The sequence below is a fragment of the Saccharothrix australiensis genome (assembly GCF_003634935.1).
GTDB lineage: Bacteria > Actinomycetota > Actinomycetes > Mycobacteriales > Pseudonocardiaceae > Actinosynnema > Actinosynnema australiense.
Map to the genome: position 1 here is coordinate 1073128 of NZ_RBXO01000001.1, position 115343 is coordinate 1188470.

Annotated in this window: 103 protein-coding genes, 1 tRNA gene and 1 pseudogene (1 of these 105 running past the window's edge); 60 read left to right on the forward strand and 45 right to left on the reverse strand. The window is 72.7% G+C overall.

Going from position 1 to position 115343, the window contains the following annotated elements:
* From C8E97_RS05195 to C8E97_RS05235, 9 genes are all read left to right on the forward strand, one after another.
* Window positions 1–466 carry the 3' portion of a DUF501 domain-containing protein gene (locus C8E97_RS05195; RefSeq protein WP_121010817.1) on the forward strand. The gene continues 26 nt to the left of window position 1, outside the view, so 466 of the gene's 492 nt are visible here — the last part of the coding sequence; its start codon lies off the left edge, out of view; its stop codon occupies window positions 464–466.
* A 110-nt stretch (window positions 467–576) separates the two neighbouring features.
* Entirely contained in the window at window positions 577–1980 is a 1404-nt protein-coding gene (locus tag C8E97_RS05200; protein ID WP_246018683.1) for a lytic transglycosylase domain-containing protein, read from the forward strand.
* Window positions 1981–2273: 293 nt separating this feature from the next.
* Window positions 2274–3224 (forward strand): Ppx/GppA phosphatase family protein, encoded by a 951-nt coding sequence (locus tag C8E97_RS05205; protein ID WP_121002139.1) that lies wholly within the window; start codon window positions 2274–2276, stop codon window positions 3222–3224.
* A gap of 194 nt (window positions 3225–3418) precedes the next feature.
* Complete coding sequence (locus tag C8E97_RS05210) at window positions 3419–5044, forward strand: peptide ABC transporter substrate-binding protein (RefSeq protein WP_121002141.1); 1626 nt, start codon at window positions 3419–3421, stop codon at window positions 5042–5044.
* A gap of 272 nt (window positions 5045–5316) precedes the next feature.
* Entirely contained in the window at window positions 5317–6240 is a 924-nt protein-coding gene (locus tag C8E97_RS05215; protein WP_121002143.1) for an ABC transporter permease, read from the forward strand.
* Complete coding sequence (locus C8E97_RS05220; protein WP_121002145.1) at window positions 6233–7132, forward strand: ABC transporter permease; 900 nt, start codon at window positions 6233–6235, stop codon at window positions 7130–7132. The genes C8E97_RS05215 and C8E97_RS05220 overlap by 8 nt, the downstream gene beginning before the upstream one ends.
* Window positions 7133–7142: 10 nt before the next feature.
* Entirely contained in the window at window positions 7143–8123 is a 981-nt protein-coding gene (locus tag C8E97_RS05225) for an ABC transporter ATP-binding protein (protein WP_121010823.1), read from the forward strand.
* Window positions 8116–9108 (forward strand): ABC transporter ATP-binding protein, encoded by a 993-nt coding sequence (locus tag C8E97_RS05230; protein ID WP_121002147.1) that lies wholly within the window; start codon window positions 8116–8118, stop codon window positions 9106–9108. The genes C8E97_RS05225 and C8E97_RS05230 overlap by 8 nt, the downstream gene beginning before the upstream one ends.
* A 17-nt stretch (window positions 9109–9125) precedes the next feature.
* Window positions 9126–9524, forward strand: a complete 399-nt coding sequence (locus C8E97_RS05235) for an SEL1-like repeat protein (protein ID WP_121002149.1) — start codon at window positions 9126–9128, stop codon at window positions 9522–9524.
* Window positions 9525–9716: 192 nt separating this feature from the next.
* Here C8E97_RS05235 and C8E97_RS05240 read toward each other — a convergent pair whose 3' ends face one another.
* Window positions 9717–11195 carry a S10 family peptidase gene (locus tag C8E97_RS05240; protein WP_121002151.1) on the reverse strand — a complete coding sequence of 493 codons (1479 nt, stop codon included), beginning with the start codon at window positions 11193–11195 and terminating at the stop codon, window positions 9717–9719.
* A gap of 29 nt (window positions 11196–11224) precedes the next feature.
* Between C8E97_RS05240 and C8E97_RS05245 the strand changes: the two genes are divergently transcribed.
* The 10 genes from C8E97_RS05245 to C8E97_RS05285 all read left to right on the forward strand — a co-directional run bounded on the left by C8E97_RS05245 (window position 11225) and on the right by C8E97_RS05285 (window position 20471).
* Window positions 11225–11932 (forward strand): uracil-DNA glycosylase, encoded by a 708-nt coding sequence (locus tag C8E97_RS05245; RefSeq protein ID WP_121002154.1) that lies wholly within the window; start codon window positions 11225–11227, stop codon window positions 11930–11932.
* A gap of 152 nt (window positions 11933–12084) precedes the next feature.
* Window positions 12085–12753 carry a DUF4129 domain-containing protein gene (locus C8E97_RS05250; RefSeq protein WP_121002156.1) on the forward strand — a complete coding sequence of 223 codons (669 nt, stop codon included), beginning with the start codon at window positions 12085–12087 and terminating at the stop codon, window positions 12751–12753.
* On the forward strand, window positions 12750–13238 hold the full coding sequence (locus C8E97_RS05255) for a hypothetical protein (RefSeq protein WP_246018684.1): 489 nt from the start codon (window positions 12750–12752) through the stop codon (window positions 13236–13238). The genes C8E97_RS05250 and C8E97_RS05255 overlap by 4 nt, the downstream gene beginning before the upstream one ends.
* Window positions 13235–14194, forward strand: coding sequence for an AAA family ATPase (locus tag C8E97_RS05260; protein WP_121002159.1), 960 nt, complete (start codon window positions 13235–13237; stop codon window positions 14192–14194). Before C8E97_RS05255 ends, C8E97_RS05260 begins: the two co-directional genes overlap by 4 nt.
* The gene (locus C8E97_RS05265) at window positions 14191–15513 is read left to right on the forward strand and encodes a DUF58 domain-containing protein (protein ID WP_121002161.1); all 1323 of its coding nucleotides are present in this window, start codon (window positions 14191–14193) and stop codon (window positions 15511–15513) included. Before C8E97_RS05260 ends, C8E97_RS05265 begins: the two co-directional genes overlap by 4 nt.
* 934 nt (window positions 15514–16447) lie before the next feature.
* Window positions 16448–16957, forward strand: coding sequence for a hypothetical protein (locus tag C8E97_RS05270; protein ID WP_121002162.1), 510 nt, complete (start codon window positions 16448–16450; stop codon window positions 16955–16957).
* Between the two features lie 182 nt (window positions 16958–17139).
* Window positions 17140–18465 (forward strand): NAD(P)/FAD-dependent oxidoreductase, encoded by a 1326-nt coding sequence (locus tag C8E97_RS05275; RefSeq protein ID WP_121002164.1) that lies wholly within the window; start codon window positions 17140–17142, stop codon window positions 18463–18465.
* 189 nt (window positions 18466–18654) lie between these two features.
* Window positions 18655–18777: a hypothetical protein gene (locus tag C8E97_RS36425; protein WP_281275313.1), complete on the forward strand. Its 123-nt coding sequence runs from the start codon at window positions 18655–18657 to the stop codon at window positions 18775–18777.
* 2 nt (window positions 18778–18779) lie between these two features.
* Complete coding sequence (locus C8E97_RS05280; RefSeq protein WP_121002166.1) at window positions 18780–19898, forward strand: ATP-grasp domain-containing protein; 1119 nt, start codon at window positions 18780–18782, stop codon at window positions 19896–19898.
* A 499-nt stretch (window positions 19899–20397) separates the two neighbouring features.
* Window positions 20398–20471: transfer RNA gene (locus C8E97_RS05285), tRNA-Leu, on the forward strand.
* Between the two features lie 339 nt (window positions 20472–20810).
* Here the strand turns inward: C8E97_RS05285 and C8E97_RS05290 are convergent.
* The 8 genes from C8E97_RS05290 to pqqA form a co-directional block, all read right to left on the reverse strand.
* Complete coding sequence (locus tag C8E97_RS05290; RefSeq protein ID WP_121002168.1) at window positions 20811–22442, reverse strand: DUF885 domain-containing protein; 1632 nt, start codon at window positions 22440–22442, stop codon at window positions 20811–20813.
* A gap of 57 nt (window positions 22443–22499) precedes the next feature.
* Entirely contained in the window at window positions 22500–23147 is a 648-nt protein-coding gene (locus C8E97_RS05295) for a LuxR C-terminal-related transcriptional regulator (protein ID WP_121002170.1), read from the reverse strand.
* A 265-nt stretch (window positions 23148–23412) separates the two neighbouring features.
* Window positions 23413–24690: a sensor histidine kinase gene (locus C8E97_RS05300; protein WP_121002172.1), complete on the reverse strand. Its 1278-nt coding sequence runs from the start codon at window positions 24688–24690 to the stop codon at window positions 23413–23415.
* Window positions 24691–24743: 53 nt separating this feature from the next.
* Window positions 24744–25619, reverse strand: coding sequence for a pyrroloquinoline quinone biosynthesis protein PqqB (gene pqqB, locus C8E97_RS05305; RefSeq protein ID WP_121002174.1), 876 nt, complete (start codon window positions 25617–25619; stop codon window positions 24744–24746).
* Window positions 25616–26683: a pyrroloquinoline quinone biosynthesis protein PqqE gene (gene pqqE / locus C8E97_RS05310; protein WP_121002176.1), complete on the reverse strand. Its 1068-nt coding sequence runs from the start codon at window positions 26681–26683 to the stop codon at window positions 25616–25618. The genes pqqB and pqqE overlap by 4 nt, the downstream gene beginning before the upstream one ends.
* Complete coding sequence (pqqD, locus tag C8E97_RS05315) at window positions 26676–26945, reverse strand: pyrroloquinoline quinone biosynthesis peptide chaperone PqqD (protein WP_121002178.1); 270 nt, start codon at window positions 26943–26945, stop codon at window positions 26676–26678. Before pqqD ends, pqqE begins: the two co-directional genes overlap by 8 nt.
* Entirely contained in the window at window positions 26942–27634 is a 693-nt protein-coding gene (pqqC, locus tag C8E97_RS05320; RefSeq protein WP_121002180.1) for a pyrroloquinoline-quinone synthase PqqC, read from the reverse strand. Before pqqC ends, pqqD begins: the two co-directional genes overlap by 4 nt.
* Window positions 27635–27896: 262 nt before the next feature.
* Complete coding sequence (gene pqqA, locus C8E97_RS05330; protein ID WP_121002184.1) at window positions 27897–27998, reverse strand: pyrroloquinoline quinone precursor peptide PqqA; 102 nt, start codon at window positions 27996–27998, stop codon at window positions 27897–27899.
* 214 nt (window positions 27999–28212) lie between these two features.
* Here pqqA and C8E97_RS05335 point away from each other — a divergent pair, with 214 nt between their 5' ends.
* Window positions 28213–29229 carry a PQQ-dependent sugar dehydrogenase gene (locus tag C8E97_RS05335; RefSeq protein ID WP_121002186.1) on the forward strand — a complete coding sequence of 339 codons (1017 nt, stop codon included), beginning with the start codon at window positions 28213–28215 and terminating at the stop codon, window positions 29227–29229.
* Between the two features lie 658 nt (window positions 29230–29887).
* On the opposite strand, the gene C8E97_RS05340 is transcribed toward C8E97_RS05335, so the two are convergent.
* From C8E97_RS05340 to C8E97_RS05350, 3 genes are all read right to left on the reverse strand, one after another.
* Window positions 29888–31006, reverse strand: coding sequence for a polysaccharide deacetylase family protein (locus tag C8E97_RS05340; RefSeq protein WP_246018685.1), 1119 nt, complete (start codon window positions 31004–31006; stop codon window positions 29888–29890).
* Between the two features lie 467 nt (window positions 31007–31473).
* A complete protein-coding gene (locus C8E97_RS05345; RefSeq protein WP_246018686.1) occupies window positions 31474–32187 on the reverse strand; it encodes a class F sortase in 714 nt (237 codons plus the stop codon).
* A complete protein-coding gene (locus tag C8E97_RS05350; protein WP_121002190.1) occupies window positions 32184–33587 on the reverse strand; it encodes a collagen binding domain-containing protein in 1404 nt (467 codons plus the stop codon). Before C8E97_RS05350 ends, C8E97_RS05345 begins: the two co-directional genes overlap by 4 nt.
* Before the next feature lie 251 nt (window positions 33588–33838).
* On the opposite strand from C8E97_RS05350, the gene C8E97_RS05355 reads away from it, so the two are divergent.
* On the forward strand, window positions 33839–34639 hold the full coding sequence (locus C8E97_RS05355) for a Bax inhibitor-1/YccA family protein (protein ID WP_121002192.1): 801 nt from the start codon (window positions 33839–33841) through the stop codon (window positions 34637–34639).
* 277 nt (window positions 34640–34916) lie between these two features.
* On the opposite strand, the gene C8E97_RS05360 is transcribed toward C8E97_RS05355, so the two are convergent.
* Window positions 34917–36137, reverse strand: a complete 1221-nt coding sequence (locus tag C8E97_RS05360; RefSeq protein ID WP_121002194.1) for an acetyl-CoA C-acetyltransferase — start codon at window positions 36135–36137, stop codon at window positions 34917–34919.
* 267 nt (window positions 36138–36404) lie between these two features.
* Here C8E97_RS05360 and C8E97_RS05365 point away from each other — a divergent pair, with 267 nt between their 5' ends.
* From C8E97_RS05365 to C8E97_RS05375, 3 genes are all read left to right on the forward strand, one after another.
* Window positions 36405–37775: a cystathionine beta-synthase gene (locus tag C8E97_RS05365; protein WP_121002197.1), complete on the forward strand. Its 1371-nt coding sequence runs from the start codon at window positions 36405–36407 to the stop codon at window positions 37773–37775.
* 105 nt (window positions 37776–37880) lie between these two features.
* Window positions 37881–39050, forward strand: a complete 1170-nt coding sequence (locus tag C8E97_RS05370) for an RDD family protein (protein ID WP_211346916.1) — start codon at window positions 37881–37883, stop codon at window positions 39048–39050.
* Window positions 39051–39519: 469 nt separating this feature from the next.
* A complete protein-coding gene (locus tag C8E97_RS05375; protein ID WP_121002199.1) occupies window positions 39520–40671 on the forward strand; it encodes a cystathionine gamma-synthase in 1152 nt (383 codons plus the stop codon).
* 49 nt (window positions 40672–40720) lie between these two features.
* On the opposite strand, the gene C8E97_RS05380 is transcribed toward C8E97_RS05375, so the two are convergent.
* The 3 genes from C8E97_RS05380 to hppD all read right to left on the reverse strand — a co-directional run bounded on the left by C8E97_RS05380 (window position 40721) and on the right by hppD (window position 42582).
* Entirely contained in the window at window positions 40721–40990 is a 270-nt protein-coding gene (locus C8E97_RS05380) for a DUF2277 domain-containing protein (RefSeq protein WP_121002201.1), read from the reverse strand.
* 36 nt (window positions 40991–41026) lie between these two features.
* Window positions 41027–41257, reverse strand: a complete 231-nt coding sequence (locus tag C8E97_RS05385; RefSeq protein ID WP_121002203.1) for a hypothetical protein — start codon at window positions 41255–41257, stop codon at window positions 41027–41029.
* Window positions 41258–41400: 143 nt separating this feature from the next.
* On the reverse strand, window positions 41401–42582 hold the full coding sequence (hppD, locus tag C8E97_RS05390; RefSeq protein WP_121002205.1) for a 4-hydroxyphenylpyruvate dioxygenase: 1182 nt from the start codon (window positions 42580–42582) through the stop codon (window positions 41401–41403).
* A 75-nt stretch (window positions 42583–42657) separates the two neighbouring features.
* Here hppD and C8E97_RS05395 point away from each other — a divergent pair, with 75 nt between their 5' ends.
* Window positions 42658–43152, forward strand: coding sequence for an Lrp/AsnC family transcriptional regulator (locus tag C8E97_RS05395; protein ID WP_121002208.1), 495 nt, complete (start codon window positions 42658–42660; stop codon window positions 43150–43152).
* A gap of 457 nt (window positions 43153–43609) precedes the next feature.
* On the opposite strand, the gene greA is transcribed toward C8E97_RS05395, so the two are convergent.
* Both greA and C8E97_RS05405 read right to left on the reverse strand, forming a co-directional pair.
* The gene (greA, locus tag C8E97_RS05400) at window positions 43610–44098 is read right to left on the reverse strand and encodes a transcription elongation factor GreA (RefSeq protein ID WP_246018687.1); all 489 of its coding nucleotides are present in this window, start codon (window positions 44096–44098) and stop codon (window positions 43610–43612) included.
* A gap of 191 nt (window positions 44099–44289) precedes the next feature.
* On the reverse strand, window positions 44290–44748 hold the full coding sequence (locus C8E97_RS05405) for a DUF4307 domain-containing protein (protein WP_342776185.1): 459 nt from the start codon (window positions 44746–44748) through the stop codon (window positions 44290–44292).
* 64 nt (window positions 44749–44812) lie between these two features.
* Between C8E97_RS05405 and mca the strand changes: the two genes are divergently transcribed.
* Window positions 44813–45694, forward strand: a complete 882-nt coding sequence (gene mca / locus C8E97_RS05410) for a mycothiol conjugate amidase Mca (protein ID WP_121002214.1) — start codon at window positions 44813–44815, stop codon at window positions 45692–45694.
* Window positions 45691–45963, forward strand: coding sequence for a hypothetical protein (locus C8E97_RS05415; protein WP_211346918.1), 273 nt, complete (start codon window positions 45691–45693; stop codon window positions 45961–45963). Before mca ends, C8E97_RS05415 begins: the two co-directional genes overlap by 4 nt.
* Before the next feature lie 349 nt (window positions 45964–46312).
* Here C8E97_RS05415 and C8E97_RS05420 read toward each other — a convergent pair.
* Window positions 46313–47047 (reverse strand): annotated as a pseudogene (locus tag C8E97_RS05420) (metallophosphoesterase); the annotation flags it as partial.
* 65 nt (window positions 47048–47112) lie between these two features.
* On the opposite strand from C8E97_RS05420, the gene C8E97_RS05425 reads away from it, so the two are divergent.
* The 4 genes from C8E97_RS05425 to C8E97_RS05440 all read left to right on the forward strand — a co-directional run bounded on the left by C8E97_RS05425 (window position 47113) and on the right by C8E97_RS05440 (window position 51832).
* The gene (locus tag C8E97_RS05425; RefSeq protein ID WP_121002218.1) at window positions 47113–49080 is read left to right on the forward strand and encodes a thioredoxin domain-containing protein; all 1968 of its coding nucleotides are present in this window, start codon (window positions 47113–47115) and stop codon (window positions 49078–49080) included.
* A gap of 73 nt (window positions 49081–49153) precedes the next feature.
* Window positions 49154–49708, forward strand: a complete 555-nt coding sequence (locus C8E97_RS05430; protein WP_121010835.1) for a hypothetical protein — start codon at window positions 49154–49156, stop codon at window positions 49706–49708.
* 49 nt (window positions 49709–49757) lie between these two features.
* Window positions 49758–50771, forward strand: a complete 1014-nt coding sequence (locus C8E97_RS05435) for a M1 family aminopeptidase (RefSeq protein ID WP_121002220.1) — start codon at window positions 49758–49760, stop codon at window positions 50769–50771.
* Between the two features lie 395 nt (window positions 50772–51166).
* Window positions 51167–51832 carry a site-specific integrase gene (locus tag C8E97_RS05440; RefSeq protein WP_121002222.1) on the forward strand — a complete coding sequence of 222 codons (666 nt, stop codon included), beginning with the start codon at window positions 51167–51169 and terminating at the stop codon, window positions 51830–51832.
* Between the two features lie 17 nt (window positions 51833–51849).
* On the opposite strand, the gene trhA is transcribed toward C8E97_RS05440, so the two are convergent.
* Window positions 51850–52476, reverse strand: coding sequence for a PAQR family membrane homeostasis protein TrhA (gene trhA / locus C8E97_RS05445; protein ID WP_121002224.1), 627 nt, complete (start codon window positions 52474–52476; stop codon window positions 51850–51852).
* 133 nt (window positions 52477–52609) lie between these two features.
* On the opposite strand from trhA, the gene C8E97_RS05450 reads away from it, so the two are divergent.
* A complete protein-coding gene (locus C8E97_RS05450) occupies window positions 52610–53389 on the forward strand; it encodes an isoprenyl transferase (RefSeq protein WP_121002226.1) in 780 nt (259 codons plus the stop codon).
* Between the two features lie 308 nt (window positions 53390–53697).
* On the opposite strand, the gene C8E97_RS05455 is transcribed toward C8E97_RS05450, so the two are convergent.
* Window positions 53698–54051, reverse strand: coding sequence for a hypothetical protein (locus C8E97_RS05455; protein ID WP_121002228.1), 354 nt, complete (start codon window positions 54049–54051; stop codon window positions 53698–53700).
* 502 nt (window positions 54052–54553) lie between these two features.
* Window positions 54554–54955 (reverse strand): hypothetical protein, encoded by a 402-nt coding sequence (locus C8E97_RS05460; RefSeq protein ID WP_121002230.1) that lies wholly within the window; start codon window positions 54953–54955, stop codon window positions 54554–54556.
* A gap of 196 nt (window positions 54956–55151) precedes the next feature.
* Between C8E97_RS05460 and C8E97_RS05465 the strand changes: the two genes are divergently transcribed.
* The 4 genes from C8E97_RS05465 to C8E97_RS05475 all read left to right on the forward strand — a co-directional run bounded on the left by C8E97_RS05465 (window position 55152) and on the right by C8E97_RS05475 (window position 60731).
* Window positions 55152–56465 (forward strand): DUF885 domain-containing protein, encoded by a 1314-nt coding sequence (locus tag C8E97_RS05465; RefSeq protein ID WP_246018690.1) that lies wholly within the window; start codon window positions 55152–55154, stop codon window positions 56463–56465.
* Window positions 56466–56890: 425 nt separating this feature from the next.
* Window positions 56891–58180 (forward strand): RNA 5'-3' helicase PhoH2, encoded by a 1290-nt coding sequence (phoH2, locus tag C8E97_RS05470; protein ID WP_121002234.1) that lies wholly within the window; start codon window positions 56891–56893, stop codon window positions 58178–58180.
* 119 nt (window positions 58181–58299) lie between these two features.
* Entirely contained in the window at window positions 58300–58977 is a 678-nt protein-coding gene (locus C8E97_RS34290) for a TRADD-N-associated membrane domain-containing protein (protein ID WP_170211625.1), read from the forward strand.
* The gene (locus C8E97_RS05475; protein ID WP_170211626.1) at window positions 58974–60731 is read left to right on the forward strand and encodes a substrate-binding domain-containing protein; all 1758 of its coding nucleotides are present in this window, start codon (window positions 58974–58976) and stop codon (window positions 60729–60731) included. Before C8E97_RS34290 ends, C8E97_RS05475 begins: the two co-directional genes overlap by 4 nt.
* Before the next feature lie 65 nt (window positions 60732–60796).
* Here C8E97_RS05475 and C8E97_RS05480 read toward each other — a convergent pair whose 3' ends face one another.
* The 5 genes from C8E97_RS05480 to pdxR form a co-directional block, all read right to left on the reverse strand.
* Complete coding sequence (locus C8E97_RS05480) at window positions 60797–61564, reverse strand: ABC transporter permease (RefSeq protein WP_121002239.1); 768 nt, start codon at window positions 61562–61564, stop codon at window positions 60797–60799.
* Window positions 61561–62535, reverse strand: coding sequence for an ABC transporter ATP-binding protein (locus C8E97_RS05485; protein ID WP_121002241.1), 975 nt, complete (start codon window positions 62533–62535; stop codon window positions 61561–61563). Before C8E97_RS05485 ends, C8E97_RS05480 begins: the two co-directional genes overlap by 4 nt.
* A 94-nt stretch (window positions 62536–62629) precedes the next feature.
* Window positions 62630–64069 carry a GuaB1 family IMP dehydrogenase-related protein gene (locus tag C8E97_RS05490; RefSeq protein WP_121002243.1) on the reverse strand — a complete coding sequence of 480 codons (1440 nt, stop codon included), beginning with the start codon at window positions 64067–64069 and terminating at the stop codon, window positions 62630–62632.
* 309 nt (window positions 64070–64378) lie between these two features.
* Window positions 64379–66073, reverse strand: a complete 1695-nt coding sequence (locus C8E97_RS05495) for an ATP-dependent DNA ligase (RefSeq protein WP_121010837.1) — start codon at window positions 66071–66073, stop codon at window positions 64379–64381.
* 48 nt (window positions 66074–66121) lie between these two features.
* Entirely contained in the window at window positions 66122–67501 is a 1380-nt protein-coding gene (gene pdxR, locus C8E97_RS05500) for a MocR-like pyridoxine biosynthesis transcription factor PdxR (protein ID WP_121002245.1), read from the reverse strand.
* A gap of 47 nt (window positions 67502–67548) precedes the next feature.
* Here pdxR and C8E97_RS05505 point away from each other — a divergent pair, with 47 nt between their 5' ends.
* Window positions 67549–68451 carry a DMT family transporter gene (locus tag C8E97_RS05505; RefSeq protein WP_121010840.1) on the forward strand — a complete coding sequence of 301 codons (903 nt, stop codon included), beginning with the start codon at window positions 67549–67551 and terminating at the stop codon, window positions 68449–68451.
* On the opposite strand, the gene C8E97_RS05510 is transcribed toward C8E97_RS05505, so the two are convergent.
* Window positions 68390–69784 (reverse strand): class II fumarate hydratase, encoded by a 1395-nt coding sequence (locus tag C8E97_RS05510; protein WP_121002247.1) that lies wholly within the window; start codon window positions 69782–69784, stop codon window positions 68390–68392. The two genes, C8E97_RS05505 and C8E97_RS05510, sit on opposite strands and share 62 nt — an antisense overlap.
* Before the next feature lie 80 nt (window positions 69785–69864).
* Here C8E97_RS05510 and C8E97_RS05515 point away from each other — a divergent pair, with 80 nt between their 5' ends.
* Window positions 69865–70836, forward strand: coding sequence for an NAD(P)/FAD-dependent oxidoreductase (locus tag C8E97_RS05515; protein WP_121010843.1), 972 nt, complete (start codon window positions 69865–69867; stop codon window positions 70834–70836).
* A 41-nt stretch (window positions 70837–70877) separates the two neighbouring features.
* Here the strand turns inward: C8E97_RS05515 and C8E97_RS05520 are convergent, their stop codons facing one another.
* The 7 genes from C8E97_RS05520 to C8E97_RS05550 form a co-directional block, all read right to left on the reverse strand.
* A complete protein-coding gene (locus C8E97_RS05520) occupies window positions 70878–71306 on the reverse strand; it encodes a L,D-transpeptidase (RefSeq protein WP_121002249.1) in 429 nt (142 codons plus the stop codon).
* Window positions 71307–71532: 226 nt separating this feature from the next.
* A complete protein-coding gene (locus C8E97_RS05525; protein WP_121002251.1) occupies window positions 71533–72300 on the reverse strand; it encodes a S1 family peptidase in 768 nt (255 codons plus the stop codon).
* Window positions 72301–72417: 117 nt separating this feature from the next.
* Complete coding sequence (gene glpX / locus C8E97_RS05530) at window positions 72418–73473, reverse strand: class II fructose-bisphosphatase (RefSeq protein ID WP_121002253.1); 1056 nt, start codon at window positions 73471–73473, stop codon at window positions 72418–72420.
* Window positions 73474–73521: 48 nt separating this feature from the next.
* The gene (locus C8E97_RS05535; RefSeq protein ID WP_211346919.1) at window positions 73522–73731 is read right to left on the reverse strand and encodes an exodeoxyribonuclease VII small subunit; all 210 of its coding nucleotides are present in this window, start codon (window positions 73729–73731) and stop codon (window positions 73522–73524) included.
* The gene (locus C8E97_RS05540) at window positions 73728–74135 is read right to left on the reverse strand and encodes a sugar ABC transporter substrate-binding protein (RefSeq protein WP_211346920.1); all 408 of its coding nucleotides are present in this window, start codon (window positions 74133–74135) and stop codon (window positions 73728–73730) included. The genes C8E97_RS05535 and C8E97_RS05540 overlap by 4 nt, the downstream gene beginning before the upstream one ends.
* Complete coding sequence (xseA, locus tag C8E97_RS05545; protein WP_121002259.1) at window positions 74116–75378, reverse strand: exodeoxyribonuclease VII large subunit; 1263 nt, start codon at window positions 75376–75378, stop codon at window positions 74116–74118. Before xseA ends, C8E97_RS05540 begins: the two co-directional genes overlap by 20 nt.
* Window positions 75375–75887, reverse strand: coding sequence for a lipid droplet-associated protein (locus C8E97_RS05550; RefSeq protein ID WP_121002261.1), 513 nt, complete (start codon window positions 75885–75887; stop codon window positions 75375–75377). Before C8E97_RS05550 ends, xseA begins: the two co-directional genes overlap by 4 nt.
* Window positions 75888–75951: 64 nt before the next feature.
* Here C8E97_RS05550 and C8E97_RS05555 point away from each other — a divergent pair, with 64 nt between their 5' ends.
* On the forward strand, window positions 75952–76896 hold the full coding sequence (locus tag C8E97_RS05555) for a 4-hydroxy-3-methylbut-2-enyl diphosphate reductase (protein ID WP_121002263.1): 945 nt from the start codon (window positions 75952–75954) through the stop codon (window positions 76894–76896).
* 511 nt (window positions 76897–77407) lie between these two features.
* On the opposite strand, the gene C8E97_RS05560 is transcribed toward C8E97_RS05555, so the two are convergent.
* Both C8E97_RS05560 and C8E97_RS05565 read right to left on the reverse strand, forming a co-directional pair.
* On the reverse strand, window positions 77408–78169 hold the full coding sequence (locus C8E97_RS05560) for a DUF6542 domain-containing protein (RefSeq protein ID WP_121010846.1): 762 nt from the start codon (window positions 78167–78169) through the stop codon (window positions 77408–77410).
* Window positions 78170–78211: 42 nt separating this feature from the next.
* Window positions 78212–79147, reverse strand: a complete 936-nt coding sequence (locus tag C8E97_RS05565; protein ID WP_121010849.1) for a DNA recombination protein RmuC — start codon at window positions 79145–79147, stop codon at window positions 78212–78214.
* A gap of 99 nt (window positions 79148–79246) precedes the next feature.
* Between C8E97_RS05565 and C8E97_RS05570 the strand changes: the two genes are divergently transcribed.
* Both C8E97_RS05570 and C8E97_RS05575 read left to right on the forward strand, forming a co-directional pair.
* The gene (locus C8E97_RS05570) at window positions 79247–80383 is read left to right on the forward strand and encodes a metallophosphoesterase family protein (RefSeq protein ID WP_121002265.1); all 1137 of its coding nucleotides are present in this window, start codon (window positions 79247–79249) and stop codon (window positions 80381–80383) included.
* The gene (locus C8E97_RS05575) at window positions 80383–83268 is read left to right on the forward strand and encodes an AAA family ATPase (RefSeq protein WP_121002267.1); all 2886 of its coding nucleotides are present in this window, start codon (window positions 80383–80385) and stop codon (window positions 83266–83268) included. The genes C8E97_RS05570 and C8E97_RS05575 overlap by 1 nt, the downstream gene beginning before the upstream one ends.
* Window positions 83269–83523: 255 nt before the next feature.
* Here C8E97_RS05575 and C8E97_RS05580 read toward each other — a convergent pair whose 3' ends face one another.
* The 3 genes from C8E97_RS05580 to C8E97_RS05590 form a co-directional block, all read right to left on the reverse strand.
* Complete coding sequence (locus tag C8E97_RS05580) at window positions 83524–85425, reverse strand: ABC transporter ATP-binding protein (RefSeq protein WP_121002269.1); 1902 nt, start codon at window positions 85423–85425, stop codon at window positions 83524–83526.
* A gap of 135 nt (window positions 85426–85560) precedes the next feature.
* Window positions 85561–86064, reverse strand: a complete 504-nt coding sequence (locus C8E97_RS05585; RefSeq protein ID WP_121002271.1) for a methylated-DNA--[protein]-cysteine S-methyltransferase — start codon at window positions 86062–86064, stop codon at window positions 85561–85563.
* Window positions 86061–87329, reverse strand: a complete 1269-nt coding sequence (locus tag C8E97_RS05590; protein WP_121010852.1) for a bifunctional transcriptional activator/DNA repair enzyme AdaA — start codon at window positions 87327–87329, stop codon at window positions 86061–86063. The genes C8E97_RS05585 and C8E97_RS05590 overlap by 4 nt, the downstream gene beginning before the upstream one ends.
* A 79-nt stretch (window positions 87330–87408) precedes the next feature.
* On the opposite strand from C8E97_RS05590, the gene ychF reads away from it, so the two are divergent.
* The gene (gene ychF, locus C8E97_RS05595) at window positions 87409–88488 is read left to right on the forward strand and encodes a redox-regulated ATPase YchF (RefSeq protein WP_121002273.1); all 1080 of its coding nucleotides are present in this window, start codon (window positions 87409–87411) and stop codon (window positions 88486–88488) included.
* A 364-nt stretch (window positions 88489–88852) separates the two neighbouring features.
* Window positions 88853–90058 carry a mannosyltransferase gene (locus C8E97_RS05600; protein WP_121002275.1) on the forward strand — a complete coding sequence of 402 codons (1206 nt, stop codon included), beginning with the start codon at window positions 88853–88855 and terminating at the stop codon, window positions 90056–90058.
* Here the strand turns inward: C8E97_RS05600 and C8E97_RS05605 are convergent.
* Complete coding sequence (locus C8E97_RS05605; protein ID WP_121002277.1) at window positions 90014–90307, reverse strand: 4a-hydroxytetrahydrobiopterin dehydratase; 294 nt, start codon at window positions 90305–90307, stop codon at window positions 90014–90016. The two genes, C8E97_RS05600 and C8E97_RS05605, sit on opposite strands and share 45 nt — an antisense overlap.
* Window positions 90308–90443: 136 nt before the next feature.
* Between C8E97_RS05605 and C8E97_RS05610 the strand changes: the two genes are divergently transcribed.
* The 3 genes from C8E97_RS05610 to C8E97_RS05620 are packed head-to-tail and all read left to right on the forward strand — an operon-like array spanning window position 90444 to window position 94183.
* Entirely contained in the window at window positions 90444–91478 is a 1035-nt protein-coding gene (locus C8E97_RS05610; RefSeq protein WP_121010855.1) for a thiamine ABC transporter substrate-binding protein, read from the forward strand.
* A gap of 17 nt (window positions 91479–91495) precedes the next feature.
* Window positions 91496–93061, forward strand: a complete 1566-nt coding sequence (locus C8E97_RS05615; RefSeq protein ID WP_121010858.1) for an ABC transporter permease — start codon at window positions 91496–91498, stop codon at window positions 93059–93061.
* Window positions 93062–94183 carry an ABC transporter ATP-binding protein gene (locus C8E97_RS05620; RefSeq protein WP_121002279.1) on the forward strand — a complete coding sequence of 374 codons (1122 nt, stop codon included), beginning with the start codon at window positions 93062–93064 and terminating at the stop codon, window positions 94181–94183.
* Window positions 94184–94338: 155 nt separating this feature from the next.
* Here C8E97_RS05620 and C8E97_RS05630 read toward each other — a convergent pair whose 3' ends face one another.
* From C8E97_RS05630 to C8E97_RS05645, 3 genes are all read right to left on the reverse strand, one after another.
* Window positions 94339–95172 (reverse strand): ABC transporter permease, encoded by an 834-nt coding sequence (locus tag C8E97_RS05630; protein WP_121002281.1) that lies wholly within the window; start codon window positions 95170–95172, stop codon window positions 94339–94341.
* Complete coding sequence (locus C8E97_RS05635; protein WP_121002283.1) at window positions 95172–96182, reverse strand: ABC transporter ATP-binding protein; 1011 nt, start codon at window positions 96180–96182, stop codon at window positions 95172–95174. The genes C8E97_RS05630 and C8E97_RS05635 overlap by 1 nt, the downstream gene beginning before the upstream one ends.
* A gap of 769 nt (window positions 96183–96951) precedes the next feature.
* Window positions 96952–98085 (reverse strand): LolA family protein, encoded by a 1134-nt coding sequence (locus C8E97_RS05645; RefSeq protein ID WP_121002287.1) that lies wholly within the window; start codon window positions 98083–98085, stop codon window positions 96952–96954.
* A 167-nt stretch (window positions 98086–98252) separates the two neighbouring features.
* Between C8E97_RS05645 and C8E97_RS05650 the strand changes: the two genes are divergently transcribed.
* Genes C8E97_RS05650 through C8E97_RS35815 form a run of 3 tightly spaced genes read left to right on the forward strand, consistent with a single transcriptional unit; the run spans window position 98253 to window position 101069 of the window.
* Complete coding sequence (locus C8E97_RS05650; protein ID WP_170211628.1) at window positions 98253–98963, forward strand: response regulator transcription factor; 711 nt, start codon at window positions 98253–98255, stop codon at window positions 98961–98963.
* Window positions 98960–100228, forward strand: a complete 1269-nt coding sequence (locus C8E97_RS05655; protein ID WP_121002291.1) for a sensor histidine kinase — start codon at window positions 98960–98962, stop codon at window positions 100226–100228. Before C8E97_RS05650 ends, C8E97_RS05655 begins: the two co-directional genes overlap by 4 nt.
* Before the next feature lie 16 nt (window positions 100229–100244).
* Window positions 100245–101069: an NUDIX domain-containing protein gene (locus C8E97_RS35815; protein ID WP_246018691.1), complete on the forward strand. Its 825-nt coding sequence runs from the start codon at window positions 100245–100247 to the stop codon at window positions 101067–101069.
* Between the two features lie 46 nt (window positions 101070–101115).
* On the opposite strand, the gene trpS is transcribed toward C8E97_RS35815, so the two are convergent.
* Window positions 101116–102081: a tryptophan--tRNA ligase gene (trpS, locus tag C8E97_RS05665; protein ID WP_121002293.1), complete on the reverse strand. Its 966-nt coding sequence runs from the start codon at window positions 102079–102081 to the stop codon at window positions 101116–101118.
* Window positions 102082–102273: 192 nt separating this feature from the next.
* On the opposite strand from trpS, the gene C8E97_RS05670 reads away from it, so the two are divergent.
* From C8E97_RS05670 to C8E97_RS05720, 11 genes are all read left to right on the forward strand, one after another.
* Window positions 102274–102573 carry a YciI family protein gene (locus C8E97_RS05670; RefSeq protein WP_121002295.1) on the forward strand — a complete coding sequence of 100 codons (300 nt, stop codon included), beginning with the start codon at window positions 102274–102276 and terminating at the stop codon, window positions 102571–102573.
* A 356-nt stretch (window positions 102574–102929) separates the two neighbouring features.
* Window positions 102930–104831 carry a translational GTPase TypA gene (typA, locus tag C8E97_RS05675; RefSeq protein ID WP_121002297.1) on the forward strand — a complete coding sequence of 634 codons (1902 nt, stop codon included), beginning with the start codon at window positions 102930–102932 and terminating at the stop codon, window positions 104829–104831.
* Between the two features lie 202 nt (window positions 104832–105033).
* Window positions 105034–106731 (forward strand): ABC transporter family substrate-binding protein, encoded by a 1698-nt coding sequence (locus tag C8E97_RS05680; protein WP_121010864.1) that lies wholly within the window; start codon window positions 105034–105036, stop codon window positions 106729–106731.
* 301 nt (window positions 106732–107032) lie between these two features.
* Window positions 107033–108862: an ABC transporter family substrate-binding protein gene (locus C8E97_RS05685; RefSeq protein WP_121010867.1), complete on the forward strand. Its 1830-nt coding sequence runs from the start codon at window positions 107033–107035 to the stop codon at window positions 108860–108862.
* Between the two features lie 145 nt (window positions 108863–109007).
* Window positions 109008–110006: an ABC transporter permease gene (locus tag C8E97_RS05690; protein ID WP_121002299.1), complete on the forward strand. Its 999-nt coding sequence runs from the start codon at window positions 109008–109010 to the stop codon at window positions 110004–110006.
* Window positions 109999–110952, forward strand: a complete 954-nt coding sequence (locus tag C8E97_RS05695) for an ABC transporter permease (protein WP_121002301.1) — start codon at window positions 109999–110001, stop codon at window positions 110950–110952. The genes C8E97_RS05690 and C8E97_RS05695 overlap by 8 nt, the downstream gene beginning before the upstream one ends.
* Entirely contained in the window at window positions 110949–112127 is a 1179-nt protein-coding gene (locus tag C8E97_RS05700; protein ID WP_121002303.1) for an ABC transporter ATP-binding protein, read from the forward strand. The genes C8E97_RS05695 and C8E97_RS05700 overlap by 4 nt, the downstream gene beginning before the upstream one ends.
* Complete coding sequence (locus C8E97_RS05705) at window positions 112124–113182, forward strand: ABC transporter ATP-binding protein (protein WP_121002306.1); 1059 nt, start codon at window positions 112124–112126, stop codon at window positions 113180–113182. Before C8E97_RS05700 ends, C8E97_RS05705 begins: the two co-directional genes overlap by 4 nt.
* 72 nt (window positions 113183–113254) lie before the next feature.
* On the forward strand, window positions 113255–114085 hold the full coding sequence (gene mshB / locus C8E97_RS05710) for an N-acetyl-1-D-myo-inositol-2-amino-2-deoxy-alpha-D-glucopyranoside deacetylase (RefSeq protein ID WP_121002308.1): 831 nt from the start codon (window positions 113255–113257) through the stop codon (window positions 114083–114085).
* A complete protein-coding gene (locus C8E97_RS05715; RefSeq protein ID WP_121002310.1) occupies window positions 114082–114471 on the forward strand; it encodes a hypothetical protein in 390 nt (129 codons plus the stop codon). The genes mshB and C8E97_RS05715 overlap by 4 nt, the downstream gene beginning before the upstream one ends.
* Window positions 114455–115189 carry a hypothetical protein gene (locus C8E97_RS05720; RefSeq protein WP_121002312.1) on the forward strand — a complete coding sequence of 245 codons (735 nt, stop codon included), beginning with the start codon at window positions 114455–114457 and terminating at the stop codon, window positions 115187–115189. The genes C8E97_RS05715 and C8E97_RS05720 overlap by 17 nt, the downstream gene beginning before the upstream one ends.
* The last annotated feature ends 154 nt before the right edge of the window (window positions 115190–115343 follow it).

Below are 115343 nucleotides of genomic sequence, written 5' to 3' on the forward strand. Positions count from 1 at the left end.
GGTCGTCGCCGAGCAGCTGGGCCGCGCGCCCCGCGGCATGCGGGCGGTGGCGGCGAGGTGCCCCAGCGGGCACCCGGCGGTCGTGCAGACCAGCCCGAGGCTGGAGGACGGCACGCCGTTCCCGACCCTGTACTACCTGACCTGCCCCCGGCTCAACTCGTTCGTCAGCAGGCTCGAAGGGGCCGGCCTGATGAAGGAGATGACGGATCGGCTGGCGGAGGATGAACAGTTGGCGCTGCGCTACCGCCGGGCGCACGAGTCGTACTTGGCTGAGCGGGACGCGATCGAACCGCTGGGCACGCAGGTCACCGCGGGTGGGATGCCGAACCGCGTGAAGTGCCTGCACGTGCACGTGGCGCACGCGCTCGCCGTCGGACCGGGCGTCAACCCGTTCGGCGACGAGGCCCTGGAGCTGCTCGCGCAGTGGTGGCCCAGCGGCGAGTGCGCGTCAAAGGTGAACGACTGACCGCAGGGGCAGGTCCGCGGGCAGGGAACCGCCCACGACCGTGACACGGCCCGCCGGATCGGGCAGGCTGGTCCGGGGGCCGAAGCCGGATGCGCCGAGGAGTGGAGTTCGTGGCTGTGCCGAAGCGACGTGGACGCAAGCGCAAGGCGACGCGGCGGCCGACGCTGTCCCCTCGGCAGTGGGGGCTGGCGGCGACGGCGACGTGCGCCATGCTCGTGCCCACCCTCCTGCACACGACCGGGGGCATCGACTGGGTCAACGTCTCGGGCCACTCGGACCTCCCGGCGTTCCCGCCGGGCGCGGGCGACGTGCTGGGCACGCTCGCGCTGCGGGACTCGGGCGGCCTGGGCGTGTCCGGGCGGCTGCCGGAGACCGACGAGCTGAGCGCGGGGCTGCTCGCCGAAGCCGACGACCCGTCGGAGTTCGGTGACGACCTGCCGCCCTTCGAGGGCGTCGACGGCGACCTCGTCGCCGGTCAGCTCGGCATTCCGGGCGTGATGCTGGACGCGTACATGAAGGCCGCCGACCGGTTGGCCACGACCACGCCGGGCTGCAACCTGCACTGGTCGCTGCTGGCGGGCATCGGGCGGATCGAGTCCGGGCACGCGCACGGCGGTCGGGTGGACGCCAAGGGCAACACGGTGAACCCGATCCTGGGCCCAGTGCTCAACGGCGGTCCGGGCATCGCGGCGATCCGCGACACCGACGGCGGCCGGTTCGACCGCGACACCGCGTGGGACCGCGCGGTGGGCCCGATGCAGTTCATCCCGTCCACGTGGGCCGGGTACGCGGCGGACGGCAACGGCGACGGCGAGGCCAACCCGAACAACATCTACGACGCGACCGTGGGCGCGGGCAACTACCTGTGCGCCAACAGCGCGGACCTGTCCGACCCGACGCAGCGGGCCAGGGCGGTGTTCCGCTACAACCAGTCCGAGGAGTACGTGCGAACGGTCCTGTTCTGGGCCGACGCGTACGCCGACGGGGTGACGCCGCTGCCCGGTCTGACCGGTTCGGACGACGACTTCGCGCCGGTGGACGACGAGCGGCCCCCGGGCGGCACGACGCCGCCCGACCACGGTTCGGGCACCACGCCGCCCGGCAACGGGTCCGCGACGTCGGCCCCTTCCACCACGACCTCGGGGCCGACGACCACGACGACGCCGGGGTCCACCCGGACGACGGTCACGTGGCAGCCGACGACGTCGTCCAAGCCCACCACGACGACCACGACCACGACGACGACCACGACCACCACCACGACTACGACCACGACGACGCCGCCCTGCCCCACGACGACCACGACGACGACCACCACGACGCCGACGACGACGCCGACGACGACGCCGCCCACGACCACGTCCGTGCCGTCGCCGTGCAGCGAGCCGGTCACGACCTCCGGGGCGGGCACCACGCCGGCGCAGACCCCGGCCCTGACCTCGGCGCGGCCCACGTCGGGCGGTTCCCTGCCGGCGACCGTCACGCAGGCCACGTCGTCGATGAAGCCCGTCTAGCGGCGACGTCCGACCGTCGGCGCGAGCGGGTGGCTACCCGACGCGGGTCAAGGTGCTCGTCCGGCCGCGCTGTGGTGGCCCTTGCATCACGACTCCTCGCCGCCGAGACCTCCACCGGGGTCGGGCCGCCCGCGGCGGTCGTCCGCCGGATCGACCTGCCGCCCGACCGCCGTCGTCGCACCGCGCGGCCCCTCCGGTACCGCCCCGGCGGCGGCCCTTCCGTCCCCGCCCCGGTCCGGCCGGCGTAGCTTCTCCCGCGGCGGCACCGTGCCGCCGGGTACGGGAGGGACGTCATGGCGCGCGTGGCCGCGATCGACTGCGGGACGAACTCGATCCGCCTGCTGGTGGCGGACGTGACCGCGTCCGACGACGGTGCGCGGTGGCTGCGGGACGTCCACCGGGAGATGCGCGTCGTGCGGCTGGGCGAAGGGGTGGACGCGACGGGCGTGCTGAGCCCCGAGGCGCTGGCCCGGACCCGCGCGGCGCTCGTCGACTACACCAACGTCCTGCGGCGCAAGGGGACCGAGCGCGTGCGCATGGTCGCCACCTCGGCCACCCGCGACGCCGCGAACCGCGCCGAGTTCTTCGACATGACCCGCGAGGTGCTGGGCGTCGAGGCGGAGGTGATCTCCGGCGACGAGGAGGCCCGGCTGTCGTTCACCGGCGCGGTGGCCGACCTGGACGCGGCGGACGGCCCGTTCCTGGTCTCCGACGTGGGCGGCGGGTCGACGGAGCTGGTGCTGGGCTCCTGGGACGGCGTGCGCGGCTCGGTGGAGGCCGCGCGGTCGGTCGACATCGGGTGCGTGCGGCTGACCGAGCGCTGCCTGCGGAGCGACCCGCCCACGGCCGCCGAGGTCGCCGACGCCGTCGCCGTCGCGTCCGAGGTGCTGGCGGAGGCGTTCGCGGCGGTGCCGACGGCCAAGGCGAACACGTGGATCGGCGTCGCGGGCACCGTGACGACGCTCGCCGCGCTGGCCCGCGACCTCCCGACGTACGACCCGGCGGAGATCCACCTGGCGCGGGTGGGCGTCGACCGCATCCGCGAGATCACCGAGCGGCTGCTCACCATGAGTCACGACGAGCGGGCGGCACTGGGGTCGATGCACCCCGGACGGGTGGACATCATCAACGGTGGTGCACTCGTCGTGCGCACACTGGCGGAGCACCTGGCGTCGCACGGGATCACCGAACTGGTCGCGAGCGAGCACGACATCCTCGACGGCATCGCCTTCGCGCTGAGCTGAGCCGCTGGTCAGAGCGGTTCCTCGGCGGCTCATGAGGCCGGCCACGCCCCCATTCGAATGTCAACTGGGATTGTTCGTGACGATGTTGTGACCGCATCACCCATGTGGCGTGCACCACTGCCCGGTTAGCGTCCTCGACACGCTGTGGAGGCGGTCGACTCTGCTCGGTCACGCCCGGACAGGTGGGAGGACGCATGTCACGTGCATTGTTAGTGCCGGCAGCCGTCGCGGTGGCCCTGGTCGCCGCCGGCTGCGGGACACCGGAGACCTCGACGGGTGCGAACACCGAGGCCGGCATCAGCATCTTCAACACCGAGCCGGAGAACCCGCTCGTGCCGGGCAACACCACCGAGGTCGGCGGCAGCCACGTGTTGGACCCGATGTTCACCGGCCTGGTGGAGTACCGCAGCGAGGACGCGCAGCCGGTGAACGCGATGGCCGAGTCGATCCAGACCGACGACTCGAAGCTGTTCACCGTGAAGATCAAGAAGGGCTGGACGTTCCACGACGGCAGCCCCGTGACGGCGAAGAGCTTCGTCGACGCCTGGAACTGGACCGCCTATGGCCCGAACGCCACGCAGGGCGCGTCCTTCTTCTCCCAGATCGAGGGCTACCAGGACGTCAACCCGAAGGACCCGGACGGCGCGGACGGCCCGCAGCAGGCCCCGGCGCCCACCGCGGACAAGCTGTCCGGCCTGAAGGTCGTGGACGAGCACACGTTCACCATCACGCTGTCCGAGCCGTTCGCGGTGTTCCCGGTCACCGTCGGGTACGAGGTGTTCGCGCCGCTGCCGGAGGCGTTCTTCAAGGACCGGCAGGCGTTCGAGGCCCACCCCATCGGCAACGGCCCGTTCAAGTTCGTCTCGCGCACGGTCGGCACGGACATCAAGCTGACCCGGTTCGACGACTACAAGGGCGAGGACAAGCCGAAGTTCAAGGACCTCACGCTGAAGATCTACCAGAGCCGCGAGTCGGCCTACGCCGACCTCGTGGCGAACAACCTGGACTTCATGGAGGAGCTGCCGCCCAACGCCCTGGCCGGCAAGAAGTACGAGACCGACCTCGGCGACCGGGTGGTGTCGCGGGAGACGCTGAACAACCAGACGATCGCGTTCCCCTTCTACACCAAGCCCTACGACAACGCGTCGCTGCGGCGCGCGATCTCCATGTCGATCAACCGCGAGGAGATCACCCAGCGGATCTACGAGGGCTCCCGCAAGCCCGCCGACGGCTGGGTGCACCCGCTGATGAAGGGCTACCGGGCCGGGCAGTGCGGGCAGCACTGCGAGTACAACCCGGAGAAGGCCAAGGAGGAGTTCGCGAAGTCCGGCTACACCGGTGAGATCGTCCTGCTGTCCAACACCGACGGCGGGCACCAGGAGTGGGCCGAGGCGGTCGCGAACAGCATCAAGAACACCCTCGGCGTCGAGGCGCGGTTCGTGCCGTCGACCAGCTTCGGCGAGTTCCGGCAGAAGGTGAACGCGCACGAGATGACCGGCATGTACCGGTCGGGCTGGATCGCCGACTACCCGTCGATCGAGAACTGGCTGACGCCGCTGTTCCGCACCGGCGCGTCGTCCAACGACGGCCTCTACAGCAACCCGGCGTTCGACGCGAAGCTCGCCGAGGCGGACAAGGCGCCCAGCGAGGCCGAGGCGATCAAGCTCTACCTGGAGGCCGAGCGGATGCTGGCCGACGACATGCCGTCGATCCCGCTGTGGACGCAGAACACCATCGCGGGCAAGTCGAACCGGCTGAAGGTCGCGAACCTCCACCCGTTCCGCAAGCTGGACCTGGACTCGGTCGAGGTAGTGGCCTAGCGGGTGCCGCTCACGCGCCGCGAGGCCGCGTCTGGGCGGGAGCGGTTGGGCAGGGCGTAGAGCTGTGTTGAATTTGCCGCTCCTCCGTCGCGGCGGCTCGGCCGCCACTGTGGTCGGGCCATCGCGCCTCATTTCCCGCCGATCCAAAAGCGTGATCGGCGGGAAATGAGGCGCGACAACCCGACGGCGGCCTCGCGCGGCGCGAGGTCGGGAGCGAGGGGCTCAGGGGTGTGGTGTGGCCGGGTGTGCGGGAGTGAGTTAGGGAGCTGGCGGTGGGCCGCTATGTGCTGCGGAGGCTGTTGCAGATGGTCCCGGTGTTCCTCGGGACCACGTTCCTGATCTACGCGTTGGTGTGGGCGGTGCCGGGCGACCCGTTCGAGGGCAAGTGCGGTGAGCGGGACTGCCCGCAGGCGTACATCTCCGCGATGCGGGACAAGTTCAACCTCGACGACCCGTTGCCGGTCCAGTACGCCAAGTACCTGGGCAACCTGCTGCAGGGCGACTTCGGGCTGACCTCGTCGGGGCTCCAGGTGGGCGAGCGCATCGCGGCCACGTTCCCCGTCACGCTGCGCCTGGCGCTGGTGGCGCTGCTGGTCGAGGCCGTCATCGGCATCACGGCCGGCGTGGTGAGCGGGCTGCGGAACCGGGGCTTCCTGGACAGCCTCGTGCTGGTGTCGACGCTGTTCCTGATCTCGGTGCCGGTGTTCGTCACCGGGTACGTGGTGCAGCTGGTGTTCGGCCTGCAACTCGGGCTGATCTCGCCGACCGTGACCTCGCCGACGTTCGGCAACCTGATCGTGCCCGGTTTCGTGCTGGCCTCGCTGTCGATGGCCTACGTGGCCCGGCTCTCCCGCGCCAGCATCGCCGAGAACCGGCGGGCCGACTACGTGCGGACCGCGCTGGCCAAGGGGTTGTCGACCAGGCGGGTGGTGGGCGTGCACCTGCTGCGCAACTCGCTGATACCCGTGATCACGTTCCTGGGCACCGACCTCGGCACGTTCCTCGGCGGCGCGATCGTCACCGAGGGCATCTTCAACGTGCCCGGCGTGGGCGGGCTGGTGTTCCGCTCGATCCTGACCAAGGACGGCGCGATGGTGACCGGCGTGGTCACCGTCCTGGTGCTGGTCTACCTGTTGATGACGCTGCTGGTGGACCTGCTCTACGCCGTACTCGATCCGAGGATTCGCTATGACTGAACAGATCACCGTGCTGACGCCGGACAAGCCACGCGGCCTGTTCGGGGACGCGTGGCACACCCTGCGGTCACGGCCGCTGTTCTGGGTGTCCACGTCGCTGATCCTGCTGGTGGTGCTGATGGCGCTGTTCCCGGCGCTGTTCACGTCCGGTGACCCGACCGCGGCGCAGCTCTCGCGCAGCCGGCTCCCGCCGTCGTCCCAGGCGTGGTTCGGCTACGACAACCAGGGTTACGACATCTACACGCGGGTCATCCACGGCGCGCGGGCGTCCATCGTGGTCGGTGTGCTGGCCACGGCGGGCGCGGTGCTGGTGGGCGCGTCGATCGGCATCCTGGCCGGGTACCACGGCGGGTGGCTGGACGCGGTGGTGTCGCGGGTCGCGGACGTGTTCGTCGGCGTGCCGTTCGTGCTCGGCGCGATCGTGATCCTGACGACGCTCAACGCGGGCGGCGACGCCGGGCCGGTCCGGATCGTGGCGCAGGTGGTGCTGTCGCTCACGGTGCTGTCGTGGCCGGTGTCGATGCGGATCATGCGGTCCACCGCGGTCGCGGCCAAGCACCAGGACTACGTGAAGGCGGCGCGGGCGCTGGGCGCGTCGCCGGCGCGGATCATCTTCAAGCACATGCTGCCCAACTGCCTCGCGCCCGTGCTGGTGTACTCGACGATCGCGCTGGGCGCGTTCATCGGGGCCGAGGCGACGCTGTCCTACCTGGGTATCGGGTTGCGGCAGCCGGTGGTGTCGTGGGGCGTGATGATCAACAGCGCCAAGGACTACCTGCGGGTCGCGCCGCACGCCCTGCTGTTCCCGGCGGGTTTCCTGACCGCCACGGTGCTGGCGTTCGTGATGCTGGGCGACGCGGTGCGTGAAGCCCTCGACCCGAAACTGCGGTAGGAGGCCGGTGGTGACGGCGTTGCTGGAGGTGGAGGACCTGCATGTCGAGTTCCGCACGCGGGACGGCGTCGCACGGGTCCTCAACGGCGTGGGCTACCACGTCGACGCGGGGGAGACCCTGGCCGTGCTGGGCGAGTCCGGGTCGGGCAAGAGCGTGACCGCGCAGGCGGTGATGGGCATCCTGGACTCGCCGCCCGCGCACGTCACGCGTGGCTCGGTGCGGTTCCGCGGCGAGGACCTGCTGACGGCGGACGCGAACCGGCGGCGGGAGGTGCGCGGCGAGGGCATCGCGATGATCTTCCAGGACGCGCTGTCCGCGTTGAACCCGGTGTTCACCGTGGGGTTCCAGATCGAGGAGCAGCTGCGGCTGCGGCGCGGCCTGAGCCGGGCCGACGCGCGGGCGCGGGCGGTCGAGCTGCTGGACCTGGTGCGGATACCCCACGCGCGGCGGCGGGTGCGCGACTACCCGCACCAGTTCTCGGGTGGGATGCGGCAGCGGGCGATGATCGCGATGTCGCTCGCGCTGGACCCCGACGTGCTGATCGCGGACGAGCCGACGACCGCGCTGGACGTCACGGTGCAGGCGCAGATCATGGACCTGCTGGCGGAGATCCAGCGGGAACGGCGCATGGGCCTGGTGCTCATCACCCACGACCTGGGCGTGGTCGCGGAGGTGGCGGACCGGATCGTCGTCATGTACGCGGGGCGGATCGTCGAGGAGGCCGACGCGCACTCGCTGTTCCACGCGCCCGGCCACCCGTACACGGCGGCGCTGATGAGGTCGCTGCCGCGCCTGGACGCCAAGGGCTCGGCGCTGGACACGATCAAGGGCCTGCCGCCGAGCCTGCTGAGCATCCCGCCGGGCTGCCCGTTCCACCCGCGCTGCCCGCGCGCCGAGGACGTGTGCTCGGTGGAGGTGCCGCCGCGGGAGCGGCTGGGGCTCGGTCGGACCAGCGCGTGCCACTTCGCGGCGGAGGTGCTCCATGGCTGAACTGCTGGAGGTCCGGGACCTGGTGAAGCACTTCCCGGTGACCAGGGGGGTGCTGTTCAAGCAGACCATCGGCCGGGTGCGCGCGGTGGACGGCGTGTCGTTCACGCTGTCGGCGGGCGAAACCCTCGGCGTGGTGGGCGAGTCGGGGTGCGGGAAGTCCACCCTGGCCCAGGTGCTGATGCTGCTGGAGCCGCCTACCTCGGGCGACGTCCTGTTCGAGGGCGAGTCGGTGTTCGCCATGCGCGGCAACGCCGTCCGGCGGCTGCGGCGGGACATGCAGATCGTGTTGCAGGACCCGTACACGTCGCTGAACCCGCGCATGACGGTCGGCGACATCGTCGGCGAGCCCTTCGAGATCCACCCGGAGGTCGCGCCGAAGGCGTCGCGCGCCGCGAAGGTCCGCGAGCTGCTCGACGTGGTGGGCCTGAACCCGGAGCACATCAACCGGTACCCGCACCAGTTCTCGGGCGGGCAGCGGCAGCGCGTCGGCATCGCGCGGGCGCTGGCGCTGCGGCCCAAGGTGATCGTGTGCGACGAGCCGGTGTCCGCGTTGGACGTGTCCATCCAGGCGCAGGTGATGAACCTGTTGCGGGAGCTGCAAACCGAGTTCGGCCTCGCGTACGTGTTCATCGCGCACGACCTGTCGGTGGTGCGGCACCTGTCGGACCGGGTCGCGGTGATGTACCTCGGGAAGATCGTCGAGATCGGCACCGAGGACGAGATCTACCGGCACCCCACGCACCCGTACACGCAGGCGCTGCTGTCCGCCGTGCCGGTGGCCGACCCGGCGCTGCGCGGGCAGCGGGACGTGATCCGGCTGACCGGCGACGTGCCGTCGCCGATCGACCCGCCGTCGGGCTGCCGGTTCCGCACCCGCTGCTGGAAGGCGCAGGACGTCTGCGCGGAGGAGGAGCCCGCGCTGGTGGACCGGGCGGGCCACCCCAGCGCCTGCCACTTCGCCGAAGAGCGGTCCGTCGTGCCCTGACGCGAGGAGGTGACCGGGTGACCGACCGCGCCGCGCTCCACGCCGCCGCGCGTTCCGGTGACGCCGACGCGATGGTCGAGCTGGCCCTGCTGCTGGCGGCCCGACCCGACGACGGGGGCGGGTCGGCGGACGAGGTCGAGCGCTGGCTCGGGCACGCGGCGCGGACCGGTCACGTCCGGGGCGTCGCCGAGTACGGCGCCTTCCTGTGGCACGTCCGGAAGTCCGGTGAGGCGGCGCTGCCGTGGCTGCGGCGGGCGGCGGAGGCGGGCGAGGTCGGCGCGATGGCCGTGCTGGGCGACGTGCACGACTTCCTCGGTGACACCGAGGCCGCGAAGCGCTGGTACGCCGCGGCGGCCGAGCGCGGCGACGAGGCCGCGGCGGACAGCCTGGCCGCGCTGGACCGGCTGACCGGCTGACGTGCTCGGCGGCCGTCGAGTCCGCTCCGGCGTTCGACCGCGGTCGAGTTCGTTCCGCCGCTCGGCGGTACTTTGTCCACTGTGGACGATTCAACGCGTCCCGCGCGGCCCGATCCGCATCCACGCCGGACGAGCGGCACGCGCCCCGCACGGGGGCGCGTGTCGCTTTGGTAACCGGCTAACCGTTGCGGCTCAACGGTTCGACGCGGACTGCACGAAGGCCGCGAGGTCCTTCGACTGCTGCACCCGCGACGGCTCGTGGACGTACATCATGTGCCCGGCGGGGTAGTAGGCCGCTTCGACGTTGTCGTGCAGCTCCGCCGGGATCGCCAGGTGCGCCACCACGTGCTCGGCCGCGTAGTACGGCGTCGCGCCGTCGTAGTGCCCGTACGCGATGTGCACCTTGAGGTCCGGGTTCGCCCGCATCGCCGCCGCCAACCGGTTCGCCACGGTGACGTGCGACCCCTCGAACTCCTTGTACGACCAGGGGTGCACGTTCCGGGTCAGGATCTCGTACGGCAGGTCGTTCCGGTAGTCCAGTTCCGCCCGCAGGTAGTGGTTCAGCGCGGCCGTGTACGGGCCGAGGATCGCCGAGTACGACGGGTCCTCGCTGAACAGCTCGCGGCCGTAGTCGACGTCCGCGCCGGTGAACCGGGAGTCCAACCGCCCCACGACCTTGCGCTGCGACCGCAGCACCTCGGTGAAGAACCGCACGTGCTCCACGCGCAGGTTCACGCGGTCCACGTAGTCCTCGGACAGCCCGGTCAGCGCCGCGTACCGCGACACGACCGAGGCGCGCTCCTCCTCCGTGAGCCGGTGTCCGCGCGCGAGCGCCCACGGGTAGTCGCGGGACGCGAACTCCTCGGCCTCGGCCAGCACCTCCTCCAACGGCCGCGAGCCGTGCAGGCCGTGGTAGTGCGCGATCGCCGCATAGGTGGGCAGGAACAGCGAGTACGGCAGGTCGTTCCCCTCGCTGAAGTCCAGCGTCGCGAAGTCCAGCACCGACGAGATGAGCATCAACCCGTTGAGGTACATGCCGTAGCGGGTCTGGAGGTGCTCGGCCAGCGCCGCCGCGCGGGTCGTGCCGTACGACTCGCCCGCGAGGAACTTCGGCGACAGCCACCGGCCGTTGCGCGAGGTCCACAGCCGGATCACCTCGCCGACCGACTCCAGGTCGCCCTGGAAGCCGTGGAACTCGCCCGGCTTCTCGCCCTTGGCGGCGCGGGAGTAGCCGGTGGAGACGGGGTCGATGAACACCAGGTCGCTGTGCGCCAGCAGCGTCTCCGGGTTGTCCACCAGGTCGTAGGGCGGCGGCACGAGGTCGCCCACGTCGCCGGACACCACGCGGCGCGGTCCGAGCAGCCCCAGGTGCAGCCACACGCTCGACGAGCCGGGCCCGCCGTTGAACGCGAACGTCACCGGCCGCTTGGCCGCGTCCGCGCCGTCCAGGGTGTACGCGGTGAGGAAGACCTCCGCCTTGGCCAGGTGCCCGTCGAACTTGCCGTCGGTCAGCACCTCCCTGCGCAGCACCACCCGACCGGTGGTCGTCGTGTAGTTCAGCTTGCGGCGCTTGACGGTGATGCTGTGCTGGGTGGTGACGAGGTCGTCGGTGGGGGCGTCCTTGCCGGTCGCCTCGGCGGTCCGCTCGTCCCCGGTGTCGGTTTCGGTCATGGTCGAACTCTACGTATGGGCGGAGGGACGTGCGCACGCTTCACGACCTGGACCTGCGGGTCACCTCGTGCCGGGCTTGCCCGCGGCTGGTGGCGTGGCGGGAGGAGGTGGCGAGGGTCAAGCGGGCGGCGTTCGCCGACGAGGAGTACTGGGCGCGCCCGGTGCCGGGGTTCGGCCCGCCGGACGCCCGGCTGGCGCTGGTCGGCCTGGCACCGGCCGCGCACGGCGGCAACCGCACCGGCCGCATGTTCACCGGTGACCCGTCGGGCGACTTCCTGTACGCGGCGCTGCACGCCGTCGGCCTGGCGTCCCAGCCGACCTCGGTGCGCGCGGGCGACGGGCTGGAGCTGTACGGCACGCGCATCACCGCGCCGGTCAAGTGCGCGCCGCCGGAGAACAAGCCGACGGCGCAGGAGCGGGACACCTGCCGGCCATGGCTGATCGGCGAGCTGGAGCTGCTGCGGCCGACGCTGCGCGCCGTCGTGGTGCTGGGCGGTTTCGGCTGGCAGGCGCTGCTGCCGGTGCTGGCGGCCTGCTGGCGGGTGCCGAGGCCCGCGCCGAAGTTCGGCCACGGCGTGGCGGTCGAGCTGCCCGCGCTGGACGACGGACCGCCGCTGACCCTGTTCGGGACGTACCACGTGAGCCCGCACAACACCTACACCGGGCGGCTCACCCCGGAGATGCTGCGGGACGTGCTGCGCCGGGCCGCCCGGACGGCCGGTCTGCCGGTGGGCTGAGGCCCGCGCCCACCGCCGCGGGCCCCGGATCACCAGCCGCGGAGCGCGGGCCGGAGCACCGCACCGCTCGCGCCCGCACCCCGCGTCCGGTGGCGTGCCGGGTTACCGCAAAGAGCGGGCATCGCGCCCGCCGACCGGGCATCCTTGCCGGTATGAGACCCCGGCTCGCGCTCGCACTGCTGGCGGGCGCGGCGCTCGTCGTGGTCGCCGTCGCGGCGAACGGGGCGTCGCCGGTGCCCTACGAGGCGCGCGACGCGGCCGACGACGCGCCACCGCCCGCCCCGCAGGCGACCTCCACGCCCGTCGACACCTCGGTGGACGGCTCGGCCGTGGGAGGTTCGCTGGTCGTGGTGCTCATCGTGCTGGGCGTGATGGCGTTGATCGTGTTCCTCGGCCTGTTCACCACGCTGCGGCTGCCGAAGCGGCGGCGGCGCGGCGCCGGGATGGCCGTCGACGCGGCCGACGCCGAGCACCAGGCCGCGCCCGCCGCGCTGGTGCTGGGCGCGCGACGGGCCCTGGCCGGGATCGAGGCCCGCACGGCCGGACCGCCGCGCGACGCCGTGGTGTCCGCGTGGCTGACGCTGGAGGAGGCCGCGGCGGACAGCGGCGCGGCCCGCGCGCCGCACGAGACGCCGACGGAGTTCACCGGAGCCCTGCTGGCCCGCCACCGCGTGGACGCCACCGCGACCGCCGAGCTGCGCTCGGTCTACCAGCGTGCCCGGTTCGGCGTCGCCGACGTCACCGACGACGACGCGCGGACCGCGCGGGACGCCCTCCGGCGCATCGTGCACGACCTCGCGCCGGTCCGGGGCGCGCGGTGAAGGCCGCACCGGACGACCACCTGAAGCCGCTGCTGGGCGTGGGCGGCACGGTCGCGGCCGGCGTGCTCGCGGGCGTCGCCACCGGGTTCACCGCGTACCGCGCCGGCGCGCCCGTCCACTGGGCGGCGCTGATCGCGCTGCCCGTCCTCGCGCTGGCGGTGCTCGTCGCGCGCCTGCCGCGCGCCACGGACGTCCTGTGGTCGCCGCCGCTGCGGCACTTCTCGTCGGCCACGTCGCCGCAGGCGAGCGCCCTCGCCGGCCGGCTCGCGGAAGCCGCGGTCGACCAGGACCGCTTCACCACCCGCGTCCAGCCCCGGCTGCGCAGGCTGGCGGAGGCGCGGCTGCGGCAGCGGCACGGCGTGCCCGACGCGGACGACCCGCGTGCCGCCGCGCTCCTCGGACCCGAACTGCACCGGCTGGTCACCGATCCGGCCGCGCCCCTGCCCGACCCGCGCAAGCTGACCGAGCTGTTGGAGAACCTGTGACGCCCGCAACCCGCATCGGCGCCGAGGGCGAGTCCGTCCTGGCCGCCGTCGGCACCGTCGTCGTCGGACGGCAGCGCTCGCTGCGACTGGCCCTGGCGGCGATCCTCGCCGGCGGCCACGTGCTGCTGGAGGACGTGCCCGGACTCGGCAAGACGCTGATGGCGCGCTCGCTCGCGCAGGCGCTGAGCCTGGACTTCAAGCGCCTGCAGTGCACACCGGACCTGCTGCCCGCCGACGTCACCGGCTCCTTCATCTACGACCCGGCCTCGCGGGAGTTCGACTTCCGCGCCGGTCCGGTGTTCACCGGGCTGCTGCTGGCCGACGAGATCAACCGGACGCCGCCCAAGACGCAGTCCGCGCTGCTGGAGGCCATGCAGGAGCGGCAGGTCACGGTGGAGGGGCGGACGTTCCCGCTGCCCCGGCCGTTCCACGTGCTGGCCACCGCGAACCCCGTCGAGTACGAGGGCACCTACCCGCTGCCGGAGGCGCAGCTCGACCGGTTCCTGCTGCGGGTGGACATCGGCTACCCGCCGGTGGAGGACGAGGTCGAGGTGCTGCGGCGCAGGCTCGCGCGGCAGCGGGAGGAGGCGGCGGTCGAACCGGTGCTCGCCGCCGACGGGCTGCTCGCCCTCCAGCAGGGCGTCGAGCAGGTGGCCGTGGACGACGACGTCCTGCGGTACTGCGTCGACCTCGCCGCGTCGACGCGGTCGCACCCGGCGGTGGAGGTCGGCGCGTCGCCGCGCGGCGCGCAGGCCCTCGTCCTGGTCGGGCGGGCGCTGGCGGTGCTCGACGGGCGCGACTTCGTGCTGCCCGAGGACGTCAAGGAGTGCGCGGTGCCCGCGCTGGCGCACCGCCTGACGCTGCGCCCCGAGACGTGGACGTCCGGCACGACCGGCGTGGAGGTCGTGACCGAGCTGCTGGGCCGGGTGCCGGGCCCGGCGGGCGCGAGGTCGTGAACCGGGGCCTGCGCCTCCGGGAGGCCCTGACCGGTGGGCGCGGCGCGCACTGGCACCCGACGGACGCGCTGGTGCGCGGTGCGGCGCTGGGCGTCGGCCTGGTGGTGTCCGGCGGCCTGCTCCACCGGGTGGAGCTGGTGCTGTTCGGCGCGCCGCTGCTGATCTCCACCCTGGTCGCCCTGGCGACGGCCGTCGGCGGCACACCGCGGGTGCGGGTGCGCGGCCTGCCCCGGACCGGGGAGGTCGGCGCGGCGAAGTCCGTCGTGGAGGTCGATCCGGGCGTCGGCGCCGAGGTCCTGGCGCTGCGGCTGCCCGTCGACCGGCCGGGTCCGGGGCCGGTGCACCTGCTGCCCGCGTCGCTGCGGGAGGTCGAGGTCGTGCTGCGCCGCGACGCGTGGGGCGAGGGCGTCGACCTGCGCCCGGACCACCTGGTCGCCGGGCCGGACGCGCTGCTCGTGCACGGTCCGGTGACGGCGGCCGAGAGCGGTCGCGTCATCCTGCCGCCGGTGCACCAGCTGCCCGCCGGCCTGCTGCCCGCGCGGGCCAGGGGCCTGGTCGGCGCGCACCGGGCGTGGCGGCCGGGTGATTCGGCGGAGCTGCGCGACATCCGGGCGTTCCAGCCGGGCGACCGGCTGCGCCGGGTCGACTGGCGGGTGTCGCTGCGGGCGGGGAACCTGCACGTCCGCGAGCACCACGCCGAGGCCGACGCGGACGTGGTGCTGGCCCTGGACACCCGGTTCGACGTCGGCCGGGAGGTCGGCGAGTGGTCGGTGGCGACCCACGAGACGACCACGCGGCCCGACGGCACGCTGGACCTGGCGGTGCGGGCGGCGGCGTCGCTGGCGGCCGGGTACCTGCGGCAGGGCGACCGGGTGGGGCTGGTCGACCTCGGCCGGCCGCAGCTGGGCGTGCGGGCGGGCGCCGGGCGGCGGCAGTTGCTGCGGCTGCGCAACCAGCTCGTGGTGTGCGCGCGGGCGGCGGGGTGGGCGCAGCGGCCCGTGCTGCGGGCCGAGCAGGTGCCGCACGGTGCGCTCGTCGTGGTCCTGTCGCCGTTCCTCGACGCGGCCGTGGCCGAACTCGCGGTGCACGCGGCGCGGCGGGGGAACGTCGTGCTGGCGGTCGACGTGCTGCCCGAAGGGTTGGTGCCGGACGAGGAGACGCCGTGGGGCGCGGCCGTGGTGCGGCTGCTGGCGCTGGAGCACGAGGTGCGGTTGGAGGCGATGCGGCGGCACGGGGTGGCGGTCGTGACGTGGGACGCGCGGGCGGCGGCGATCTCGGGCGTGCTGCGCGAGGCGGCCCGACCGGGGCGGCGGCGGTGAAGCGGGCGGTGGCGCGGGTGTCGTGTGCGGTGACGTGGGTGGCGCGGGTGGCGACGTCGTGGGTGGCGGTCCGGTCGAGGCGTCCGGTGGTGGAGCGCCTGTGCGCGGTCCGGCAGGCGGCTCCCGGCGCGGGCGGCATGCCGCCGGTGGAACGGCCCGCGGGAACCGATTTGAATCGGAACTTTGCTGTCTTGGAATGGCGGCCGGCGGGGATTGTCGGTGGTGTGGCGGAGAATGAGCCCCAGGGGCGCTTCCCGCGGATTTGTCGGTGGCCCCTGGAAGAATGGAGATCGGGGGCTGCTCAGCACGGGTCAAGAGCTGTTCGGCATGGCGCGCCGAACGCCGAGCCGGCCGCGGTGACCGCCCCGAACTCGGAAAACACCCGGCACAGCCCGTTGGAGTCGCCCCGCCGAGCCTTCCCTGGAACTGCCCGCGACCGCGCACCGCGAGTGGTTGGGTGCTTTTCCCGCCCGATCGAGTGCCGATCCGGGACCGCTCGGAACGGCATCGCGACCGCTCCGAACGGCACGGCAGCAGGCCCGGCCCACGCCGCAGCCGCCTCGAACGGCGCGGCAGCAGCCCGCGACCGCGTGGCGATCACGCCCAACAGCCCGGCCGCCGTCCCGAAAGACGCGGCAGCGGTCCGGAATCGCGCGGCAGTGGCCCGAACCCGCGCGGCAGCCGCCCCGACCCGCGCGGCGGACGTCCCGGATCGCGCGGCAGCAGCCCCGACCCGCGCGGCAGCCGTCGCGACTCGCGCGGCAGCAGCCCCGACCCGCATGGCAGCCGTCCCGACCCGCACGGCGGCCGTCCCGGATCGCGCGGCAGCCGCCGGTGACAGCCCGGCAGCGGGCCCGACCCGTGTGGCAGCCGCGCGCCACAAGGCCGGACACCGCTCGCCCGCCACCGGGCCCGTGCGGGACGAGGAGGGCGCATGACCGCCGTCGAACCGGGCCGGGGCCGGCCCGGCTGGGTGCTGCGCGCCGCGATCGCCGTCGTCGGCCTCGCCGTCACCGCCGTCCTGCACCTCGAAGGCGTCACGCTCGCCCCGCTGGCGCTCTACGTCGCCCTGGTCGGCGTCAGCGCCGCCATCCCCGCCTCCGCCGCCGTGGCGCTGCTCATCGCCTACCCGCCGGTGGCCCTGGTCTTCGTCGGCGGCCACCCGCTCCGCCCCGGCGTGCTGGCCCTGGTCGTGCTCCTCCACCTGCTGCACGTCCTGTGCGCGTACGCCGCCCTCATCCCGGTCCGCTCCCGCCTCCACCTGAGCGCGCTGCGCCGCCCGGCGCTCCGCTTCCTCGCGGTGCAGGCCGGCGTCCTCCTTCTGGCCGCCGTGGTGCTGCTCCTGCCGGACGGGCGGACGAGCGCGGTGGTGGAGGTGATCGGCCTGCTGTGCGCGGTCGGGTTGGTCGCCGGCGCGGTCGTCCTGCTGCGGCGCGGCGGCTGAGGACCGGGGCCGGAACGCTCAGCGCGAGCTGAGCGTCTGGATCGTTTCTCTCAGCGCGTACGTCCTCTACCGCACTCGCGGCGCTGGTCACGGACCTGCGTGTCCCGCATCACCCGGCGACCGTGGTCACAACGGGCCTTGCGAACCCGTCGGAAACGACCTCGCGGTGCGACCATAGACGTATGGCTGCTGTGAAGTCGCAACCCACACGGATCGTGATTGTCGGCGGTGGGTACGTCGGCATGTACACCGCGCTGGGATTGCAGAAGAAGCTGCGTTCCGGTGAGGCGTCGGTCACGGTCATCGACCCACAGCCCCACATGACCTACCAGCCGTTCCTCCCCGAGGCGGCGGCCGGTTCCATCGAACCGCGCCACGTCGTCGTGCCGCTGCGCAAGGTCCTCAAGCGCTGCCACGTCGTCACCGGCCGCGCGACGAAGATCGAGCACGCCCGCAAGGCCGTGACGGTCGAGCTGGCCGACGGCCACGTCGCCGAGTACGAGTACGACGTGCTCGTGTCGGCCCTGGGCGCGATCTCGCGGACCCTGCCGATCCCCGGCCTGCCCGAGGTCGGCATCGGCATGAAGACCATCGGCGAGGCGATCTACCTGCGCAACCACGTGTTGTCGCGGCTCGACCAGGCCGCCAGCACCGTCGACCCGGAGCTGCGCCGCCGCCTGCTGAGCTTCGTCGTCATCGGCGGCGGCTTCGCGGGCATCGAGACGCTGGCCGAGCTGGAGGACATGGCGCGCTACGCGCTGCGCTACTACGAGGGCCTCAAGCAGGAGGACATGAACTGGGTGCTGGTCGAGGCCACCAACCGGATCATGCCGGAGGTGAGCGCCCGGCTCGGCGTCTACACGGTCGAGCAGCTCGAAAAGCGCGGCATCAAGTGCTACCTCGACACGCGCGTCAAGTCGATGGAGGGCGGCCACGTCGTCCTCGACGACGGCACCGAGTTCGACTCGGACACCATCATCTGGACGGCCGGCATGAAGGCCAACCCGATGCTGCGCAACACCGACCTCCCGCTGGACCCCCGCGGCCGGGTGCAGTGCACCGCCGCCATGCAGGTCGTCGGCCTGCCGGGCGTGTGGGCGGCGGGCGACTGCTCGGCGGTGCCCGACCTGTCGCGCACCGAGGAGGACCCGACGGCGACCTGCGTGCCGAACGCGCAGCACGCGATCCGGCAGTCGAAGCTGCTGGCGAAGAACATCGTGGCCAGCCTGCGCGGCAAGGAGCCGAAGGACTACTTCCACAAGTACCTCGGCTCGGTGGCCGGCCTCGGCCTCTACAAGGGCGTCGCGGACGTGTTCGGGCTGCGCTTCAAGGGCGTCGTCGCCTGGTTCATGCACCGCAGCTACCACGTGATGTTCATGCCCACGGTGAACCGGAAGTTCCGGGTGTTCGTGGACTGGACGCAGGCCCTGTTCTCGGGCCGCGAGGTGGTCGCCCTCGGCCAGATCCACGAGCCGAAGGCGGAGTTCGACCGGGCGACGAAGAGCTGACCGGCCGCCCGTCCGCTGCCCCGTTCGGTGGCAGCGGATGGGCACCCGTCTGGCTTAGTGCGGGAACTTGAGCCCCCAAAGAGAGTAATGGGCAGCGCGTCACCTTGACATTGCGTAACGTGAACCCGAGACTACGACTGGCGCGCCACCAAAAGTGTGACGCGCCAGTGGGGAGAGAGGTGACCCGCGATGTCGCTTGAGGAGCTGGCCGCACAGCTTCGCCGCGGTGAGATCGAGGACCGTGCCCTGACGGAGTACGCCGCCGAGTACGCCACGGCCGAGCAGCTGTTCCGAAGCAAGAAAGACGACTGAGCATGGCCGCTTCCGGGTGGGGGAGCGCGCCGGTTCCCCCGCCCGAGGCCGCCCGGCCGGTCCGCCCGACCCCGCTGCTGCTCCAGGGTCAGGACTACTTCTTCCGGTCACCCGTCAAGAACCTGGACTTCCAGGAGCACGTCCACCGCCACGACCTGGTCGACGAGGGCGACGGCAGCCCCGTCCCCTGCGTGCTGGTCCTCGCCCGCGCCGCCGACATGGAGATGAACGCGCTCTCCATCGCCCTGGCCGAGCGCGGCATCCGGATGGCCCGCGTCGACGCCGACCGCTGCGTCGACCTGCCCCTCACCGTCTACACCGACGCGCCCCTGCTCGAACTCGACCGCTGGCTGCTGCGCCCGCTGCTGGTGTGGCGCCGCCACTTCGAGCTGTCCGCGCTCCAGGTCGAACCGGGCACGCTGGCCGGCGCGTACGCCGTGGACCAGTGGGGATCGGTCGCGAACTGGCTCTCCACGCGCGCCGACTGGGCGCACGTCAACCCCGCCCGCGCGAGCGCGCACCTCGACCGGCTGACCCAGTTGTCGGACGCGTCGGCGTTCGGCCTGGCGGTGCCGCGCACGATGGTGACCACCCGACCGGGGCGCACCCGGCCCGGTGGCGCCCGGTGCATCGTCAAGACCGCCGGGCGGCACCTGCTGGAGCCGCGCCCCGGCGTGCAGCACGGGCTGTTCCCGCGACCCCTGGAGACCAGCCGCTCCGGTGACGTCCCGGAGCCCGCGCCGGTCATCGTGCAGGAGTACGTGCCCTCGGACACCGAGCTCCGGGTGTTCGTGGTGGGCGAGCGCACCCTGGCGTTCCAGGTCGACAAGCTCGACCCGGCGCAGCTGTGGGTGGACCCCGAGGCGGTCCGGGTCACGCCGGTCGACGTGCCGCCCCGCCTGGCGGACCGCCTGCTGGCCCTGGCGCGGCACTGGCGGTTGCAGGTCGCGGCGTTCGACCTGCTCGTCGCGGGCGGTGACCACGTGTTCCTGGAGGTCAACGTCAACTGCGACTGGCGTTGGTTCGAGCACCGGGCGGAGGACGAGCGGGTGTCCGACGCCGTGCACGAGTGGGTGGCGGCGCGCTTCAAGGAGCTTCTCCGTGCGGGTAAAGGTCGCTGAGCACGCGGCACGGCGCCACGAGGGCGGTGTCGCGGTGCCGGGTGGCGGACGCCGCCGCGCGCGTGGCACGCCCGCGCCACCCCGGTCCGGCGGCACCGGACGGGTGGGGGAGACCGGTCCGGTCGATGCACGGCCCCACCCGTCCGGGATTGCCCCGCGCACGCACCGTGGCGGTGGTCCGGCCCGCGTCGTCGCGGCCGGCGGGCATCGTGCCCGATCACGGCCATGCCCGGATGCGCGAATCGTCGTGGGCCATCCGTCGCAATGCGCAAATCTGGTTGCTGCCACTCCGCTTTCTGGTACCTACTTCACCGCATCATTGCGGGGAGAACTCGGAGAACACACTTCCCGCTGTGATCTCTATCACGAAGTGGTACTCACGTTGTGCTCGGTTGGTCCATTACCTCAATGAGCGCAATAGCGGATCTCATTGAGCCGTGCGGGGGACTTGTGACGAACCGGCCCCACGAACGCTCGGTAACGGCTTAGGCTCCACGCTGCCCCCGTAGCCCAATCGGTAGAGGCAGGCTCCTTAAAAGAGTCACAGTACGGGTTCGAATCCCGTCGGGGGCACGTCAGCCGCAACCTTCGTCGTCACTCGACTGTCGGGTGATCACGATCGGGTGGTGTAGTGCGCGCACGGAGCCCACTTGCGAAGGCTCGTCACATTACTGCGGCCCGGTTCTGTCAATGCTCCGATGGGGCTGTCTTCCGCGCGGGACCGGTAGCGCACGACGACGGGCCGAACACCGGTCATCGCGATCCCGGCCGTGCGCCCATCGTGCCGGCGCGGTACGGCGGGCGGATATCGCGCCCCGACCCGCCGAACGGCCCGTGCAACGCCGAACGGCGGGGCCCGGTGACATCCCGCGGGCTCCCGCCGTTCGCCGTCGCACGAGGCGTCCCACGCCGTCACCCCCGGGCGGCCACCCAGGCCCGCACGACGTCGTCCAGCACCGCCAGCGGCAGCGGCCCGCCGCCGAGCACCACGTCGTGGAACGCCCGGATGTCGAACCGGTCGCCCAGCGCGCGCTCCGCCTCGGCCCGCATCCGCTGGATCTCCAACCGCCCCACCATGTACGCGAGGGCCTGGCCCGGCGCGGCGATGTACCGGTCGACCTCGGACTCGATCTCCACCTGCGCCAGCGGCGTGTTCTCCCGCAGGTACGCGACGGCCTGCTCGCGGCTCCAGCCGTGCGCGTGCAGCCCGGTGTCCACCACCAGCCGCCCGGCGCGCATCGAGTCCATCGCCACCATGCCCAGCCGCGCCACGTCGTCGGAGTACAGGCCCATCTCGTCGGCCAGCCGCTCGCAGTACAGGCCCCAGCCCTCCAGGTACCCGGTGACGGTCGCGACGCGGCGCAGCATCGGCAGCCCGGTCAGCTCCTGCGCCAGCACGATCTGGAAGTGGTGCCCCGGCACGGCCTCGTGGAACGCGATCGCCTCCGCCTGGTACCGGAAGCGCTCCTCCACGCGGTGCGTGTTGGCGTAGTAGGTGCCCGGCCGCGCGCCGTTCATCGACGGCGGCGCGTAGTAGGCCGTCGGCGCGCCCGGCGCGTCCACGGCGGGCACCGGCTCCACCTCGCACCGCTTCGCGGGCAAGCGCCCGAACCAGCGCGGGGCGACCTCCTCGGCCCGCGCCACGGCCTCGCGCGCGGCGGAGATCAGCTCGTCCTCGGACTTCCAGCGCAGCGCCGGGTCGGTGCGCATCCGCTCGAAGACCTCGGCGGTGTCGCGCGTGCCGAAGACCCGCTCGCCCAGCTCGGCGTACTCCTCGGCGAGCCGGGCCATGATCTCCAGGCCGGTGCGGTGCAGCTCCTCGGGCGTCCGGTCCGTGGTGGTCTGGACGCGCGCCAGGCGCGCGTAGACGGCGTCCCCGCCGGGCAGGTGGCACAGGCCCACCCGGTCCGCGGGACGGCCGACGAGGCCCGCGACGGCCTCGCGGTACGCGGCGAACGCGGGCCGCACCTCCTCGGCGATCAGCCGGTCGCGCTCGGCGGTGAACGCCGCGCCGCCCGACGGCCGGGCGAACGGGTCCTCGTCGGCCGCGAGGTACCGGTCCAGGTAGGCGACGCACGCGTCCAGCAGGTGCTGGACGGGCGTGCGGCCGGCGGCGGAGCCGGCGACGTGCCGCTCGGCGACCGTGCGCAGGAACCGCGGGATCGCGGCCAGCCGGGACAGGTAGTCGCGCTCCTGGTCCTCGCCCGTGATCACCGTCATCGGCAGCGTCGACAGCAGCTCGCCGGCAGGCGCGAAGAAGGAGTCGGTGATGGTGTGCTCGACGGCCCGCGCGTCGAGCAGGTCGAGCGTCGACTCCGCCTGCTGGACGATCACCGCGCGGGTCACGGGGTCGTCGTCGTCCGGCAGCGCCTTGGCGCGCTCGGCGATCGACCGCGCGGCGGCCCGCGCCGATTCCTCGGCCGCCTCGCCGTGGTCGGCGAGGAGGTGGTCGTAACCGGGCAGCCCGAATACCGTCGCGCCCAGCGGCGCCAGCCGGGACATGAGGTCGAGCAGTTCATCGGCGAGCGCTGCCGTGGTGTCCATCCGGGTACTCCCGTGCGTCGGTGCGGAGAAGGAAACGGTACTTAGCCTAAATAACGATTACAGCCGGTCCAAATAGGCCAGCACCGCCAGCACGCGCCGGTTGTCGTCCTCCGACAACGGCAGCCCCAGCTTCCCGAAGATGTTCGCGGTGTGCTTGCCCACGGCTTTCTCGGTGATGAACAGCCGGGCGGCGATCGCGCCGTTCGACCGGCCCTCGGCCATCAGCGCCAGCACCTCCCGCTCGCGCGGCGTCAACGTCGCCAGCGGCCGGTCCCGCCCGCTGCGCGCCAGGAGCTGCGTGATCACCTCGGGGTCCATCGCCGTGCCGCCCGCCGCGACCCGCCGGATCGCGTCCACGAACTGCCGGACGTCCGACACGCGGTCCTTCAGCAGGTAGCCGACGCCACCGCCCCGGTCGGACAGCAGCTCGCGGGCGTAGAGCTGCTCGACGTACTGCGAGAGCACCAGCACCGGCAGCCCCGGTACCCGCTTGCGCGCGTCGATGGCCGCCCGCAGGCCCTCGTCGGTGAACGTCGGCGGCAGCCGCACGTCCACCACCGCCACGTCCGGCCGGTGGTCGACCAGCGCCTTGAGCAGCGCGGGACCGGTGTCGACCGCTTCCACGACGTCGAAGTCGTAGGCGCGGAGCAGCCGGATCAGCCCGTCCCGGAGCAGGACGAGGTCTTCACCGAGGACGACTCGCACGGCATCTCCATGATCGCGGTGGGCCCGTCCCTCGGGCCACGCCGCCGAGTCTGCCGGCGGCCGCCACCGCTTTCCGGCGAACCGCCCACCCGACCCGCTACCACCGCAACCACTCCACCGGGCAGCTCCCGGCGGTCCGCTCCCCCTCGCCCTCTCCTGTCACCCTGCTCGCGCTCGGCACCGCGAGGCCGCGTCGGTGGTTCACGGCGCGTCTCCCGCCGATCACGCTTCTCGATCGGCGGGAGACGCCCCGCGAGCCGCCGACTCAAGGGCGGCCGAGCCGCCCGACGGAGTCGGCCAGATCAGACACGGGCAGCTCCACCGTCACGATGGTCGGCCCGCCCAGCGGGCTCGCGATGCCGAGCGTCCCGTCGAACGCGGTGAGCCGCCGCTCGATGCCGCGCAACCCGCCTCCCTCGGTGGCCTCCGCCCCGCCGTGCCCGTTGTCGCCGATCATCAGCCCGAGCCTGCCGTCCTCGTGCCGCACCCGCACCCAGGCGCTGGTCGCGCCGCTGTGCTTGGCCACGTTCGTCAGCGCCTCCGCCACCGCGAAGTACGCCGCCGACTCGACCGGGGCCTCCGGCCGGCCGGCCAGCACCACGTCCACCTCGACCGGCAGCGGGTGGGCCAGCGCCAACGCCCGCAGCGCGCCCTCCAGGCCCCGGTCGGCCAGCACCGGCGGGTGGATGCCACGCACCAGGTCGCGCAGCTCCGACAGCGCCTGCGACGACGACTGCCGCGCCTCGGCCAGCAGGTCGCGCGCCGCGTCCGGGTCGCGGGCCAGCAGCTCCTCCGCCATGCCCAGGCTCATGCCCAGCGCCACCAGCCTCGCCTGCGCGCCGTCGTGCAGGTCGCGCTCGATCCGGCGCAGCTCCGCGGCCTGCGCGTCGACCGTGTCGGCCCGCGAGTCGGCCAGCACCCGCACCCGGTCGGCCAGCGCGGTGTGCGCGCTCGGCGCGAGCAGCCACCGCACGAACGACGCGTGCACCCGCACGATCCGGGGCGTCGCCCACCACGCGACCAGCAGGTACAGCAGGCCCAGCAGCGGCGCGACCACGAAGTTGCCCGGCGTGTCCACGTCGATGCCGCTGAACTCGACGGAGTCCGCGCCCAGCGCCCACAGCACCGGCGTGACGACCCCGAACGCGCCGCCCAGCCACAGGGCGAGCGGCAGCACGCCGCACACCACGCCGACGACCGCGTTCAGCGGCAGGAACGCCAGGTCCCGCCACGTCGCCGGGTCGGTCGCGATGGTCCGCACCCGCGTCATCGGGCCCCGGTTGGCGGGCAGCCGGTAGGGCGCCGCGATCTCCTCGCCCAGCACGCCGCCCGCCCACCGGCGGTGCACCGCCAGGTACCGGCGGGCCAGCGCGGTGATCAGCAGCAGCAGCGGCACGCCGATCGTCACCAGGATCAGCGGGTAGGCGTACAGCTGGAGCGGGATCAGGGGCAGGCCCAGCACGCACAGCGGTACCCGCGCGAGGGCCAGCGCGGCGGTCCGCAGCCGGCTCGCCGCGCCGCGCACGAGGTCGTGGTCCGTCATGCCGGTGATTCTCGCGGTCCGCCGCGCCGGAGGCAGTGGGTCCAAGCCCCCGATCAGACGTCGAGCGAAGCCCCGTCCGGCAGCACCTCCACGCCCGCCTCCCGCAACTTGGCCCGCTCCTCGGAGTCCGGGTCGAGCACCGGGTTGGTGTTGTTGAGGTGCGTGTAGATCCGCCGCACGTGGGGGTGCCTGCGCAGCTCCGGCAGGCTGTGGGTGATCGGCAGGTGGCCCATCGCGGACTGCCCGCCCGCCCGGCCGGTGGCCGCGCCCATCTCCGACGGCGCGTAGAACGTGCCGTCCAGCAGCACCACGTCGGCCTCCGCGACCAGGTCGTCGAACCCCAGCGGCCACGCGGCCAGGCACGGCGCGTACAGCACGATCCCGCCGGTCCGCGGGTCGAACAGCCGGTAGGCCACCACCCAGTGCCCCTCGACCGGCGACTCGTCCGCGTACCGCGGGCGCTTGCCGCTGATCGGGAACGCCGTCACCTCCAGGCCGCCGGACAGCGGGAACGTCTGCTCCGGCTCGACCTGCCGCCACGTCCACTCGGCGTACTTGTCCAGCACCACCCGCGTCCGCGCCAGCGCGTGCAGGACGGTCGCCGGCGCGTGCACCCGCAGCCCGGCCGCGCCGCGCAACGTCAGCAGCCCCAGCGTGTGGTCGACCTCGGCGTCGGTGAGCAGCACGCCGCGCACCGGCGTGTCCCGCGGCCCCGGTCCGGGGTCGAGCCACGGCGTCGCGGTGAGCTGGGTCCGGATGTCCGGCGAGGCGTTGAGCAGCCACCAGTGCACCCCGTCGCCGCTGACCGCCAGGCAGTCCTGGGTGCGCGCGGGCAGCTGACCGGCCCGCACCTTCCCGCACGGCCCGCACGCGCAGTTCCACTGCGGCACGCCGCCGCCGGCGGCCGTCCCGAGCAGCACGACCCTCACCGCCCCACCCCCCGCATCGCCACCGGCACGGGTCCGGTCTCCGCCGCCAGGATCCGGTCCACCAGCTCCCGCCGCGGCGACAGCGAGCACACCGGGTCGGTGTTCGCCGCGTCGCCGGTGAGCTGGAACGCCTGGCAGCGGCAGCCGCCGAAGTCGACCTCCTTGCGCGGGCACGACCGGCACGGCTCGCGCATCCAGTCCACCCCCCGGAACGCGTTGAACGACCGGGAGTCGAACCAGATCCCGCCCAGCGGCCGGTCCCGCACGTTCTCCACGCCCAGGCCCTCGATCACCGTCGCGGCCGGGCACGGCAGCACGTCGCCGTTCGGCGCGACGGTCAGCTGCCGCGCGCCCCACCCGTACATGCAGGGCTTGGGGTGCGCCTCGTGGTAGTCCGCGATCACGTAGACGATCTCCATCCGCGACCGCTCCCGCGCCGCGGCCACCACCTCGTCCGCCCGCCGGAGCTGGTCCCGCGTCGGCAGCAGCGCCGCGCGGTTGCGCAGCGCCCAGCCGTAGTACTGGGTGTTGGCCAGTTCCAACCGGTCCGCGCCCATCCGCTCGGCGAGCGCGATGATCCCGCCCACGTGGTCCAGGTTCAACCGGTGCAGGACGACGTTGACCGTCAGCGGCAGCCCGGCCTCGCGGACCACCCGCGCCGCGGTCAGCTTCGGCCCGAACGCCTTCACCCCGGCGATGCGGTCCGCGTCGCCGGGTTCCGCGTCCTGCACGGACAGCTGCACGTGGTCGACGCCCCGCGCGCGCAGGTCCGCCATCCGCTCGGCGGTCAACCCCAGCCCGCTGGTCACCAGGTTCACGTACGCGCCCAGCCCGCTCGCGTGCGCGACCAGCTCGGGCAGGTCCCGGCGCGCCAGCGGCTCCCCGCCCGACAGGTGGAACTGGAGCACGCCCAGCTCGCGCGCCTGGTCGAACACCGAGCACCACTCGTCGGTGCGCAGCTCGGCGTCGCGCCGGACCAGCTCCAGCGGGTTCGAGCAGTACCCGCACCGCAGCGGGCAGCGGTGCGTCAGCTCGGCGAGCAGCCCGAACGGCGCCTCAGCCATCGGTCTCGACCACCCTGCGCGCGGCCAGCCTGGTCACCAGGTCGGCGACGTCCTCCGGGAGCACGCCGTCGAACCGCTCGCCCAGCCGCGCGGCGATGTCGGCGATCGTCCGGTGGCCGTCGCACAGCCCGACGACCGCGGCCGCTGTCTCGTTGAGCACCAGCACGCCCTCCGGGAAGAGCACCACGTGGCTGTCCCTGGTCCGGTCGTAGGAGGTCTTCACACCCTTGCCCAGCCGGGGTGTGGCGGCGAGATTGGTCATGATCGCCCCGAGTGGTAGTCGACGGCGTCGAGGATCGCCCGCAGCACGTCGCATTTGAACGCCAGCGCGGCCACCGCCGCGTCCTGCTGCTCGCGCGTGGCGCAGTTGCGCACCACGAGGTCCAAAGTGGACTTGCCCTCGCCCTCGATCACCTTCAGCCGCGTGGTGAAGTAGGTGAAGCCCTCTTCGGCGATCCAGGGGTACCGCGCCCGCATGTCCGCCAACCGCCGCGTCATCAGGCCGCGCGAGAACATCTCGGTGAGCCCCGAGGCCACCGCCTCCACCCAGGGCCTGTTGCGGGCGAAGTTCACGTAGGCGTCCACGGCGAACCTGGTGCCGGGCAGCACGTGCCGCTCGTCCAGGACCTCCTCCCTGGTCAGCCCGAGGGATTCGGCCATCCGCAACCAGTTCTCCGCGCCGCCCTCGCCGGCGCGCTCGCCGTCGTGCCACACGATCCGCTCCCGCCACACCCGTCGGACGTCGGGGTCGGGGCAGTTCGCCAGGATGGCGGCGTCCTTGCGCGGTATGCAGCGCTGGTAGTACCACCGGTTCGCCGCCCACAGCTGGAGCTCGTCCTTGGACAGCGTCCCGGCGTGCAGGCGGAGGTGGAACGGGTGGGTGTCCCAGTAGCGGGCGGACAGCGCCCGCAGCCGGGCGGTGAACTCCTCGTCGGGTAACAGCTCGGACATTCGCGCCTCCCTGGATTCCCGGCTCCGGCGGTGCACCGCCCACCCACCCGGCCGACGACTGCCGCGCCGACCGACCGCGCGCCGGCGGCGCGGACCACTCGCGCCACGCGCCACCGCGGACCACCCGCGCCGCACGGCGACGGCGCGGCGATCGGTGGCGGCGCGGCGATCGGCGTGCGGGCACCGCGCCGTCGCACGGGATCGCGGCGGACGGCGGCGTCGTGACTCCGGGCCGTGCCGGAGCCACGACGGTGGGCGGGACTCAGCCGCGCGCGGCGTACGCGGTGACTTCCATCGGGGTGTCGATGTCCCGGAAGTCCGGCTTGACCCAGGTGGGCTTCTGCGTCGTCTTCTCGGCTGGCATGTCGCTGACTCCTCGGACTGTCGTGTCTTCCGTGGGTCGGCGGCGGAATACCCACGGTAGAGCGTTCGGGGTGGACGCGCTAGATCGTCAAGAAACCTCACCAATTGAGAAGTGGTCTGTCCTCCGATGAATGTTGCCGCTCCACCCGGGGTGTGGTTGCATCGGAGCAGCCGCCGTTCCGCCGCCGTCACAGTGCGGACAACGAGGAGCGCACATGCGTGCTCGTGCAAGCGCGGTTCTGGCTCTGGCGCTGGTGGGTGCGACCGTCGTGGCACCGGCCCAAGCCGAACCGTCGGCGCTCGCTGTACGGACGCTCGCCACCGGCCAGGACGTCCCGTGGGACATCGCATTCCTGCCGGACGGCAGCGGCATCTACACCGAGCGAGACACCAGGCAGATCAAGAAGCTCACCGGCTCGACGGTCACCGTCCTGCACACCGTGACCGAGGCGGTGCCCGCCGGCGAAGGCGGCCTGATGGGCATCGCCGTGTCACCCGACTTCGCCAAGGACAACACCGTCTACATCCACTACACCGCCGCCTCCGACAACCGGATCGCCAAGCTCCGCCTCGGCGGGACGCCGGAACCGATCGTCACGGGCATACCCAAGAACCGCTTCCACAACGGCGGCGGGCTGGAGTTCGGCCCCGACGGCTACCTCTGGGCGACCACCGGCGACGCGGGCAACAGCGCCAACGCCCAGAACCTCAACACCCTGGCGGGGAAGGTCCTGCGCTTCACCACGACCGGCGCGCCCGCGCCGGACAACCCGTTCAACAGCCGCGTCTACTCCTACGGGCACCGCAACTCCGAGGGCATCACGTGGGCCAACGGACGCGCCTACGCGACGGAGTTCGGCAACAACCGGACGGACGAGCTGAACTGGATCCAGCCCGGCAAGAACTACGGCTGGCCGACGTGCGAAGGCCCGTGCAACGACAACCGGTACGTCAACCCCGTGAAGTCCTGGTCGAACCGCGAGGCCGGCCCCACCGGCATCGCCTTCTACAAGAACGCCCTCTACATCGGCGCGGTGGCCGGCCGGCGGGTCTGGAAGATCCCGGTGACCGGTACCGAGCTGGGCACCCCGCAGTCCGTCTTCACCGGCTACGGCCGAGTGCGCTCGGTCGCGTCGGCCCCGGACGGCACGCTGTGGCTGGGCACGTCCAACCAGGACGGCCGAGGCACCCCGGCCGCGACCGACGACCGAATCCTCAGCACCGACGGCTAACAACCCCCGGGGGAGCACGACCGGCCCCAGGCGGCGCGAGAGCACGCCTGGGGCCGCGCCCGACCACCCCGCCCCCCCTTGGAACACCAGGCCCCCAGCGTCAGACCATCCCGCACCGACCTCCACCCCTGCTCGCGCCGCGCAGACTCCTGGTCTCGTGTTCTCCCCGTATGGCCTGCCCGGAGGGCGACCACGCTTGTTGGCAGGGCGCAAGCACGCTTCACCGCTTGCGCCCTGCCAACAAGCGTGGTGGTCTTTAGACAGGTCATGCGGGGAAAACACGACGCCTTCAAGTTTTTCCTCCCCGGAGGTCTGCCCAGCGGCGAGCGTCCATCTTTAAGCTTTGACCCGCTAAAACCGAAGAACTTCCGCGCGGAAGGCGCCCGCACAAGCTTTAAAAGAAGGCGCTCGCCGCTGGGCAGACCTCCGGGGGAGAAAAACAAAAGCCGAGGCGTCGTGTTCTCCCCGTATGGCCTGTCAAAGACCACCACAGTCGGTCAGGGGGCGCAAGCGGTGAAGCGTGCTTGCGCCCCCTGACCGACTGTGGTTGCCCTGCGGGCAGGCCATACGGGGAGAACACGAGGCCAGAGGTCTGTGCGGGGGCGTACGGCCTGGTGGGCGGGTGTCTGTGTCGGGGTGTGCGCCGCCTGGACGTCGGTCAGTTGCGGGCCGGTGGGATTCGGCGCAGTTGTTCCAGTACGGCGGGGTCCTGGAGTTGCATCCACTGGATGACTTCGGTGTAGGTGGCGCAGATCGTTTCCTCCTGTACGCACACCTCTTCCATGAATCGTTCCACGGCCTGGCTGAAGGCTCCGCCCGCCCAGTCGTTGAAGTGGTTGCCGATGACCATCGGCGCGCGGTTCCCGTTGAGGGCCGACTGGTACACCGACCGGTACGTGTCGAGCACGATCTGGGTGTATTCGCCGGGAGGTCCGGGGTCCTCCTTGGCGCCGTTGAGCGCGTACCAGAGGTTGAAGTCCATCATGACGACGCGCTTCCCGAGCGCGGGTACGCGGACCTCGGGCATGGGGAACTCCCAGATGCCGTCCTTGACCGAGGGCCAGGAGACGCCGAGGCTCACTTGGCTCGTGTCGTACACCAGCCCGTGCCCGCGCATGGAGGGGAACGCCTGCCCCCAGTCGCCCTCCAGGCACGGGGTGCGCCCGCCGCGCACGGTCGCCGGGTCCAGTCGGAAGCCCTGCGTGCGGGCCTTCTCCAGGATCGCGAAGAACTGGTCGAGTTCGCGGTCCCACTCGGCGGTGCTCCAGCGGCCGACGTTCGGCTCGTCGCCCTGGCAGTAGTGGCCGTTGTAGTGGGTGCCGATCTCGTGTCCGGCGGCGAGCGCGTCGTTCAGGTACGCGATGCGCGTGGCGACCTCCTCGCGGGTGCCGCCGAAGCCGATGGACGAGTAGCCGCGGCGGTGGCCGGGGCCGGTGTAGGTGGCGGCGTCGGCGTCGGGGATGAGGTAGACGCCGGACAGCAGGCCGGTGACGTGCGCGTTGACGCGCTTGGCCAACGGCATCACGCGGTCCCAGTGCGCCTTGGACGCCGCGCCGTCGAAGGAGAACAGGACGAACTGCGGCGGCTTCTCGCCCGGTCGCAGCTTCCGCATCCACCCGGGCGCGGCGGTGGCCGGCGGGACGGTGGGCGTCGGGCCGCCGGGCGAGGTGGAGACCCTGGGTGCTATCGGCAACGGCGAGGCGAGTTGTTCCGCCGATTCCCCCGGCCGTGGTTCGCGTGCGCCGAGCACCGCCAACACCACCAGGGTGAGTGCCAACGCGGTTGCCGTGGTGACCCAACCCCAACGCTTCACAACCGGAAGACGACTCGGCGTGGTCAAAGGTTGCCTTTGTGCAACCGATTGTTGCATTAAGGAGGCACGTGGTGGCCGGGGGTGACAGGGCGGTGAGGGAAGGGGTGGGCGAGCGGAAATGGGTATGCGCTTCGTCTCCCCGGACGCGGCGTTCCCCAGGGCAGGACCTCGCCGGGCCGGGCGGACCGGGTGGAGCGAGCCGGGCGGGGCACGGTGGCTGCCGGACGGGTGGCTGCCGGGCGCGGCGGGGCGCCGGGCGGGGTGGGGGGGACGGGATGGGGCGGACGGGGCGCGGTGGGCACCGGGCGTGGGTGGGGCGGGGCCGTGGTGCGTGGTGCGGTGGTGCGTGGTGCGGTGGTGCGTAGTGCGGCGGGGCCGTGGAGCGGAGTACGAGGGGCGGGGTGCGGAGTGCGAGGTGCGGTGGGGCGCGGTCACGCCACCGGTTCGGCCACCACCACCCGGTTCTCCTCGTACCCGGTGTCACCGCCCACCCACCGGCCGCCGCACGTCACCAGCACCAGCCGGTGGTTCCCGCGCGGCCCGAACAGCTCCACCGCGCGCTGCGGCAGCTCCTCCTTGCGGACCGTCACGACCTGGCTGGTCCGGAAGCGGAACGCCTTCCCCGCCTTGTCGACCACGGTCACGTCGCGCCCCACCGAGGCGCGCCACAACTCGTCGAAGGGCCCGGTGACGCCCTTCCAGTTCACGTGGCCGGCCAGCACCGTCGCGCCCTCGGCCGCACCCAGGTCGACGCCCCACCAGGTGGCCTCGCCGACGCCCTCAGGCACCGGCAGCACGCCGTCCGCCGTGACCTCCTCGCGCACCAGCGTCGCCACACCGCCCGCGGGCAGCCGCACCGTGCCGGGCTGCTGCGCGGCCGGCGGGTCGGGCCGGTCGGGCGGGGGCGGGGCCGGCGGTGGAGGGGCCGCGGGCGTGGTGGGGTTCGCCGGCGGGATCGCGCCCGCGGGCAGCCCGGCCAGGTCGACGCCACGCCCGGACCTCATGCTGTCACCCAACGGGTGGGGGACCACCGCATCACCTGGTCGTGGTGCGCCGGCGACCACCTCGTCACGGACGGGCGCGACCGCCAGCGCGGCGGCGACGAGCGCACCCGTCACCACCGCGCCGGTCAGCAACGCCTTCACGAGCGGGCGGCCACCGCGCGCCGCGCGACGTGACCCAGCAGCACCGCGCCCACCAGCACGGCCCCGCCGAACCCGAGCAGCGCGCCGGTGCTCACCGCGGTGGTGGTGGCGGCCTTCGCCACGACGCCCGCGCCGTCCGAACCGGCCGGGATGGTGATCGGCACGATCGGCTTGTTCGGCTTGTTGGTCAGCGCCAGGGCCAGCGTCTGCGCCGGCTCGACCTTCCCGCACGCCTTGGGCGGCGCGTTCGGGTCGAAGTGCTCCTCGTAGCCCTTCGCCGCGGCGACCTCGACCAGGCACACCTCCTGCGGCGTCCGCAGGTCGGGCACGGTGAGCGAGCCGTCCTCGCCGGTCTGGAGCACGATCGGCTTGCCGTCCGGGCCGGTGAGCGGCTGGTCGTCCTGCCGCACCGCGGGCTGCACGCCGTCCGCGCCGGTCACCCGCAGCGCCACGCCCGTGATCGGCTTGCCCGTCTCGGTGTCGGACTTGCCGACCTTCACCGCACCGGGCTGGGTCCGGGCGACGGCCGACGCCTCCGCGACGAGCTTCTTCTCGCCGCCGGTCGTCACGATCCGCTGCATGTCGACGTTCGCCGGCACGTGGACGATCGGCTTGTCCGCCGGGCTGTCCAGCCGCACCTTGACCGTCGGCTTCACCCCCGTCGGCACGACCGCCACCGACAGCGGCTTGCCGTCGGCGGGCGTCCGCAGCTCGACGGTGCTCTTGCCGTCCTCCAGCGTCGCCTGGTCCAGCTCCACGGTCACCGGCACGTCGCCGACCAGCGCGCCGTCGGCCTTGGCGATGTCCACCGTCCAGGCGCCCGGCGAGCCGACGAGCTGCTCCTTCGCCGGCGCCGTGACCTTCGCCGTCCACGGGCCGCGGTTGGCCTCCGCGTCGGCGCGCAGCCGGCCGACCGCCTCCTGCGCCGAGGCGGGCAGGCGGTCGAAGTGGAACTTCTCGTCGTAGGCGATGTGGCGGAAGTCGCTGTCCGGGTCCAGCGAGATCTTGCCGTGCGGGAACGCCGTCCACGAGTGCAGCAGGTGCGCGAGCGCCGCAGCCTCGTCGGGCGTCGGGTCGGTCGTGTGGCGCAGCAGCAGGTAGGAGATGTTCGCGGCGACATCCGGCGCGAGCGGTTCGCCCGCCTTCGTCCGCAGCTCGTCGCGGTCCTTGTACGCCTCGGTGCTGTCCGGCGCGAGCAGCGAGTACTGGACGCACCACACGTGTTTGCCCTGCCAGCGGTAGGAGCCGAGCCAGTCGGTGCTGCTCGTCTTGTACCGGTAGCCCTGGGCGGGGGTCTGGTAGCCGATGCCCTCCTCGACCTGCGCCTGGGACGTCGCGGGAAGGGCGAGCAAGCCCACACCGGCCGCGAGCACCGCGCCGGCGAGTCGTGTCCAAGCCATGTTTGAACCTGGCCCCTCGGGTGCACGCTCGGCGTGCGTCGGTCCGGACGAACTGCCGGGGGAGAGCCTTACGGGTCGTCACCCTTCGCGACAATCCTCCAGCGGAGTGGGAAGAACGACTACGCTCCGCAGCGCGGGGTGTGGATTCGAGATCGACAGCCCGAGTAAAGTCGCTTTTACCCGACGGGAACCGATCGACTCGTGTGGTCGTTGAACCCCGTGACGGCGTCAAAACGCCACAGGAGGACGAGGTGCGTACCACCAGCAACCCCGCGTTCCGCAACCTGCCGACCGGCGGCGGTTACGGGAGCTACGCAGGATTCGGCCAGCAGTACGAGGCACAGCAGTACGGCGGCTACCAGGGTGCTCCGCCGACCACCGGCGAGCGCCCCATCACGATCGACGACGTGGTCACCAAGACCGCGATCACCCTGGCCACGACCCTGGTCGTGGGGCTCGTCTCGGCGTGGCTGGCGTTGACCGGCCAGGTTCCGGTGTACGGCCTGCTGCTGCCGGGCCTGATCGTCGGCCTCGTGGTGTCCCTGATCATCATCTTCAAGCGCACCCCGAGCGCCCCGCTGGTCATGACCTACGCGGTGGCGGAGGGCGTGTTCCTCGGCGCGATCACCGCCGTGTTCGAGGCCAAGTTCCCCGGCATCGCGTGGCAGGCGATCCTCGGCACGTTCGGCGTGTTCGGCGCGATGCTCGTGGTGTACAAGACGGGTGCGATCCGCGTCACCCCGCGCCTCACCAAGTGGATCATCGGCGCGACCGTCGGTGTGGCCGTGCTCATGCTCGGCAACCTGCTGCTCGGCCTGTTCGGCGTGAACTCCGGGCTGCGTGACGGCGGCGCGCTCGCCATCGTGTTCAGCCTCGTGGTGATCGGCATCGCGGCGTTCAACTTCCTGCTCGACTTCGAGTCGGCGAACGAGATGATCCGCTCGGGCGTGCCGGCCAAGTGGGCGTGGTGGGCCGCGTTCGGGTTGATGACCACCCTGGTGTGGCTGTACCTGGAGATCCTGCGCCTGCTGTCGTACTTGCAGCGGGACTAGTACTGCGCGTGGGAAGGGCGTCCGGCTTGGGCCGGGCGCCCTTTCCCTTTTGCGTCGGTGCGGAGTTCGAGTCGGAGATCAAGGGCGCCCTCGCCGGACGGGCCGGCCGCCGAGGACGGGGGCACTGCTCCAAGCTTCGCCTGGAGCAGTGCGTCGGCGGGTGAGGCGTGCGCGTGGCGCGGTGCCCTGGGGGCCGGGCGAGTGTCGCGTCAGGGCGTCAGGGCGTCAGGGCGTCAGGGCGTCAGGGCGTCAAGGGGCTGGTGACTGGTGAACCGGGTCAGCTGAGGCGTTCGATGATCATGGCCATGCCCTGGCCGCCGCCCACGCACATGGTTTCCAGGCCGAACTGCTTGTCGTGGAACTGGAGCGAGTTGATGAGCGTCGTGGTGATGCGGGCGCCGGTCATGCCGAAGGGGTGGCCCACGGCGATCGCGCCGCCGTTGACGTTGAGGCGGTCCAGGTCGATGCCCAGGTCCTGGTAGGACGGGATCACCTGTGCGGCGAACGCCTCGTTGATCTCCACCAGGTCGATGTCGCCGATCGACAGGCCGGCCAGGGCCAGGGCGCGACGCGACGCCTCGACCGGGCCCAGGCCCATGATCTCGGGGGACAGGGCGGAGACGCCGGTCGACACGATGCGCGCCAGCGGTGTGATGCCCAACTCCTTCGCCTTGGTGTCGCTCATGACCACCAGGGCCGCCGCGCCGTCGTTCAGGGGGCAGCAGTTACCCGCCGTGACGCGCCCGTCGGGGCGGAAGACGGGCTTGAGGGCCGACACCCCCTCGTAGGTGACGCCGGGCCGCGGGCCGTCGTCGGTCGACACGACCGTTCCGTCCGGGAGGGTGACGGGGGTGATCTCGCGGGCCCAGAAGCCGTTCGCGATGGCCTTCTCGGCCAGGTTCTGCGAGCGGACGCCGAAGTGGTCCATCTCCTCGCGGCTCACGCCCTTCGCCAGGGCCAGGTTCTCCGCCGTCTGGCCCATCGCGATGTAGATGTCGGGCACGTCGCCGCGCGTGCGCGGGTCCACCCACTCGGTCGCGCCCTGCTCGGCCCTGGCCGCCGTGCGCGCCTCCGCGTCGGCGAACGCCGGGTTGTGGGTGTTCGGCCAGCTGTCCGAGCTGCCGCGCGCGAAGCTGGACACGACCTCGACGCCGGCGCTGATGAACACGTCGCCCTCGCCCGCCTTGATGGCGTGCAGCGCCATCCGGGTCGTCTGCACGCTGGACGCGCAGTACCGGGTGACGGTGGTGCCGGGCAGGGTGTCGTGCCCCGCGAGGACCGACACCACGCGGCCCATGTTGAAGCCCTGCTCGCCGCCCGGCAGGCCGCAGCCCAGCATCAGGTCGTCGATGTCGGCCGGGTCGAGCTGCGGCACCTTCGCCAGGGCCGCGCGCACGACCTGCACGGCCAGGTCGTCGGCTCGGACGTCCTTCAGCGAGCCCTTGCCCGCGCGCCCGATGGGCGACCGGGCTGCGGAAACGATCACGGCCTCAGGCATTGTGGAACTCCTTCGTTTCGCCGCAACGGTGCGTCGTACCCTAGTTAACGCCTGTTCAGCCCGGCCATGCGCCGTGACGCACGACGCCGTCGGCCGGCACCCCTGCGGGACCCGGCGCCGGGGCCTCGTGGCGCGAGGGCTGCCACCCCTGTCCGGACAATCGCCCACCAGGACGCGCGGGTGACGGCCATCCGCACGTGACCCGCCGGACGGGTTGGAGCAAGTACGCTCTGGCGGAGTCGTCTCGCGCGGTGGGAGGGACCTTCGGTGGAGTACGTCGAGAGCGTCGTGGACCTGGTGGGCAACACGCCCCTCGTGAAGCTGAACGCGGTGGCCGAGGGGCTCCGGCCGCTCGTCCTGGCCAAGGTCGAGTACCTCAACCCCGGCGGCAGCGTGAAGGACCGCATCGCGCTCCGCATGGTGGAGGCGGCAGAGCGCTCCGGCGAGCTGAAGCCCGGCGGCACGATCGTGGAGCCCACCTCCGGCAACACCGGTGTCGGCCTGGCGCTGGTGGCCCAGCGCAAGGGCTACCGGTGCGTCTTCGTCTGCCCGGACAAGGTCAGCGTGGACAAGCGCAACGTGCTCAAGGCGTACGGGGCCGAGGTGGTGGTGTGCCCGACGGCCGTGCCGCCGGAGCACCCCGACTCCTACTACAACGTGTCCGACCGGCTGGTCGCCGAGATCCCCGGCGCGTGGAAGCCCAACCAGTACGCCAACCCGGAGAACCCGGCCAGCCACTACCACGGCACCGGCCCCGAGCTGTGGCGGCAGACCGAGGGCCGCATCACCCACTTCGTGGCGGGCGTCGGCACCGGCGGCACCATCTCGGGCACCGGCCGGTACCTCAAGGAGGTGTCCGGCGGCCGGGTCCGGGTCATCGGCGCGGACCCGGAGGGTTCCGTGTACTCCGGTGGCAGCGGGCGGCCGTACCTCGTGGAGGGCGTCGGCGAGGACTTCTGGCCGGACGCCTACGACCGGGACGTGTGCGACGAGATCGTCGCCGTGAGCGACAAGGACTCGTTCGACCTCACCCGCCGGCTCGCCCGCGAGGAGGGCCTGCTCGTCGGCGGCTCGTGCGGGATGGCCGCCGCGGCGGCGCTGCGGATCGCGGAGCGGTGCGGCCCGGACGACGTCGTGGTGGTGCTGCTGCCCGACGGCGGGCGCGGCTACCTGTCGAGCGTGTTCAACGACAAGTGGATGGCGCAGTACGGCTTCCTGTCGCCGGACACGTCCGGCGCGACGGTCGGGGACGTGTTGCGGCGCAAGGACGGCACGATGCCGGACCTGGTGCACGGGCATCCCAACGAGACGGTCGCCGAGGCGGTCGCGATCATGCGCGAGTACGGCGTGTCCCAGATGCCGGTGGTCAACGCGGAACCGCCGGTGATGGCCGCCGAGGTCTCCGGCGCGGTCAACGAGCGCGACCTGCTCGACGCGTTGTTCACCGGCAAGGCCAAGCTCACCGACCGGCTCGACGCGCACATGTCGCTAAAGCTGCCGACCATCGGTTCCGGCGAGTCGATCACCGCCGCGATGCAGGCACTGTCCTCAGCGGACGGTGCCCTGGTGCTGGACGACGGCAAGCCGGCGGGCGTCGTCACCCGTCAGGACATCCTGGGTTTCCTCGCCGGGCGTTGATCCCGACACATTGTCCGGTTGCCGGCCGGTGATCGGGCACCATCCGCTAGCGTTGGCCACCGACTTATCCGCCTACGGCCCACGCCAAGGGGGTTGGAAACTCCGATGAACGCTCCGCAGCCGCCAGAGAACCAGCAGTTCGGCGGCCAATACCAGCAGGAGCAGGGGCAGGGCGCCCAGCCCCCGAACGCCGACGCGACCCAGGTCGTGCCGAGCGGTGGGCAGGCGCCCGCGTTCCCCCCGCCGGAGGCGACCCAGGTCGTGCCCTCCGGCCAGCCGCAGGCGGCGAACCCGGACGCGACGCAGGTCGTGCCGCCCAGCGCGACGCAGCAGCAGACGCAGGCGTACGGCCAGCAGCCGCCGTCGGGCGGTTTCCCGGCGCAGCAGCAGCCCCAGTCGGGCGGTTTCCCCGGCCAGCCGCAGGTCGGCGGCTACCCCGGTCAGCAGCCGCCCGCGTACGGGCAGCCCCAGCAGCCGGGCCAGTACGGCCAGCCGCCGCAGCCGCCCGCGTACGGGCAGCAGCCGCAGGCGAACCCGTACGCCCAGGCTCCGCAGCAGCCGTACGGCCAGCCGCAGGCGAACCCGTACGCGCAGTCGAACCCGTACGGCCAGCCCGCGCAGCAGGGGTGGGGCGGTCAGCCCGGCTACGGCCGGCCCGCCTTCGCCGCGCCCGCGGGCGGCTACGCCGAGTGGGGCTCGCGCGCGATGGGCGCCCTGATCGACTACGTCGCGCCCGGCGTGATCGTGGGCATCCTGGTGTTGATCGGCACGCTGGCGGGCGACCCGACGCTCGCGCTGGTGCTCAGCGGCGTGGGTTACCTGGCGCTGCTGGGCTGGCTGATCTACAACGCGTGGTACCTCGCGGGCACCACCGGCCAGTCGTACGGCAAGAAGATGGCCAAGGTCAAGCTGATCAAGGAGGAGACCGGGCAGCCGATCGGGTTCGGCAACGCGTTCGTCCGGCACCTCTGCCACACCGTCGACTCGCTGCCCTGCTGGGTGGGCTGGTTCGCGCCGCTGTGGGACGCCAAGAAGCAGACCTGGGCGGACAAGATCCTCGGCACCGTCGTGGTGAACGCACCCGACACGGGCGCGCCCGGCGGCTACCCCGGCCAGCAGCCGAACCCCTACGCGCAGCAGCCGCAGCCCGGCTACGGCCAGCCCCAGTCCAACCCCTACGGCCAGCCGCAGTCCACCCCGTACGGTCAGCCGCAGCAGCCGCAGAACCCCTACGGCCAGCCGCAACAGCCACCCCAGCAACCCCCGCAGTGGTGACCCGACCAAGTCGCCGCCTTCACCCCCTACCTGTTCCCGCGCCGCGCGAGGCCGCCGTCGGGCCATCGCGCCTCATTTCCCGCCGATCACGCTTTTAGATCGGCGGGAAATCAGGCGCGATGGCCCGACCACAGGGCGGCCGAGCCGCCGTCTGCGAAGCAGCGGCAATCAGACACAGCGGGAAATCAGGCGCGATGGCCCGACCACAGGGCGGCCGAGCCGCCGTCTGCGAAGCAGCGGCAATCAGACACAGCGGAAAATCAGGCGTGACGGCCCGACCACAGGGCGGCCGAGCCGCCGAGGCGAAGCCGAGGCAAATTGGACACAGCTCTAGTCACTGTCTCACCGCTCCCGCTTCTGTTCTTCTCTGGTCTCTTTTGCTCTCCTCGCTCTCCTCCGCTCGCTCTCTCGCCTCTACCCCGCCTCCCACATACCGGCACTCGAACACCAACCCCCGTAAACTCTCACCATGACGGACACCGGCCACTACGGTTTCGCGACCAGGGCTATCCACGCCGGACAGGAGCCCGACCCGACGACGGGCTCGGTCATCGTGCCCATCCACGCCACCTCCACCTACGCCCAGGACGGCGTGGGCGGGCTGCGCGGCGGGTTCGAGTACTCGCGGACCGGCAACCCCACCCGCGCGGCGCTGGAGGAGTGCCTGGCCGCGCTCGAAGGCGGGCGGCACGGCCGCGCGTTCTCCTCGGGCATGGGCGCGACCGACGCGGCGCTGCGGGCCCTGTGCCGCCCCGGTGACCACGTGCTCATCCCGAACGACGCCTACGGCGGCACGTTCCGCCTGATCGACAAGGTCTTCCGCCACTGGGGCGTCGAGCACACGCCGGTCCCGCTGTCGGACGTGGACGCGGTGCGCGCCGCGATCCGGCCGAACACCAAGGTGATCTGGATCGAGACCCCCACGAACCCGCTGCTGAACATCGCCGACATCGCCCTGCTCGCGCAGGTGGCGCACTCGGCGGGCGCGCGGCTCGTCGTGGACAACACGTTCGCCTCGCCCTACCTCCAGAGCCCGCTGTCGCTGGGCGCGGACGTCGTGCTGCACTCCACGACCAAGTACGTGGGCGGCCACTCCGACGTGATCGGTGGCGCGCTGGTCACCTCGGACGACGAGCTGGACGCCGCGTTCGGGTTCCTCCAGAACGGAGCGGGCGCGGTGCCCGGCCCGTTCGACGCGTGGCTGACGCTGCGCGGCATCAAGACGCTCGAACTGCGCATGGAGAAGCACTCGGACAACGCCGAGCTGGTCGCGGACGCCCTGCTGCGCCACCCGCGCGTGACGTCCGTGCTCTACCCCGGCCTGCCCGACCACCCCGGCCACGAGGTGGCGGCCAAGCAGATGCGCCGGTTCGGCGGCATGATCTCGTTCACCGTCGAGGGCGGCGAGGAGGCGGCGCTGCGGGTCTGCTCCCGCACCCGGCTGTTCACCCTCGCGGAGTCGCTGGGCGGCGTGGAGTCGCTGATCGAGCACCCCGGTCGGATGACCCACGCCAGCACGGCAGGCTCGCTGCTCCAGGTGCCGTCCGACCTCGTCCGCGTCTCGGTCGGCATCGAGTCCGGTGACGACCTGGTCGCCGACCTGGTGCAGGCCCTGGGCTGACGTCCGCGCCGCCAGCCGCGCCGGGCCCGCCCCGGCGCGGCCCGGCAGGCTAGCGCCCGTAGCGGACGGCGGCGCGCTCCCTGGCCTTCGCGGCCTCCACCTCGCGGTCGCGCGGCGGGGCCTTGGTCACGAGCGAGTCCAGCAGGACCCTGGTGGCCTCGGCCACCGCCTCCACGGCGGCGTCGAACGCCTCCCGGTTGGCCGCGGACGGGTGGGTCGACCCGCTGACCTTGCGGACGTACTGCACCGCCGCCGCGCGGATCTCGTCCTCGCCGGCGGGCGGCTCGAAGTTGTGGAGCACCCGGATGTTTCGGCACATGCACCCACTATCGCCCATGCGGGCGGGCGACGGGCGTCAGGGCCGCACGTCGTACTGCGGGTTGTCCACCTTCGGCACGGCGGGCAGGTCGCGACCGTCGACGCAGCCGCCGACGAACTCGACCACGCCGTCCCGTTCCACGAAGCGGCCCGTCTCGGCGCAGCCCGCGTGGGCCACGGTGAAGAACGCCGCCCCGGTCAACGCCACGGCCGTGGCCACCGCCCCGACGAGCGGGACCACCGCGGTGGCCCGTCGCGCGAGCGCCATGCCACCTCCCAGGTGAATGCTGCGTGAGGAATCCCGCCTTCGAGCGTACCGGTCCGGAGGGCCGCGGAGAGCACCATCGGCGGCCTTCGACGCCGAAGGGCCGGCCCGGATCGCTCCGGGCCGGCCCTCGACGGTCGTGACGCCTACAGGTTGCCGCGGCGCTCCTGCTCGCGCTCGATGGCCTCGAACAGGGCCTTGAAGTTGCCGATGCCGAACCCGAGCGAGCCGTGCCGCTCGATCAGCTCGTAGAACACGGTCGGCCGGTCGCCGATCGGCTTGGTGAAGATCTGGAGCAGGTAGCCGTCCTCGTCCCGGTCGACCAGGATGCGGTGCTCCTTGAGCTTCTCGATCGGCACGCGCACCTCGCCGATGCGGGCCCGCAGCTCCGGGTCGTCGTAGTACGAGTCCGGGGTCTCCAGGAACTCCACGCCCGCCGCGCGCATGGCGGTCAGCGTGGCCACGATGTCGTTGGTGGCCAGCGCGATGTGCTGCACGCCCGCACCCGTGTAGAACTCCAGGTACTCGTCGATCTGCGACTTGCGCTTGGCGATCGCGGGCTCGTTGAGCGGGAACTTCACCCGGTGGTTGCCGTTGGACACCACCTTGCTCATGAGGGCCGAGTAGTCGGTGGCGATGTCCTCGCCGACGAACTCCGCCATGTTGACGAAGCCCATGACGCGGTTGTACCAGTCGACCCAGTAGTCCATCTTGCCGAGTTCGACGTTGCCCACGCAGTGGTCGACCGCCTGGAACAGCCGCTTCGGCGCGCCCTCGGGGCGGACCACGGTGCTCTCCTGGGCCACGTAACCCGGCAGGTAGGGGCCGTTGTAGCGGGACCGGTCGATCAGCGTGTGGCGGGTCTCGCCGTAGGTCGCGATCGCGGCCCGGCGCACGACGCCGTGCTCGTCCTCGACGTCGTGCGGCTCTTCGAGGACGGTGGCACCCTGCTCGCGGGCGTGCTTGATGCACTTGTCGACGTCCGCGACCTCAAGCGCGATGTCCACGACACCGTCGCCGTGCTTGCGGTGGTGGTCGAGCAGCGGGCTGTCCGGCCGGACACCGCCGTTGATCACGAACCGCGCCGAACCGGACTTGAGCACGAAGGACTTGTGGTCCCGCTGCCCCGTCTCGGGCCCGGAGTACGCGACGAGCTGCATCCCGAAGGCGACCTGGTAGAACCACGCGGTCTGGGTCGCGTTGCCGACCACGAACACCACGGCGTCCAACGAGCGGACGGGGAACGGGTCGCGCGACCCGTCGTAGTCGACCAATCCCACGAGTTGGCGGAGCTGGTCGTAGCTCACGTCGTCAAGGTGCTGCGTCATGCGTCACAGCATGTGTCGGGGTGGGCAGGGTGAGCAACAGTCTCTGTTTCGGTTGGGCAGGTTGTACAGTGATCTATGGCTTCCGAGGGACAAACTGAACACTCTGACCAGAGCATCGACAGCTTGGACGCCCGGCTGCTCCTGCTGCTCACCGACGAACCGCGCCTCGGCGTGCTGGAGTGCTCGCGCCGGCTGGGCGTGGCGCGGGGCACCGTCCAGGCGCGGCTGGACCGGCTGGTGGCGCGCGGCGTGCTCACCGGCTTCCCGCCCGCGCTGGACCTGGCGGCGATGGGGTACGGGCTGACCGCGTTCGCCGTGCTGGAGATCGCGCAGGGGCGGCGGCAGGAGGTCTCCGAGGGGCTCGCCGCGATCAACCAGGTGTGCGAGGTGCACGCCACGACCGGTCAGGGTGACCTGTTCGTGCGCATGGTCGCCCGCTCGAACGACGACCTCCAGCACGTCATCGACGCGATCGTGGACGTGCCGGGCGTGCAGCGGCTCTCCACGTCGATCGCCCTGTCCACACCTGTTCCGCCGCGGGTGCGGCCGTTGTTGGAACGGTGGGTTTGAGGGGTGTGGCGGGTGGGGCGGGTGGGGCGGGTGGGGAGCTGGGGGGAGCTAGGAGAGCTAGGGAAGAACAGAAGCGGGAGCGGTGAGAAAGGGGTAGAGCTGTGTTTGATTTGCCGCTCCTCCGTCGCGGCGGCTCGGCCGCCCTGTGGTCGGGCCGTCGCGCCTGATTTCCCGCCGATCGAAAAGCGTGATCGGCGGGAAATGAGGCGCGACACCCCGACGGCGGCCTCGCGCGGCGCGGGAGCGAGTGGAGGGGTGAGGGCGGCGACTTGGTCGCGCGGTGGTGGCCGGGTGTGAGAGTCCGCTTGGTCGTGCGGGACTGGGCGGGTGTGGGGGGTGGGCCTGGAGGTGGGGTAGCGGGGGCGGCGAGGTGGTAGGGGGTGGCGAGGTGGCGGGGGTGGACAGCGGGAGGGGCGGCCACCTTGGTTGGTGGCCGCCCCTCCCGCTGTCCGTGGGATCAGCCCGCGTACGGCACGGCCTTGATCAGGGTCACCTTCATGGTGCTGCCGTTGGGCAGTTCGTACTCGCGCGTCTCGCCGTCCTTCGCGCCGTTGAGCGCCTTGCCCAGCGGGGACGAGGGGGAGTAGACCTCCAGCGAGCCGTGCGCGCCCTCTTCGCGCGTCGCCAGCAGGAACTCCTCGGTCTCGTCGTCACCTTCGTAACGCACCGTGAGCACCATGCCGGGGGCGGCCACACCGGCCACGGTGGGCGCCTCGCCGACCTTGGCGACCCGCAGCAGCTCCTGGAGCTGGCGGATGCGGGCCTCCTGCTTGCCCTGCTCCTCGCGGGCCGCGTGGTACCCGCCGTTCTCGCGGAGGTCGCCCTCTTCCCGGCGCGCGTTGATCTCCGCAGCAATGACCGGGCGATTCTCGATCATCTCGTCCAGCTCTCCCTTGAGCCGGTCGTAGGCCTCCTGGGTCAGCCAGGTCACCTCAGTGTCGCTCACGGTCACCAACTCCTCGTCTTGCTCCGGCCCACGGCGTGGGCTGGCAGTTCCCGGACGCACGCGCCCGGAACGGAAAAACACGGCCCGCGCCGGGGCCGTGCTGAAAGGCCAGAGTAACACGTTCACAACGGTCAGCTACGTGGATTTGTTCCCGGAACGGCCGTTAAACCCGCAGATCACCCGCTTGGCCGCTAGCTCGTGGACAGATAAGCCGGGACCTGGTAGGAGCAGCCGAACACCTCGCCGGTGACCGGCGGCTTCGACGTGCGGAGCACCGTCGAGTGGCGGGCCGTGGCGGGACCGGGCGGCACGAGCACCTCGCGGCGCCCCGCCTCGTCGCCGTCGTCGGAGCGCGCTCGCACGATGCACACGACGGCCTGGTCCGGGGTCTCGCGGACCACCTCGAAGGTGATCTCCACGGACCGCTCGTCCGTGACCGCGAACGCGGTCTGCTTGGCCTCCACCGGCTGGGTGCCGAGGTTGCGGTAGCCGACCCACGCGACCACCGCGCCGACCAGCACCGCAATCACGGGGAGTGACCACCTGGCCCAGCGGGGCAGGAGACGTCGCGGGGTGCCGTACCGACCCTCGGGCAGTGCCACTTGCCGACGCCTTCCTGCCCGTGGGGAACAATGACCCTCGACCACCACGTTGAAGTGTCGCAGGGGCCGCGGGGGCTCTGTTCGGCAGGGGCCAAGGAGGACCACCACCGTCATGGTTGAGAAGCTGCGCTTGATGGCGGTGCACGCGCATCCCGACGACGAGTCCAGCAAGGGAGCCGCCACGATGGCGCGCTACGTGGCCGAGGGCCACGAGGTGATGGTCGTGACGTGCACCGGGGGCGAGGCGGGGAGCATCCTGAACCCCGCGATGGACCGCCCGGAAGTGCTGGAGAACATGGCCGAGATCCGGCGCGGCGAGATGGCGAGGGCCGCCGAGATCCTCGGCGTCCGGCACCGCTGGCTCGGTTTCGTCGACTCGGGCCTGCCCGAGGGCGACCCGCTGCCGCCGCTGCCCGAGGGCTGCTTCGCGCTCGTGCCGCTGGAGGAGTCCGTGCCGCCGCTGGTCCGGGCGATCCGCGAGTTCCGCCCGCACGTGATCGTCACCTACGACGAGAACGGCGGCTACCCGCACCCCGACCACATCCGCTGCCACGAGGTGTCGGTCGCGGCGTTCGACGCGGCGGGCGACCCGGAGCGCTACCCGGAGACCGGTGAGCCCTGGCAGCCGCTGAAGCTGTACTACTCGCACGGCTTCTCGCGCGCCAAGCTGCTGGCGTTCCACGAGGCGATGCTGGCCGCCGGCGAGGAGTCGCCGTACGCCGAGTGGCTCGCCGGCTGGCCCTCCGACCGGCCCGACGTGATCGAGCGCGTCACGACCCGCGTCGAGTGCGCCGACTACTTCCCGGTGCGCGACGAGGCCCTCAAGGCCCACGCGACCCAGATCGACCCGGAGAGCCGCTGGTTCGCCGTGCCGCTGGAGATGCAGCGCGAGGTGTGGCCGACCGAGGAGTATGAGCTGGCGCGCTCGCTCGTCGACAGCACGCTGCCCGAGGACGACCTGTTCGCGGGCGTGCGGGAGAAGGTGACGGCGTGAACCCGGTCCCTTGGGACCAGACGACGGCGATGGTGCTGGTGCAGCCCTCGACCACCAAGGACCCCGGCGGCCAGAAGGAGGACTTCGGCAAGTCCTCCCCGCTGGGCCTGCTCATGCTGGTGCTGTTCTTCGTCGCGGTGTTCTTCCTGGTCAAGTCGATGAACAAGCACCTGCGCAAGCTGCCCGCGTCGTTCGACAAGCCCGCGCCGGACGACGCCGGGCCGTCGGGCAGCGCGGAGGACGGCCCGAAGAAGGGGTCCGGGGCCTGACCGGGGCTTGGGCGAACCCGGCCAGCTTCACGACGCCCCCGTCGCACCAGGCGACGAGCCGGTGGTCACCGGTCCGGATCAGCGCGTCGACCGGCCGGGACAGGTCCACGACCGCGAGCTGCTCGGCCTGGCCGCCGCGTGCGCACGCCCACGCCCGCAGCCGCCCGTCGCTCGACCCGGCCGCGACATCGGGCCGCAGGTCGCGGTCGCCTTCCCCGCACCCGGCCGCGCGCTGGTGCGGACCCGCCACCGCGACCACCGCGTCCGCACCGTCGCGGAGCACGTCCGCCTCGTGCCGCGGCCACGGCGGGCGCTCGCGGTAGCTCGCGCGCACCGCGCGAGCCTACTGCTCGTACCAGGTCCGCCGGGCCGGGACCGACACGAGTTCGCGTTCCGGGTAGCGCAGGGCGGTGAGCCTGCCGCCGAACGCGCAGCCGGTGTCCAGGCACAGGGTTCCGTTGACCCACCGGGGTTCCTCGATCGGCGTGTGTCCATAGAGGACGGTCGCCGCGCCCCGGTACTCCTCGGCCCACGGCTGCCGGACGGGGAAGCCGCGCGCGTCGACCTCGCCCGTCGTCACGCCCCACAGCGCCAGGCTCCGCGCCTTCGGCGACTCGACGCCGTGGTAGCGCTCGGGCAGCCCGGCGTGGGCGACCACCAGCCGCCCGCCGTCCAGCACGTAGTGCGGCACCAGCGCGTCGCAGAACTCCAGCACCTCGCGGCGGAACTCCGCCGACTCGCCCGCCAGCTGCGCCAGCGACTTCTCCAGCCCGTGCGCGACCCGCACGTTGCGCCCCTGGAGCGCCTTGACCAGCTTCTCCTCGTGGTTGCCGCGCACCGAGCGCGCCGTGCCCGCCTTCACCATGCCCATGACCAGGCGCAGCACCGCCGGCGTGGCGGGGCCCCGGTCGACCAGGTCGCCGACGAACAGCGCCGTGCGGCCGTCCGGGTGGTGCGCGCCGTCCGGCTCCACGCGGTAGCCCAGCTCGCGCAGCAGGTGGACCAGCTCGGTGTGGCAGCCGTGCACGTCGCCGATCACGTCGAACGGTCCGGTCTCGTGGCGCAGGTCGTTCGGCGCGGGTTCGGCGATCTCCATGCCACCAGTCTGCTCGACCGGTCGCCGGGCGTGGTGGGAATTACTGTGGAGCCATGACGAACCGGCTCGCGTCCTCGACCAGCCCGTACCTGCTCCAGCACGCCGACAACCCGGTGGACTGGCACCCGTGGTCGCCCGAGGCGTTCGCCGAGGCGCGGGAGCGGGGCGTGCCCGTGCTGCTGTCGGTCGGGTACGCGGCCTGCCACTGGTGCCACGTCATGGCGCACGAGTCGTTCGAGGAGCCGACCACCGCGGCGTACATGAACGAGCACTTCGTGAACGTCAAGGTCGACCGCGAGGAGCGGCCGGACGTCGACGCGGTGTACATGGCGGTCACGCAGGCGTTGAGCGGGCACGGCGGCTGGCCGATGACGTGCTTCCTCACGCCCGACGGCGAACCGTTCTACGCGGGCACCTACTACCCGCCCGAGCCCCGGCAGGGCATGCCGTCGTTCCGGCAGGTGCTGGAGGCGATCACGCACGCGTGGCGCGAGCAGGGCGACCAGGTGCGCGAGTCGGCCGCGAGCATCGTGTCCCAGCTCGCGTACCAGCCGCTCCCGCAGTCCACTGTGGACGGCGACGTGCTGGACGGCGCGGTCGTGTCGCTGCTCGGCCACTTCGACCGCGCGAACGGGGGTTTCGGCGGCGCGCCGAAGTTCCCGCCGTCGATGGTGCTGGAGTTCCTGCTGCGCGACCACGAGCGCACCGGGTCGGTCGAGGCGCTGTCGATGGCGCGCGCGACGTGCGACGCGATGGCGTCCGGCGGGCTGTACGACCAGTTGGGCGGCGGGTTCGCGCGGTACAGCGTCGACGCGGAGTGGGTGGTGCCGCACTTCGAGAAGATGTTGTACGACAACGCCCTGCTGCTCCGCGTGTACGCGCACCTGAGCCGCCTCGACCCGGCCGAGCGGTACCGGCGGGTGGTGCGCGAGACGGCCGAGTTCCTGCTGCGGACGCTCGGCACCGCCGAAGGCGGGTTCGCCGCCTCGCTGGACGCCGACACCGACGGCGTCGAGGGCCTGACCTACGTGTGGACGCCCGCGCAGCTCGTCGACGTGCTCGGCGTGGAGGAGGGCGCGCGGGCCGCCGTGCTGTACGGCGTCACGCCGGAGGGGACGTTCGAGCACGGCGCGTCCACCCTGCGGATGCTCGGCGAGCCGGACCCGGAGCTGGCGGCGGCGCTGCTGGCGGCGCGGGACCGCCGCCCGCAGCCGGGACGGGACGACAAGGTCGTCACGGCGTGGAACGGCCTGGCGATCACCGCCCTGGCCGAGGCGGGCTCGGCGTTCGGCGAGCCGCGCTGGGTCGCGGCGGCGGTGCGGGCGGCCGAGCTGCTGCTGTCCGTCCACCTGGTCGACGGCAGGCTGCTGAGGACGTCCCGCAACGGCGTGGCCGGCACCGCCGCCGGCGTGCTGGAGGACTACGGCTGCCTCGCCGACGGCCTGCTCGCCCTGCACCAGGCGACCGGGGAGGAGCGGTGGCTGACCGCCGCCTGCGGGCTGCTCGACACCGCGCTCGCCCGGTTCGCGGGCAGCGAGCCCGGCGTCTACTACGACACGGCGGACGACGCGGAAGCGCTGGTCCAGCGGCCGTCCGACCCGGCCGACAACGCGAGCCCGTCCGGCTCGTCGGCCCTGGCGTCCGCGCTGGTCACGGCGTCGGTGCTGGGTGCGCCCCGGCAGGCGGAGTACCGGTCGGCCGCGGAGGCCGCCGTCACGCGGGCCGGTCTGCTGGCCGCCCGCGAGCCCCGGTTCGCGGGTCACTGGCTGAGCGTCGCGGAGGCGTTGGCGCTCGGGCCCGTGCAGGTGGCGGTGGTCGGCGCGGCGCCGGACCTGGTGTCGGCCGCGTGGCGCGGCGTGCACGGCGGCGGCGTCGTGGTGGCCGGTGAGCCGGGCTCCGCGCCGCTGCTGGCCGACCGACCGCTGGTCGACGGGTCGCCCGCCGCGTACGTCTGCCGCGGGTACGTGTGCGACCGGCCGGTCACGACGGTGGACGAGCTGGCGGCGGCGCTTCACCGGTAGCGAACTCGCTTGTCACCCCAGGCAAGCCGAGTAACGTCAGTATCACTGTAATCATGTAATCGAGGTGATGCTGATGGGACGCGAATGGGGCCCGCGCGGGCGGCAGCAGGCCGACCCGCCGTCCGCCGACGACGCGGCGGCCTGGTTCGCCGGCCGGCTGCCCGACGGCTGGTTCACCGGCGCGCCGACCGTGACGGTCGACCGCGAGGAGATCGTGGTGGTCGGCGACCTGCCGCCGCTGGAGGGCGGGTTCACCGACGAGGCGGCGCGGGCGGCGGCCGAGTCGGGCCGCATCAGCCGGTTCCGCGAGGAGACCCGCGACGCCCGCATCGAGATCGCGCGCCAGGCCGAGCACCGCTACCGCCGCAAGGTCGCCTGGGGCGCACGCCTCGGTGGCACGGCGGAACTGTTCACGACGATGTCGGTCCCCGTCATGACCCGGTTGCGGCAACCGGAGCGCAAGGTCCTCGACACGCTGGTGGCGGCGGGCGTCGCCCGGTCCCGCTCCGAGGCGCTGGCGTGGGCCGTGCGCCTGGTCGGCGAGCACGCCGACACTTGGCTGACCGAGCTGCGCGCCGCGATGGCCCGCGTGGACGACCTGCGCGCGCAGGGACCCGACCTGGCGTGATCGTCGTCCCCCCGGCGCGCCTCGGGTACGTTCGGGGACCGGGGGGATCATGACCATCTCGTACGACATCGCGTGGACCCTGGACCCGTCGGCGGCGACGTTCCGCGGCCGGACCACCGCGCGCTTCCGAGGAGCCCGCCCGCACGCCGAACTCGCGGCGGTGGAGGTCGTCCGCGCCACGCTGAACGGGCGGGACGTGCCGTGGGACGGCGAGCGGCTCACCCTCCGCGCGGCCCCCGAGGACAACGTGCTGGAGGTCGACGCGGTCTTCCCGTACGAGAGCGAGCGCGGGTTCCGCAAAGCGACCGACGACGGCGACACGTACCTCTACACGCTGCACTACCCGCAGTGGGCCAAGCGCAGCTTCTGCTGCCTCGAACCCGACCGGCGGGCCGCCTTCGCCCTCACCGTCGACACACCCGGCCCGGTGCTCACCAGCGACACGGCGTTCCCGATCGTCCCCTACGCCGTCACCGTCGCCGCCGGACCGTGGTCGGAGGTGGGCGACGACGTGCACGTGATGCGGTCGCGCGCCGTCGAGCGGGACAAGGGCGAGGAGGTGTCCCGCCTGCTCAAGCGGTCGATCGCCTACTTCGAGCACCTGCTGGGCGTGCCGTACCCGTACCGGCGGTGCCGGGCGGTGTTCGTGCCCGAGCTGCCCATCCTGGCCTTCTCGGCGCCGGGGCTGATCATGTTCGACGACGGCGCCCTCAACGCCCTGACGTCCCGCGAACCGAGGTACGCGGTGACCGTGGTCAGCCACGAGGTGGCGCACCAGTGGGCGGGCAACCTGGTCGACAGCGAGCCGTGGCTGGTGGAGGGCCTGGCGACCTACCTGAGCCGGCTCGCGACGGAGGAACTGCTGCCCGGCAGCCGACCGTGGTCGGAACTGGACACGGCACCCCTGCCGGACCGCGCCTACCTGCCCCACCTGACCCGCGTGGCGGCCGTGGAGGAGGCCATCGGGCGGACCGCCCTCGTCCAGGGCCTGACCACCTGCTTCCGCCGCCACGCGCACGCGACCGCGAGCTGGGCCCACCTCCAGTCGTACTGGCGGCAGTGACCCGGACCCGGCCTGATCACGGCAACAGGGGTAAAACCGCAGGTCAGGAGTAGATCGCGAACCAGATGGCGATGGGCGATGTTCTGATCCCAGGCAGGCCACTCCGTGCCTACCGAAGATCGACATGGCCCTCAACGCCGCCTCCGTACCCGTTGGCAAGGCGGCGAAGCCGTCGCGCCAGCCGATCGCCGCGCCCAGCCCTGCCAAGCCCATGACCGCGCGATCCACCGAAGCCCGGACGCCGGAAGCAGCTCGTAGCCCTGGCAGTCCTCCTGTCAGGCGCGCCGCCACGTGGCACCGACTCCCGCGCACGGCCGCTGGGCGGAGCGAAGCGGGAGCCCGGCGCGCCGTGATGCGGGACGTCGGTGCCAACGCAGGCCGCTCCCGATGCTCGGATGCGGGCCGTTCAGCTCGCCCTGCCGGCCGAGTACAAGATCGCACTCGTGCTCGCCGCCGGTGCGGGACTGCGGCAGGGGGAAGTCTTCGGTCTGGCCGTCGAGGACATCAACCGAGAGGCGCTGGCGCTGAACGTGGTCCGACAGGTCCGCATCGTCGGCAACCAGCTCGTGTACGCGCCGCCCAAGAGCAAGAAGGCGCGAACGGTGCCGCTCGGTGACGGCGTTCTGGACGCCCTGGATGACCACATGGCGGCCTTCCCGCCGGTCGACGTCACCCTGCCGTGGGAACGGCCCGGCGGGGAGCCGGTGACGGCCCGGCTCGTGCTCTCGATGGACGGCACGGCGTGTCGGCGGCAGGTGTTCAACATGGGCGTGTGGCGTCCGGCGTTCGCGGCGGCCGGGTTGGAGTACCGGCCGCAGGAGGACGGGATGCACGGGCTGCGGCACCTCTACGCGTCCAGCCAGTTGGAGAACGGCGTCTCCATCAAGGCCCTGTCGCTGAACCTCGGGCACCACGATCCGGGCTTCACGCTCCGGACCTACACCCACCTGATGCCCACCAGCCACGACCGGAGCCGCGCCGGGCCGCCGACCGCCCCTTCAAGCCGAAGAGGCGGCCTGACGGCCTGGAGACGGCCTGATCATGGAAAACAGGGGTGTTGAGAGGGTAAAACCGCAGGTCAGGAGTAGATGGCGAACCAGATGGCGATGTAGTGGCACAGCGCCGCCAGCACCGTCGCCGCGTGGAAGAACTCGTGGTAGCCGAAGACCCGCGGCCAGGGGTTGGGCCAGCGGGAGGCGTAGAAGATCGCGCCCGCCGTGTACAGCAGGCCGCCGACCAGCAGCAGGACCAGTGCCGCCACGCCCACGTGGTGCAGCAGGTCGGGCAGCACGAAGACCGCCACCCAACCCAGGGCGATGTAGATCGGCACGCCCAGCCACCTCGGCGCGTGCGGCCAGGCCAGTTTCAGCGTCACGCCGCCCAGCGCGCCCAGCCACACCACGGCCAACACCACGTTGCCGGTGGCCGGCGGCATCGCCAGGAGCGCGAACGGCGTGTAGGTGCCGGCGATGAACACGAAGATCATGGAGTGGTCGAGGCGCTTCATCCACGTGCGCGCCCGGACGCTCACCCAGTTCACCCGGTGGTACAGGGCGCTCACGCCGAACAGGCCGACGACCGTCGCGCCGTACACCGACGTCGCCAGCGCGGCCTTCGTCGACACGGTGGCCGCCGCGAGGGCGATCAGCGTGGCGCCGGTCGCCACCGACACCACGAACGACCAGAAGTGCAGCCAGCCTCGCATCCGCGGGCGCAGCGCGGGGGCCGGCGGTTGGGGGACGGTAGACGTGGTCACCCCTGCGAGGTTACGGGAGCGTAGGTAAGCCGGTCAGCACGCGACGGCGTGACCGCGCCCACCCGGCGTACGCTCTTCCAGCGTGGGTCTTCGCGAACAGGTCAAGAGCGTTCTCCTCAGAGGTTACGAGTTCCGCCTCAACCGATGGCTCGACGGCAAGCAACGGCCGCGACACGTCGGGGTGGTGCTGGACGGCAACCGGCGGTGGGCGAAAGAGGCCGGGTTCACCGACGTCGCGCACGGCCACCGCGCGGGCGCGCGGAAGATCCTGGAACTGCTCAGCTGGTGCCGGGAGGCCGAGGTCGAGGTCGTCACCCTGTGGATGCTCTCCACGGACAACCTGAACCGGCCCGCGGAGGAGCTCGAACCGCTGCTCGACATCATCGCCGACATCGTGGACGAGATCGCCGAGCCGGGTAACCCGTGGCGCGTGCGGCACGTGGGCGCGCTGGACCTGCTGCCCACGGAGACCGCGGCCCGGCTGTCCGCGGCGTCGCTGCGCACCAGGGACCGCACCGGGCTGGAGGTCAACGTCGCCGTCGGCTACGGCGGGCGGCAGGAGATCGCCGACGCCGTGCGCAAGCTGCTCCAGAAGCACGCCGAGTCCGGCGGCACCATCGAGGAACTCGCCGAGGTGCTGGACGTCGACCACATCGCCGAGCACCTGTACACCTCCGGCCAGCCCGATCCCGACCTGCTCATCCGCACGTCCGGCGAGCAGCGGCTGTCCGGGTTCATGCTGTGGCAGTCGGCGCACTCGGAGTTCTGGTTCTGCGAGGCGTACTGGCCGGAGTTCCGCCGCACCGACTTCCTCCGCGCCCTGCGCGACTACGCGATCCGACACCGCCGGTTCGGCTCCTGAAACCCGGAGCTCCGACGCCCGAACGCCCGGAACACGCCCGAGGCACGCCCGGATGGGCACCCCGCCGCGCCTTCCGCACCGCGGCGCCCGACGCCCTCGACCACTCCGCTGACCGACACTTCCGCCGGGCGACCACTCCGCTCCCCGGCGCCCCGCTCCGCCGCGACCGCCTGGTGGCACCGCTGCGCCGCCACCGGTGCGCTCCTCCCGGACGCCGCACCCACCGCGACCGGACACCGACCCGGTAAGGCCGAAGGGCGGCACCCCCCGTCCAGGGGTGCCGCCCTTCGACCGGACGCGGGCGGGACTCAGTCCTCCCACTCCAGCGAGTCGTTGTCGTCGTTGTCGTCGTTGTCGTCGTTGTCCGTGTTGACGCAGGAGCTGTTGTCGTTGTGCGACAGGATCGGCACGGCGATGACGTTGACCTCGAGCTGGCAGACGTTGAGGTTGCTCAACACGTCGGAGTCGTCGTTCAGGTTGAGCAGGCCGAGCTGCTCGTCGTCGCCGTCTTCCTCGCCCTCGTAGGTCTCGACGTCGAGCTCGCCGATCGCCGTGTTGCCGTGCCCGTGGTCGTGGCCGTAGTTGGGCGTCGCGAAGGCGGGGGAGCCCAGCATCATGAGACCGGCCGCGGCGATGGCGACGGCGCTCGCCTTCTTCATCATGAAAAACACACTCCTCTAATAGGAAATGGTGATGACACCCGGAATCTCAGCCGAGCATTCGGGGAGTCTGGCGGCTCAGGCGGTTGTGCCTTCGCCCCGGTAATTTACCCGGCGCCAGTGTGGATCGCAGCAACCCGACACCATCGTGTGAATGATTGCTTCCCGGTTATCCCGAACGACCTCGGGGTCGGACCGGCGGCACCGGTTTCGCCTATCGCGCCGTGCCGGAAAAGGCGTGCCGGGCGGTTCGGCCCCGGAACTCGCGCGGTGGCGGGAAAACCGGAATGTCGTACCGGCCGAAGGCGGGCGGCTCGTGGCTGGGAGGCGCGGGTCCGCGGTGACCGAGGGAGGTCACCGCGGACCCGCGGCGACCCGAGGGCCGGAGGTGCGGATGGTTCCGGCGTTCGGGTTCCTCGAAGGACGACATGTCGACCTCGACGGACCGGGAGCGGCGCGGCGCGGTGTGCGGCCGCCGCGGGAGCGACCCCGCGCCGCGCGCCGGTCAGTCCTCGTACTCCAGCGAGTCGTTGTCGTCGTTGTTGTCGTTGTCGTCGTTGTCGGTGTTGACGCAGGACTGGCCGCCGCCGTTACCGTAGCCGTCGTTGTGCGACAGGACCGGGATGCCGATGACGTTGATCTCGATCTGGCAGAGGTTGATGTTGCTCGCCAGGTCCGAGTCGTCGTTGAAGTTGATGAGCCCGATCTGGCCGTCGTCGCCTTCCTCTTCGCCGTCGTAGGAGTCGACGTCCACGTCGTTGGCGGCGAAGTGGTGGCCGTCCGCGAAGTGGTGGCCGTCGGCGAAGTGGCCGTGCTCGTGCGGTTCACCGGCCACGGCGAATGCCGGCGCGCCGATCATCATCAGCCCGGTCACGAGCCCGGCGACGGTGCTTGCCTTCTTCAGCACTTCTGCTCTCCTCTTCGTGGGTTTCCCGTTCAACCCTGCTCTGCTCGTAACCCCGGAAGCGGGTTCGTCAAGCGCGGAAACTACCGAAGATCGGCCGCCTGCTGGATCTGTATAACACCATTGTGTGATGCGGGGATCGCCACTCTTCCCCCGTTGCGGTACTTCTTTCCAGTGCAATGGTCAGGGGTGGGGGGTTGTGGTAAACCGATGGACCATCTCGTACCCTCTCCAGTTCGTGGACGGCGACCGGATCGTGCGGGAGTACCAGCTCCTCGGGCTGCGGCTCGGGAAACTGGCGCCGGGGCTGGTGGATTCCTTCACCGGCGACCCCGCGCTGCGCCGGCAGGTGGACGACGAGCCGCGGCCGCACCCGGTCGCCCTGGCCGAGCGCGCCGCGCTGCTGCGCCGCGAGCTGGTCGGCGCCGAGACCCTGGCGGAGCCGCGCCGCCGGTTCCTCGACGCCCACCTGACCGCGCTGGGGTGCACCGCGCGCAAGCTCGCCGGCGTGCGGGTGGCGTTCGTGGACGAGGTGCGGGCGTACTTCCAGGTCGACATCCGGCCGGGGAACCCGGACGCCTACCGCCGCGCGCACGCCCGGCTGGACGAGGTGCTGCCCGGCCGCGGTTCGCCCGCCGAGCGGCTGGCCGACCACCGCGCCCGCGACGCCGTGCCGCCCCGCAAGCTGGAGGCCGCCGTGCACGCCCTGTCCCGCGCGCTGCGCGACGAGGTGCGGCGGCACTTCGCGCTGCCCGCGCACGAGGCCGTCGAGTACGAGGTCGTCGGCGACCGGCCGTGGAGCGGGTTCAACCACTACCTGGGCGGCTTCCGGTCCAGGGTGGCGATCAACGCCGACCTCGGCCACCGCCTGTCGAACCTGCCGCACCTGGTCGCCCACGAGGCGTACCCCGGCCACCACACCGAGCACTGCCGCAAGGAGGCCGGCCTGGTCGGGGAGCGCGGGCACGCCGAGCAGTCGATCTTCCTCATCAACACGCCGCAGTGCCTGATGGCCGAGGGCGCGGCCGAGCTGGGCCTGCACGCGGCGGTGGGTCCGGGCTGGGGCCGGTGGACCGAGTCGGTCCTGCGCGAGGAGGGCCTGCGCCTGGACGGCGACCAGGCGGAACGGGTCGAGGAGGCCGCCGCCGGCCTGCTCACCGTGCGGCAGGACGCGGCGCTGATGCTGCACGACCGGCGCGCGTCGGAGGACGACGTGGTGGCGTTCCTGCGGCGCTGGCTGCTGGTGCCCGAGCGGCGGGCGCGGCAGATGGTCCGGTTCCTGGCCGACCCGCTGTGGCGGGCGTACACGACGACCTACGTGGAGGGCGCGCGGCTGGTCCGCGCCTGGCTGGACCTGCGTCCACCTTCTGGGACGTTGGCTGAGCGTTACCTGAGACTTCTGGACGAGCCGATGGTGCCCGAAGCGCTGGCGGAGGACCTGCGCGCCGGGGTGCCGAGGCTGCCGCGCGGCGCCGGCCGGCACCCGCCTCCCGACCCGGCGCACCGGCGCTGAGCTGCGCGGACGGTTGCGGGGCCGCCCGCGCTCGCCGAACGGCGGCCGGCCGGCCCCGGTCGAGTGGCGAGTTGTCCGCAGTTCGGCGGCCAAGTGACGAATGGGCGAATCACCTGGGTGGCTGCCTGCAAACCGGGTGCCGGCGGAGGTAACTTCCGAATTGGCGGGCCGCGTCCACTGCGGACCGCGCAGGGAGGCCCTGATCGTGGCTGTCACGAGCGCGAGGGGGCCGGCACCCGGCCCTCGTGGTCGGCGCGCCTGAGGCGTGCCGGTCGATCGGGGTGGTGCCTGGCCCAGCGAGGAGCGGACGCGGGTGCCGCGTTCGTGAGGGAGTTGCCGTGAACGCACGACGACCCGCGAGCCGTTCCTCAGGCTCATCGCGCAGCACTTCCCGGCGCCGTGGCGCGCCACCCGCTCATACGTACGTGGTGGACACGTCCGTGCTGCTCTCCGACCCCCTGGCCACGACGCGGTTCGCCGAGCACGAGGTCGTGCTGCCGCTCGTGGTGATCAGCGAGCTGGAGGGCAAGCGGCACCACCCCGAACTGGGCTGGTTCGCCAGGGAGGCGCTGCGCCTGCTCGACGACCTGCGGCTGCGGCACGGCCGCCTGGACACCCCGGTGCCCATCGGCGAGGTCGGCGGCACCCTGCGCGTCGAGCTGAACCACTCCGACCCGGAGGTGCTGCCCGCGGGTTTCCGCACGGACTCCAACGACGCCCGGATACTGGCCTGCGCGCTCAACCTCGCGGCCGACGGCAACGTGGTCACCCTGGTCACCAAGGACATGCCGCTGCGCGTCAAGGCGGGCGCGGTGGGCCTGGCGGCCGAGGAGTACCGGGCGCACGACGTGACGCTGTCCGGGTACACCGGTATGTCCGACGTGGACGTCGACCAGTCCGTCGTGGACGCGCTCTACCGCGAGAACTCCGTGGACCCGGCGGAGCACGACCTGGGGCACGTGGCCGAGCTGCCGTGCCACAGCGGGCTGCGCCTGCTCGCGGGCACGTCGAGCGCCCTCGGACGGGTGACCCCCGACAAGCGGGTGCGGCTGGTGCGCGGCGACCGGGAGGCGTTCGGGCTGCACGGCCGGTCCGCCGAGCAGCGCGTCGCCCTGGACCTGCTGCTGGACGCCGAGGTCGGCATCGTCTCGCTGGGCGGACGTGCGGGCACCGGCAAGTCGGCGCTCGCGCTGTGCGCGGGCCTGGAGGCGGTGATGGAGCGCCGCCAGCACCGCAAGGTCGTGGTGTTCCGGCCGCTGTACGCCGTGGGCGGGCAGGAGCTCGGCTACCTGCCCGGCTCCGAGAGCGAGAAGATGCAGCCGTGGGCGCAGGCCGTGTTCGACACGCTCGGCGCGCTGGTCAGCCAGGACGTGGTCGAGGAGGTCATGGACCGGGGGATGCTGGAGGTCCTGCCGCTGACCCACATCCGGGGCCGGTCGCTGCACGACTCGTTCGTGATCGTGGACGAGGCGCAGTCGCTGGAGCGGAACGTGCTGCTCACCGTGCTGTCCCGGCTGGGGGCGAACTCGCGGGTGGTGCTCACCCACGACGTGGCGCAGCGGGACAACCTGCGGGTCGGGCGGCACGACGGCGTGGCTGCGGTGATCGAGAAGCTGAAGGGCCACCCGCTGTTCGCGCACGTCACGCTGACCCGTTCGGAGCGGTCGCCGATCGCGGCGCTGGTGACCGAGATGCTGGAGGACTACGCCGGCTGACGCAGTGACGAAAGGGGAGTTCTCCCAATGGGAAGCTCCCCTTTCCCTCTCGTTCATCATATTTCCATTTATGACGAATAATACCGTGGCGCGGGGTCGTCGCCGGTACCCTTGCCCCTGTGTTGACCACGCTGCCGGTCGCCGCCGACGCGCTCACCGCGGAGAACGTCCTGGGTTACGGCGCGCTCGGGGTCGGCATCGTGGCCGCGGTGGCCGCCGCCGTGCTGGCCGTGCGCTCGCAGGCCACCCGGTCCAAGGACCGCCAGCAGCTCGTGGCGGAGGACGTGCAGGCCACCAAGCAGCTGCTGGACGCGCCGCAGGACAACGCCGCGCCGCCGCAGGTCGCGAAGTGGGAGCAGCACGCCACCGAGACCGCCCGCACCCAGCTCGACCTCTACCTGCGCAACTCCGAGGCCGCGCTCCGGCAGAGCGCCACCAGCTTCCGGGTCGGGATGGCCGCCGCCGCGGTCGGCTTCCTGGTCGTCATCGGCTCGCTGGTGTGGCTGCTCGCCGTGGACCGCGACGTGGCGCTGGCCGGTGTGATCAGCGGCGTGGTGTGCGAGGCGATGGCGGCGCTGTTCTTCGCCGAGACCAGGGCGACCAGGGCGCGCACCGCCGCCATGCTCGACCGGGCGCAGGCCGAGGCGGACCGGGTGGTGCGGGCCAGGGCGGCCCTCGCGGTCGCGGCCGACATCAGCGACGTGACGACGCGCGAGACGTTCCTCGCGGACATCGGCCGGTGGCTGCTGGGCACCGAGCCGTCCGCCGAACCCGCGGTTGTGGAGGCGCAGCAGTGAAACACCCGGTCCTGCCGATCGCGCTCGGCGCGGTCGCCCTCGTGCTGATCCTGCTGGGCCTCTTCGCGCTGAACGGGTCGAGCGGCGAGCCCGACGACGGCTGCGTGCCGCTCACCCTGTGGTCGTCGGACGAGAAGGTGCCGCTGCTCCAGGAGATCTCCCGGCGCTACAAGGAGTCCGACCGCAAGACCGACGGCAAGTGCGTGAACGTCGCCGTGTCGGTCCACCCGTCCCAGGACGCGGTGGACGTCCTGGCGGACGCGCCCGGCTCCGACCCGTCGGCCCGCCCGGACATGTGGAGCCCGTCGTCGCGGTACTGGGTGGACAGCCTGCGCAGCGCGATCGCCACCCGGCCGGGCCGGGTCCGCTCGGTGCCGGAGAACCTGCCGACCCTGGCCACCTCGCCGATCGTCATCGCGATGCCCGAGCCGATGGCGCGCGAGCTCGGCTGGCCGGAGGGCGCGATCGGGTGGCGCGACATGATCGCCCTCGCGCAGGACCCGAAGGGGTGGGGCTCGCGCGGCAAGCCGTGGGGCGCGTTCAAGATCGGCAAGACGAACCCGGTGCACTCCACCACCGGCCTGCTGGCCACCATCGCCACCGCGACGGCCCTGTCCGGCACCAGCGACGCGCTGACCTCGTCCGCGTTGGACGACCCGGCGGTCGCGGGCGGGCTGCGCGCGCTGGAGAGCACCGCCGTCCACTACGGCAAGCACTCGGCGGTGTTCGTCCGCAACATGTACGCCGCCGACCAGGAAGGGCGTGCGCTGGACTACGTCAGCGCCGTCGCGCTGGAGGAGAAGGTCGTCCTCGACTACAACCAGGGCGTCCTGGTCGGCGACCCGGTCGCCAGGGACAAGCCGAGGGTGAAGCTCGCGGCGGTGTTCCCGACCGACGGCACGACCGTGTCGGACAACCCGGCGCTGGTCGTCGACGCCGAGTGGGTGACCGACCAGCGCAAGCGGGCTGCGGAGGACTTCCTGCGGTACGTGCAGGAGCAGAAGCCGCTGTTCACCGAGGCCGGGTTCCGCGACGGCGAGGGCAACCCCGGCGCGCGGCACAGCGAGGGGAACGGCACGCCGGCCAACCCGTCGTTCCGGCTCGTCCGCACGCCCGCGTTCGAGGTGGCGGCGGGCGTGCGCGAGCTGTGGCAGCGCAACCGCAAGCGCGCCAACGTGCTGCTCGTGGTGGACGTGTCGAAGTCGATGGAGAAGGTGGTCGACGGGGTCGGGCGGACCCGGCTGGAGCTGGCCAGGGACGCGGCGCTGCTCGTGCCCGGCCAGCTCACCGAGGACGACACGCTGGCGCTGTGGGAGTTCAGCAGCCCGCTGGGCACCGAACCGAGGCCGTGGCGCGAACGGGTCGCGGCCGGGCCGGTGGGCGTCGTGCGGGACGCGTTCGGGCGCGAGGTCGCCGGCCTCCAGCCGACCGGGGCGACCGAGCTGTACGAGTCGACCAGGGCCGCCGTGGAGAGCGTGCGCGGGCGGTACGACCAGGGCCGCATCAACGCCGTCGTGCTGCTCTCGGACGGCCGCAACGAGCCCGCCCGGCCCGAGGGGCTGACCACGCTGGTGAACGGCCTCCAGACGGCCGACAAGGACCGCGTGGTGCGGGTGTTCTCCATCGCCTACGGCGACGAGGCGGACCGGGACGCGCTGGCGAAGATCTCCACCGCCGCGCGCGGCGGCTTCTACGACTCCAGCGACGCGGCGCGCATCGAGTCCGTGATGGCGGACGTGCTGTCGAACTTCTGACCGCCGGCGGCCGGCCGTCGCGGTGGGCGGCGACCGGCCGGTGGTCGGCGCGGCGGGTCGGTGGTTCAGTCCAGCGACCGCCGCATGAAGCCGCGCATGCCCAGCGCGCCGAAGCCGGCGATCGAGGCGAGCAGCACCACGAAGCACACCCACAGCGGCATGTGCGGCACGTCCGGCGCCAGCACCGCGCGGGTGCCCTCGCTGACGTAGGTCAGCGGGTTGAGCGCGCACAGCACCTGGAACCAGCGGAGGCCGTCCAGCTGCGTCCACGGGAACTGCGCGGACCCCGTGAACAGCAGCGGGGTCAGGATGACCGCGAACATCACGTTGATGTGCCGCGGCGACACCGCCGTCCCGACCACCATGCCCAGCGCCGCGCCGGCCAGCGATCCCAGGACGATCACCAGCAGCGCCACCGGCAGGCCCGACACGGGCCACGTGACGTCCAGCACGAGGAACCCGATCGGGACCATCAGGACCGCCGCGAGCAGGCCGCGCAGCGCGCCGAACACCATCTTCTCCACGGCCACCAACGGGATCGGGATGGGCGCGAGCAGCCGGTCCTCGATCTCGCGGGTCCAGGAGAAGTCCAGCACCAGCGGGAGCGTGGTGTTCTGGAGCGCGCCGAGGAACCCGTTCATCGCCACGATGCCGGGCAGCAGCACGGCGGCGAAGTCGCCCTGCACGAACCCGATCTCGCCGAGCACCTTGGCGAAGATGAACAGGACGAAGAACGGCTGGATGATCACCTGCGCGAGGAACGAGGGCAGTTCCCGGCCGGTGACGAAGACGTCGCGCCACAGGATGGCGTTGAACGTGCGCAGCGCCGTCACCGCAGCTCCCTCCCGGTCAGGTGGATGAACACGTCCTCCAGGCTCGGCTTGCCGATCGCGAGGTCGGACACGGCGCAGCCCAGGCGCTCCAGGGCGCGCAGCACGTCCGGCAGCGCCACGGCGGGCGCGACGTCGGTGTAGAGCCGGAACAGGCGCGTCCTCCCGTCGTCTTCGGCGGTGATCTGCTCGACCCGCCGCACACCGTCCACACCGGACAGTTGTCGGTGCGCCGCGTCGGGTCCGGCGCCGTCGAGGGCGACCGTCACGCTGAGCGTGGTGCTGCCCGGCAGCGTGTTGGTCAGCGCGGTCGGTGAGTCCAGCGCGAGCAGCTTGCCGTGGTCGACGATGCCGACCCGGTCGCACAGCTTGTGCGCCTCGTCCATGTCGTGCGTCGTGAGCACGACCGTCACGCCGTCCGCGCGCAGCGCCGCCACGCGTTCGTGCACGAACAGCCTGGCCTGCGGGTCGAGCCCGGTCGACGGCTCGTCCAGGAACAGCACCTTCGGCCGGTGCATCAGGGCGCGCGCGATCATCAGCCGCTGCGCCTGGCCGCCGGACAGCGTGTCGACCAGCGCCTTGGCGTGGTCCCGCAAGCCCATCCGCTCCAGCACCTCGTCCGCGAGCCGGACCCGCTCGGCCCGGCCCAGGCCGTGGTAGGCGGCGTGGAACAGCAGGTTCTGCCGGACGTTGAGCGCGCGGTCCAGGTTGTTGCGCTGCGGCACGACGGCGAGCAGCTGCCGCGCCCGCCGCGAGTCGGCCACCACGTCCACGCCCTCCACCAGGGCTCGGCCCGACGTCGGCCGCACCCTGGTGGTCAGCACGCCCACGGTGGACGTCTTGCCCGCCCCGTTCGGGCCGAGCAGGCCGAACACCTCGCCCCTGCGCACGGTGAACCCCAGACCGTCCACAGCGGGCTTCTTGCCGTTCTTGTAGACCTTCACGAGGTCCGACACCTCTACGGCTTCCTCCACGCCGCACAGCGTATGCAGCCCGTGCAAGCGCTATCGCGGTTCGTGGTCACCGGGCTGCGGCCCGCCGATCCGGCGCGGCCACCGGGCGGTGCGGTCACCAGCCGCCGGGCAGCGGGCGTCCTTCCGCGAACCCGGCGGCCGACTGGATGCCGAGCGTGGCCCGCTCGTGGAACTGCTCCAGGTTCGCCGCGCCCGCGTAGGTGCACGCCGACCGCACGCCCGCCGTGATGGAGTCCAACAGGTCCTCCACGCCGGGGCGCGTCGGGTCAAGGCGCATCCGGGAGGTCGAGATGCCCTCCTCGAACAAGCCCTTCTTGGCGCGCTCGAACGCGTTGTCGGTCCGGGTCCGGGCGCTGACGGCCCGTTTGGACGCCATGCCGAACGACTCCTTGTAGAGCCGGCCCGCCTCGTCGTGGTGCAGGTCGCCGGGCGACTCGTAGGTGCCCGCGAACCACGAGCCGACCATCGCCGCGCTGGCGCCCGCCGCGAGCGCGAGCGCGACGTCCCTCGGGTGCCGCACGCCGCCGTCCGCCCAGACGTGCTTGCCCAGCGCGCGCGCCTGCGCCGCGCACTCGGCGACCGCCGAGAACTGCGGCCTGCCCACGCCGGTCATCATGCGCGTGGTGCACATCGCGCCCGGCCCGACACCGACCTTGACCACGTCCGCGCCCGCCTCGACCAGGTCGCGCACGCCCTCGGCGGTGACCACGTTGCCCGCCACCACCGGCACGGTCGGCGACGCCTCGCGCACGGCCTTCAGCGCGGCCACCATCTTCTCCTGGTGCCCGTGCGCGGTGTCCACGACGAGCGCGTCCACGCCGGCCTTGAGCAGTTCGCCCGCCTTGGCGCGCACGTCGCCGTTGACGCCGACCGCCGCCGCGACCCGCAACCGGCCCTCGGCGTCCAGGGCCGGCGTGTAGACGTCGGCCCGCAGCGCGCCCAGGGCGGTCATGACGCCCCGCAGTCGGCCGTCGGCGTCCACGCCCAGCGCGATCCGCTGCGTGCCGCCGTTGAGCCGGTCGAACACCTCGCGCGGCGGGGTGTCCAGCGGCAGCGTGACGATCCGCTCGTTCGCGACCTCGCTCAGCCGGGTGAACCGGTCGACGCCGCCGCACGCGTCCTCGTCCACCACGCCCACCGGCCGGCCCTCGCCGTCCACGACGACGACCGCGTTGTGCGCCCGCTTGTGGATCAGGTTGTGGGCGTCGGCCACCGAGTCGCCGGGGGTGAGGGTGAGCGGCGTGTCCCACACCGGGTGCCGGTCCTTCACCCACGCGACGATCTCCGCGACCGCGTCCGGGGCGACGTCCTGCGGCAGCACCACGAGCCCGCCGCGCCGCGCCACGGTCTCGGCCATGCGCCGCCCGGCGACCGCGGTCATGTTCGCGACCACGATCGGGATGGTCGCCCCCGTGCCGTCGGAGGTCGACAGGTCGACGCCGAACCGGGACTCCACGGCCGAGCGGCCGGGCACCAGGAAGACGTCGTCGTAGGTCAGGTCGTAGGTGGGCCGATGCCCTTCGATGAATCGCACGAGACCTTGACACTACTCGTCGCGGTGCCGTTCCGCCGCTGGTCGGAAGTACCGGACCGGGCCCGTGCGGAGCGGTTCGGGTTGTGCGTTCCGCCAAGCGCGGCCACCTGCGGCGCGGGCGTGGCGCGCCGGTCACCCCGGTGGATCGGTGCGTTCGGGCTCCCGCAGGGCCGCACCACCCCGGAGCGGCGATCGGTCATCGCGGTCACCGGCCCGACCGGGTTCGCCGCCTCGGTGCGGTGCTCGCCGTCGCGGTGCGGTGCTCGCCGTCGCGGTCCGGGGCCCGCGCTCGCGGTGCGGCACCCGTCGTCACGGACCGGGGCCCGCCGACGGGCCGCCGCCCTTGGGCAGCAGCGCCCGGACCGCGTCGATCGTGTCGGCCTCGGCCGCCGTCTTGTCCGGTCGGTAGCGCACCACGCGCGCGAACCGCAGCGCCACGCCGCCGGGGTAGCGGGGACTGGTCTGCACGCCGTCCAGCTCGATCTCGATCACCAGCTCCGGGCGCACCGCGACGACCCAGTCGCCCCGGTCGGTGGCGATCTCCAGCAGCGCGCGGGTCTGCCACGCGAGCAGCTCGTCCGTCAGGCCCTTGAACGTCTTGCCGACCATGATCGGCGGGCCGCCGTCGGGGTCGCGCGCGCCCAGGTGCAGGTTGGACAACAGCCCCGTGCGCCGCCCGCTGCCCCACTCGACGCCGAGCACCACCAGGTCGAGGGTGTGGACCGGCTTCACCTTCTGCCACGCGCGGCCGCGCCTGCCCGCCGCGTAGGCCGACTCCAGCGACTTGACCACGACGCCCTCCTGGCCCGCCGCCAGCGCCGACTCCAGCACCAGCGCCGCCCGCTGCTCGTCCGGCTCGGCCACGCCCGGCACGACGTGGTCGCCGGCCGCCTTCCGCAGCGCGGCCAGGCGGTCGCGCAGCGGCTCATCCAGCAGGTCGACGCCGTCGAGGTGCAGGCAGTCGAAGAAGAACGGGCTCAGCAGCAGGTCGCGCGTGCTGCCGGGCGGCACCGCCGACGCGGCCGTCCCCGCCGAACCCACCGGAGCGGTCCCCGCCGACTCCGCCGGAGCGGTCCTGGCGGAACCCGCCGGAACGGTCCCTGCCGACGCCGCGGGAGCGGTCCCCGCCAAATCCCCCGGAGCGGTCCCCTCCGGCGCGATGCCGAGCAGCGCGCCGAACCGGCTCATCGTCTCCTGGAACGGCCGCGGCTTGCCGTCGTCGTCCAGCGCCAGCGTCTCGCCGTCCAGCACCACGGACGTGCACGGCAGCCCGCGCACCAACCCCACCAGCTCGGGCACGGTCGCCGTGATCTCCCGCAGGGTGCGGGTGAACACGCGGACCTCCTCGCCCGAGCGGTGCACCTGGATCCGCGCGCCGTCCAGCTTGTGCTCCACCACGCACGGCCCGAGCTCGGCCAGCGCCTCGGGCAGCGACCCCGCGGGCGAGGCCAGCATCGGCCGCACCGGGCGGCCGACCTCCAGCCGGAACGCCGCCAGCGCCGCCTCGCCCGCCAGCGCCGCCACCGCCGTCTCCGGCAGCTGCCCCGACAGCATGAACGCCCGCCGCACCAGCTCGCCCGGCACCTCCGCCGCCCGCGCGACGGCGTCGAGCATCACGCCCTCCAGCGCGCCCTGCCGCAGCTCGCCGGTGAGCAGCCGGCGCAGGAAGTCCTGCTCCGCCGCCGTCGCCCGCCCGAACAGCCGGGTCAGCGCCTCGGCCCGCCGCCGCACCGCGCCCTTGCCCGCGATCGACGCGTACGCGCCCAACGCCTCGTCCACCTCGGACACCGTCAGCTCCGGCCGCTCGACCGGCGGCGGCGCGATGTCGTGGACGGTGCGGTGGCCCGCGCCGACGCGACCCTGGCTCGGCACGCCGATCAGGAACGACACGACCGCGGGCGTGCTCATCCGGCGCACCAGCTCGGCCAGGGCGGTGACCTTGGCCAGGCGGGAGCGCGTCGCCGCCACGGCGGCGGACGTCTCGACGACCTCGGCGAACAGCACGTGGACCAGGATGCACCCGGCCACCGACAATTTCCGGGTGCGGCGGCGTCACCGCAGGTCGGCGGCTGCCCGCAGCTCGTGGACGGCCAGCCGGAGGCGGTCCGGGGTCAGCGCCGCGTAGCCCAGCACGAGACCGGGGAACGCCGGCTCGCGCGCGAAGTTCGCGAGCGCCTGCGCGTGGACGCCGCGCCCGGCCAGGCGCTCCTGGAGGGCCAGGTCGTCGGTGCCGTCGGGCAGCCGCACCACCACGTGCAGGCCGGCGGCCACGCCGATCGGGGTCCACGCGGGCAGCCGCGCCGCCAGCTCGTCGAGCAGCGCGTCGCGGCGCACCCGGTAGAGCTGCCGGGTGCGCCGCAGGTGCCGGTCGTAGCCGCCGGTCCGGAGCAGCCGCGCGAACGCGGCCTGGTGGAGCGTGCCGGTGCCCAGGTCGTCGAGGCGCTTGCGGTCCACGACCGCGTCGCGCAGGCGCGGCGGCAGGACCAGCCAGCCCAGGCGCAGCGCGGGCGCGAGGACCTTGCTGGCGCTGCCCTGGTAGACCACGCGGCCGGGGTCCAGGGCCTGGAGCGCGCCCACCGCGGGGCGGTCGTAGCGGTGCTCGGCGTCGTAGTCGTCCTCGACCACCACGCCGTCGCGGGCGCGGGCCCAGTCCAGCAGCGCCCGCCGGCGGTCCGGGTGCAGCACCACGCCGAGCGGGAACTGGTGCGCGGCCGTCACGAGCACCGCGCGGCAGTCCGTGCCGGCCAGCAGGTCGACCCGGATGCCCCGGTCGTCCACCGGGACCGGGCGGACGGCCAGGCCGTGCGAGGCCAGCACCTCGGCCGCGCCGAAGTGGCTCGGCTCCTCGACCGCGACGCTCGCGTGCCCCAGGCCGGCCAGCACCCGGCCGACCACCGACAGCCCCTCGGCCGCGCCGTTCACGACGACCACGTCGGACGGTCGGGCGGCGACCGCGCGCACGCGGCCCAGGTAGTCGGCGAGTTCCGCGCGCAGCGCCGGGAAGCCCGCCGGGTCCGGGTAGCCCAGTTCGTCGGCGGAGAGGGCCGCCAGGGCGGCCTTGTGGGCCTGCGACCACTCCTCGCGCGGGAACGCGCCCAGCGCGGGCAGGCCGGGCCGCAGGTCGAACCTCCAGCGCGGCGGCGGCTCGGTCCGCTCGACCGCCGGCGCCTGCCGCGTGCCGGTGGCCGCGACGGTGGTGCCGGAGCCGCGCTTGGCGACCAGGTAGCCCTCGCCGACGAGCTGGGCGTAGGCGGAGGTGACGGTGCCGCGGGCGACGCCGAGCTGGCCGGCGAGGTCGCGGCTGGACGGCAGCCGCGCACCGGGCCCGAGCCGCCCGTCCCGGATCGCGCGGCGCAGCTCGTTCTCGACGGCCCGGCGGCCGGTGAGGCCCGGTAGCAGCAGCTCGCGGAAAGTGGTCCAGTCGGCGGGCATGGAAGTGGAGCTTAATCCTGGACCACTCCTCGGCGAGGGTGGTCGGCATGCGAACCGCTATCGCGTCCGGCGCCCTGGCCTCGGTGATCGTGGGCGCGTCCGTGCCCGTCACCGGGATGCTCCAGGACTACCCGCTGCTCACCGGTCAGGCCGTGCGGTACGCGCTGGGCGGCATCGTGCTGCTCGGGTGGACGCTGGCGCGCGGCGGGCGGCTGGTCGTGCCCGCACGGGGCGACTGGGCGGCGCTGTGCGCCCTGGTGGCCACCGGGATGCTCGGGTTCAACGCCTGCGTGCTCTACGCGCAGCGCTACGCGGAACCGGGGTTCGTGGCCGCCGTGCTGGGCGCGAGCCCGCTGGTGCTGGCGCTGGTCGCGCCGCTGCTGGGCGGGCGGCGGCCCGCCACGGGCGCGGTGGTCGGCGCGGCCGTGGTGGTGGCCGGCGTGGCCGTGCTGTCCGGCGGCGGCGCGTGGCACGGGCCGGGCCTGGCGCTCGCCGTGCTGACGGTGCTGGCCGAGGCGTCGTTCACGCTGCTCGCGGTGGGCGTGGTGCGCCGGCTGGGCGGGGTCGCGGTGGCCACCTGGTGCTGCTTCGTCGCCGCCGGCGCGGGCGGTGCGCTGGGCACGTTCGTGGGCGGCTGGCGGGCGCCCACCGCGCGGGAGGGCGTGGGGCTGCTCGTGCTGGGCCTGGTGGCCACCGCGGTCGCGTTCGGGCTCTGGTACTTCGCGGTCGCGAAGCTGGGCGCGGACCGGGCGGGCGTGCTGATCGGCCTGATGCCGGTGGCGGGCCTGGCGGCGTCCGTCGCGCTGGGGGCGCAGGAGCTGACCGCCGTCGCGCCGGTGGGCGCGACGGCGGTCGCCCTCGGGTGCGTGATCGGGTTGCGCGGCCCGGTCAGCGACCGCCGCGCGCCATCCGCAGCACGTCCAGGGCCTCGTCCAACTGCGCCTCGCTGAGCTTGCCCGGCACGTGACCGCGCTCCAGCACGACCTGGCGGATCGTCTTGCGCTCCTTGAGCGACTGCTTGGCGATGGACGCCGCCTCCTCGTACCCGAGGTAGCGGTTGAGCGGCGTCACGATCGACGGCGAGGACTCGGCGTACTCGCGCATCCGGTCCGGCAGCGGCTCCGCGCCGGCCAGCACCTTGTCCGCGAGCAGGCGGGCCACCGCCGCGAGCAGGCGGGCCGACTCCAGCACGTTGCGGGCGATGACCGGCAGCATCACGTTGAGCTGGAAGTTGCCCTGCGCGCCGGCGAACGCCACGGCCGCGTCGTTGCCGATCACCTGCGCCACCACCATCATCGTGGCCTCGGGGATCACCGGGTTCACCTTGCCCGGCATGATCGACGAGCCGGGCTGGAGGTCGGGCAGCGCCAGCTCGCCCAGGCCCGTGCGGGGTCCCGAACCGAGCCAGCGCAGGTCGTTGGCGATCTTGAACAGGCCGACCGCCGTCGCCCGGAGCTGGCCGGAGGTCTCGACCACCCCGTCCTGGGTGGCCTGGGCCTCGAAGTGGTCGCGCGCCTCGGTCAGGGGCAGGCCGGTGGCGCGCGCCAGCTCCTCCGCCACCGCCGCGCCGAACCCCTCCGGCGCGTTCAGGCCGCTGCCCACGGCCGTGCCGCCGATCGGCAGCTCCGCCAGCCGGGGCAGGCTCGCGGTGAGCCGCTCGACGCCGTACCGCACCTGCGCGGCCCACGCGCCGGCCTCCTGGCCCAGCGTGACGGGCACCGCGTCCATCAGGTGCGTGCGCCCCGACTTCACCAGGTCGGCCCACTCGGCGGCCCGGCCCTCCAGCACGCCGGCGAGGTGCTCCAGGGCCGGGACCACGTCGGAGGCCACGGCTTCGGTCGCCGCGACCCGCAGCGTCGTCGGGAACGTGTCGTTGGACGACTGCGAGGCGTTGACGTGGTCGTTCGGGTGCACCTCGCGGCCGAGCGCGCGGGACGCCAGGGTGGCGATGACCTCGTTGGCGTTCATGTTCGACGAGGTGCCGGAACCGGTCTGGAACACGTCGACCGGGAAGTGCGCGTCGTGCTCGCCCGCCGCGACCTCGTCGGCCGCGGCGGCGATCGCGCCCGCCACGTCGGCGTCGAGCACGCCGAGCCGCTGGTTCACCCGCGCGGCGGCGGCCTTGAGCAGGCCGAGCGCCCGGATCTGGGACCGCTCCAGGCCGCGCCCGGACACCGGGAAGTTCTCCACCGCGCGCTGCGTCTGCGCGCGCCACAACGCGCCGACCGGCACCCTGACCTCGCCCATCGTGTCGTGCTCGACGCGGTACTCCTGTTCAGCCATACCACCGAGTCTGGACCCGCTTCCGACACTTGGCCCGCGATGAGTGCGCACAGTGGCCGGGAACACCTATGGTCGACGTCATGGACCTGAAGGTCGACCTGCTGATCGTGGGCGCCGGACCCACGGGGCTGTTCGGGGCTTACTACGCGGGATTCCGAGACCTCTCCGTGGCGTTGGTCGACGCGCTGCCGGAAGCGGGCGGGCAGATCACCGCGATGTACCCGGAGAAGATGATCTACGACGTGGCGGGGTTCCCGGCCGTGCGCGGGCGGGACCTGGTCACCGCGCTGGTCCGGCAGGCGGACCAGTGGCAGCCGACCTACCTGCTCGGCAGGCAGGCGCGCACGCTGTCCACTGTGGACGGTGGTGTCGAGGTCGGGCTCGCCGACGGCGGCGTGGTCCGCGCGCGTGCGGTCCTGATCACCGCGGGCATCGGCGAGTTCAAGCCGCGACCGCTGCCCGCGGGCGACGGCTGGCTGGGCCGGGGCGTCGTGCACTTCGTGCCCGCGCTGGGCGTCCACGCCGGACAGCACGTCGTCGTGGTCGGCGGCGGCGACTCGGCGTTCGACTGGGCGCTGGCGCTGCACCCCGTCGCGGCCGGCGTCACCATCGTCCACCGCCGCGCCGCGTTCCGCGCGCACCCGCCCACCGTGCGGCAGGTGCGCGAGCTGGGCGTGGAGATCATCACCGACGCGGAGGTGCTGGCGCTGCGCGGCGACGACCGCCTGGCCGAGGTGGAGATCGGGCTCAAGGGCGGCGACCGCAAGGTGCTGCCCGCCCAGACCGTCGTGGCCGCGCTCGGGTTCACCGCCGACCTGGGCCCGATCGAGTCGTGGGGCGTCGAACTGGACCACCGCGCGATCGTCGTGGACTCCACCATGCGGACCGCGCGGGACCTCGTCTACGCGGCGGGCGACGTCGCCCAGTACCCCGGCAAGGTCAAGCTCATCGCGACCGGGTTCGGGGAAGCCGCGACGGCGGTCAACAACATCGCCGTGCGGCTCGACCCCGACGCCCACCTGTTCCCCGGTCACTCCAGCAACGCCGAGTGAGCCCCGGCGACGCGGCGCGCGTCACCGGGCGGCGCGGTGGGTCACGCGACGACCTGAACCTGCTCGCCCACGAGCAGGTTGTCGAAGAACGTGACCGCCGCGTCGTGCGACAGGTGCACGCAGCCGTGCGACAGGTCGGTCAAACTGCCTTCGTGGAACGCGACGCCGCTGTCCGTGAAGTAGACGGCGTACGGCATCGGCGCGTTGTAGGGCACGCTCCAGTCGTCCCGGACCTTGCGCAGCACCTGGAAGGTGCCGACAGGCGTCTCGTACCCGGGCCGGCCGTGTGTCACCGGAACGGGGCCGTAGCTGGCGTTACCCTGGTAGATCAGCCAAGCCTCGTTCGTCGACAGCCGCAGGCAAGCGCCGTCCCGGATGGAACAGGGCGTGCCGGTGGCCGCGTTGGCGGGTGCCGCGAGGCCGGAGAACGCCAGGGCCAGCGCGGCCAGGACAGTGCCGAGCTTCCTCATCTCGAATCACCCCTTGCCCCGGGGTTACCCCGATGAGCCGGCGGGTCAACCCGCACGACGCGACGAGCCGGCCCTGTTCACCCGCTTGGCGGCTGTCGAGTCCGGAGTGGACGCCCGGCCCGAGGCGACCGGGTGTCGCCTCCGGGGTGGCGAATCCGCCGGGTGACGGGGAAGGGCCGCCCCGCCGGAGCGGGACGGCCCTCGAACGACGGGACGAGCGGACGGATCAGACCGATCCCACGTAGGTCGTGATCCAGGAGCGGAACGCCGGGACGTCCATGTAGATCGACGGACCGGTCGCGCACGTGGAGCTGTTGTTGCCGGCCCGGCTGGTGGCGCCGATCAGCTCCCACGTGCCGCCGACCGACTTGATCTGCGGGCCACCGGAGTCGCCGTAGCAGGCGCCCGCGCGACCACCGGGGTTGTTGGTGCAGATCTCGTAGGCGGCGTTGATGCCGCTGCAACCGCTGTCCGCCACGATGGACGTGTTCAGCTCCTGGAGCGTCGTCGGCGCGCCGCCGCAGCCGCGCGGCGCGCAGGTCTGGCCCCAGCCGATGATGCGGGTGGCGGTGCCGTTCGGGCCGGACGCGGCCGAGATCTTGATCGGCGTCTGGTTCACGTCCGTCGACAGGCGCAGCAGCGCGATGTCGTAACTCGGGTGGGTCACGATCTGCGCGCCGGAGGCGGTCGTCCCACCGCTGGAGCGGTTGGTCGAGCCGACCCGGACGCGGACCGAGGACGCCGAACGGCCCTGCACGCAGTGCTTGGCCGTCACGACCCAGTTGGCCTTGATCAGCGAGCCGCCGCAGAAGTGGCTGCCGCTGGTGCTCTGCAGGGAGACCATGAACGAGTAGGTCTGGGTGGCGTTGCCGCCGCCCACGATGTTCGGCGTCACCTCGCCGTCCGTGGCCGGGGTCGCCGCCGCACCGCCCGCGGTGGCGAGCGCTGCCCCGATCGCGACCGCGAAGGCGGTGAACAGGGTACGAACCTTCATCATTTCCTCTCCGTGCCCGGCGCAGGGGGCCAGGCACGAATCGGAAACTAGGTATGAACCACACTCCGTGACTACAGCCGTTCGGCCGGTTACCTTCCGTTGACTGTTAACAGCGGGTTACGGGAGCGGCGGCAGCACCGGCTCGTCGGTGGGCCGCGGGTCGAAGTCGACCGACGCGTACTCGCGCAGCTTCGTCAGCCGGTGGAACCCGTCGATCATGCGCACGGTGCCGGACTTGGAGCGCATCACGATCGACTGCGTCGTGCAGCCGCCCGCCCGGTAGTGCACGCCGCGCACCAGGTCGCCGTCGGTGACGCCGGTGGCGCAGAAGAACACGTTGTCGCCGCGCACCAGGTCGTCCGTGCCGAGCACGCGGTCCAGGTCGTGGCCCGCGTCCAACGCCTTCTGCCGCTCGTCGTCGTCCTTGGGCCACAACCTGCCCTGGATCGCGCCGCCCATGCACTTCAGCGCCGCGGCCGCGATGATGCCCTCGGGCGTGCCGCCGATGCCCACCAACAGGTCGATGCCGGTGTTCGGGCGGGCCGCCGAGATCGCGCCCGCCACGTCGCCGTCGGAGATGAAGTGGATGCGCGCGCCCGCGTCGCGCACCTCGCGCACCAGCGACTCGTGCCGCGGCCGGTCCAGGATGCAGACCGTCACGTCGGACACGTCGCTGTGCTTGGCCTTCGCCACCCGGCGGATGTTCTCCGCGATCGGCACCGTGATGTCGATGACGTCCGCCGCCTCCGGCCCCACGGCCAGCTTCTCCATGTAGAACACGGCGGACGGGTCGAACATCGCGCCCCGCTCGGCCACCGCGAGCACCGCCAGCGCGTTCGGCATCCCCTTGGACATCAGGGTGGTGCCGTCGATCGGGTCCACGGCGACGTCGCAGTCCGGGCCGTCGCCGTTGCCGACCTCCTCGCCGTTGAACAGCATGGGCGCCTCGTCCTTCTCGCCCTCGCCGATCACCACGACGCCGCGCATCGAGACGGTGCCGATCAACTGGCGCATGGCGTCGACCGCCGCGCCGTCACCGCCGTTCTTGTCACCACGACCGACCCACCGCCCGGCGGCCATCGCCGCGGCCTCGGTGACCCGCACGAGTTCGAGCGCGAGGTTCCGGTCGGGCGCTTCGCGACGACGCTCGGACGGGCTGCTGCTGGACACCATGACGTTCCTCCTGCGATTACCGGCCGGTAGACCAATCCTCGCACGGGGTCAGGCGTCGGCCACGTCCTCCTCGGTCACCGCGAGCGCTTGATCGATCCGCTCGCGGGCGCCCGCGAGCCGCCGTTCGCAGGTCTTGGCGAGCGCCTCGCCGCGCTCCCACAGCGCCAGCGACTCCTCCAGCGACAGGCCGCCCGCCTCCAGCTTGCGGACCACCTCCACCAGTTCGTCCCTGGCCTCCTCGTAACCCGGCTCGCTCACGTGGTCAACTTCCCCAATCGGTTCCGGACGTGCACCACGACGGTCGCCACCGCCTGGTCGTAGCCGACGAACGCCTCCGCGAACTCGGCGCCGTCACCCTCCCGCACCGCGTCGTCGATGCGGTGCTCGGCCTCCGCGACCCGCCTGCGGTGCACCGAGCCGTGCGACCGCCACCAGTGCGCGCCCGCGTAGCCGGAGGTCGCCTCGGACAGGTCGTGCAGCCGGTTGATCAGCGCCTGCCCGCCGGACGTGCAGCCCGCCACCAGGGACAGCCAGCAGTCGGCGGCGGCGCGGTCGGCGGCCTCGGCCCGGCCGCGCACCGCGCGGGCGCCCTCGTCGTCGGCGTTGCCCGCGGCGGCCATCGTCAAGGGCAGGAACGTGGGTTTACGCGCCGGAGAGGGCACCACCGCCTCCTTCCTCGACGTCCTCGACGTCCTGGACGACCGCGCGCAGCGCCCCGTCGGCCACGCGCACCCGGAGCCGGGCACCCGCCGGCGCGTCCGCGGTCGACCGGACGACGCCGTCCACCCCGTCGGGCGTGACGAGTTGCACCACGGCGTACCCACGCGCCAGCGTGGCCGCCGGCCCGAGGGTCGTCAAGCGCGCCGCGGTCGCGGTCAGACCGGCGGTCTCTGAATCGAGTCGGGCGCGGATCGCCCGCCGGCCGCGCTCCCGCCACTGGTCCACGTCCTGCGCACGCCGGTCCAGGGGGCCGTGCGGGTCGGAAAGCGCAGGTCGCGAACGCAGCGCGGCGAGCAGCTCGCGCTCCCGGCCCACCCAGCCGTGCAACGCGCGCCGGGCGCGGTCGCGCATCTGGCGCACCCGCTCGGTCTCCTCGGCGACGTCGGGTACCACCCGTTTGCCCGCGTCGGTCGGCGTGGAGCACCGCAGGTCGGCCACGTGGTCCAGCAGCGGCGTGTCCGGCTCGTGCCCGATCGCGGACACCACGGGCGTGCGGGCCTGCGCCACCGCGCGGCACAGCGCCTCGTCGGAGAACGGCAGCAGGTCCTCCACGCTGCCGCCGCCGCGCGCCAGCACGATCACGTCGACCTCCGGGTCGCGGTCCAATGTGGACAGCGCGGTGAGGATCTGCGGCACCGCCAACGCGCCCTGCACCGCGACGTTCACCACCCGGAACCGCGCGCCCGGCCAGCGGGCGCGCGCGTTGGTCAGCACGTCCCGCTCGGCGGCCGACGCCCGACCCGTGATCAACCCGATCTTGCCGGGCAGGAACGGGAGCCTGCGCTTGCGGCGCGGGTCGAACAGCCCCTCGGCGGCGAGCAGCTTCTTGAGCCGCTCGACGCGGGCCAGCAACTCGCCGACGCCGACCGCGCGGATCTCGTCCACGCGCAGGCTCAGCGTGCCGCGGTTGGGGAAGTAGTTGGGCTTGCCGTGCACGACGACGCGGCTGCCCTCGGTCAGCTGGAGCTCCCGGACCAGCGCCACCGGCGCGGTCAGCGTCATCGACATGTCGACCGACGGGTCGCGCAGCGTGAGGAACGCGGTGGCCGTGCCGGGGCGCGCGCTCAGCTGCGTGAGCTGGCCCTCCACCCACACGTCGCCGAGCCGGTTGATCCACTCGAAGATCTTGCGCGCGACCGTGCGGACCGGCCAGGGGTGTTCGGGGCTGGACTTCTGGTCGGTCACTGGGTGTCAGGGCTCACAGGGGTGTCGAGGTTGGCGAGCCGGCGGGCCAGCATGCCGGTGAACTCCGGCCGGTTCGCGTGGGAGCGCTCGTGGTCGAGGAGCTGCCGCAGGTCGTCCGCGGACAGCGTGCGCAGCTTCGCCCGCAACTGCGGCAGCGTCAACTCGTCGTACTCGGGCAGCGCGGAGGGCGGCTCGGCGGCCAGCGCCCGCTCCTCGGCCTCCCACGGGTCCTCGGCGCGCGGCGCGGGCCCGTCGGACGGCTGCTCCTCGTCCTCGTCGAACGTGGCCCACTCCGGCTCGTCCTCGGTCGGGCGCAGCCCGGCCAGCGCGTCGTCACCCTTGATTGCGAGTTCCGTCACCCGCTGCTGGACCCGCATGGACAGTTGCAGCGCCTCGCTGACGACGGTGACGGGCAGGCCGGCGAGCTGCTGCGGAAGCTTCCGGGCCTGCTCGACGGCGGTGACCGCCAGTCCCGCGGCGAGGCGGACGGGCAGCGGCAGTGGCTTCATGCCCTCTAGCCTGCCGCAGTCGGGCTGCGGATGCCTACCTCCGGCGCGCCCGTACCCTGGTGACATGGACAAGCGAGTGCTCCTGGCCAAGCCGCGCGGCTACTGCGCAGGCGTGGACCGCGCGGTCGTCACCGTCGAGAAGGCGCTGGAGCAGTACGGCGCGCCGGTGTACGTGCGCAAGGAGATCGTCCACAACAAGCACGTCGTGGAGACGCTGTCCCAGCGCGGCGCCATCTTCGTGAACGAGACCGACGAGGTGCCCGAGGGCGCGTTGGTCGTGTTCTCCGCGCACGGAGTGTCACCGGCCGTGCACGAAGAGGCGGCGGCGCGGCGGCTGCGCACCATCGACGCGACCTGTCCACTCGTGACGAAGGTCCACAACGAGGCACGCCGGTTCGCCCGCGAGGACTACGACATCCTGCTGATCGGCCACGAAGGACACGAAGAGGTCGAGGGCACGGCGGGCGAGGCGCCCGAGCACATCCAGCTCGTGGACACGGCCGAGGACGTGGACAAGGTCGTCGTCCGCGACCCGTCCAAGGTGGTGTGGCTGTCGCAGACCACGCTGTCCGTGGACGAGACCATGATCCGGGTGCGGCAGCTCCAAGAGCGGTTCCCGGACCTCCAGGAGCCCCCGTCGGACGACATCTGCTACGCGACGTCCAACCGGCAGACGGCCGTGAAGACGATGGCGCCCGAGTGCGACCTCGTGCTGGTCGTGGGCTCGAAGAACTCCTCGAACTCGGTGCGGCTGGTCGAGGTGGCGCTCCAGGCCGGGGCGCGTGCGGCGCACCTGGTCGACTACGCGCGCGAGGTCGACCCGGCGTGGCTGGAGGGCGTGTCCACCGTCGGGGTGACGTCCGGGGCCTCCGTGCCGGACATCCTGGTGATGGAACTGCTCGAATTCCTGGCCGGGCACGGGTACGGGGACGTCGAGGAGATCACCACGGCGAACGAGAAGATCGCCTTCGCCCTGCCGCGCGAACTGCGCAAGGACATGGTGCGCTGACTTCTCGAACGGGCGCGGGGCTTTGAAGCGGTCTTTCGTCTTCCGACGCGAGCCCCTTGAGTTTTTGGAGCAACGGGACCACGGCAGGGAGAGCACGGACTCAGCGTGCCCTGGAGCTTCGCAGGTCTTGGATGGTCGTCGGGGACGCTACGCGGCTTGACCACCTTCGATCGGGTACGAATCCGCCGTTCCGATCCCCGTTCGTGTTGACCAGGAGCAAGTGCAGGTCCGAGTCGGAGCGGTTCGGCTGTTGGTCGAACCGATGGGGGATCGCGGCGGGAATCGGGTCGCATCGTCGGGGTGGTCGTTTTGCTTGGTGTTCCCGGCGACCGTCCAAGACTTGCTGTGCTTCCGGGCGCGTTGAGTCCGTGGTTGCCTGGCTGTGGTCCTTTTGCGTAAAAAGCGAAAAGCGCTCAAGGACGATCGTGTTCGCGGGTTACGGCCGCTGACGTCCTCAGCCGTTCACCTGAGGACGCTCAAGACGGGTTCCGCCGGACGCGGCCTGCCGTGCTCAGTCGTCGTCGCGCGGGCGCGGGCGGCGGGTTGGCCGGGCGGGCTTGTTCGGGTCGCGGGGTCGGCGGGGTCGGTCCTCCGACGACTGCGGGCGCGGGCGCTTGGGGCGCGGCTCGTCGTCCGGCGCGGGCTTGCGGCGCGGCTCGTCGGACGGCCTGGCCGCCTTCGCGGGCCTGCGGCGCGGGCGGTCGTCGGTGTCGCGGGAGTCGTCCCTCGCCGCTGCCTCGCGGGCGCGCTTCGGGCGTTCCCCGGCCGGCTTGTCCGGCTTGCGCTTGGCCTCGCGGACCTCGTCCCTCGTCGGCCGGTTCGGGTCCCTCTGCCTGGTCACCCGCACGATGCCGAGGATCACGGTGCACGCCGTCGTGACGGCCATCGCCGGGAAGCCGTCGATGAGCGGCGTGCCGAGGGCCAGGCCGACGGACGCCAGCCCGCCGCCGGGCAGGCCGCCGACCACCACCATCACCAGCGGCACCACGATGGCCAGCACCAGCGGCGGCTGGACGACCGGGCCGAACATCGACCGGCGCTCCACGAACACCACCGCGCCGACCGCGCCGACGAAGAACGTGATGGCGAAGACCCAGCCCACGGTCTTGGCCGACGAGCTGACGTCGACGTAGGTGCCGACGATGGCCAGCACGAACGTCCCGAGCACGGCGGCCCACCAGGGCAGGCCCCGGAAGCTGCCGAAGAGGGCGCGGTCGTTCCAGCGGACGGGGTCGAGTTCCTCGTCCTCCGGCTCGCGCGTTGCAGCGGTCACGCCCACTCCTCGTTCGGCTTCCGACTAGGGCCTCACACTCTATTACGCCTCCCGCGCGTCCAAGGGTGCACTGACGCCCTCGTCGGTCCGCCGCACGAACGCGATGGGGGTCGGGCTCGACGACGCCGCCGTCAAGGGCTCCACCGCCGCGCGGAAGCCCTCCAACGCGTCCAGCTCGCGCCGCCGCGCCGACAGGAACCGCTGGAGGTGGGTGCTGGACAGGTTGACGGCGTCGATCGCGTTGTCCGCGGCCCGGTGCGCGCGGGACGCCTGCGCCCGCACCTGCTCCACGTCGTCGGCCAGCGCGCGGTCGGTGACGGCGAACATCGCCGCCGACGCGATCACCGCGAACCCGGTCGGACCGCACAGGAACACCCGCCGGTCCAGCAGCCAGCGCAGCAGCTCCGGGTCGGTGTCCAGGGCCGCGACCACCGCGCCGTCGTTCGGCACGAACATGATCGTGCCGTAGATGGCGTCCGCCCAGCGCTGGTAGCCCTTGCCCGCGAGTTCGGCCGCGCGGGACCGGATGTTGCGCACGTGCACGCGCAGCGCGTCGTCCCGCTCGGCGGGGTCGTCGGTCTCCACGGCCTCGGCCCACGTCGCCATGCTCATCTTCGCGTCGACCGGCACCTGCCGCCCGCCGCCGACGTTCAGCACCAGGTCCGGCCGCACCGCGCCGCCGCCCGCCACGTCGACCTGCACCCGGAAGTGCACGCCCTCGCGCAGGCCGAGCGCCCGCGCGGTCTCCACCAGCACCTGCTCGCCGAGCTCGCCGCGCCCGCTGACCGACGAGAACGCCACCTCGTAGCGCTGGAGCGCGGCGCGGGTGGCGTCACCGCGCTCGCGCTCCCGCTGCACGGCCGCGAGCGCGGCGTCGACGCGCCGGACACCGTCCTGGTAGAGCCGCCACAGGAACACCAGCGCACCGGCGAGCAGGAGCGCCACGACCACCGCCGCCGTGCTGAGGACCGCTGTCATGCCCCCGATCATGGCGCACGTCGATCCGATCACACGTTCGAGCGACACGCCGAGTCGGATGGCCGGGTTCTGTCGGTGCTCGCCCCTAGCGTGGCCGCCATGCGCTTGCTGCACACCTCCGACTGGCACGTGGGACGGACGTTCCACGGCCGTGACCTGCTCGGGGAGCAGGAATCGGTGCTCGGCGGGCTGGCCGACCTGGTGTCGGACGAGCGGGTCGACGTGGTCGTGGTCGCGGGCGACCTGTTCGACCGGGCGGTGCCCAACGCGGAGGCGGTCGCGGTGTGCGCGCGGGTGCTGGAGCGCATCCGGGCGGCCGGCGCGAAGGTCGTGATCACGCCGGGCAACCACGACTCCGCCGCGCGGCTCGGCCTGTTCGGCGGGTTCGCGGCGGCGGGCGGGCTGTACCTGCGCACCACGATCGCGGCGCTGCACGAGCCGGTGCTGTTCGAGGACGCGCACGGGCCCGTCGCGGTGTACGGCATCCCGTTCCTGGAGCCGGAGACGGCGCGGCACGCGCTCGGCGTCGAGGGCCGGGGCCACGCGGCGGTGCTGGCGGAGGCGGCGCGCCGCGTCCGGGCCGACCGGGCGGCGCGCGGCGGGCGGGCCGTGGTGCTGGCGCACGCGTTCGTGACCGGCGGCGAGCCGTGCGAGTCGGAGCGGACGATCGCGGTGGGCGGCGTGCAGGACGTGCCGGGCGCGGTGTTCGACGGGTTCGACTACGTGGCGCTGGGCCACCTGCACGGCCGGCAGACGCTGGCCGACCACCTGCGCTACTCGGGCAGCCCGCTGGCGTACTCGTTCTCCGAGGCGCGGCACGGCAAGTCGGTGTGGCTGGCCGAGCTGGACGCGTCCGGCCTGGCCGGCGTGGAGCACCGGGCGCTGCCGGTGCCGCGCGCGCTGTCCACGCTGACCGGTCGGTTGGACGACCTGCTGCTCGACCCCGACCACACGCCGGTGCAGGAGCACTTCCTGTCGGTGGTGCTGACCGACCGCGTCCGGCCGCTGGACGCGCTGCGGCGGTTGCAGGTCCGGTTCCCGCACGCGGTGCACGTGGAGTGGCGGCCGGAGGGCGGTCGCACCGGTGAGCTGCGGTTCGCCGAGCGCGTCCGGGGCCGCAGCGACGAGGAGATCGCCTGCTGCTTCCTGGAGGACGTCCGCGGCGAGGCGCCCGCCGAGCGCGAGCTGGCGCTGCTCCGGGAAGCGATCCACGCCGCCGCGCGGGAGGAGGGGTAGTGCAGCTGCACCGCTTGGAGGTCAGCGCGTTCGGGCCGTACGCGGGGCGCGAGGTGGTCGACTTCGACCTGCTCGGCGCGGACGGGTTGTTCCTCCTGCACGGCGACACGGGCGCGGGCAAGACGACGCTGCTCGACGCGGTGGCGTTCGCGCTGTTCGGGCGGGTGCCCGGCGCGCGGGGCGACGTGAAGCGGCTGCGCTGCGACTACGCGGACCGGGACACGCCGACGGAGGTGGTGCTGGAGCTGACGGTGCGCGGTCGCCGGTTCCGGGTGGCGCGCAGCCCCGAGTACGACCGGCCGAAGAAGCGCGGCGACGGGTTCACCCGGCAGCCCGCGAAGGCGTCGCTGACCTGGCTCGGCGGGTGGCGGGGCGAGGGCCACAGCCGCATCGACGACGTGGCGCGCGAGGTGGAGTCGCTGCTCGGCCTGACCGCCGAGCAGTTCTTCCAGGTCGTGCTGCTGCCGCAGGGCGAGTTCGCGCGGTTCCTGCGCGCGGAGACGGCGGAGCGCGAGAAGCTGCTGGAGAAGCTGTTCGGCACCGAGCGGTTCCTCGACGTCGAGCGCTGGTTCCGGGAGCGGCGGCTGGTCAAGCGGCGCGAGCTGGACGCGCTCGGGCAGGCCAACCGCGACCTGGTGCAGCGGGTGGCGGAGGTCGCGGGCGAGGAGCCGCCCGAGGGCGGCGGTGACCGCGAGTGGCTGAGTTCGCTGCTCAAGCGCCTGGACGAGGCCGAGCGCGACGCCGACCAGGAGGCGGTGTCCCGTGCGGCGCGGTGCGGCGCGGCCGAGGCGGAGTGGCGGCGGGCGCGTGACCTGGCCGAGCGCGTGCGGCGGGTGCGCGGCGCGCGGGAGGCGCTGGCGCGGTGCGCGGAGGCCGAGCCGCTGCGCGCGGCGTGGGTGCGGGAGCGGGACGCGGCGCGGCGGGCGTCGGTCGTGGCGCCCGCGCACGAGGCGGTGCGGAGGCTCGGGCGGGCGCTGGACGGCGTGGTGGCGCAGGAGCGGGCGGCGGCGGACGCCGTGGCCGCGTTCGGCTACCGGGGCGTGGACCTGCGCGCCGACGGCGAGCGGTTCCGCGAGGAGGCGGGCGGCCTGACGCAGCTGGCCGCCGAGGCGCGGCGGCAGGTGGCGGACCAGCGCCGCGTGGCCGACCTGGAGCAGCGCTCGCGCGCGGCGGCGGCCCGGCTGGACGAGCTGGTCGCGGCGTTGGCCGAGGTGCCGGAGCGGCTGGCGGCGGCCCGGACCGCGGCCGAGGAGTCCGCGCTGGCGGCGGCCCGGTTGGACGCGGTCGCGGCCAAGGCGGCGGCGGCCCGCGACCTGCCCGCCGCCGAAGCGGCGGCGCGCGCGGCGGAGGACGCGCGCCGCGCCGCGGTCGACGCCCACCAGCGGGCCAAGGAGGTGCTGCTGGGTGTGCGGCAGCAGCGCCTCGACGGCATGGCCGTTGAGCTGGCGGCGTCCCTGCGCGCCGGTCGGGCGTGCCCGGTGTGCGGGTCCGCCGAGCACCCCCACCCCGCGCAACCGATGCTGAACGCGGTCACCGGAGCCGACGAGGAGCGCGCCGCGGCCGAGGAGCAGTCCGCGCTGGACCGCCGGAACGCGGCGGAGCAGGTGTTCGCGGACGCGTCCGGCCGCCTGGCCGTCCTGCGCGAGGCGGTCGGCGGGCAGGACCCGGCGGCGCTGATCGCCGACCACCGCGCGGTCGGGGCCCTCGCCGCGCGGCGCGCCGAGCGCGCCGGGGCGCTGGCCGAGCTGGAGCGCCGGGTCGAGCGCGCCACCCGCGACCGCGCCGAGCTGGAGCGCGAGGTCGCGGAGCTGACCACCCGGCACCGCGAGCTCGGCGAGGTGGTCCGGGAGCGCGCCGACCGCCTGGCGGAGGCCCGCGGCGACTTCCCGGACGTGCCCGCCCGGCGTGCCCACCTGCTCGACCTCGCCGACGCGCTGACGACGCTGGCCGACCGCCGCGCCGCCGTGGCCGAGCACACCGAGCGGTTGGCCGAGCAGCGCGTCGAGGTGTCCCGCCTCGCGGCGGAAGCCGGGTTCGCCGACGTCGCGGAGGCGCTGGCGGCGGTCCGCACCGAGTCGGCGGTCGCCGAGCTGGAGGCGAAGGTCCGCGAGGTGGAGGACGCCAGGGTCGCCGCCGAGGCGGTGCTGGCCGAGCTGCCGGACACCGACCCGGACGCGGAGGTCGACGTGGCGGGCGCGGAGGCCCGGTACCGGGCCCTGCGCGCGGAGGCGGAGCGGGCGGCGTCGGCGCTGGCGGCGGCGCGCGGGCGGGCGAACCGGGCGAACGAGCTGGCCGGCCGCCTGTCCGCCGCGTGGGCCAGGCTGGAGCCGGTCGAGGCCGAGTACGCCGAGCTGGACGCGTTGACCGACGTGATCAACGGCATGGGCCAGAACACGCGGAACATGACGTTGCGCACGTACGTCCTGGCGGCGCGGCTGGAGGAGGTGGCGGTCGCGGCGAGCGCCCGCCTGGAGCGCATGAGCCAGGGCCGCTACCGGTTCGTGCACTCGGTGGCCGCCGGTCCGCGCGGCACCAGGGGCGGGTTGGGGCTGGACGTGCTGGACGACTACTCGGGTCAGCAGCGACCGGCGAAGACGCTGTCCGGCGGTGAGTCGTTCCTGGCGTCGCTGGCGCTGGCGCTGGGCCTGTCGGACGTGGTGGCGGCGGGTGCGGTGCTCGACACGCTGTTCATCGACGAGGGGTTCGGGACGCTCGACGCGGAGACGCTCGAACTGGTGATGACGACGCTGGACGAGCTGCGGGCCGGTGGACGGGTGGTGGGCCTGGTGTCGCACGTGGAGGAACTGCGCCAGCGCATCCCGACCCGGTTGCGGGTGCGCAAGGCGCGCGGCGGGTCGTCGCTGGAGGTGGTGGGCTGTGTCTAATTGCCGCTGCTTCGCAGGCGGCGGCTCGGCCGCCCTGAAGTCGGGCCATCGCGCCTGATTTCCCGCCGATCGAAAAGCGTGATCGGCGGGAAATGAGGCGCGACACCCCGACGGCGGCCTCGCGGCGTAGGGGGCGGTAGCGGGGGCTGGAGATCGTGCTTCCGTGAGGGCTGCGTTCCGCGCGCGCCGTGCTCGACGAGTGCCGTGCCCTTGTGAGGGTCGTGCGCGCTCACCTGTGCTGCGGCAGGCTGCGGCTCAGGTCGGTGGTGCCGGCTGCGCCAGCAGGTCGCCTCGGTAGGCGGAGGCTTGTAGTTCGAACAACTCGTGGTAGTGCCCGCGCAGGGCCATCAGCTCCTCGTGCGTGCCCTCCTCCACGATCCGGCCCCCGTCCAGCAGCACGATCCGGTCGGCGTTGCGGATGTTCGCCAGCCGGTGGGTCACCAGGATCGTGGTGCGCCGCGCCGTCGCCTCGCGCAGCCCCTCGAACACGCGCGCCTCGGCCTTCGCGTCCAGCGCCGCCGTCGGCTCGTCGGCGACGAGCACCGCCGCGTCCCGGTACGTGCCGCGTGCGATGCCCATGCGCTGCCACTGCCCGCCCGACAGGTCCTGCCCGTCGTTGAACTGCCGCGACAGCACGGTGTCCGCGCCGGCGGGCAGCGTGGCCAGCACCTCGTCCGCGCCCGACTTCGCCACGGCGTCCCGCCAGGCGTCCTCGTCGTCGCGGTCGAGGCGGCCGACGGTGACGTTGCGCCGCGCGGTCATCGGCCACCGCGCCGGTTCCTGCGCGATGACGGCGATGGACGAGTGCACCGAGGTCTTGTCGGCGTCCGCGAGGTCGACGCCGTCCCAGCGCACGGTGCCCGCCGTGGCCGGGTACAGGCCGGTGAGCACCTTGCCCAGCGTCGTCTTGCCGGAGCCGTTCTCGCCGACGAGCGCGATCACCTCGCCGCGCCGCACGGTCAGGCTCACGTCGTCCAGCGCGGGCGTCTCCTTGCCGGGGTAGGTGAACGTGACGTTGGTCAGCGTGATCACCTCCGGGTCGGCGGGTGCCCGCACGTCGGACGACCGCTGCGCCCGCTCCGCGCCCTCGACCAGCAGCTTGCGGTAGAAGTCGAGGTAGAACGAGTCCTCGTACAGCGCGTTGACCGCCCGCGTGGTGGTCGCCAGCGACGAGAACGCGGTCCGCATCGCCAGCAGCGCCGCGCCCGCCAGCGCCAGCTCCATGTCCCCGGTGTGCAGCAGCAGGCCCAGCACGGCGTACGCGACGCCGGTGCCCAGCCCGGCGAGCGCCCGCCCGGTGAGCCGCACCAGGTTCGTGCGGTGCGCCATGCGGATCTCGTCGCCCATCAGCGAATCCGCGATCCGCCGGTGCTCGGCCAGCAGCCGCTCCTGCAACGTCAGCGCGTGCCGCTCCAGCGCGAACCCCCGGTCGGTGGTCACCTCCTCCACGACGCCCTTGCGGATGTTGCGCGTCACCGAGTCCAGGAAGTGCTCGTACCGCAGCTTCGACGCCCGCGCCGACGCCCAGGCGTTGGCCGCCGCCGCGAGCAGCAGGGCGGGCGCGAGCCACGGGTCGAGCAGCCCGACCGTCACCACCGCCGCGACCAGCGTGATGCACGACGACAGCAGGTCGGCGAGGTAGCGGAGGCTGCTCTCCAGGCTCCGCACGCCGCGCCGCCCGCCCTGGCGGGCCAGTTCGCGGAAGTCGGCGTCCTCGAACGCCAGCAGCTCGGCCCGCGCCAGCACCGCCGTCACCTCGTCGGTGGCCGCGCGCGTCACGCGGGGTCGCAACGAGCTCTCCACCGCCGAGACGGCCGTGTCGAGCAGGGCACGGGTCGCGTACGAGGCCACCACCACCGCCAGCGCGGGCAGCGAGGACACCACCCGGTCCGGCGTGGGCCCGTCCCGCAGCAGGGCGGCGAACACGTCCGCCGTGGCCAGCAGCCCGAACGCGGTCACGCACCCGGACACCACGTGGACCGCGCCCGCGAGCAGCGTCAACCGGGGCGAGGTGCGCCAGGCCAGCCGCACGACCAGGCGGATCGCCTCGGGCAGGCTGCGGAGCGCCTTGCCGAGGCTCACCGACGCCGCGCGGCGTCCGACCGTGGCCCACTTGGGCGTGGAGATGTTCTCCACCCCGATCAACACGGAACCCATGTGATCCAGGGAACCCTCGATCGGCGGCCGCGCCAACCGGTTATGCCCGTCACCGCAGCTCAGCGCGCGACCGCGCGGAGAACTGTCGCACCCCTGTGGCAGACTGCCCCACCCAGCGGTCCCGCTCGGCCGCGGCTACCCCCGGTCCTCGTGGTTGAGCAGCCAGCGCTTCACGTCCACGCCCCAGCGGAAGTTGCCGATCGCGCCGCCGCTCCTGATCACGCGGTGGCACGGCACGAACAGGGTCGCCGCGTTGCGCGCGCAGGCCGTGGCGGCGGCGCGGACGGCCGAAGGCCGGCCGGCGAGGAGGGCGTAGTCGGCGTAGCTCACCGGTTTGCCCGCCGGCACGGTGCGCAGGGCGTCCCACGCCTGTTCCACGAAGCTGCCCGAGCGCTGCCGCACCGGCACGTCGACGATCGCGTCCAGGTCGCCGCCGTGGTAGTCGCGCACCGCCCTGGTCACCGCGCCGAGGTCGCGGCGCGCGGTCAGCTCCGCCGGCCGCAGCGAGGGCGACACCTGCGGCAGCAGGTCGTCCACGGAGGCGGTCCAGCCGCTGGCCAGCACGACCCCGTCCGCGGCCACGACGGTCGTGAACGGTCCGATCGGGGTGTCAACCGTGGCGGTGTGTCCGGTGCTCATGCGGTCCTCCTGAGGTGCATCGCGGCGTACGAGCGCCAAGGGCGCCAAGCCGCGTTGTCCGTGGTCAAGGGCATGTCGGGCGCGCCGAGCACGCGCATCACGACGTAGCGGGCGACGTCCGGGCCGACACCGGGGAACGCCGCCAGCTCGGCGTGCAGCTCGTCGGCGTCCCGCCCGACGTCCACGACGAGGCGGCCGTCCGCCAGCGCCGCCGCGACCGGCGAGTCGATCTCCGCCGGCGCGGGGTAGAGGTGCGTCACCGGCCCGTCCGGCACCTCCAGCGGTTCGCCCGGCGACACGTGGCCGAGCGCCCGCAGCAGGGTCTCGGCCCCGTCGACGCTGCCCGGCAGCCGCACCCCCGGCCGGGACAGCACCAGGGGCCTCAGCACCGGGTCGCCGCCCAGGAACTCGTCCACCGCCTGCGGGTCGGCGTCCAGGTCGAGCAGGCGGCGCACGCGGCTCACCGCGCTGCCCAGGTCGCGCAGGTCGGTGAGGCGCAGCGAGCACGCCACGTGCCCGTCGGCGGGTTCCAGGAGCACCGTCGCCTGCCCGTGCGGCAGCCGCAGCGACCGGGCGTAGGTGGTGTCCGTCACGTGCTCGACGCCGGGGATCGCGCACGCCCGGAAGTAGGCCAGCAGGCCGGCGGCGTCGAACGGCGGCCGGTAGGGCAGGCGGAGCGAGATGCGGCCGGCGTTGCCGACGACCGAGCGCTTGGACCGCAGGTCGGACGGCGTGGCCGCGAACACGGTCCGGATCGTGTCGTTGAACTGCCGCACGCTGGCGAACCCGGCGGCGAACGCGATGTCGGAGAACGTCAGGTCCGTCGTCTCGATCAGCAGCCGCGCCGAGTGCGCCCGGTGCGCGCGGGCCAGCGCCAGCGGACCCGCGCCGAGTTCGGCGGTCAGCACCCTGGTCAGGTGCCGCTCCGAGTAGCCGAGCCGACCGGCCAGGCCGGGCACGCCCTCCCGCTCCACGACGCCGTCGGAGATCAGCCGCATCGCCCGCGCGGCGAGGTCGGCCCGGAGGTTCCACTCGGGCGAGCCCGGCACGGCGTCGGGCAGGCACCGGCGGCACGCCCGGTAGCCGGCCGACTGCGCGGCGGCGGCGGTCGGGTAGAACTCCGCGTTGCGCCGCTTCGGCGTCACCGCCGGGCACGACGGGCGGCAGTAGATGCGGGTGGTCCGCACGGCGAGGATGAAGCACCCGTCGAAACGGGCGTCGCGGGCGGCGACCGCCCGGTAGGCGCGTTCGGCGTCGACCAACATGCCGGTCACTCTGCCACCGCCGGCACCAGCGGTCTCGCGGGAATCGGACACGGCGTCCCAGCGCGTAGACTCACCACCCGTGAGTTTGACCCTCGGTATCGTCGGCCTGCCCAACGTCGGCAAGTCCACCCTGTTCAACGCCCTCACGCGCAACGACGTCCTCGCGGCGAACTACCCCTTCGCCACCATCGAGCCGAACGTCGGCGTGGTGCCGTTGCCGGACGCCCGCCTCGGCAGGCTGGCGGCGATCTTCGGCTCCGAGCGCGAGGTGCCCGCCGTGGTGTCGTTCGTCGACATCGCGGGCATCGTGAAGGGCGCGTCCGAAGGCGCCGGCCTGGGCAACAAGTTCCTCGCCAACATCCGCGAGGCGAACGCCATCTGCCAGGTGATCCGGGTCTTCGACGACGCCGACGTGGTGCACGTCGACGGCCGCGTCGACCCGTCGGCCGACATCGAGACGATCAACACCGAGTTGATCCTCGCCGACCTCCAGACGCTGGAGAAGGCCGTCCCGCGCCTGGAGAAGGAAGCCCGGACGCAGAAGGACCGCCGGCCGGCGCTGGAGGCCGCGGTCAAGGCGCGCGACGTCCTCAACGGGGGCCGCACGCTGTTCGCGGCGCGGTCCGAAGTGGACGGCGAGCTGCTGCGGGAGCTGAGCCTGCTCACCACCAAGCCGTTCCTCTACGTGTTCAACGCGGACGAGGCCGTCCTGACCGACGAGGCCAGGCTCAAGGAGCTGCGCGAGCTGGTCGCGCCCGCGGACGCGGTGTTCCTGGACGCGAAGGTCGAGGCGGAGCTGCTGGAGCTGGACGAGGAGTCGGCGCGCGAGCTGCTGGAGTCCATCGGCCAGCACGAGCCGGGCCTGCACGCCCTGGCCCGCGCGGGTTTCCACACCCTGGGCCTCCAAACCTACCTGACGGCGGGGCCGAAGGAGTCGCGGGCCTGGACGATCCCGAAGGGCGCGACCGCGCCGCAGGCGGCGGGCGTCATCCACACCGACTTCGAGCGCGGCTTCATCAAGGCCGAGGTGGTCTCGTTCGACGACCTCGTGGAGGCGGGCTCGATGGCCGCCGCGAAGGCCGCGGGCAAGGTCCGCATGGAGGGCAAGGACTACGTGATGGCGGACGGCGACGTGGTGGAGTTCCGGTTCAACGTCTGACCCCGGTCGGACGCGGCCGGTCGGCGTACCCGCGACCACCGCGGGCCCGGTGCGCTCGCGGTTCCGGTGCGCCCGCGGGCCGGGGACGCCGCGGGGCGGCGAAAGGGGCCTCCCGCGTCGCGCGGAAGGCCCCCGGAAGTGGCGTCAGCAGGTCACCGCGTCAGCGGACCTGGTTGCGGCTGTGGCGCGCGAGGGCGAAGACGCCCCCGGCGGTGGCCAGCATCCCGAGCGCTGCGACGGTGAACACGACGATGTCGGCGGTCATGCGAATCCCCTTGCGTTGATCTCCCACTCGTCTTGACGTACGAGTACCCGGAATAGTGGCCCGACAGTCGCGCAATTCACACGATCGAGGAGGCAACCGGTGACGAAGCTGCGAGCGGTCGAGGCTCGGGTGTTCCCCGTCGCGCCCTGGCTGTTCGGGCTGTCGCTCGCCGGCCACCTCGTGATGGTGGCGCTCCAGACCAAGATGACGATGGTGGACCTGCTGGTCTACCGGAACGGCTCGCCCGAGCTGTTCACCGGCGGGCTGTACCAGTGGCGGCTCAAGGAGTTCTCCGACCAGTTCGCCCTGCCGTTCACCTACCCGCCGTTCGCGGCGCTCCTGTTCGCGCCGCTGTCCTGGGTCTCGTGGGGCGTGGCGCGGTGGGTCTGGCAACTGCTCTGCCTGGCGTGCCTGTGGCTCCTGGTGCGCAAGTCGCTCGACCTGGCGGGCAGCGCGGACCCGCGCCGGGCGCTGCTGTGGACCGCGTTGTTCGTGTGGGTCGAGCCGGTGCGGACGACGCTGAACTACGGGCAAATCAACCTGGTCCTCGCCGCACTGCTGCTGGCGACGCTGGTCAGCGCGCGGCCCTGGCTCGCAGGCGCGGGCGTCGGGCTCGCGGCGGGCGTCAAGCTCACGCCCGCCATCTCGGGGCTGTACTTCCTGGTGACGCGGAACTTCAAGGCCGCCGCCTGGTCGATCGCCGCGTTCGCGGGCACGGTCGGCCTCGGGTACGCGGTCTCCGCGAGCCAGTCCCACCAGTTCTGGTTCGAGCTGCTCGGTGACGCCTCCCGCGTCGGCCCGGTCGGGTCGGCGATCAACCAGTCGCTGCGCGGCGCGCTGTCGCGGACCGTCGGGCACGACGTGGAGACGGGGCCGGTCTTCCTGCTCGGCGCGGCGGTGGCCGTCGCGGCGACGGCGTGGGCGCTGCGCTCGGCGGTGCGGGCGGGCGACCGGCTGGCGATGATCGTCGCCGTCCAGTTCCTGGGCCTGCTGGTGTCGCCGATCTCGTGGAGCCACCACTGGGTGTGGGCGGTGCCCGCGCTGCTGTGGCTGGTCCAGGGCGTGCGCCACCGCCTCGCGACGGTCACCGCGTGGGCGTGGCTGCTCGCGATCGGCAGCTACCTGATCTCGTTCCTGCTCAAGGCGCAGGAGTCGATCTGGATCACCTCGCGCCCCTGGTACCTGTCGCTGCTCGGCTGGGTGTACCCGGCGGTGGGGCTGCTCACCCTCGTGACGATCGCCGTGGTGCTGCGGGAGCGCTCACGCGAGCGCGTCGAGCACTCCGTCGATCTCCTCCGCCAGTGACACGTCCAGCGCGGTGATGCCACCGGCGGAGTGCGTGCTGCACCGGAAGGTCAGCGTGCGCCAGCGGATGTCGATGTCCGGGTGGTGGTCGTCGTTCTCGGCGATCTCCGCGACCCGGTTCACCACCTGGATCGCCTGCGTGAAGCTCGCCAGTTCCGCGGTGCGCACCAGCGCCGCGTCCTGCGCCCGCCAGTCCGGCAGCGTGGACAGGGCTCGGGTCACCTGGTCGTCGGTCAGCAGCTCGGCCATGCGTCGATGTTGCCACCGGATGGCGTAAGGTGCCCGTTTGCCACGGGAGTCCGGTGCTGCGCCGGGCTGAGAGGAGGGCGCGCCAGCCCTCGACCGTCCACACCTGATCCGGGTCATGCCGGTGTAGGGAGAGATGATGCTGCGACGTGTGCTGACCGCCGCCTGCGCCGGGATCGCGTTGACCGCGTGCTCGGTGACCGCCGGCGACCCGCCGCCACCGGGTGAGCGGGTCGTCACGCTGGTGACGCACGACTCGTTCGCCGTGCGGCCCGAGGTGCTCGACGCGTTCAAGCGCGAGACCGGGATCACCGTGAAGACCCTGGCGAGCGGCGACGCGGGCGAGCTGACCAACAAGCTGGTGCTCACCAAGGGCAACCCGATCGGCGACGTGGCGTTCGGCGTCGACTCGACGTTCGCCTCGCGGGCGCTGGGCGAGGGCGTGTTCGCCGAGTACGCCGCCGCCGGCGCGGACCGGGGCGCGCAGCGCTACCGCCTCGACCCGCCCGACCGGCTGCACGCGGTCGACGTCGGCGACGTGTGCGTGAACGTCGACGTCGCCGCGCTGCGCGACAAGGGCGAGCCGCGGACCTACGCCGACCTGGCCGACCCGAAGTACCGGGACCTGCTCGTCGTCGAGGACCCGGCCACCTCCTCGCCCGGCCTGGCGTTCCTGCTGGGCACGATCGCCGAGTTCGGCGAGTCGGGCTGGCCGGAGTACTGGTCGAAGCTGAAGGCCAACGGCGTGAAGGTGGTCAGCGGCTGGGAAGAGGCGTACACGCAGGACTTCTCCGGCTCCAGCGGCAAGGGGCCGCGGCCGATCGTGGTGTCCTACGCGTCGTCGCCGTCGGCCGAGATCGGCGACGACGGCGCGCCGCGCACCAAGGCGCTGCTGGACACCTGCTACCGGCAGGTCGAGTACGCGGGCGTGCTGAACGGGGCGAAGAACGCCGAGGACGCGCGCAAGGTCGTGGACTTCCTGCTGTCGGAGCAGTTCCAGGCCGAGGTGCCCGGTCAGATGTACGTGTACCCGTCGCGCGAGGGCGTGGCGCTGCCCGAGGCGTGGACCAAGGCCGCGCCGCTGCCCGACGAGGCGCGCGCCCTGCCCGCGAGCCAGGTCGACGCCAACCGCGAGCGGTGGGTCCAGCAGTGGCGCTCCCTGGTCCAAGGCTGACCTGGTCGATCGCCGCGCTGCTGCCCCTGGCGTTCCTCGGGGTGTTCTTCGCCTGGCCGGTGGTCGCGATCGTCGGCCTGGGCTTCGGGTTCGGCGCGGTCGAGCGCTCGGGCGCGGTGTGGCCGGTGCTGGCCGACCCGCGCACCTGGGACCTGGTCGGCTTCACCCTCGGCCAGGCGGCGGCGGCCACGGCGCTCGCGCTGGTCGCGGGGCTGCCGGTGGCGTTCCTGCTGGCCAGGTGCCGGGTGTGGGGCACGGGCCTGGTGCGGGCGGCGGTGATGGTGCCGTTCGTGCTGCCGACCGTGGTGGTCGGGCTGGCGTTCCGGGCGCTGTGGCCGGACGGCGGCGTGCTGCCGATCGTGCTGGCGAACGCGTTCTTCAACGTCGCCGTGGTGGCCCGGACCGTCGGCGGGCTGTGGGCTCGGGTCGACCGGCGGGCCGAGGACGCGGCGCGGGCGCTGGGCGCGTCCAGGGCGCGGGCGTTCACCTCGGTGGTGCTGCCCGCGCTGGCGCCCGCGATCGGGTCGGCGGCCTCGGTGGTGTTCCTGTTCTGCGCCACCAGTTTCGGGGTGGTGCTGGTGCTCGGCGGCGCGCGGCACCGGACCCTGGAGACCGAGATCTACCTGCGCACGGTCGAGCTGTTCGACCTGTCGGGTGCGGCGGCGCTGTCGTTGCTCCAGTTCGCGGCCGTGCTGGCGGTGCTGCTGCTGGGCGGGGCGGCCCGACGCCGTCGCGAGCGGTCGCTGGCCCTGCGGGTGGAGGCCCCGCGTCGACCCGCCGGCGGCGAGTGGGGCGTGGTGGCGGCGGCCTGGCTGGTGGTCGGCGCGCTGCTGCTGCCCGTGGTGGGCCTGGTGGTGCGGTCCCTGGCCACCGACGACGGCTGGAGCCTCGCCGGGTACCGGGCGCTGGCCGGCACGGGCGAGCGCGGCACGCTCGCCGTGCCCGGGTGGCAGGCGGCGGTGAACTCGGTGCGCACGGCCACGGACGCGACGCTGGTCGCGCTGGTCGTGGGCGTGCTGTCGGCGGTGGTGCTGGTCGCGTTGCGGCGGCACGGGTCGTGGCTCGCGGAGACCCTGGACACGGCGCTGATGCTGCCGCTTGGCGTGTCGGCGGTGACCGTCGGGTTCGGGTACCTGATCACGATGGACGCGCTGCCCGGCGACTTCCGCACCTCGCCGCTGCTGGTGCCGCTGGCGCAGGCGCTCGTGGTGACGCCGCTGGTGGTGCGGATCGTGCTGCCGGTGCTGCGTGCGGTCGACGAGCGGCTGCGGCAGGCCGCCGCGACGCTGGGCGCGAGCCCGTGGCGGGTGTGGCGGGAGGTCGACCTGCCGCTGGCGGCCCGGTCGCTGGTCGCGGCGGCGGGGTTCGGGTTCGTGGTGGCGCTGGGCGAGTTCGGGGCGACCAGCTTCCTGGCCCGACCGGACGCGCCGACGCTGCCGGTCGTGATCGCGCGGCTGATGTCGCGGCCGGGCGAGTTGAACAGCCAGCTGGCGTACGCGGCGTGCGCGCTGCTGATGGTGGTGACCACGGCGGCGGTGCTGCTGATCGAGCGGCTGCGGGTGCCGGCCGGCGGGGAGTTCTAGATGGCGTTGGAGCTGAACGGGATCAGCGTCCGGTACGGGGCGGTCGAGGCGGTGTCCGACGTGGACCTCGCGGTCGGCGACGGCGAGGTGGTGGCGCTGCTGGGGCCGTCGGGGTGCGGGAAGTCGACGCTGCTGCGGGCCGTCGCGGGGCTGGAGCAGCCGTCGGCGGGCGTGGTGGCGTGGGACGGCGTGGACGTGGCGGGCACTCCGGTCCACCGGCGGGGGTTCGGCCTGGTGTTCCAGGACGGGCAGCTGTTCCCGCACCGGGACGTGGCGGGCAACGTGGCGTTCGGGCTGCGGATGCGCCGGGAGCCGCGGGAGGTCCGGCGTGCGCGGGTCGACGAGCTGCTGGAGCTGGTCGGCCTCGGCGGGTACCAGCGGCGGAAGGTGACCGAGCTGTCCGGCGGCGAGCAGCAGCGGGTGGCGCTGGCCCGTGCGCTCGCGCCGCGACCCCGGCTGCTGCTGCTGGACGAGCCGCTGTCGGCGCTGGACCGGGCGTTGCGGGAGTCGTTGGCGGTGGACCTGGCGCGGCTGCTGCGGGAGGCCGGCGCGACGGCGCTGGTGGTGACGCACGACCACGACGAGGCGTTCACGCTGGCGGACCGGGTGGCGGTGATGCGGGCGGGTCGGATCCGCCAGGTCGGGCCGCCGTCCCTGGTGTGGCGGTCGCCGGTGGACGTCGAGGTGGCCCGGTTCCTCGGGTGCGGGAAGGTGCTGGGCGCGGAGGCGGCGCGGCGACTCCTGGGGGTGCCCGCGCGGGTCGGGCTGCGGGCGACGGCACTGCGCGTGGACCCGGACGGCCCGCTGTCGGCGGAGGTGCTGGAACGCGTCCACCGCCGCGATCACGTCCGACTGCTGGTCCGGTTGGTCGGGGCGGGCAGCGAGCCGGGCGCCGACGCCGCCGCCGCTGCGGGCGAGGCCGGTGCGGAACAGGTCGGTCCCGATCAGGCCGGTGCCGATCAGGCCGGTGCCGGCGTGGACCGGTCGGGTGCGACCGGCGTGCCCGGCTTCGGCGGGGTAGCGGACGAGTTCGAGGCGGTGGCCCCGGTCGCCGCACCCCCTGCTCCCGGCGACCGGGTCCGGCTGGCCGTCGACCACGACGGCATCGCCGTCATCGGGTAGCGCCCGACGGCATCGCGTCACCGGGCGGCGTCCGACGGCATCGCGTCACCGGGCGGCGGCCCACTCCGCCCGGTCGAGCGCGTACTCGACCTCGCCGTGCTCGGAACCGGGGATCGGCTCCGGCCAGTGCTGGAGGAACACGGGCAGAGCCTGCCTCAGGTGTCCTTCGTCGCCAACCGCATTGCCGCCAGCGACAGTCCGATCAGGACGTAGCAGCCCGCCAACGCCGTGCTGTGCCACAGCTGATCGGTCGGCAGCGGGTCGCGCATCACGTCGACCAGGTCGTCCCAGCCCGAGGTGATCAGGTACGGGTGCAGCCAGTCCAGCGCGCTGAACAGGCCGAGCACCCCGGACACGATCACGCCCGCCATCGTCGCCGCCATCACGACCAGCGGGTGCTCGGTGCACGCCGAGATCGCCAGCGCGATCGCCGACACACCCCACACCTGGAACGTCACCAGCGCGACGGTCAGCGCGATCCGCCCCAGCGCGTCGACGAACGGCAGGGTGTTGCCGGACAGCGTCAACATCCCCTGTCCGCCGAACAGGATCGCGCCGACGACGGCGCCGACGACCGCGATCAGCGCGACCGCGAACAGCGTCATCGTGGCCACGCCGAACGCCTTGATCGCCAGCAGCCGCAACCGCCCCACCGGGGACAGCAGCAGCCCGCGCAGCGTGCCGTGCTGCGACTCGCCCGCCAGCCCGTCCGCCGCCCAGATCGCCCCGACCAGGGGCAGCAGCAGCGGCAGCGCCAGGAACAGCGTGAACACCGGCAGCACCAGGCCGTTGCCCGAGATGATCGCGGCGAGACCCGGCCCGGCCGGCCCGTCGCCGTCGAGCGCGAACCACAGCCCGATGCCCGCCAGCAGCGGCACCAGGCACAGCGCCGACAGCCCGATCACCGTGCGCGGCCTGCGCACGATCCACCGCAGCTCCGACCGCAGCTGCCTGCCCAGCGGGGCGCGGGTCGCGACCAGGGTGCCCATCACGCCTTCTCCTCGATCGTGTCCACCGCGGACAGCCCCTCGTCGGCTTCCTCCGCCTCGGTCAGCCGGGCGAACAGCTCCTCCAGCCCGGTGCGCTGCCGCCGCGCCTCCCACACCGGGATGCCCGCCTTGACCAGCGTCTCCAGCACGGCGGGCGGCGTGGTGCCGATCAGCTCGACGCGCAGCCCGTCGAGGGACGGCCGCGCCGAGATCCGGCCCTCCCGCAGCACGTTCAACGCCTCCATCCACTCCGGCGTGACCACCAGGAGCGCACTGCTCTCGGCCTGGAGCAGCTCGGCCAGGTCGCCCTGGGCCACGACGGTGCCCCGGTGCAGCACGGCGACGTGCGTGCAGGTCGCCTCGATCTCGCTGAGCAGGTGCGACGACACCACGACGGTGGTGCTGCCGTTGCGCAACTCGGCGATGACGTTGCGCACCTCCCGCGTGCCCGCCGGGTCGAGGCCGTTGGTCGGCTCGTCGAGCACGATCAGCTTGCGCTCCACCAGCAGCGCGGACGCCAGCCCGAGGCGCTGCTTCATGCCCAGCGAGTAGCCCCGGTACCGGCGGTGCGCGGCGGCGGCGAGCCCGACCCGCTCCAACGCGTCCTCCACCGCCTGCTTGATGGAGCCGGTGGCGAGCAGCGGCTCGAACGCCGCGACCCGCCGGAGGTTCTCCCGGCCGGACAGGAACGGGTGGAAACCCGGACCCTCGACCAGCGCGCCGACGTGCGGCAGCGCCGCCGCGGCCCCGTCCGGCAGCCGCTCGCCCAGCAGCTCGACCTCACCCTCGGTCGGCCGCACGAGCCCGAGCAGCATCCGGATCGTGGTGGTCTTGCCCGACCCGTTGGGGCCGAGCATCCCGAGCACCGCCCCCCGCGGCACGTCGAGGTCCACCCGGTCCACCGCGACGGTGTGCCCGTACACCTTGCGCAGCCCCCGCGTGCGGGCCGCGAGGGCGGGGGTGGCGCCGGTGCCGGCCGGCTCCGCCCGCGCGCTGGTCGAGGTGGTCATGCGGTCTTCTCCCGTGCTCGGTCCGCGACGTGGTGCGCGGCGGTGCGTGGTCGACGGTCCAGACGGACCGGGTGGCTCGCGCCCGGTCCGCGCCGGTGGTGCGGTCGCCCCCTGGCCCGACGTGCCCGGACCGGGCGGGCCGCCGACCACGGGCCGACCACGGCCCGCCCGGCGTCGCCGGCCCCGGTCGCGTGCGGCCGGTCGTCGGTCGGTGCGCGGTGCGCGTGGTGGTGGCCCACGCCGTGCGGCGCGGCTCGCGACGCCATGTCGGACCTCCTGGAGGTCGTAGTCGGTCGATCACCCGGGTCGGGCGTGCCGAACCCGGGTGAGCGCGGTGCCGGCTTCCCGTCCCCGGCCACGGGTGCGACCGAAGGGTATGGCCACCCGGCGTTCGGGCCTCCCCGGCCGCTGACGGCACGGCGACGAGGGTCGCGACACCCGCGGTCCGGTTCGGGTCCGCCAGTGGCACCGCGCCTTGGGGACGTCCCGATTGAGCCGGGGGCGGACGCGCCGGTGCCGCGCCCACCGGCCGAACGCGCCGCCGCGCCGAAGTGCGCTGGGCACATCCGCGTCGCAACCGCACCCGGGACCACGGTGCGTCCAGTGCCGCCGAGGCGGTTCGACGAACTCATGGCGGCCCCTCTCGGATGGGTCGTGCCGGGTCTTGACGTGCCGGGTAGTGCGGTGTCGCGCGTCCGGACCGGGCGGGCTCGGCGCTCCCGCCGGGTCGACCGACGCCGAGGGATGGGACCTGGCGTCGGCCGCGCGGTCACTTCACCTTCGCGATGCTCTCGGTCAGCACCTGCTCCGGCACCGCGCCGACGGCCACCCGGCCGTCGTCGGCCAGCAGGAGGCCACCCACCCTGGTGGTGATCAGCGTCCCGCTGCCCCACGGGCCGCCGACCTGCTTGCCCAGCTGCTTGAGCAGGCCCTGGACGTCGACGTCCGCCGAGTCCTCGCCGCCCTTCCACTCGCGACCCGACCGCTGCCGCGCCTCGGCCATCCCGGTCAGCGCGTCCGGGGTCACCCTGGCGGTCAGCACGACGTCCCAGCCCTCACCGTGGACCTCGGGCCCGGCCTCGGCCAGCGCGCTCTCCGCGAGCGCCTTCTCCTCCTCCGTCGGGCCGTCCGGCGTGGACTGCTCGACCTTCGCGCCCGCCGGCGGGGTGAAGGTGAACAGGCTCGCGTCCTGCGCGCCCACGTTCAGCTCCGCGAAGCCGACCTGCACCGCGGGCACGTCCGTCCCGTTGGTCAGCACGGCCACCCGCAGCGGCACGCGCAGCTCGGAGTCCACGGCCACGCGCACCTCGCGCAGGACCGTCCGCTCGGTGGGCTTGGGGCTCAGCACCAGCTCGTAGGTCGACCGCCCCGCGACGCGGGCCGTGCCGTCGACGCTGACGTCGCTGAACTCCTTGATCTTGGCCACGACCTCGCGGGACAGCGAGACCGGGTCCGACGGCACGGACCGCCCGCCCTCCGGGTCGAGGTCCAACGCCGGCGCGGACCGCGTGCCGTGGGGCAGCTGCTTGACCGTCTGGTCGGCCGAGTCCCACAGCCAACCCGTCTGCCCGTCGTCGACGAACGTCCGCTCGGCGTCGCCCGACGGCAGCTGCACCCGCACGCGCCCCTCGCCGTCGGTCCACATGCGCAGCTTCGAGTCGCCGTCCGACAGCTGCGGCAGGCCCGCGATGGCCGGGATGCCCAGGTCGTTGGCCACCTCGACCGTGCCGCCGAACGCGGCCGGCTTCGCCGTGAGCACCGACTCCACCAGGGACTCCGCGCTCACGTCCGGCAGGACGGGCGCGGGCCCCGCACCGGCGGGCAGCGCGAGCACCCCCAGACCCGCGGCCCCGGCGATGACGCCGACCGCCGCGGTGGCCACGGTCACCCTTCTCCGGTTCATGTCCCCTCCTCCAAGGGCGTCGACCGACCGGGCGCCGGTCCGACACCGCAAACCTTCCTCGGGTCCGGCTGAGATCGCGCTGAGAGCGGCGGCCGTCCTGAGAACGGGCTGAGACGCCGCGCCGATCGTCCCCCCGCCGGGGCATCCTGAGAGGCGTGAGGCCACGGGTGCTGGTAGTTGACGACGAGGTGGGCGTGCGGCGCGCCCTGGAGCGCGGCCTGTCCGCGGAGGGCATGGAGGTGGTCACGGCCGCCGACGGGCCGAACGCGCTGCGGGTGGCGTTGACGGGCGCTTTCGACGTCGTGCTGCTGGACGTCATGCTGCCCGGCCTGAGCGGCTACCGGGTGCTCCAGCGGATGCGCGCCGAGGGCGTGCGGACACCGGTGCTCATGGTGTCGGCGAAGGACGGCGAGGTGGACCAGGCCGACGGGCTCGACCTGGGCGCGGACGGCTACCTGGTCAAGCCGTTCAGCTTCGTGGTGCTGGTCGCGCAGGTGCGGGCGTTGCTCCGGCGCAACCAGGCCGACCTGGCCAGGCGCAAGCTCAAGCTGGGCGAGCTGGTGGTCGACCGCGCGGTGCGCGAGGTGAGCTGGGCGGGCTCGCCGGTGAGCCTGTCGCCCCGCGAGTACGCCGTGCTGGACGTGCTGGCCAGCCGCGCGGGCTCGGTGGTGACCAAGGACGAGCTGCTCCGCACCGTGTGGGGCGACGAGCAGGCGGCGACCCGCAACGCGGTCGAGGTCTACGTCGGCTACCTGCGGCGCAAGCTGGACGCGATGGGCGCGGGGGAGGTGGTGCGCACCGTGCGGGGCCACGGCTACCTGGCCTCGACGCCCGACCTGGACGCGGCGCTGGACTCGACGGCCGCCAGGCGCAGGTGAACCCGCGCCGCTGGTGGCTGCGGCGCACGCTGCGGTTCCGGATCACCGTCGTGTCGACCGGCGTGGCGCTGCTGTGCCTGCTGGCGCTCACCCTGCTCGCCCCGAGCCTGATCGGGCGCGTCCAGGTCGGCGCGGTCGACGCCGAGCTGGCGCGGGCGGGTGCGGTCCGCGTGCTGGACGTCGCGGGCAACCCGCTGGACGGCGGGCCCGCGCCCGACCTGACCCCGCAGGAGATCCGGCGGCTCAAGGCGGGCGAACGGGTGCTGCGCGTCGACGGCCCCAGCGCGCACCGCTGGCTGGGCCGGGTGGTGTTCACCGCGGACGGCACGCCGCAACTGCACGTCACGGGGGACACCCTGGTCGGCTACCGGGAGGCGAACGAGCTGGGCACCCGGTGGCTCGCGGTCGCGGCGGTGCTGGTGGCCGGCCTGGTGGGCATCGCGACCTGGCTGTCGGTGCGGTCGTCGCTGCGCCCGGTGGAGCGGATGCGGGCGGCCGCGGGCGAGCTGCCCAGGGGCGAGCGGCTGCCCGTGCCCGCCGCGCGCGACGAGCTCCAGGCCCTCGCCGTCGCCCTCAACGCCCTGCTGGCCAGGCGCGACGAGGCGACCGAGCGGCTGCGCCGGTTCACCGGGGACGCCGCGCACGAGCTGCGGTCACCGGTCACCTCCGTGCGCGCCCAGGCCGAGGTCGCCGTGGCGCACCCGGACCCGGACTTCTCCCTGGAGGTCCTGGAGTCCGTGGTGGAGGAGTCGGAGCGGCTGTCGAGCCTGGTGGACGCGCTGCTGATGCTGGCCCGCGCGGACACCGGCGAGCTGCCCCGCGCCGAGCCGGTCGACCTGGTGCTCCAGGCGCAGGCCGCGGTGGAGCGGATGCCCGAGACCGGGCTGCTGCTGTCGATCCACGCCCCGATCGGCGCGTGCCTGATCCAGGCCGCCCGCACCGAGGTCGAGCTGGTGCTGGACAACCTGATCCGCAACGCGAGCCGCTACGCGCAGACCTTCATCCGGATCTCGGTGCTGCCCGCGCCCCGCGAGATCCGGCTGCTGGTGGACGACGACGGCCACGGCATCCCGCCCGAGCACCGCGAGAAGGTGTTCGACCGGTTCCACCGGGTGGAGTCCGACCGGGGCCGCGCGACCGGCGGGTTCGGGCTGGGCCTGGCGCTGGTCGCCCACCTGGTGACGCGCCGCCGGGGCACGGTCCGCGCCCTGGAGTCACCGGAGGGCGGCGCGCGCCTGGAGGTGCGCTGGCCCGCCTACCGGTGATGGCAGGATCTTTCCCGTGCCGGAGTTGAGAGCGACCACCCTGGTCGACGCGCCCCTGCGGACGGTCGCCGCGGCCCTGTTGGACGCCCGGCTGCTGGCGCGGTCGATCCGCGGCCTGGGCGTGCGCATCGGCTCCGCCGGCCCGGTGCTGCACGTCGGCGCGGAGCTGGCCGGCGCGGTGGGCCCCGTCACCGGCACGCTGCTGGTCACCAGGGCGGACACGACCGGTGTCGCGGCGGAGCTGGTCGGCGGGCCGCTGCCGCGGTTCGTGCTGGTCACGGACCTGCTGCACACCGGCGGCGGCACGATGGTGGTCGACTCGGTGGAGTGGACGAGCCCCGGCGGGCCGTTCGGGCGGCTGGCCGACGTGGTCGTGGGCCGCGGGCTGGCGCTGAAGGTGCTCCAGGCGCGGGCCCAGGCGGTCTCCGAGCGCAGCCGCCTGCTGGCCGACGCGAAGGTCGTGGTGGGCGCGGCGATCGTGCGGGACGGCCTGCTGCTGGCCCAGCGGCGCGGCTACCCGGCGGAGGTGGCGGGCGGCTGGGAGCTGCCCGGCGGGCGGGTCGAGCCGGGGGAGTCCGACCACGCGGCGGTCGTGCGGGAGTGCGAGGAGGAGCTGGGCGTCGCGGTGGTGCCCGGCGACCAGCTCGGCCCGGACGTCCCGCTGGGCGGCGACCACTTGCTGCGGGTGTTCCGGGCGGAGCTGGCGCGGGGCGAGCCGAGGGCGAGCGACCACCCGGAGGTGCGCTGGGTGGGCGCGTCCGAGCTGGACGGGCTGGACTGGCTGCCCGCCGACCGCGTCCTGCTGCCCGCCCTGCACGACCTGCTGGCGCCACCCGCCTGAACGGCCGGCCGGTAGCCGGGTCGCGGCTGCCCGGCCGGCCGTCGGATCACCCCAGGCCGGACATCCGCAGCGCGGCGTCCAAGCGGTGCGAGCACCGCTCACGGGCGCGCTCCGCGCCGTGCGCGCGCACCCGGTCCAGCTCCGCCGGGTCGTCCAGCAGCGCCTGCGTCCGCTCCCGCACCCCGCGCAGTTCCTCGACGACGGCCTCCGCCGTGGCCTCCTTCAGCTCGGCGTAGCCGGACAGCGTCGACGCCAGCTCCTTCGGGTCCTTCGCCGTGCACGCGGCCAGGATCTCCAGCAGGTTCGCCACGCCCGGCTGCGCGTCCGGCGCGTACCGCACGACGCCGAGGTCGTCGGTCACCGCGCGCTTGATCTTGCGGCGCACCAGGTCCGGCGGGTCGAGCACGAAGACCGTGCCGGCCGCGTCCTTCGCCGACTTGGCCATCTTGCGGGACGGGTCCGCCAGGTCGCGGACGCGCGCGGCGGTGGGCGGCACCACGGACTTCGGCATCACGAACACCTCGCCGTAGGTGCCGTTGAACCGCCGGGCGAGCACCCGCGCCAGTTCGACGTGCTGCGCCTGGTCGTCGCCCACCGGCACCTCGTGCGCGCCCTGGAGCAGGATGTCGGCGGCCATCAGCACCGGGTAGGTGAGCAGGCTCAGCCGCACCGACGACTGCCCGGCCGACTTCTCCTTGAACTGGATCATCCGCGCCGCCTCGCCGTACGTGCAGGTGCACTCCAGCACCCACGTGAGCGCGCCCAGCTCGCGCACCAGGTCGGATTGCACCGCCACGGACCGCGGATCGACCCCGGCGGCGATGAGCACCGCCAACTGCTCCCGCGCCAGCGATCGCAGCCGGGCCGGGTTGTGCGAGGTCGTCATCGCGTGCAGGTCGCTGATGAAGTACACGTCCTGGTCGGTGCCCTCGGCGGCCCACTGCCGGATCGCGCCGAGGTAGTTGCCCAGTTGAGCGGGACCGGACGGGGTGATGGCGGACAGCCTGATCATGGGAGCTCCTTCGGGAGGGTGAGCCCGCCCACCGGACCTCCACACGCGAAGGCCGCCCGAGCGGGCGGCCTGCGTTGGTCAACGCACGGTTCTCAGGGCCGCCGCGGAGCGGACCACCAGAACGGGTAAAGAGTGCGCATAGCCGCGATCATAACGTGCTGTCCGAGGGTCCTCCAGGTCTACGATTTTTTCATGTACATCGTGCTGCTGGAGTACATCAAGCCGTTGGACGAAGTCGACTACGCACTGCCGGAGCACGTGGACTGGCTGAACAAGCAGTACGAGGCCGGTCGCTTCCTCGTGTCCGGGCGCCAGGTGCCCCGCGTGGGCGGCGTTATCATCGCCCGCGCGATGCCGCGCGGGAAGCTCGACGCCCTGCTCGCGACCGATCCCTTCGCCATCCGGAAGCTGGCCCGCTACCAGGTGGTGGAGTTCGAGGCCACCCGGACCGCGCCGGAGCTGGCCACGGTCAACGAAGCCGTGCCGGCCTGATCGGCCGCACCCGCCCGCCACCCGGAGCGGCCGGGCGGCGCGGGCTCACCCGGCCATTTTCGCGGCTTTCCGCGCCGCCTTCTCCGCTTTCTTGATCGCCTTCGCGCGCGCTTTCCGCAGGGCGACCACGGGGCACCGGTCGCAGCGGGGCTCGGAGCGGCGGCACTTCTTCTTGACTTCGCCTTGCCCACGTGGCGCCTCCCGATCGACCGGGTGTCCCCGGACCGGGTGAGGCTGACCTCACGCTGCGTGCCTGTGTGGTAATGGCAGCGGTGCGGGTAGGCTGTTCAACGGCTCGCGCATTCCCCACGTCCTGGCGCCTGCCCATCCTCGACAGACAGCTCTAGGAGTTCCGCGTGCCCACGGCCACCGCGTCGATCAAGGAAACGCTGGTCCGCAACGACCTGCGCAACGTCGCGATCGTCGCGCACGTTGACCACGGCAAGACCACCCTGGTCGACGCCATGCTCCGCCAGTCCGGGGCCTTCTCAGAACGCGCCGAGCTCGTCGACCGGGTGATGGACTCCGGCGAGCTGGAGCGCGAGAAGGGGATCACGATCCTCGCCAAGAACACGGCCGTGCGCAGGCACACCGCCGACGGCGTGGTCACCATCAACGTCGTCGACACTCCGGGCCACGCCGACTTCGGCGGCGAGGTCGAGCGCGGCCTGTCGATGGTCGACGGCGTGGTCCTGCTGGTCGACGCCTCGGAGGGGCCGCTGCCGCAGACCCGGTTCGTGCTGCGCAAGACGCTGGCCGCCGGCCTGCCGGTGATCCTGGTGGTGAACAAGGTCGACCGCCCCGACGCACGGATCTCCGAGGTCGTCGACGAGGCGCACGACCTGCTGCTCGACCTGGCGACCGAGGTCGGCGCGGACGACTCCGTGCTCGACCTGCCGGTCGTCTACGCCTCGGCGCGGGCCGGCCGGGCGAGCCTCACCCAGCCCGCCGACGGCGGCCTGCCGGACGAGGAGAACCTGGACTCGCTGTTCGACGTGCTGCTCAACCACATCCCCGCGCCGACCGGCGACGCGGACGCCCCGCTGCGCGCGCTGGTGACGAACCTGGACGCGTCGGCGTTCCTGGGCCGCATCGCGCTGTGCCGCATCGAGGCCGGTCGCATCCGCAAGGGCGAGACGGTGTCGTGGTGCCGCGAGGACGGCTCGGTGCACAAGGTGCGCATCACCGAGCTGCTGATCACCGAGGCGCTGGAGCGCGTGCCGGCCGAGGAGGCGCGGGCGGGCGACCTGGTCGCGATCGCCGGCATCCCGGAGATCACCATCGGCGACACGCTGGCCGACGTGGACAACCCGGAGCCGCTGCCCCGGATCACCGTGGACGAGCCCGCGATCTCGATGACCATCGGCGTGAACACCTCGCCGCTGGCCGGTCGCGGCGGCGGCACCAAGCTCACCGCGCGCCTGGTGAAGGCCCGCCTCGACTCGGAGCTGGTCGGCAACGTGTCGGTGCGCGTCCTGCCCACCGAGCGCCCCGACACCTGGGAGGTGCAGGGCCGCGGCGAGCTGGCGCTGGCCATCCTGGTCGAGCAGATGCGCCGCGAGGGCTTCGAGCTGACCGTCGGCAAGCCGCAGGTGGTGACCAAGACGGTCGACGGCAAGCTGCACGAGCCGTTCGAGCGGCTGACGATCGACGCGCCCGAGGAGCACCTGGGCGCGATCACCCAGCTGCTGGCCAACCGCAAGGGCCGGATGGAGAACATGTCCGGCCACGGCACCGGCCGGATCAAGCTGGACTACGTGGTGCCGTCGCGCGGCCTCATCGGGTTCCGCACCGAGTTCCTCACCGAGACCCGCGGCACCGGCATCGCCAACGCCGTGTCCGAGGGCTACGGCCCGTGGGCGGGCGAGATCCGCACCCGGCACAACGGGTCGCTGGTCGCCGACCGCTCGGGCTCCATCACCGCGTACGCGATGATCCAGCTCGCCGACCGCGGCACGTTCTTCGTGGAGCCGGGCGCGGACGCCTACGAGGGCATGGTCGTCGGCGAGAACCCGCGCGCCGAGGACCTCGACGTCAACGTCTGCCGCGAGAAGAAGCTCACGAACATGCGCACCTCCACCGCGGACGTGATGGAGACGCTGGCCCGCCCGCGCAAGCTGTCGCTGGAGGAGGCGCTGGAGTTCTGCGCCGCCGACGAGTGCGTCGAGGTCGCGCCGGAGGTGGTCCGGGTCCGCAAGGTCACCCTGGACGCCAACCAGCGCGGCCGGGAGCGCAACCGCGCCAAGCTGCGGGGCTGACGACCTGCGTGAACGCGCCCGCCGGCACCCCTGCCGGCGGGCGCGTCCGCGTGCCGGCCCGCGACGCACCCCCTTGACGAGGTGCAGGTCCGGGGGTGCGACCGCCCACATCGGCCAACCGGGACGCGCCCGAGGCCGTCCTACCAAGGTGAAAATCGGGGTCCTCGGTCAACCGCCCTCCCTGTCTGGCACCCTCGTGACCATGACTCGGTCTGGGGGGGCCCGCACGCGCCCGGGTGTTCTGGTGGTGCTGGTCGCGCTGCTCGCCGCGGTGTCGGCGTGCTCGGTCACACCGCCGCCCCCGCTGGTGCCGTCCACGCCGGGCATGACCGTCGTGCCGAAGGAGAAGCTGAACGAGGTCGTCGTCGGGGTGGACGACGTCAAGGGCAGCTACAACCCCCACACGATGGCCGGGCAGTCGACGGTCACCACGGCGCTCGCGTCGCTGCTGCTGCCCAGCACGTTCCGGGCCGACGCCGACGGCAGCCCGCGCGTCGACCTCGACCTGCTGGTCGGCGCCGAGGTCACGAAGGCCGAGCCGTACACCGTCACCTACACGATCCGGCGGGACGCCTCCTGGTCCGACGGCGCGCCGATCGCCGCCGAGGACTTCGTCTACCTGTGGGAGCGGATGCGCGCCGAGCCGGGCGTGGTCGACCCGGCGGGCTACCGGCTGGTCTCCGACATCACCTCCCGCGAGGGCGGCAAGGTCGTCGAGGTCGTCTTCCGCCACCCCTACCCCGGCTGGCGCAGCCTGTTCACCAACCTGCTGCCCGCCCACCTGCTCAAGGACGCGCCCGGCGGGTGGGCCGCCGCGCTGACCGACAGCTTCCCGGCGACCGCGGGCCCGTTCGCCGTCCGCACGCTCGACCAGCCGCGCGGCGAGATCATCCTGGAGCGCAACGACCGGTTCTGGGAGCAGCCGGCCGCGCTCGACCGGGTGGTGCTGCGCCGGGCGAGCCAGTCCGCCACGCTGGACGCGCTCAAGACCGGAGACGACCAGGCCGCGCTCGTCCGCGCCGACGAGAAGTCGTTGAAAGGCATCGACGACCTCGCCCGGACAACGCCCCTGACAACGGCCGTCGTCCCCCGCGCCGAGGTGGTGCAGGTGCTGGCCAGGCCCGCCGCGCCCCAGATGACCGACGTCCGGGTGCGCCAGGCGGTGCTGAACGCGCTCGACCGGGACGAGCTGATCGCCGCCGGCACCCGCAAGGGGCCCGCCGCCGAGCTCAGGGCCGACGCCCAGGTCGTGCCGCCCACCAAGGCCGGTTACCAGCCGACGTTCCAGCCCAACCCGACGCCGGTCGCCCAACTGCTGACCGAGGCCGGCTACACGCCGCAGAACGGCGGCTGGGCGCGGGACGGTAAACAACTGTCGCTCACCATCGCCGCACCCGACGGCGTCGAGCCGTATGTGACCGTCGCGCACCAGGTCCAGCGTCAACTGTCATTGTCCGGAATCGCCGGACGGGTCCTTACAACGCCGCCGAATCAGTTGTTCGGACGTGATCTCTCCGGCACGGCGACAACCGACGTCGAGGTGGTCGACATTGCGGTGGTGCCGCGCGTCGACACCGGTGATTCCGCCGCGGCGCTCGCTTCCGCATTCGGCTGCCGCGCCTCGTTGGGCGACGTCAGTACACCCATTCCGGCGAATCTGTCGGGTTTCTGCGATCAGTCCGTCCAGACCACGATCGAGGACGCGCTGACCGGGAACGTGCTGCTGTCCGACGCCCTGGCGCGCGTCGAGCCGGTGCTCTGGCAACAGGCGGTCGCGATGCCGTTGTTCCAGGTAGCGGACCTGCTGGTGGTCCTGCCGCAGGCCCAGAACGTGACCGCGGGCGCCCCCTTCGCGGGTCCGCTCAGCGGTGCGTCCACCTGGCGCAGGGAAGGCCGCTGACCGCCGGCGCGCCGCATTGGCCTTGGTTCGCCGCGTGTCGAAGTGCGTGCGCTGTGCAATATTGACAGTATTCCAGGTGTCCGGTTAACGATCCTCCCGCGCGGTAACGACGGAGTAGCTTGCTGCTACCGGCGTGTCACCCTTTGGTCACGATCGGCCTTGGGGGAGTGACCCTGCTTGCGGCAGGTTCTTATCGTGCTGCAACGGTGTGTCGGTTCGGGGCGCGTTTGGCACATCACGGTTATGGGTGGAGTTGTGGCAAACGCCTCACTCCGGCCCGGTGCTAGGAGGGCACGTGTCGATGAGGAGATCAAAAGCTGTCTCGGCGCTCGCGCTGCTGACCGGCGCGGCACTCTTGCTGAGTGCGTGCGGTGGTGGCGGCACCAGCGGGAGCGACCAGGGGGGTCAGCAGAACGCCGACCCCGGCAAGATCGGCGGCCAGGACGAGCTGTTGAAGCGTCCGAAGGTGGACGACATCGGCGAGATCTCGGTCGTCGTGGAAGAGGGCTTCCACAACTACAACAACTACATCGGCGCGACGAACAACTTCTCCAGCGTCATCGCGCTCTCCCAGGTGTCGCCCTCGCCCTACATCGCGGACCTCTCGCCGGACGGCAAGGTCGTCATCAAGGTCGACGGCGACCTGATGGAGTCGATCAAGGTCACCTCCACCGAACCGCAGACGATCGAGTGGAAGGTCAACAAGGCCGCGGTCTGGTCGGACGGCAAGCCGATCGACTGCGACGACTTCCACCTCAAGTGGCTCGCCGGCGCCAGCAAGGCGACCATCAAGGGCGACGACGGCTCCGAGGCCGGCATCTTCGACACGTCCCCGACGGGCTACGAGAACATCGAGAAGCTCGAGTGCTCGGACGACGACAAGACGATCAAGACCACGTTCTTCAAGGACCAGGCGTTCGCGGACTACCGCTCGCTGTTCTCCTACATCGGTAGCGACGGCATCCTGCCGGCGCACATCCTGGAGGAGAAGACGGGCGTCGCCGACATCACCAAGGTGACGCCGGACCAGAACGACGAGACGGTCAAGAAGGTCGCCGAGTTCTTCACCAAGGGCTGGCTGGGCTTCGACCCGTCGGTCGCCCTGTCCGGTGGCCCGTACCTGATCGAGTCGACGGACCTGAAGGACCAGACGGTCCTCGTCCGCAACCCGAAGTGGTGGGGCGAGAAGCCCGCCGCGTCGAAGGTCATCCTCAAGACCAACACGGACGCGCAGTCGGCGGCCCAGCAGCTCCAGAACAAGGAAGCCGTCGTCATCGCGCCGCAGGCCGACCCGGCGGTGGCGCAGCAGCTCCGCGGCGACAGCTCGTTCAAGGTGTTCGCGGCCGGTGGCCAGACCTTCGAGCACGTCGACTTCAACATGAGCCGCCCCCTGTTCAAGCAGAACAAGGAGCTGCGCGTGGCGATCGCCCAGTGCTTCGACCGCGAGGACCTGGTCGAGAAGCTGATCAAGGACGTCGACCCCAACGCCAAGCCGCTCGGCAACTTCATGTTCATGCCGAACGAGGTCGGCTACGAGGACCACTACAGCGACACCGGCAAGGGCGACGTGGCCGCGGCCAAGAAGACCCTCGAGGACGCCGGCTGGAAGCAGGGTGGCGACGGCATCTACACCAAGGGTGAGTTCCGCGCGTCCTTCAAGCTGGGCCACAAGATCGTCCAGCGGCGCGCCGACACCGTCCGCATCCTGCAGGACAAGTGCCGCCAGGCCGGCATCGAGATCATCGACGACCAGGCCGCCGACTTCAACGACAAGCGCCTCCCGGCGTCGGAGTTCGACGCGGCGCTGTTCGCGTGGGTCGGTCAGCCGGTGAAGGCCGGTTCGTACGGCAACTACGCCCAGAAGGAAAAGGGCGGCACGGGCAACTACAACCTGTACGACTCGGCCGTGGTGACCGAGAAGTGGCAGGCCGCGAACCGCATGCTCGACTTCCAGAAGCGCATCGAGGCGATGAACGAGATCGACAAGCAGATGCGCGACGACATGCACAGCGTTCCGCTGTTCCAGCTCGCCGACTTCGCCGCTTCCACGGCGGACATCTCCCCGATTTCCTACATCGGTGTGGGTGGCGGCGTGACGTGGAACCTGTACGCCTGGCAGATCAAGAAGTAAGTCGAGCTGCCACCAGCTCCGACGCCAACTGATTGAATCCGACCGGGGGGCCGGGTGCCACGAGCACCGGCCCCCCGGGCGGCGTCCGCGTCAGGTAGGCTGGCCCGCTTGCGGCGGGGGCGCCTAGGGAGACTAGAGACTTGTCATGTTCCGTTACATAATCCGGCGGTTGTTGATCTCGATTCCGCTGTTGATCGTCGCGTCGTTCCTCTGCTTCGGGCTCGTCAACGCCATGGGTGATCCCCTGGGCGAGTGGAAGCTCCAGAAGCCGAGGACCCCGGCGGAGATCAGCGCTGCCTACGAGCGGACCGGCTACAACAAGCCGTTCCTGGAGCGCTACGTCGACTGGGCCGGTGACTTCGTGACCGGCGACTGGGGCGAGTCCGTCGTGCCCGGCAACTCGGGCAAGCCCGTCAAGGAGAACGTGCTCAACGCGTTCAGCGTGACGCTCCGGCTGATCCTGGGCGCCGAGGTCATCGCACTCGTGCTCGGCATCGCGGTCGGTGTCATCGGCGCGGTGCGACAATACTCGATCTTCGACTACATAGCGACCGGCATATCGTTCACCATGTTCTCGATGCCGCTGTTCTGCATCGCGCTCGTGCTGAAGGCCGGTGGCATCGAGCTGAACAACTGGCTGGAATCGCTCGGGGCGGACCGGTGGATCATCACCGCGGGACCGCCGGGCGCCGGGTTCAGCGGCAGCCTCGGCAACCAGGTGTTCCAGTACACCGGCGCGTACGTGCTGCCGACCATTTGCCTGGTCGCGATCCAGTTCGCGCTGTACAGCCGTTTCCAGCGCGCGTCGATGCTCGACACGCTGAACGCGGACTACGTGCGCACGGCACAGGCGAAGGGCATCTCCCAGGCGCGGGCGATCTTCAAGCACGCGTTCCGCAACGCGCTCATCCCGATCATCACGGTGTCCTCGCTCAACATCGGCGCGAACTTCGGTGGCGCGGTGATCACGGAAACGGTGTTCGGCTGGTCCGGCATGGGCAAGTTCCTCGTCGATGCGATCACGAAGCTCGAACCCTACGAGGTGCTCGGCTTCATGATGGTGACGGCCGTGTTCATCATCGTGTTCAACCTGATTGCGGACGTGCTGTACGCGATCCTGGACCCGAGGATTCGCCTTGACTGAGATCGGTTCCCCCGTGGCCGCGCCCGCCGCGCCGACCTCCGGTGGCGAGGGCAGCCAGTTCGACAGCACCGCCGCGCGCAAGCAGTGGCAGGTCATCCTGCGGCGGTTCACGCGGCACAAGGCGGCGCTGGTCGGCCTGGTGCTGTTCGCGCTGCTGGTGCTGTTCGCGTTCTTCGGCGGGCTGCTCTGGAAGCACCCCTACACCGAGACCACGCGCCGGTACCTCCCGCCGAGCGCCGACCACCCGTTCGGCACCGACCGGCTCGGGTTCGACATGGTGGCGCAGATCATCCGCGGCACGCAGTTCTCGCTCCAGATCGCGATCTTCGTCGCGGTGCTGTCCACGATCATCGGCGTCGTCCTCGGCGCGCTCGCGGGCTACAAACGGGGCTGGGTCGACGCGGTCATCAGCCGGTTCATCGACCTGATCCTGGTGATCCCCAGCCTGGTCATCGCGGCCGTGCTGGTGCGCAACAGCTTCGTGGCGTCGGTGGCCGGTGGCGGCGGCAGCAACTGGCTGATCGTGGCCCTGTACCTGGGCCTGATCATGTGGCTGTCCATCGCCCGCGTCATCCGCGGCATGGTGCTGTCGCTGCGGGAGAAGGAGTTCGTGGAGGCCGCCCGCGCGCTGGGCGCGTCCACCACCCGGATCGTGTTCCGGCACATCCTGCCCAACACCGTGGACGTGATCATCGTCAACGCGACGCTGGCCATCGCCCAAGCGGTGCTGCTGGAGGCCGCGCTGTCGTTCATCGGCCTCGGCGTGCAGAGCCCGGACACGTCGCTGGGCCTCATGATCAGCCTGAACAAGAACGAGTTGACGCTGCACCCGTGGCTGTTCTTCATGCCGTTCCTGTTCATCGTGCTGATCTCGCTGTCGGTCAACTTCATCGGTGACGGTCTCCGGGACGCCTTCGACCCGCGCCAGAAGAGGGTGAAGGCATGAGTGAGTTGGACGTGATGAACGAGCCCGAGTCGGCGACCGGCTCCCGCCGCGGCGAGAAGCTGCTCAAGGTCGAGAACCTGTCGGTGGACTTCCCGACCGAGGACGGCGTGGTGCACGCCGTGCGCGACGTGTCGTTCACGCTCGGCGCGGGCGAGGTGCTGGGCATCGTCGGCGAGTCCGGCTCCGGCAAGTCGGTCTCGTCGATGGCGATCATGGGCCTGCTGCCCAAGACCGCGCGGATCGGCGGGTCGATCAAGTTCAAGGACCGCGAGCTGGTCGGCCTGACCTACAAGCAGATGCAGCCGGTGCGCGGCAACGGCATCGCGATGATCTTCCAGGACCCGATGACGTCGCTGAACCCCGTCTACACGGTGGGCTGGCAGCTGGCCGAGGCGTACCTGGCGCACCACGACGTGTCGAAGAAGGCCGCGTGGGCCAAGGCCGTCGAGGCGCTGGAGCTGGTGGGCATCCCGCAGCCGGACCGCCGCGCGTCGCAGTACCCGCACGAGTTCTCCGGCGGCATGCGGCAGCGGGCGATGATCGCGATGGCGATCATCAACGACCCGGACGTGATCGTCGCCGACGAGCCCACCACGGCGCTCGACGTGACCGTGCAGGCGCAGATCCTGGACACGCTGCTGCGCATCCGGGACGAGACGAGCGCGGGCATCATGATCATCACCCACGACCTCGGCGTCGTGGCGGGCATGGTGGACCGCGTCCAGGTCATGTACGGCGGCACGGTCGTCGAGCAGGGCGCCGTGGACGAGGTCTTCGAAGCGCAGCGGATGCCGTACACGGTCGGCCTGCTCGGGTCCATCCCGAACCCGCAGCTGCTGGGCAAGCGGCTCACGCCGATCAAGGGCGCGCCGCCCTCGCTGATGAACCTGCCGAAGGGCTGCTCGTTCTCACCGCGGTGCCCGCTGGCGATCGACGAGTGCCGGGAGACCGAACCCGCGCTGCTGGAGACCGACCGGCACGGCCACTTCGCGCGCTGCCACCGGTCCGGGTACCTGGCCACCATCGAGCAGCCGCAGAAGCTGTTCGCGCACGAGGAGATCGGCGTGGTGGAGAACCCCGCGGCGCTGACGATGGCCGACCCGGACATCCCCGTGGCCGAGGACCTCGAGGACGTGGAGGCGCGGCTGCACGAAGAGGAGAGCTCGACCTCATGACCACCACAACTGACGTGAACCCGCAGGCGGGTGGCGCCTCGTCGGGCGGCGGCGCGGCGCCGCTGCTGGAGGTCCGGGACCTCGTCAAGTCCTTCCCGGTGCGCGGCGGCGGGATCATCCCGCGCACCGTCGGGCAGGTGCAGGCCGTGTCCGGCGTGACGTTCGACCTCCTGCCGGGCGAGACGCTGGGCCTGGTCGGCGAGTCCGGCTGCGGCAAGTCCACCACCGGGCGCGCCATCCTCCAGCTGCACAAGCCGACGTCCGGCTCGGTCAAGTTCCAGGGCCGCGAGCTGACCTCGCTGCGCGGCAAGGAACTCCGGGACGTGCGGCGGAACATGCAGATCGTGTTCCAGGACCCGTACGCGTCGCTGAACCCGCGCTGGCAGATCAACGAGCTGATCTCGGAGCCGTTCAAGATCCACGGGGTGGAGCGCGGCGAGGACGTCCAGAGCCGGGTCAACGAGCTGATGGAGCTCGTCGGGCTGAACCCGGAGCACCGCAACCGCTACGCCCACGAGTTCTCCGGCGGCCAGCGGCAGCGCATCGGCATCGCCCGCGCGCTGGCGCTGAACCCCAAGCTCGTCGTGCTGGACGAGCCGGTGTCCGCGCTGGACGTGTCGGTGCAGGCCGGCGTCGTGAACCTGCTGGAGGAGTTGCAGGAGCGGCTGGGCCTGGCGTACCTGTTCGTGGCGCACGACCTGTCGGTCGTCCGGCACATCTCGGACCGGGTCGCCGTCATGTACCTCGGCAAGATCATCGAGATCGGTGAGCGCGAGGACATCTACGCCCGGCCGATGCACCCGTACACGCAGGCCCTGCTGTCGGCCGTGCCGGTGCCCAACCCCAAGCTGGAGCGGCAGCGCCAGCGGATCGTGCTCACCGGTGACGTGCCGTCGCCGGTGAACCCGCCCTCGGGCTGCCGCTTCCGCACCCGCTGCTGGAAGGCGCAGGACATCTGCGCCGTCGAGGAGCCCAAGCTGGAACGCCGCGGCGACGGCGAGGGCACGCTCTCGGCGTGCCACTTCGCCGAGGTCAAGCCGCTGCTGGTCGGCTGACGGCCGGGTCGGGGCCACCGGTTTCCGGTGGCCCCGACAGCCGTTGTCGGACCCTGTCTCTACGCTGATCCGGTGACGCTGACTGCTCCACCACGGTTGCTGCTGGTACACGCACACCCTGACGACGAGAGCCTGTGGACGGGCGGCACGATCGCCCGCTACGCGGCGAGCGGCGTGCACGTCACCGTGGTCACCTGCACCCTCGGCGAGGAGGGCGAGATCATCCCGCCCGCGCTGCGCGAGCTGACCGCCGACGCGGCCGACCAACTGGGCGGCTACCGCGTGGCCGAGCTGCGATCCGCCTGCGCCGCGCTCGGCGTGACCGACCACCGCTTCCTGGGCGGCATCGGCCGGTGGCGCGACTCCGGGATGGCCGGGGTGGCGGCCAACGACCACCCGCGCGCGTTCGTGCGCGGCCCGTTCGACGAGCAGGTGGCCGACCTGTCCGCCATCATCACCTCGGTGAAGCCCCAGGTGGTGGTCACCTACGACGCCTTCGGCGGCTACGGCCACCCGGACCACATCCGGGCGCACGAGATCACGATGGCGGCGGCGGGCGAGGTCGACCGCGTGTTCTTCGCCGTCACGTCGCGGTCCGCGACCGAGGCGGGCGTGGCGGCGCTGGCCGCGCACGAGGACCTGCCGTGGCGGCTGCCCGAGCCCGGCGAGCTGCCCGTGACGGACGACGCCGACATCACGACCACCATCGACGTGTCGGAGCACCTGGTGGCCAAGGTGCGGGCGCTGCGGGCGCACGCCACGCAGGTCAGCGTGTGGCAGGACGGCGTGGCGTACGCGCTGTCCAACGGGATCGCGCAGCCCCTCGTGCCCGCCGAGCACTACGTGCTGGCGCGCGGCTCCGCCGAGGGCGCCGGTACCGACCTGTTCGGGGGGCTGGATTGAGGGAGCGGTTGGCGATCGGGGCGCTGATGGTCCAGGCGTTCGTGCTCGCGGTGCTGGAGCTGTTCTTCCTGCCGCTGCGCCTGGACGGCACGACGCTACCCCTGCTCGACGACTACCCGTTCCCGGTCACGGTCCTGGTCGCGACCCTCACCACGCCGCTGCTGGTGGTCGGCGCGTCCCGGTACGCCCGGCGCACCCTGACCGCCGCCGCGCCGCTGCTGGTGTGGCTCGGGACGCTGCTGCTGTTCGCCGTGCTCGGTCCGGGCGGCGACGTGGTGCTGCCCGACGACTGGCGCTCGCTGCTGCTGCTCGCCGGGGGCGCGCTCCCGAGCGCCGTCGCGGTGGGCGCGTTCGTGGGGAGGCAGGCCGGTGTCGGCGATCAGTGACCGCGACGTGGTGCGCGCGCTGCGACCGTTCGTGCGCGCGACGGGCCCGTTGCTGGACACGTTGCGGGACGCCAACGTGCTCGGCCTGCGGGACCGCGCGGCGGAGACCGGTGCGGACCGCGCCCGGCTGGACAGGCTGTGGGACCGGCTGGCGAGGGTGAAGGTGCCCGGCACCGCCGGCTGGGCCGCGATGGACGTCGCGCAGCGCGACCAGTGGTGGCTCAACCGGGTCGGGCGGCTGGTGTCGCTGCTGGCGGCGCTGCCGGGCGTGGGCGGTGCGCTGGCGGACCGCCTGCCCATCCAGTCGGCCCTCGGCACGGCGGGGCAGGGGCTGCTGCTGTCGGCGATCGCGGGGGAGCACGGGTTCACCTCCACCGAGGACCGGGTGCGCCTGCTGGCCCACGTGCTGTTCCAGCGGGAGGTGGACGGCCTGCCGATCGACCCGGCCGGCGAGGACCGGGCCACCGAGGAGCTGACGTCGGAGCTGGGCAAGCGGTCGACCATCCGGTCCATCGGGCGGACGGTGTGGAAGCTCGCGAAGGTGCTCTGGGCGCTGGAGGACGAGCTGGACAAGCGCCCGCAGGGCCGGTTCTACCACCAGGCGCTGGGGATGCTGCCGGTGGTCGGTGTCGTCGGCGACTACTTCGGCGAGCGCTCGGCCCTGCGCCGCGTCCGCAAAGCCGCCTACGAGTGGTTCGCCCGGCAACCACGTCCCTGACCGACAACCGCTACGGGAACTCACGACGTCCCCACCAACAAGAGCGAACAGCGACACCCCTTGACCGCGACGCCCGAAGATCAACTCTGTCCACCCGCCGCCCTGACCGGCAGGCGGCCGGCCATGCGGACGTCGGGACGGTCGACAGGCCCAC

Coding starts and splice junctions, on each gene's coding strand:
- C8E97_RS05335 (WP_121002186.1), top strand. CDS start 28,213: ATGCGTGCTCGTGCAAGCGCGGTTCTGGCTCTGGCGCTGGTGGGTGCG.
- C8E97_RS05605 (WP_121002277.1), bottom strand. CDS start 90,307: ATGGCCGAGCTGCTGACCGACGACCAGGTGACCCGAGCCCTGTCCACG.
- C8E97_RS05505 (WP_121010840.1), top strand. CDS start 67,549: ATGCGAACCGCTATCGCGTCCGGCGCCCTGGCCTCGGTGATCGTGGGC.
- C8E97_RS05705 (WP_121002306.1), top strand. CDS start 112,124: ATGACCACCACAACTGACGTGAACCCGCAGGCGGGTGGCGCCTCGTCG.
- C8E97_RS05425 (WP_121002218.1), top strand. CDS start 47,113: ATGACGAACCGGCTCGCGTCCTCGACCAGCCCGTACCTGCTCCAGCAC.
- C8E97_RS05385 (WP_121002203.1), bottom strand. CDS start 41,257: ATGGCGCTCGCGCGACGGGCCACCGCGGTGGTCCCGCTCGTCGGGGCG.
- C8E97_RS05700 (WP_121002303.1), top strand. CDS start 110,949: ATGAGTGAGTTGGACGTGATGAACGAGCCCGAGTCGGCGACCGGCTCC.
- C8E97_RS05510 (WP_121002247.1), bottom strand. CDS start 69,784: ATGGCTGAACAGGAGTACCGCGTCGAGCACGACACGATGGGCGAGGTC.
- C8E97_RS05300 (WP_121002172.1), bottom strand. CDS start 24,690: ATGACGGACCACGACCTCGTGCGCGGCGCGGCGAGCCGGCTGCGGACC.
- C8E97_RS05590 (WP_121010852.1), bottom strand. CDS start 87,329: ATGTTGGTCGACGCCGAACGCGCCTACCGGGCGGTCGCCGCCCGCGAC.
- C8E97_RS05580 (WP_121002269.1), bottom strand. CDS start 85,425: ATGGGTTCCGTGTTGATCGGGGTGGAGAACATCTCCACGCCCAAGTGG.
- C8E97_RS05210 (WP_121002141.1), top strand. CDS start 3,419: ATGTCACGTGCATTGTTAGTGCCGGCAGCCGTCGCGGTGGCCCTGGTC.
- C8E97_RS05525 (WP_121002251.1), bottom strand. CDS start 72,300: ATGAAGGTTCGTACCCTGTTCACCGCCTTCGCGGTCGCGATCGGGGCA.
- C8E97_RS05360 (WP_121002194.1), bottom strand. CDS start 36,137: ATGCCTGAGGCCGTGATCGTTTCCGCAGCCCGGTCGCCCATCGGGCGC.
- C8E97_RS05565 (WP_121010849.1), bottom strand. CDS start 79,147: ATGACAGCGGTCCTCAGCACGGCGGCGGTGGTCGTGGCGCTCCTGCTC.
- C8E97_RS05680 (WP_121010864.1), top strand. CDS start 105,034: ATGACTCGGTCTGGGGGGGCCCGCACGCGCCCGGGTGTTCTGGTGGTG.
- C8E97_RS05290 (WP_121002168.1), bottom strand. CDS start 22,442: ATGGACACCACGGCAGCGCTCGCCGATGAACTGCTCGACCTCATGTCC.
- C8E97_RS05645 (WP_121002287.1), bottom strand. CDS start 98,085: ATGAACCGGAGAAGGGTGACCGTGGCCACCGCGGCGGTCGGCGTCATC.
- C8E97_RS05205 (WP_121002139.1), top strand. CDS start 2,274: ATGGCGCGCGTGGCCGCGATCGACTGCGGGACGAACTCGATCCGCCTG.
- glpX (WP_121002253.1), bottom strand. CDS start 73,473: ATGGTGTCCAGCAGCAGCCCGTCCGAGCGTCGTCGCGAAGCGCCCGAC.
- pqqD (WP_121002178.1), bottom strand. CDS start 26,945: ATGACCAATCTCGCCGCCACACCCCGGCTGGGCAAGGGTGTGAAGACC.
- C8E97_RS05670 (WP_121002295.1), top strand. CDS start 102,274: ATGTACATCGTGCTGCTGGAGTACATCAAGCCGTTGGACGAAGTCGAC.
- trhA (WP_121002224.1), bottom strand. CDS start 52,476: ATGCGAGGCTGGCTGCACTTCTGGTCGTTCGTGGTGTCGGTGGCGACC.
- C8E97_RS05370 (WP_211346916.1), top strand. CDS start 37,881: ATGAACGCTCCGCAGCCGCCAGAGAACCAGCAGTTCGGCGGCCAATAC.
- C8E97_RS05380 (WP_121002201.1), bottom strand. CDS start 40,990: ATGTGCCGAAACATCCGGGTGCTCCACAACTTCGAGCCGCCCGCCGGC.
- C8E97_RS05455 (WP_121002228.1), bottom strand. CDS start 54,051: ATGATGAAGAAGGCGAGCGCCGTCGCCATCGCCGCGGCCGGTCTCATG.
- pdxR (WP_121002245.1), bottom strand. CDS start 67,501: ATGCCCGCCGACTGGACCACTTTCCGCGAGCTGCTGCTACCGGGCCTC.
- C8E97_RS05435 (WP_121002220.1), top strand. CDS start 49,758: ATGACCATCTCGTACGACATCGCGTGGACCCTGGACCCGTCGGCGGCG.
- C8E97_RS05375 (WP_121002199.1), top strand. CDS start 39,520: ATGACGGACACCGGCCACTACGGTTTCGCGACCAGGGCTATCCACGCC.
- trpS (WP_121002293.1), bottom strand. CDS start 102,081: ATGATCAGGCTGTCCGCCATCACCCCGTCCGGTCCCGCTCAACTGGGC.
- C8E97_RS05270 (WP_121002162.1), top strand. CDS start 16,448: ATGACCGCCGTCGAACCGGGCCGGGGCCGGCCCGGCTGGGTGCTGCGC.
- C8E97_RS05220 (WP_121002145.1), top strand. CDS start 6,233: ATGACTGAACAGATCACCGTGCTGACGCCGGACAAGCCACGCGGCCTG.
- hppD (WP_121002205.1), bottom strand. CDS start 42,582: ATGACGCAGCACCTTGACGACGTGAGCTACGACCAGCTCCGCCAACTC.
- C8E97_RS05280 (WP_121002166.1), top strand. CDS start 18,780: ATGGCCGCTTCCGGGTGGGGGAGCGCGCCGGTTCCCCCGCCCGAGGCC.
- pqqE (WP_121002176.1), bottom strand. CDS start 26,683: ATGGCTGAGGCGCCGTTCGGGCTGCTCGCCGAGCTGACGCACCGCTGC.
- C8E97_RS05570 (WP_121002265.1), top strand. CDS start 79,247: ATGCGCTTGCTGCACACCTCCGACTGGCACGTGGGACGGACGTTCCAC.
- C8E97_RS05240 (WP_121002151.1), bottom strand. CDS start 11,195: ATGACCGAAACCGACACCGGGGACGAGCGGACCGCCGAGGCGACCGGC.
- C8E97_RS05555 (WP_121002263.1), top strand. CDS start 75,952: ATGGACAAGCGAGTGCTCCTGGCCAAGCCGCGCGGCTACTGCGCAGGC.
- pqqC (WP_121002180.1), bottom strand. CDS start 27,634: ATGTCCGAGCTGTTACCCGACGAGGAGTTCACCGCCCGGCTGCGGGCG.
- C8E97_RS05635 (WP_121002283.1), bottom strand. CDS start 96,182: ATGACCACCTCGACCAGCGCGCGGGCGGAGCCGGCCGGCACCGGCGCC.
- C8E97_RS05395 (WP_121002208.1), top strand. CDS start 42,658: ATGGCTTCCGAGGGACAAACTGAACACTCTGACCAGAGCATCGACAGC.
- C8E97_RS05685 (WP_121010867.1), top strand. CDS start 107,033: ATGAGGAGATCAAAAGCTGTCTCGGCGCTCGCGCTGCTGACCGGCGCG.
- C8E97_RS05520 (WP_121002249.1), bottom strand. CDS start 71,306: ATGAGGAAGCTCGGCACTGTCCTGGCCGCGCTGGCCCTGGCGTTCTCC.
- C8E97_RS05275 (WP_121002164.1), top strand. CDS start 17,140: ATGGCTGCTGTGAAGTCGCAACCCACACGGATCGTGATTGTCGGCGGT.
- C8E97_RS05440 (WP_121002222.1), top strand. CDS start 51,167: ATGCGGGCCGTTCAGCTCGCCCTGCCGGCCGAGTACAAGATCGCACTC.
- C8E97_RS05585 (WP_121002271.1), bottom strand. CDS start 86,064: ATGAGCACCGGACACACCGCCACGGTTGACACCCCGATCGGACCGTTC.
- C8E97_RS05515 (WP_121010843.1), top strand. CDS start 69,865: ATGGACCTGAAGGTCGACCTGCTGATCGTGGGCGCCGGACCCACGGGG.
- C8E97_RS05630 (WP_121002281.1), bottom strand. CDS start 95,172: ATGGGCACCCTGGTCGCGACCCGCGCCCCGCTGGGCAGGCAGCTGCGG.
- C8E97_RS05610 (WP_121010855.1), top strand. CDS start 90,444: ATGCTGCGACGTGTGCTGACCGCCGCCTGCGCCGGGATCGCGTTGACC.
- C8E97_RS05230 (WP_121002147.1), top strand. CDS start 8,116: ATGGCTGAACTGCTGGAGGTCCGGGACCTGGTGAAGCACTTCCCGGTG.
- pqqA (WP_121002184.1), bottom strand. CDS start 27,998: ATGCCAGCCGAGAAGACGACGCAGAAGCCCACCTGGGTCAAGCCGGAC.
- C8E97_RS05430 (WP_121010835.1), top strand. CDS start 49,154: ATGGGACGCGAATGGGGCCCGCGCGGGCGGCAGCAGGCCGACCCGCCG.
- C8E97_RS05620 (WP_121002279.1), top strand. CDS start 93,062: ATGGCGTTGGAGCTGAACGGGATCAGCGTCCGGTACGGGGCGGTCGAG.
- C8E97_RS05690 (WP_121002299.1), top strand. CDS start 109,008: ATGTTCCGTTACATAATCCGGCGGTTGTTGATCTCGATTCCGCTGTTG.
- C8E97_RS36425 (WP_281275313.1), top strand. CDS start 18,655: ATGTCGCTTGAGGAGCTGGCCGCACAGCTTCGCCGCGGTGAGATCGAG.
- C8E97_RS05250 (WP_121002156.1), top strand. CDS start 12,085: ATGAGACCCCGGCTCGCGCTCGCACTGCTGGCGGGCGCGGCGCTCGTC.
- C8E97_RS05550 (WP_121002261.1), bottom strand. CDS start 75,887: ATGAAGCCACTGCCGCTGCCCGTCCGCCTCGCCGCGGGACTGGCGGTC.
- C8E97_RS05350 (WP_121002190.1), bottom strand. CDS start 33,587: ATGGCTTGGACACGACTCGCCGGCGCGGTGCTCGCGGCCGGTGTGGGC.
- mca (WP_121002214.1), top strand. CDS start 44,813: ATGGTTGAGAAGCTGCGCTTGATGGCGGTGCACGCGCATCCCGACGAC.